A 113,791-nucleotide genomic window follows, 5' to 3' on the forward strand; every position below is an offset into this window, starting at 1 on the left:
TGGATTCCTTTTGCGCTTCGGTCATCACCATGGAGCGGCGTTCCGCGCCCATCATGATCTTGTCCTTGGCTTTTTCAAATTCCACCATGGATACGACACGCTTGCTGCCTCGGGCGGCAAACAGCGCGGCCTCGTTCACCAGGTTGGCCAAATCGGCGCCTGAGAAGCCGGGCGTGCCACGGGCAATGACCGACGGATCCATATCGGTGGACAAAGGCACCCGGCGCATATGGACTTTCAGGATCTGCTCACGGCCGCGCACATCCGGCAGGCCGACGACAACCTGGCGGTCAAAACGGCCGGGACGCAGCAAGGCCGGGTCCAGCACGTCGGGACGGTTGGTCGCGGCGATAACGATGATGCCTTCATTGCCTTCGAAGCCATCCATTTCCACCAGCATCTGGTTCAGGGTCTGTTCGCGTTCGTCATGACCGCCGCCGAGACCCGCGCCGCGCTGACGCCCCACGGCATCGATTTCATCGATAAAGATAATACAAGGCGCGGCTTTCTTTGCCTGTTCAAACATGTCGCGTACGCGTGACGCGCCGACGCCGACAAACATTTCCACGAAATCCGAACCGGAGATGGTAAAGAACGGGACTTTGGCTTCACCGGCAATGGCCTTGGCCAGCAGGGTCTTACCGGTTCCGGGCGGCCCGACCATCAGCACGCCTTTCGGGATTTTACCGCCGAGCTTCTGGAAGCGGCTCGGTTCGCGCAGGTAATCCACCAGTTCGCTGACTTCTTCTTTTGCTTCGTCGCAGCCCGCAACGTCGGCAAAAGTGGTTTTGATCTGATCTTCAGTCAGCATGCGGGCCTTGCTCTTGCCGAAGGACATCGCCCCCTTGCCGCCGCCGCCCTGCATTTGCCGCATAAAGAAGATCCAGACGCCTATCAGCAGCAGCATCGGGAACCAGGAAATAAAGATCGAGGCCAGCAGGCTTGGTTCTTCCGGCGGCTCACCGACTACTTTCACGTTCCGGGTCAGCAGGATGTCCAACAACTTGGGATCGTTGACCGGGATAAACGTGGTATAGCGGTTACTGTCTTTCTTGGTAACGTTAATTTCACGTCCGTTAATACGTGCTTCCCGAATCTGATCCTGATTCAATTCAGACATAAAGGTAGAGTAATCTACCTTACGGCTATTGGACTCGCTGGGCCCGAAGCTCTGAAATACAGACATCAACACTACTGCGATGACCAACCAGAGAATCAGGTTTTTCGCCATGTCACTCAAGGGATTAACCTCATATTACAACGGTGTTAACAATTAGCGTAGGGTACTATAATTTGCGCCCTGTCGCCACAATGTACACTTCCCGCGATCGTGCGCGTGAAGCGTCTGGCTTACGAATCTTTACCTTCGTAAATAGGGAGCGAATTTCCCGCAGGTATTCATCAAAACCTTCTCCCTGAAAGACTTTAACCAGAAAACTGCCGCCAGGTGCCAGCACATCCCGGCACATCTCCAAAGCCAATTCCACTAAATACATGGCCTTGGGAATATCAACGGCCGGCGTACCACTCATATTAGGGGCCATGTCGCTCATGACCACCTGCACTTTGCTTTCGCCTACTCTTTCAAGCAAGGCCTGTAACACCAGCGGATCGCGAAAGTCGCCCTGCAGGAAATCGACACCCACGATGGGATCCATGGGGAGAATATCACAAGCGATGATACGCCCTTTCTTACCAATTTGCGTGGCGACATACTGTGACCAACCGCCCGGCGCGGCGCCAAGATCCACCACCGCCATGTCCGGCTTGAACAGTTTGTCGCCCTGCTGTATTTCTTCAAGTTTAAACCAGGCACGGGAACGCAGTCCTTTTTTTTGTGCCTCGAGAACATATTTATCGCTAAAGTGTTCCTGTAGCCATCGACTCGAGCTGCCAGAACGCTTTTTGGTGGTCATCTTGTTTTCCAACTATCCTGAAAGGGTGCATTAGTGATGGGATGCGGGCACTCGTGCGCCAGATACAATCACGACCGATTTGGTGATAACCATGAGATGGCGGTAGAATGTACCGTTTTCAATCCCAACGTAAGCAAAAAAGACAAATGAATCTTAATAATAAGCAAAAACAGCACCTGAAAAGTCTGGCGCATCCGCTGAAACCGGTCGTCATGCTGGGCAATAACGGCCTGACCGAGGGCGTGCTGGCAGAAATCGAACAGGCTCTTGAGCATCACGAGCTTATCAAAGTGAAGATTGCCGCGGAAGAACGCGAAACTAAAACGCTGATTGCAGACGCCATCGTGCGCGAAACCGGCGCCGTCAACGTGCAGGCTATCGGCGGCGTCCTGGTTCTCTACCGCCCGGGCAAAGATCATAAAATCACTTTACCGCGCTAAAAACACCTTTTCTGCTGAAAAGGTGCCATGTTCCCTCATATAGGAAAAGGCCGCTTACGGCCTTTTTCCTTTCTTTACAAATCATCTCATCAAACATCATGAGTAAATTAAAGATATTCTATCTTTAAAATCTCATATTCCACGTCGCCGCCGGGCGTACGTATCAGGGCGATATCACCCAGTTCCTTGCCGACCAATCCACGCGCCATGGGCGAATTGATGGAAATGAGGTTTTGTTTAAAATCGGCTTCGTCGTCGCCGACGATACGATAGGTTTGCTCTTCTTCGTTATCCAGGTTCTGGATACTAACCGTGGCGCCGAAAATCACCCGACCGCCGGCCGACATCTTGGTCACGTCGATAACCTGGGCATTGGATAATTTCGCTTCGATTTCCTGGATACGGCCTTCGCAGAACCCTTGCTGGTCGCGGGCGGCATGGTATTCCGCATTTTCCTTCAAATCGCCGTGCGCGCGAGCCTCGGCAATGGCCTTGATAATTTCCGGGCGGCGGACGCTTTTCAAAAAATCGAGCTCTTCCCGCAGCTTATCGGCACCACGCAAAGTCATCGGAATTGGAGTCATGGCAATACCTCTAAATGAATACATCCTGCTAAAATAGTCGCCGTCCTGACGGAACTTAATGTTGTCACGGCATAGCTGCTTGCGCTACCACCTAAGCGAAAAGCAAAAAAAACCGCACCTGGCGCACTTGCCAAGTCAGTCTTGATTTGCATTTTGATACGTATTTTAACCCAGAGTTCCCGATGGGTCATCGTTTACTTTAACCCTGTTTGCACCGTAGTATGGCACCACGTTACTTTGCCGTTGCACAATATTATGCGTTTTGTACGAATACTCACAGGATTGACCGGCGTCATTATGCTGTCCGCACACGGCGCGCCGGTGGAAAATTATACGGAACTGTTACCCGACGGCGCTAACCTCGCGCTGATCGCGCAAAAAATCGGCGCAACCACGCCGGCCATTGATTATCACAGCCAGCAGATGGCATTGCCGGCCAGCACCCAGAAAGTGATCACCGCGCTGGCGGCATTGCTGCAGCTGGGTCCGGCCTATCGTTTCAGCACCACCCTGGAAAGCGACGGCGCGGTCGGCAACGGCGTACTGCGCGGCAACCTGATTGCCCGTTTCGGCGGCGACCCGACCCTGTCTCGCCAGCAGTTGCGCAATATGGTCGCCGAACTGCGCAAACAGGGCATTCGCCAGGTATCGGGCGACCTGGTGATCGACACCTCGGTCTTCGCCAGCCACGACAAAGCCCCGGGCTGGCCGTGGAACGATCTGACCCAATGTTTCAGCGCGCCGCCGGGCGCGGCCATCGTCGATCGCAACTGCTTTTCCGTTTCGCTCTATAGCGCGCCGAAAGCCGGCGACAATGCGTTTATCCGCGTGGCCGCGTATTATCCGGTACAGATGTTCAGCCAGGTGCGCACCTTGGCCAAAGGCTCTCCCGACGCGCAATACTGCGAACTGGACGTGGTGCCGGGCGAACTGAACCGCTTTACCCTGACCGGCTGCCTGCCACAGCGCGCCGAGCCTCTGCCGCTGGCCTTCGCTATCCAGGATGGCGCCAGCTATGCGGGCGCCATCCTGAAAAGTGAGTTGCAGCAGGCTGATATCGAGGTTGGCGGCACCGTGCTGCGCCAGACCACGCCGGGAACGCCCGGCAAGATCCTGGCGCAGGCCTTCTCCGCGCCGCTGCATGATTTATTGCGGGTGATGCTGAAAAAATCCGATAACATGATTGCCGATACGGTATTTCGCACCATCGGCCATGAACGTTTCAAGGTGCCGGGCACCTGGCGCGCCGGTTCGGACGCGGTACGGCAGATCCTGCGCCAGCAGGCCGGCATCGACCTGGGCAACACCATCATCGTGGATGGTTCAGGCTTATCGCGTCACGACCTGATTTCACCCGCCACCATGATGCAGGTGCTGCAATATATCGGTCAGCATGACCAAACGCTGGACTTCATCTCCATGCTGCCGCTGGCGGGGTACGATGGCACTTTGATGTACCGCGCCGGCCTGCATGAAGCGGGCGTGGACGGTAAGGTCTCGGCGAAAACCGGCTCGCTGCAGGGGGTCTACAATCTGGCGGGCTTTATTACCACCGTCAGCGGGCAGCGCATGGCCTTTGTGCAGTATCTGTCGGGATACGCGGTGCCGCCGCAGGATCAAAAGGCCCGCCGCATTCCGCTGGTGCGTTTCGAAAGCCGGTTATACAAAGATATTTATCAGAACAATTAACCACCAATAAAAAACGCCCCTCCGCAGGCGAGCGGCAGGGGCGTTATACGGCGCTGGACATCCCGCTGGATGTTCACACCACTAAACCCGTTTCATGGCCTTGAACGGCATGCCAGGGCATCAGCGGTGATAAATAAACTCCACGCCTTCTTCATCATCTTCGTCCCAGTCATCATCGTCCAGACCGTCCTCTTCAGCAACGACCTCGGTTTTTTCCAATTGTTCGCGATGATAATCATCCCACATGAATTCAACCTTGACCGGGGTTGCAGCCTCTTCGGCCGGCAGATCGTTGGGATGGTCGTTGATAAAGGCCATCACATCCCAGCACAGCGCTTTCACGCCTTGCTGGCTGGCGGCGGAAATCAGGTAGAACTGTTCCTGCCAGCCCAGCGCCGCGGCGATAGCCTTAGCCCGGCGATCCGCCTCTTCGGCATCCAGCAGGTCGATTTTATTGAATACCAGCCAGCGCGGCTTGGCCGCCAGTTTTTCACTGTAGCGCTCGAGTTCCTTGACGATAATCTTGGCGTTCTCGATCGGATCGGATTCATCGATAGGGGCAAGATCGATTAGATGCAGCAGCACCCGGCAGCGTTCAAGGTGTTTAAGAAAACGAATGCCCAGGCCGGCGCCTTCTGAGGCGCCCTCAATCAGGCCGGGGATATCGGCGATAACAAAGCTCTGCTCGTTATCCATACGCACCACGCCGAGACTCGGCACCAGGGTGGTGAACGGATAATCGGCCACCTTGGGTTTGGCGGCGGAAACCGCGCGGATAAAGGTCGATTTGCCGGCGTTGGGCAGGCCCAGCGTGCCAACATCGGCCAGCAGCAGCAGCTCCAGCTGTATTTCACGGTTTTCACCCTTGGTACCGTCGGTTTTCTGACGGGGGGCGCGGTTAATCGATGACTTAAAGCGCGCGTTGCCTAGGCCATGGAAGCCGCCTTTCGCCACCATCAGGCGCTGCTCATGGCGGGTCATGTCGCCCATGATCTCACCGGTGTCCTGATCGAGGATGCGGGTGCCGACCGGCACTTTGATGGTGATATCCTTGCCGCGCTTGCCGGTGCAGTCGCGGCTTTGGCCGTTCTGGCCGCGCTCGGCGCGAAAGGATTTCTCGAAACGGTAATCGATCAGGGTATTCAGGTTTCGGTCCGCCAACAGATAAACATCGCCGCCGTCACCGCCGTCGCCCCCGTCCGGGCCGCCGTTAGGAATATATTTTTCCCGCCGGAAACTGACGCAACCGTTGCCGCCGTCGCCCGCGGCCACCACGATGGCGGCCTCATCTACAAACTTCATGGGAACTCTCCGTAATTCATTTGCCGGGCGGCTTGATGGGCAACGCCGCCGGTCCTGTTTTTGCCCGCGCGGGCCACCAACGATGGCCCACCGCAGAAAACATCGCACCCGCCACCACCACAAACGCGCCCATATAACCGACGATATTCAGCGCCGGAGCGGCAAAATAATCCGGCCAGACGAGTGACAGCAAATCCGAAAAAAGTAAGGTGAACAGAGGCGTCAGCGTGATGATAGCGCTGACCTGCGCCGCCTGCCAGCGCGCCATGGCTTCCGCCAGCGCGCCATAACCGACCAATGTATTGATACCGCAAAAGGCCAGGCAGGCAACCTGCCAGCCGCTCAAGTGCATCACCGCCGCGGGCTTGGCCACGATGGATAACGCTATTGTACACAAAATATACAGCAAAAACAGAATCTGTTGCGATGCCAGTCGCCGCAGCAGGACTTTTTGCGCCACGCCGTAACAGACCCAGACCGCCGCCGCGCATACCCCCAGGATCACCCCCAGGGTGTAGTCGGTAAGACGCGTAAAGATTTCAATCAGGCTGGTGTTGAAAAACATCACCAGCCCGCTTATCAGCATCATTGCCCCGATGACCTGGGTAACCCGCATGCGCTCCTTGAGCACCAGCACGCTGGCGAACATCATGCCCACCGGCGAAAGCTGGCCGATAACCTGGGACGCGGTCGGGCTAAGGTATTGCAGCGAGGAGCTGAAAAAAATAAAGTTGCCCAGCAAACCCGCGGTGGCGATAACCAGCATTATCAACCAGCGCCAGCGAAAAAACGGTCTTAGCGAGGGTAGCTGGCGGCGCGGCGCCAGGATGAAGGCCAGGCCGATACCCGCCATGATGAACCGATACCAGACCACGGTATAGGGTTCCATGTCGGTAAGCACCTGCTTCATGGCAATGGGCAACGCCCCCCAGCACATCGCGGTGGTGAGCGCCAGCGCGATGCCCACCCCTGCTTGCTGTCCCGCCTGCTGATTTGTCATCATGAGTGTTTAACGCGAAACTTAATCGGAAAGAAAAAGTAAAAAGCCCCGCAAGAATTGCGGGGCTTGGCTCTGTTATCTGGACCGCGTTATCGGAGCTGCGCTATCGGAGCCAGCAAGAAACGCAAAACTTATTCAGCGGCAACGATGCTGACAAATTTACGGTTTTTCGGTCCTTTAACTTCGAACTGGATTTTACCAGTCGCCAAAGCGAACAGAGTGTGGTCTTTGCCGCAACCAACGTTGGTGCCGGGGTGGAACTTAGTTCCACGCTGGCGAACGATGATGCTGCCTGCTAAAACAGCTTCGCCGCCGAAACGTTTAACGCCCAGGCGTTTACTTTCTGAGTCACGACCGTTACGAGTCGAGCCGCCAGCCTTTTTGTGTGCCATGAGAGTGCTCCCCTGTTAAGCGCCGATACCGGTAATTTTCACGTCAGTAAACCACTGACGATGGCCTTGTTGCTTACGATAGTGCTTACGGCGACGAAATTTAACAATCGTCACTTTATCGCCACGACCATGGGCAACTACTTCAGCTTGAATCTTTCCGCCATTGACGAAAGGAACGCCGATCTGAATGTCATCACCGTTGGCAATCATCATCACCTGGTCAAATTCAACAGTTTCACCCGTTGCAATGTCCAGCTTTTCAAGCCGAACAGTCTGACCTTCGCTGACCCGGTGTTGTTTACCACCACTTTGGAAAACCGCGTACATAAAAAACTCCGCTTTCCGCGCACTCAACTTATATTCGTCCACAGTGCGCTATAAATATTCACAATAGGGCGCGAATTCTACGCAAAAAAGCGTCCTATGACAAGTGCAGAATACATACAGGACGCGAAAAAAGCGTAGTTTCTTCACCGGCATTTATCTCTGGCTTTTTTCAAGTACAATCAGTAACACAGTTTCTGCCATCTGGCCTCATGAGCAGCGTTACTATCTAACGGTTAAAATAAAGCCTAAAGAAAATAATGAACCTTGATCAAATCACAGTACTTACCGCGCACGATATGGCGGACGTTAACGCGATTATCCTTGAACAGCTGAACTCCGAAGTCGCGCTTATCAATCAGCTTGGTCACTACATCATCAGCGGCGGAGGCAAACGTATACGCCCGATGATTGCCGTGCTGGCGGCCAGGGCTTTGCATTACGAGGGCAATAAGCATGTTACCGTAGCGGCGCTGATTGAATTTATCCACACCGCCACCTTATTGCATGACGACGTGGTTGACGAATCCGATATGCGCCGGGGCAAGGCCACGGCCAACGCGGCGTTCGGCAACGCCGCCAGCGTCCTGGTCGGAGATTTTATCTATACCCGCGCCTTCCAGATGATGACGGGGCTGGAATCGCTGCGGGTACTGGCCCTGATGTCCGAAGCGGTTAACGTTATTGCCGAAGGCGAAGTATTGCAATTAATGAACTGCAACGATCCCGATATCAGCATCGAAAGCTATATGCGGGTGATTTACAGCAAGACGGCACGTTTGTTCGAGGCGGCGTCGCAATCCTCCGCCATCCTGGCCGGCGCCACCCCGGAGCAGGAAACCGCCCTGCGGGATTACGGTCGCTACCTGGGCACCGCGTTCCAGCTCATCGATGATTTGCTGGATTACGGCGCCGACGGCAAGACCCTGGGCAAGAACACCGGCGACGACCTGAATGAAGGTAAGCCGACCCTGCCGCTGCTGCATGCCATGCGTAACGGCAATGCGCAGCAGTCCGCGGTGATTCGCGAGGCCATTATCCAGGGCAACGGCCGCCATCTGCTGGAGTCAGTGCTGGAAACCATGCGCCAGTGCGGCTCCCTCGAGTACACCCGGCAACGCGCTGAAGCGGAAGCGGATAACGCCATCGGCTGCCTCGCCTGCCTGGAGCCGACGCCCTTTCGCCAGGCCCTGGAAAGCCTGGCGCACCTGGCGGTGCAGCGGCATTTTTAGGAAACTGGCATCACCGGTTGGTTTCTCGATCGGCGATGCCGTTTCCCATATCTTCTCATTGGCCGGGCGTTATGCCCAGGCGCGCCATAAACCCCGTAATCCCCTCGCGCAACAATAAGCTGATGACCTCGTCCCGCTCCTGCGGCTGGAATTGATGATAGATTGCCATCCACGCCCCAAGGGGATCTTTTTCCAGCTGAACGCGCGCCGGATTGACCCGGTAGTCGGCAAATGGAGTTTCCTGCATTTGACGCCTGGTGAGCTCCTGTTGGACATCCAGTGGTAAACTCTCCAGTGCAAATTCCAAGCCTTTACCCTGCACCCCTTCCATCGGACGACTGGTCCAGTTTTCACGTCGGGCGCGCGCGGTAATCCCTTGCCTCGTACCTGGAAGCTTAGCGATGCCAATGAGTTCACTGGTCTTAAACCAGGCTTTTTTCATAACTTTTGCATTCCAAAAAGGGACGTCCATAGCAAAATTTGACATTTTTGGGAAAACAGTGGAAAAGCTTTGGGAAAAAATATGCTATAAACTTTCCGGGTAATTTACGTGACATCAAGAACGGGTTACTTACATATGTTAGTTATCGCATTAATCTACCCCAAGGTACCAAGGGAATGAACTATGAACGAAAGGATAGAAGACTGGCATCCCGCCGATATCATTGCAGCGCTGCGTAAGCGCGGCACCACGCTTGCGGCCTTATCGCGAGACGCTGGATTATCTTCGTCGACCCTGGCTAACGCCATGGGTCGCCCGTGGCCGAAAGGCGAATGGCTGATAGCAGACGCCTTAGGCATCCACCCTCTGGAAATCTGGCCCAGCCGGTATATTGATCCGAAGACGAATCAAGTGGTCGACAGGAAAAGCCTGATACGCTCGCGCTAACGGGCTGAACGGACCGGTTGGCTCCTCGTTTCCGGTCTTGCACTCCTACCCCCGATCGAGTTCCGCCAGGAACTCGTCGGGATAATCCAGGCGTTTTAGCAAGTTTAAAACGCCTTCTCGCAAGATGAAGGACACCACAAAGTCGCGTTCGGCGCTGGAAAGCTGCCGATGGATTTCCAGCCAGGTTGAAGACGGCTCTTGTGCCGGCAGTTGGTACTCAGCGGCCGAGCAACGGAGCGACAGCGTTTTTCTCACCGTCTCAGGCAGGCTTTGCCAGGCGTATTCAACCGCCTTGCCGCGCGCGCCTTCACGTCGTCTTTTATGCCAGCCCTCTTCTCGTGCGCGCCGGTTCAGTCCTTGTCGCGTTTTAGGCAACCCACCGACACCGATCAGTTCATGTGTGGCTATCCATTCCTTTTTTATTGCCATCCTTTCCCTCCTTGTCTGGGAATAACTTGCGTTATCTCCAATGCGCCATGCCCATAAAACCACTCTGAATGCATGGTTTTGACGTGGCGCGGTTCCGTTATTAATTTACTATTGCAGTGTACCAATTACAGCTTGTCGTTACGTCAATTACAACACAAAAAAAGCAGTAAACGCTACAACGGATCTAAAAATGAGATCACCGTTGGTTTTTATGCCATAAACTGAAAATAAACATTATTTATCAAAATAATAATTCATTATTGCATCGATATCATTGGCTAAAAAAAGCCGTTTTTATTACAAATAATGGTTTATTACATAGACCTGTAACGGGTTTAAATTATGGCCGGACCGGCTTGGGTAAAAACACGTAACGGGAAAAGGGAACAGCGACGGGAGAAGGGAAAAACCGGGCGCGTGATACGGCAAACAAAGGTAACGCGCCTTGGCCGGCGCGGTTTCAGTCGTTACGGGGATCATCAATACCCCGATGACAGCCGGCCGTCGGTATTCAGGACGTCCGGCCGTTGCATTTATCTATTGATTGATGAATTTTTCACCGAGTTCGATATCTTTCCTCAGCACGTCCTGCATATGTTCCAATGCCTGCTGCTCGAAGGCGCTTAGGGTGCCGATGGATTGGCGCTCCTCCAGACCCTGTTTGCCCAGCAGCAACGGTTGGGCAAAGAAACGGGTATATTCGCCGTCGCCTTCCACATACGCGCACTCGACCACGCCTGCCTCGCCCTGCATGGCCCGCACCAGCGACAGGCCAAACCGGGCCGCCGCCTGTCCCATGGATAAGGTGGCCGAGCCGCCACCGGCTTTCGCTTCCACCACCTCGGTGCCGGCGTTCTGGATACGCCGGGTAAGATCGGCAATTTCCTGTTCGCTGAAGCTAACGCCTTTCACTTGCGACAGCAAAGGCAGGATAGTGACCCCTGAATGGCCGCCGACCACCCGCACTTCCACATCCTGTGGGCGCAGGCCTTTCAGTTCGGCGACAAAGGTATTGGAACGAATGATATCCAGGGTGGTAACGCCGAAGAGTTTGCGTTTGTCATAAACGCCGGCCTTCTTCAGCGCCTCGGCGGCAATAGCCACCGTGGTATTCACCGGGTTGGTGATAATGCCGATCAACGCGTCCGGACAAGCCTTGGCCACCTGGTTAATCAGGTTGCGCACAATACCGGCGTTCACATTGAACAGGTCCGCGCGATCCATGCCGGGCTTACGCGCCACGCCGGCGGAGATCAGCACGATATCCGCGCCGTGCAGGGCGGGCGTCGCATCCTCGCCGCTGAATCCCCTGATGTTGACTGCGGTGGGAATATGGCTGAGATCGACCGCCACACCGGGCGTTACGGGGGCAATGTCATAAAGAGAGAGTTCTGAACCTGAAGGAAGCTGGGTTTTGAGTAACAGGGCCAGGGCCTGTCCTATGCCACCCGCTGCACCGAGAACTGCGACTTTCATTCTAATCTCCTTATTATTATAGGAAAAATTAAATGCCGTCAAATCATCTGGTTATGATCATAGAGACATAAGCGAGTAAAAACAAATCAGCGATCGCAAATTTGAGAAATGACGCATTAACTTCCCTTTCCTATCCATCAGAGCCATCCTTATTCCCATGAAAGGCGAGTCACCGGATAATCTGCCGCTGCCGTTCAGCACCCGCGGTTATCGATCACAGTACACCGACGGGAACGGTTAAAACAACATCAAGTTCACAACATTTCCTTTACTTTTTAACTGCATTAAATATGGGACTCAGCGCATGGTTAGATTGAATAGATATTGATACGATGATTGTTTTGCCTGCCTATAATGGTCATCAAGTCGACAACGGCGCATTGTTATTGCATAAAAATTCAAATTTATGCATAATCAGCCGCACATAATCGGCAACTGGTTTGGTAAAATATGCGCAACCACTTGAAACAAGAAGAACTGGTTAAAGCTTTCAAGGCACTGCTCAAGGAAGAGAAATTCAGCTCCCAAGGAGAAATTGTTTTTGCGCTGCAAGAGCAGGGATTTGAAAATATCAATCAGTCCAAGGTATCAAGGATGCTAACTAAATTTGGCGCGGTAAGGACCCGCAACGCAAAAATGGAAATGGTGTATTGCCTGCCCGCCGAACTCGGGGTTCCCACCACCAGCAGCCCGCTGAAAAACCTGGTGCTGGATGTCGATCATAATGACGCGGTCATTGTTATCCATACCAGTCCCGGCGCTGCGCAGCTTATCGCCCGCCTGCTGGACTCGTTGGGCAAATCCGAAGGCATCCTGGGCACCATCGCCGGAGACGACACTATTTTTACCACGCCCGCCAAAGGTTTCAGCGTCAAACAGCTCTACGAGGCCATCCTTATTCTGTTCGAACAGGAACTCTAACCCGCCGGCCCGGTGCGCCATAACCAAAATACGCTATCGGCACCGGCCATCATGTCCTTTTTATTGCCTGACCACGTCGGCCCCCGCCATGGATGCTGCAGCCCTGAGGGCCATAAGCCCGTCTAATATCCGTTCCGCGCGGCTACCACGGCAGTTTAAACCAGGCTGGCCCTGCGAAACAGCACGTTTGGCCAAAACCGGCCATCTGTTTGAAATTACGATTATTTAACATAAAAAGTACATTATTTGACCAGCTTTAATAGCTTTTACTTATATTATGGCAAAACTGAAGGGTAAAGTTTCATAATAAATTATGAGCAAACTATTAATACCTGCAGTTACTAGTGTATACTTGCTTCCGTGATGCAGATCACGTTTTGCATCCTCGATTTAACACGCGCAGCCCGACATCAAGCGCTACGCGTAAAGAATCAGGTATAAAGAACAATAGAGGTAAGAACATGAAAATTAAAACCGCAGTTTCCCTGATGACCGTAATGTCGGCCCTGTCGTTTGGCGCCTTCGCCGCGGATTCCATTTCGCAGGAGCAGGCCAGCGGCCTACATGCTTTCGGCACCGTAAGCGTAAGCGGTGTCGCCGGCGCGCCTTCCGATATCCATCAGGCGCTGAACCAGGCCGCCGAAGCCAAGGGCGCAACGTCATATCACATCACTGAAGCACGTGAAAACGATACCTGGCACGCCACGGCCGAACTGTATAAGTAAGCAGGCGGGCATCGAGCCGGCCGTTGAAAAGCGGCATCCGGCTCGGGACCGGGCTGGTTTGGATAAAACCGGTTTAGCCAAAAAGAAGTAAAGAAGTCAATAAAGTACCAGAGAGTGTCACTCCAGCAGTAACACCGGTAATGCCGTCGTCGCCCTCAGTTATTCCTGTGTCGCAGCAATAGCCACGGACGCGGATTGCCGGTTCCCTCTCGTCGCCTTATCCGACGAACCTTTCCCCCGCTTGCGGGGGTTTTTTTGACCTCCGGCCGGCGTCAGGCCACCAGGCCGGCTTTGGCATTGAGCTGCGCCAGCAGTTTTTCGTGTATACCGCCGAATCCGCCGTTGCTCATCACCAGGATGTAATCGCCCGGCTGCGATGTTTTTACAATCATCTCCACCAGCGTATCGACATCGGCGCTCCAGTGGGCCGGCTGTACGCAGGCCTCGGCCACCTCGCTCACCTGCCAGGGAATATGCTGGGGCTGGAATAAAAACACCTCGTCGGCGCGGCCCAGGGAAGGCGCCAGCTCGTTTTTATTCAATCCCATCTTCATGGTATTGGAGCGCGGTTCCAGTACCGCCAGGATACGCGCGGTCCCGCCGACTTTACTGCGCAGCGCGGCAAGCGTCGCCAGGATTGCCGTGGGATGATGGGCAAAATCATCGTAAAGCTTGACGCCGTTGGCGGTGCCTTTCAGCTCAAGACGGCGGCGGGCATTGATGAACGAACCCAACGCCCGACAGGCATCGGCCGGCAGGACCCCGACGTGCCGGGCGGCGGCGATGGCCATCAATGCATTATGCATATTATGTTCGCCCACCAAATCCCAGCTCACCTCGCCCACCGGCTCGCCCTGCAAAAACACCTGGAACTGGCTGGCGTCCGCCGCGCTCTTTTTCGCGCGCCAGCTGCCTTCCTCCCCGATGTATTCCTGCTCGCTCCAGCAGCCCATCGCCATCACCGGCTTAAGATGCGGATCGTTATCGGGCAGGATAATTTTGCCTTTACCCGGCACCAGCCTGACCAAATGATGGAACTGTTTCTGGATGGCCTTCAGATCGTCGAAAATATCCGCATGATCGAACTCAAGGTTATTCAGGATCAGGGTACGCGGACAGTAATGGACAAACTTGGATCTTTTATCAAAAAACGCACAGTCGTATTCATCCGCCTCCACCACAAAAAACGCGCCCTGGCCTAAACGCGCGGAAACGGTGAAATTGCCGGGCACGCCGCCTATCACGAATCCCGGTTGGTAGCCGCACTCTTCCAGGATCCAGGTCACCATACCGGCGGTGGTGGTTTTGCCGTGGGTGCCGGCGACCGCGATTACCCAGCGTTGCTGCAGTACCCGATCGTGCAGCCACTGCGGGCCGGACATATAGCGGATCCCCCGTTCCAGCACCGCTTCGACGCAAGGATTGCCGCGGCTCATCGCATTACCGATAATGACCAGCTCCGGCTCCGGCGCCAGCTGCGCCGGATCGTACCCCTGGATCAGTACAATGCCCTGATCCTGCAGCAGCGTGCTCATCGGGGGATAGACATTATCATCGGATCCGGTCACTTCATGTCCCAAAGAACGTGCCAGCATCGCCAGCCCGCCCATAAATGTGCCGCAGATCCCGAGAATGTGTATACGCATAGTTTTTCCATTTTTTAAGCACGAACTGCGGCTCATTCTACCGCTGCGGCCGACCGATATAAACGAATTTGATGATGTACTCGCATTCGTTTAAGCTAAACTGCATTACATACGCAGCGGCAAATCGGTTAGTGTAAATCGGTCGTACTCATTGATAGTACTAATTGATTGATAGTACCGCTTTTCATCCTTAGCAACATGGTCTTCTTTGGATTCAGGGAATGTGATATGAAAACGTTAGGCGAATTTATCGTAGAGAAGCAGCACGAATTTCCACATGCCACCGGTGAGCTTACCGCGTTACTCTCCGCGATAAAATTAGGGGCTAAGATCATTCACCGCGATATCAATACCGCGGGTCTGGTGGATATCCTCGGCACCAGCGGCGTATCCAATATCCAGGGCGAAGTTCAGATGAAACTCGACCTGTTTGCCAATGAAAAATTAAAAGCGGCGCTCAAGGCGCGCGGACAGGTGGCGGGCATTGCTTCCGAGGAAGAAGACGAGATCGTGATATTTGACGGCGAACGCTCCACCAGCGGCAAATATGTCGTGCTGATGGACCCGCTGGACGGCTCGTCCAACATTGATGTCAACGTATCGGTAGGCACCATTTTTTCTATCTATCGCCGGATTACGCCGGTAGGCACGCCGGTGACGATAGAGGATTTCCTCCAGCCCGGCAGCAAACAGGTCGCGGCGGGGTATGTGGTCTACGGCTCTTCCACCATGCTGGTCTACACTACCGGCTGCGGCGTCCACGCCTTTACCTACGATCCTTCCATCGGCGTGTTTTGCCTCTCGCACGAAAGCGTACGTTTCCCAGCCACCGGAAACATGTATTCCATTAACGAAGGCAACTATATCAAGTTCCCCACCGGCGTTAAAAAATACATCAAATACTGCCAGGAAATGGACGAGGCTACCCACCGCCCCTACACCTCGCGTTATATAGGCTCGCTGGTATCGGATTTCCATCGCAACCTGCTCAAGGGCGGTATCTACCTCTATCCCAGCACCGCCACGCATCCGCAGGGTAAACTGCGCCTGCTCTATGAATGCAACCCGGTGGCTTTCCTGGCAGAACAGGCCGGCGGCAAGGCCAGCGACGGCAAAAACCGCATCCTGGATATCGTGCCGGAAAAACTGCACCAGCGCTCGCCGTTCTTTGTCGGCACCGAGTCCATGGTGAATGACGCCGAGCGCTTTATGCGCGACTTCCCCGACGAACAATAACAACGCTCCATGGCGCGCCAGACCCGTTAACACTGAATCAACGGCGTGCCGATGAGGCCGAAGCCCGGGCGCCTCATGGCACGGTAGGCCATCCGCCCACCGCCCCGGCCAGCGGGCCGGCAGATGCCCATCCTGCGCAGCAAGCCTGCGCGATCGGACCATCAGGCCGCCACCGCCACGTCGTTGTCTTCAGCCGCCGCCGGCCCCTCTTCCAGCTGGAACACCGCCATACTGTTGGTCAACTGCCGGGACTGCGCCTGCAGCGAACGCGTCGCCGCGCTTGACTGTTCCACCAGCGACGCATTCTGCTGCGCCACCGCATCCATCTGCGACACCGCCAGGCAAATCTGTTCGATACCCCGGCTCTGCTCATCGGTGGCACTGGAAATCTCACGCATCAGCCTGGTCACCCGCATCACCTCCTCGGAAATCTCGTCCATGGTCTCGCCGGCGGTATGGGCCATCTCCGACCCCTCGTTAACCCGCCCCTGCGATTCCTGGATCAGCCCTTTGATCTCCTTGGCCGCCTCGGCGCTGCGATGCGCCAGATTGCGCACTTCCCCGGCCACCACCGCGAAACCCCGGCCCTGCTCGCCGGCGCGCGCCGCTTCCACCGCCGCGTTCAGCGCCAGGATATTGGTCTGGAAGGCAATACCGTCAATCACGCCGAGGATATCGGCGATTCGCCGCGAACTCGCGGTAATCGCCTGCATCTTTTCAATGACGTAGCACACCACCTCGCTGCCCTTATCCGCGGTATCGGACACCGTCTTCGCCAGCTCATGGGCCTCACGCGCGTGCTCGGCGTTCAGTTTCACCGTCTGGGTCAACTGCTCCATACTGGCCGCCGTCTGCTCAAGCGCCGCGGCGGAGGCCTCGGTACGCTGGGAAAGATGGGTATTGCCCATCGCCAGCTCGCGGGTGCCGGCATCGATTTGATCCCCCGCCAGGCGAACCTCGCTCACGGCGCCGGCCAGGGAATCCTGCATCAGCGCCAGGGCGCGGTTCAGCCGCGCCAGCTCACCGGCCCTGCTGGTATTCACCGGATGATAAAGCGAGCCGGCGGCAATATGTTCCAGGTGGACGATAGCGCCATCCAACGGACGCAGGATATAGGCCCGCACCGCCAGCCAGGCCATTACCGACAACGCCAGGGTAAGCAAACAGGCAACGAGGGTAAGGACTAATTGAACATGGGCGGCATTGGCGGCGTCATGCTGGATCTCAAGCCCGGTCCGCAGCGCAAATTGCTGGAAAGCGTCGAGCGCCTTGTCCATCTCCAGGCTAAGCGGGGTCAGCTGGGTCTCCAGCACCTGATAATAGCCGTCCACATTAGCGTTGTTCAGGGCAACGATCATAGGCTTGAGGCCCTGCTCGTTATAGCGCTGATACACCATGTTCAGCCGTTGGGCGCCCCTGGCGCCCTCGGCGGTCACCGAACCGATGGACAGGAAGGCCGCCATATCGCGATCGGCCCGCCCTGCCAGCGCCTTGACATTGGCCGTCGACGCCTGGGCTTCGTTGATAAGGCCGGTCTCATATTGCCTTACCGCCAGCGACGCCTCGGTACGCGCCCGCAGCGAAGCGTTGTAGCTCCGGCCAAGCGCGCCCAGTTCTTCGCCCTGGATCTGGGTAATGGCTTGCAGGGAGCGCGAGCTTTGCTGGATGGTACGAATGCCGATACCACCGACAATAAACAAAATAATGGTCATCACAATCAGCCAGGTCAGTAACCCAACCTTGACACTCATGGTCTTGAACATAATACCGCCCCTGCATTTTCAGATGTTGATGAATACAAATCACCCGGCAGAGGCTGTACACTCCGCCTTGCATCGGTTATCGGTGGCAAGGGCGAATACTTTACCGATTCAGCCGATATGAATTCGTTATGTGAGTGACCTCACAAGGTTGGACCGGCTGGTAAATTCGCACAGGGTTGCGCAATCAGCGGTGAACTACCGCAAATTTTGGTTATAATAGGCGTCACGCCATTATTATTGGAAAGGTTAAGGAAACTTACATGAGCTTGAATCTGGTACCGGCAGGAAAAGATCTTCCCGAGGATATTTACGTAGTGATCGAAATCCCGGCTAATGCTTCTCCTATCAAATATGAAGTTGATAAGGAAACCGGTGCGTTGTTTGTCGATCGTTTCATGTCCACCGCGATGTTCTACCCATGCAACTATGGTTACATCAACCATACCCTTTCCTTGGATGGGGATCCGGTCGATGTGTTGGTCCCTACGCCGTATCCGCTGCAGCCCGGTTCCGTGATCCGCTGCCGTCCGGTGGGCGTGCTGAAGATGACCGACGAAGCCGGCGAAGACGCCAAGCTGGTGGCGGTGCCGCATACCAAGATGACCAAAGAATACGACCATGTTAAAGATGTGGAAGATCTTTCCCCGCTGCTGCGGGCGCAGATCACCCATTTTTTTGAGCATTACAAAGACCTGGAAGCGGGCAAGTGGGTAAAGGTCGCAGGCTGGGAAAACGCTGAAGCCGCGAAAGCGGAGATTGTCGCCTCCTTCGAACGCGCGAAAAAATAACGCGATCCGGGGCTGTTGAGGAAGATGCGCAAAGTTCAATTTGCGCATCTTCATGATGGGCGGATTAGGATTCCTCGGCGCGTTTGACCCAGTCGCCGCCCTTTAACTGCCGTAATCCCTCCACCGGCCGTTGATAGACATACATCCAGGCGCCGCCATAGGGCGTCGCGATCAATGCCCGTTTATACTCGCCACTTTTGGTGCGCAGGGCATCCAGCTCGGCCAGGGTCGAGGAATCAATGCGATAGACTTCACAATATACCGTTCCCACCCCGGGGACGACCGCCGGGTAATGGCCGAGATCGTATAATTCAAAACCGGATATCACGTGATCGCCCAACCATTGGCCGTTCGTCATCCAGTGGCTGTTGCCCTGATTGCGTCTCAGACTACCGTAGACAATTATTCGCATCGTTAAAACTCAAACTGATAGAGCAAGTCCAATGCCTGGTCGAGACCAGACACGGCTTCCAGATAAAGTCTAGGCATTAAACGGTAACGTAACGTTAGCGTTGCCAATGAATCAAAAATACCGACTCCATATTTCACTTGCAAGCCGGGTGCAACATAACCGCTGACCACTACCTGGGATTCGTCGCCGACGCCCTGCGTATCCAGGGTTAAATTGCTCACCCCGAAAGCTGAGCCGATTTTACCCACAAGTTGACCACTTTGCGCAACCCCCATGCCAATTAACATTGAAGTCATTGCGCTGCTGTCTGCGCCGGGGGTATTTAATCCCTGGCCCCGCAGCAGATAAGACAGCGCCTCCTGCTGCGATTTAACCGGCTCGGAGAAGACCTCCAGCCTCGGTTGATCCGCCATGCCGGTCACCCGTACGCCCGCAATCACGCTATCCGCGGTATTGTCCGGGTTACGGATGGCCTCGACGTTCAACAACGGCTGATCCGGCGGGCCGGCAAACATCAGCTGCCCGCGCCTGACGATCAAATCCTGCCCATAGGCCCGAAAACGACCGTATGGAATATTGATTTGGCCGTTCAGGCCCAGGCCCTGCTTATCCTGCACCATTTTCAGATCGCCCTCCAGCCTGGCTCTCAGGCCGAAGGCATCCAGGCGGACATCGCTGCCGACATGGATAATCAGGTTACTGTTGATTACGGTCGCCACTTTTGCCGGTTCCACCGGCTGCAGCCGATTGTCGAGGATCACTTCGTCGGGCGAAACGCCCACCGCGCTGGGCGGTAATTCTTTCACCACAATCCGCGCCCAGGGTATATCGACCCTGCCGTTAAGGGTAAACACCTGCGGCGCCGCCTCCAGCACGATATCGGGTGAAACATCCATGCGCACCATGGGCGGCACGGTAATCCGCACCCGGGCGCCCTGGGCGGCGATGCGGGCGCGCCAGGCGTTAATCTGGCTCCAGTCGGCATTACCACCGAGGTTGATCTGGCCATGGGTGGTTTGGATCACCCCTTGCAGCGTCGAACTGGCGCCGTTAAACGCCATCGCCAAACGGCTCTCGCCCATGACGAACGGCATCCGGTTACCGCGCATCAGTACCTTGTCCAGCGCTAATTGTCCAAACAGCTGCGGCTGGGCGACGCTGCCGCCGACGCGCAGGCTGGCGTTGAGGATGCCGGCGACGCTTTCTCCCCGTGACAGGATGGGATTCACGATCGCCAGCGACAGCCGGTTAATGCTGAGGGTGCCGGAAAGCGTGCGCCTCCCCTGGGGATCGGCCACCACCACCTGGCCGTTGAACCGTCCGTTACCGGCAATGCCCATCTGCCAGTCCAGGCGCGCGCGATCGTGGTCCAGCCCGGCATTGAGGTTTAAGGTCTCGAAGGCTACCGGCAGCGCATTGCCTTGGACATTTTGTACCACTTTTACCCCCTTGCCCGCCAGGGTAATCCTGGCCTGGGGCAAGCCGCCGCCCGGTTGCCAGCTCACATCGGCCCGGCCGGTAAATATACCGCTTAACGCGGTATCCGCCGGCAGGAAGGGCTTGAGCATCGCCAGGTCGAAGCGGTTAAGCGCCACGCCGGCCTGGCCGCTGGCGCCGGCCTCGATGGTGGTGGGCACGCAAAGCTGGGCGTTGGGGTTCTGCCAGCAATGGGGGCCGATGGCAATACGTTGCGCGCTGTGCTGGTAATCCAGCGACATGTCGCGGGTAAGCCGCCATTCGCCGACCGGGCTGCCGAAGCGCGTCTGGGCCAGGGCGCCGCGCCAGCGCTGGGTCTGCCGGTCATAGCCGCCGTTCAGCGTTAATTGCCCCGACACCGGCTCGCCTTGCACAACGAGGCGCATCTGGTGCCGGCGCTCGTCGCCGGTCGCCGCCAGGGTCAGCTGGCGCACCACCAGGCTATCCTGCCGGAGCTGGTCGAGACGTAAATCTAGATCGCCGCGCACGATATCGCTGGCGCGCAGATGACCGGTCAGGGCGATACGGCGGATGGTCAGCGACTGCCAGCGCAGCCCGGCGGCGGTGAGGTCCATGTTCACCTGCGGCGTTTCCCGGTCGCCGCGGACCGCCAGGGTGCCGCGGGCGGTGCCGGCAAGGCCCGGCAGGGTGCCGTTCAGGCTCGGCGCGTCAAGCACGGCGTCCAGCGCCAACTGCTGGTTTAAATCGCCTTTGACATCCAGACTGTTGCGTCCCAGCGCCAACCTGAGATCGGGGATATGCCACTGCCCGGCGGCGTTGCCGCTCAGGGATCCGCGGGCGGTGACCTGGTTTTGCCTGATATTGCCGTCCAGCGTCAATTCGGGAATGCGTAGTTGCCAGCTGCCGCCGTGTATGCTGCCCTGGGTGGAGATTTTTCCCGCAAGTCTGGCCGGCCAATCGGGCCATTGCTTGGCGGTGTTGATGCCGCTGAGCGTCAGTTCGCTCCTCCAGCTGACGGCGTCGCTCCAGTCAATCACCGCCGTCAGGTCGGTATTGCCCTCCAGCGCCGCCACGCGCAGGCGCGACAGGATAAACTGCGTGGGATTGCCTTTGCCTTCCAGGGAGAGATCCGCCGGCGGCAAGCCCTCGCCGCCGACGGCCCCGTGCATGGCGAGCGTATAATCGACCGCCTTGCCGTCGACCTTCAGGCCCAGGTCGCGCAAGCGATACTGCGGCGCCCCGGCGAGGGGCCATTGCATGCCGGGACTGTCGAAGGTGACCGCCAGCGGCAAGCCGTTTTCGGCCAGCCGGGCGGCGACATTCAGCTGCGCCTTGATCGGGCCGGAGAAATTGAGGACGGTATCGAGCCGCTCGCGCAAACTGCCTTTTATCGTCAGTTTAATGCGCTCGCCTTTTAGCGGATCGACGTTCAGCTGGGTATTGACGGTGAAGTCCAGCGGCCATTGGCCGCCCAGTTGCGCCTTGCCGCTGGCGTTAAGCAGGCCCTGGACCGCGTCGATGCGCAGCCTGGCGAGCGTAACGTCCCGATCGAGGGTCTGGACCTGCATCAGGAATCGCTTCACCTGGATATCGGTATCGCCGGTCAGCCTCAGGTCAGCGCCGCGCAGTTCCTGTACCTGGATATTGAGCGGCAAATGAATATCCGGCAAATCGGGCAACAGGGGTTTGGCGAACAACGCCGTTAAGGTTTCCGCCAGCGGCGGTTGCCGCCGCGCCGCCGCCTTTTCGGCCTCGGCGCGGGTGGCGGCGGCGCGTTTTTGTTCATCGGTTTGGACCACGGCGTCGATGGCCTGGTCGGTTATCACCGCCACGGTTTTTGGCAAGGCCACCAGCAGGCCGTTGATATCGGTAGGCGTAACGATAAGCGTATTGCCGCGAAAATCCATGCCGGTGCGGAATTGATCCAGGGCGACCACCGTATGGTCGATTTGCACCCGCAGGCCGTTGACGCTCAGATTACGCATGATCAGTGGATAAGGGGTGCTGATCGACGCATTGTCATCCGTCCCGGCCGGCGGCGCCGCCGGCGCGGAGGCCAGCGCGGCGGTGTCCACCGCCACGTCCACCTGGCTCAGGGCGAGATCGTTAACGCATAATTCACGCTGGCGAAAGCAGGACAGGTCCAGCGCAAGATGCAACCGACCGGCTTTTACCGTCATGCCCGGCAGTTGATAGCGTACGTCCCTGAGCGTCAAATCGCGCCAGCCGCCGTTTACGCTGGCGATTTCCAGTCCGGGCACCCAGCGCGTGGCGCCCTTCAGCAGCAAATGCAGGCCGCTGGTGGTACCGATCAGATAGGCCAGCGCACCGAGCAGCAGCACAAGAATGGTCAGGATGCCGAAGCTGATTTTCTTGGCAAGACTCATAGCTCTGTCCCTAATCCTATGTAGAACTGCAACCCATGTTCTTCCGGATCGCTCACGGGCGCGGCAACGTCCAGCTTGATCGGACCTACCGGCGATTGCCACCTGACCCCGACGCCGGCGCCGGTTTTCAGGTTGGTTTGCCGGAAATCATTCACCGCCTGGCCGGTATCGATAAAGGTGGCGCCCCACCATCTTCCGGTTACGTTGTATTGATACTCCAGCGAACCGGTGGCCAGCTTCGAGGCGCCGGTCAGCTTGCCGTCCTCGTCGCGGGGAGAAATGGCCCGGAACCGATAGCCACGGATGCTGCGATCGCCGCCGGCGAAAAAACGCAGCGACGGCGGCACCCGGTCGAAATTATTGGTTTCAATCCAGCCCAGGTTATAGCGCGCCACGAAACGGTGTTTTTCCGCCAGGGTGCGCACCCACACGTTCTGCGCCTGGATAATAAAGAAATCCACATCCGAGGCCCAGGTGGTGTCGGACACATCGATGGAATAGCGCTGGGAGTCGCCCCAGGTGGGCATCAGGCCGCCCCGCTGGCGTGTGCGGTTAATGGTAAAGCCCGGATAGAGCAGCATGGTGGTGTCGGTAACGTTGGCCTGGGTAAAGTGATCCAGGCTCCAGCGTAAATTGACCGAGCGTTGCCAGCCGCTGGATGCGTCCCAGAAGCGGGCCACGTTAAACGTGGTGGAATCGGATTTGGTATCGTTAAGGTCTTCACGCTTAAAACCGCTTTGCAGCACATAATATTGTTCCAGCGGGCTTTTTTGCAGCGGGATTTTATAGCTGAAATCCAGCGCCTGCTCGGGAGCGGACAGGCTCAGGGTGGTCTGCAGGCTATGGCCGCGGTCATTCAGCCAGGGCCGGTTCCAGGTGGTTCTCACCCGTGGCCCGACGTCCGAGGCAAACCCGACCCCGGTCTCGATGATGTTACGGCTGCGCGGCGTCACCACCGCGTCCAGCGGCAGGGTTTTATCGGTTTTCCCGGCGCTGAAATCAGGCGAAACCACCACCGAGTTAAACCAGTTGGTGGCGGCCAGCTGGCGGTTAAGCTCCGCCAGCGCGGTGGCGCTGTATTCGTCCCCTTCACGGATGTTGGGGATATTCCGTAAATAATCATCGCGGATTTGCGCGCCCTGAAATCGAATCTTGCCGAACCGGTAACGCTGGCCGCTATCAAAGATCACATCCCAGAACGCTTCATGGCGATCCGGCGACACGCCGAGCTGCCGCCTGGGGAACTCGGCGTCAAAATAGCCATTGCGCACCGCCAGTCCGGTCATGCCGTTGATAAAGCTGGTGTAATCGCCATGATTGAGCACGCTGCCGATGGCCGGCCGGCTGCGTTGCACCAGCCTCTGGTAGTCGCGGTCCGTTCTCGCGTCGCCGCGCAAACTGATATTCACCCCGGCAATTTTCACCGGCTCGCCGGGTTTGACCTTGGCCAACAGCACGGGCCGTCCGCCGTTGACCGCCGGTCGGAACTCAAAATCAATTTGCGCGGAGTAATAGCCGAGGGCGCGCAGCCCCTCGCGCACCACACCGTCGACACGCGCCTGAAAACGCGCGTCGGCGGTAACCTCATCCGCGCCGATGGTGGATAGGCGCGCCCGGACATTACGTTGCAACTCCCCCTCAAGCCCCTCCACCTGCAAGCGCACGTTGGCGGCATAGGACCAGGGGGTAGCCAGCAGAATGCAAAACAGGCATAAAAGGCGATTCTTCGGCACGCTGGCTCCTGGATTTTTTTACTTTCCTGCGAATGAATTCAGTACGCGCACAATCGTCGTCTTTTCTATTATTAGCGGACTATTAGCCAACCCTAGGGTTGTTTTTCGTGTTTTCACCCTAAAATAGAGTCGTAAGCTTACAGCTTAACGTAATATTGGTGTTTATTGTCTGTAAAGAAAGTGTGCATGACAACAGGGAATAGCCCATTATTTCGATAATCGTCTAACCAGGAGCCTATCGTGGCGCAGAATTTTGATAAAACCCAGCTTGTATCACAAAAGGACGCCCTGCCCGGCCGGCTGACGCCGATGCCGGTGGCGACCACGCATGTGGTCAACGGCCATTCCATGACCCATGTGCCCGACCCTATGGAAGTGGCGCTGTTTGCCATGGGATGCTATTGGGGCGTGGAGCGCTTGTTCTGGCAGGTGCCGGGGGTATATAGCACCGCGGCCGGATTTGCCGGCGGCTACACGCCCAACCCTACCTATCGCGAAGTCTGTACCGGCCAGACCGGGCATGCCGAAGCGGTGCGGGTGGTGTTCGACCCGGCGGTGATCGGCTATCGCGAACTGCTGCAGTATTTCTGGGAAAACCACGACCCGGCGCAGGGCATGCGCCAGGGCGGGGATATCGGTTCCCAATACCGCTCCGCGATTTTTGTGCTGACGCCGGAGCAGGAAAGCGAAGCGCTGGCCAGCAAGCAGCGTTTCCAGCAGGCAATGGCGCAGGCCGGCGATCGGCGCGCCATCACCACCGACATCGAGCCGGCCACGCCGTTCTATTATGCCGAAGACGAGCATCAGCAATACCTGGATAAAAATCCGCAGGGATACTGCAATCTCGGCGGCATCGGGGTATGCATGCCGCCGCAGGCGCAATCATGACATCCCGGTAATATCGGCTCGCCCTGCGCCACAAGCTTAATCATTAGCAGCCCCATGGGGGCTGCTGCTATACTGTGCGCACTGTCGGTCGGGCAGTTGATGCCTTAACCTATCCGCTGAAGGCCTTCATCTCCGCCGAAGGCTCCCCGTAACAGTCTGAAATATGTTATCTTTAACCAACACGTTGCCCCCAAAGGCGCGCTGGCATAACTGTCAGCCCGAAGTGGTCGAATTATGCTAAACAGTATCCTGCTTATCCTGCTATTAATCGCGGTAAGCGCTTTTTTTTCCGTCTCGGAAATCTCCCTCGCCGCCTCGCGCAAGATAAAACTCAAGCTAATGGCGGACGAAGGCAATATCAATGCCAGACGCGTGCTTAAACTTCAGGAAACGCCCGGCATCTTTTTTACCGTCATACAAATCGGCCTGAACGCGGTGGCCATCCTCGGCGGTATCGTGGGCGACGCGGCGTTCTCGCCTTCGTTCGCCTCCATTCTTATCCGTTTTATGTCGCCGGAACTGGCCGATCAAATCAGTTTCATCTGTTCTTTTACCCTGGTCACCAGCCTGTTTATCCTGTTCGCCGATTTAACCCCGAAACGCATCGGTATGATTTCACCGGAGGCTTGCGCCATCCGGATTATCAACCCGATGCGCTTCTGCCTGATGGTGTTTCGTCCCCTGGTATGGTTGTTTAACGGCCTGGCAAACGTGATTTTCCGCATGCTGAAGCTGCCGATGGTGCGCAAGGACGACATTACCTCCGATGATATTTACGCGGTGGTGGAAGCCGGCGCGCTGGCGGGCGTACTGCGCAAGCAGGAGCATGAGCTGATTGAGAACGTGTTTGAGCTGGAGTCGCGCACGGTCCCCTCTTCAATGACCTCGCGCGAAAGCATCATCTATTTCGATTTAACCGAAACCGAAGCCAGTATAAAAGAAAAAATCTCAACGCATCCTCACTCAAAGTTCCTGGTATGCGACGCCAATATCGATCATATCGTCGGTTATGTGGATTCCAAGGATTTGCTCAACCGGGTGCTGGGCAACCAGAGCCTGGCGTTGAACAGCGGCGTCCAGATCAGATCGGCGCTGATCGTGCCCGATACCCTGACCCTGTCGGAGGCGTTGGAAAGCTTTAAAACCGCCGGCGAGGACTTTGCGGTCATCCTTAACGAATATGCGCTGGTGGTGGGCATTATCACCCTGAACGACGTGATGACCACCCTGATGGGCGATCTGGTGGGCCAGGGACTGGAAGAACAGATTGTCACCCGTGACGAAAACTCCTGGCTTATCGAGGGCGGCACGCCGATCGACGATGTGATGCGGGTGCTGCATATTGATGAGTTCCCGCAGGCGGGCAATTACGAAACCATCGGCGGTTTCATGATGTTCATGCTGCGCAAGATACCCAAGCGCACGGATTTTGTGCGTTACGGCGGGTATAAATTCGAAGTGGTGGATATCGACAGCTATAAAATTGATCAGCTGCTGGTGACCCGCATTGAGGAGAAATCCACGCTGATACTGGCCAAGACGCCTGATTCGTCGCACGTGGCCTAACCGGACACGCCGCCCGATCGGTTTTTTCTGTCGCCTCGCCGCCAGGCGCGATTATCTTCCGGCAATGCCCTGGTCCGCCGCCGCCGGTAAGATAGCTGATTATCGATTCACCGGCGGTGCCGGTAGGATTTTATCGCGGGGACTCGGCGGGTCAGCCCATATCGGACTGTAGGCGCATCACCTGCCGGTTTACTTCCGACATGACATGGAAATGTTGCTTATCGCGGACCTTGGGCAACAGGATCTTGCCTTTATCGAATTCAAACGCGCCGAAGCCTTTGATATAGATACGGCCGCGGAACAGGGTCTTGACGTAGGTTGCTACCTTTATAGCGTTATAGCGATGGAAGATTCTCATTTTTTTACTTTACTCCCGTGATTAATCTCATCCCGCCGTTGCGTATTGACCATCGGCGGGGGAACCAACACTAGCACTTTATAAGAGTGATCATATGTGCGTAAGTTCACGCTATTACAGGACACTGAGCTGCTTTTACACAATTTGACAGAGCGCTATAAAAGCCCTATCTATTAGAGCAGTATTATTATGCTAAAAATGCTGTAACCCGGCCGCAGCGCGCGGCATGGCGGCAATCGTGGTTTTGCCGCCGCCGGGCGCCGGTTCGCGCCCCCATCCATCCAGAGGAGTCGCACCATGCGTTGCCCGTTAACCTTATTACTTGTGGTCCTGCTTTTGCCCTTCGGCGCGCCCGCCCATAACCTGGAAACCGGCAAACCCTTGCCCAAGGTCGCGATCGCCGAACAGGGCGAACTGCTGCTAAAGAACGAGAAGTTTAGCTATAAATTCTGGGATAGCTCGCAGCTGCCCGGAAAAATCCACCTGGTGCTGCATATCGCCGCGCAGGCCTCCGCCAGCGAGATGAACGCCGCGATGATCGAAGCGCTCAAGAAGATCAACTTACCCGCCAAATATTACCAAACGACGACAATCATCAACGAAAACGACGCGCTGTTCGGCAGCGGGCCGTCGTTTGCCCGTAACTGGGTTGAAAACCATAAAAGGATTTATCCCGGCTCCCAGTTCATCCTCGACGCCCACAGCAGCGTACTGCAGGCGTGGCATCTGCAGCCGAAAGGCTCGGCGATCATCGTGTTGGATGCCAAGGGACGGGTGCGCTACGTCAGGGAGGGCGCGCTATCGCTTGAGGAGATCCAGCAGGTATCCGATTTATTGCACCGCCTGCTGCCAGGCGGCGCGACCTGAAACCGGCTCAGAATAACGACACCCTGAAACCCGGGTTGAGAAAAGACTCCCGCGGATGGTAATCCAGGGTGCGGCCGGTCCAGTCATTGACCAACGCGCCGGCGGCGGCGGCCACCGCATGGCCGGCGGCGGTATCCCAGACATTGGTCGGCCCGAAGCGGGGATAAAGCTGCGCGCTGCCTTCCGCCACCAGGCAGAATTTCAGCGATGAGCCGATGGACACCGTTTGGTGCTCGCCAAGCTGGGACAGATAATCCTGTAATTCGCTATCGTCGCTATGCGAGCGGCTGACCACCACCAGCGGGGGCCTGGCCTCCTTGCAGTGGATCTCCAGCCGTTCGCCGTCCGGCGTTATCTTCCAGGCCTTGCCCGCGTCGGCGGCGTAGAGGATATCGGTAGCCGGGGCATAGACCACGCCCATGACCGGCTGGCCGTCCTTGATTAAGGCGATGTTCACCGTGAACTCGCCGTTGCGCCGCAAAAATTCCTTGGTGCCGTCCAGCGGATCCACCAGCCAGTAGCGGGTCCAGCCGCGCCGCTCTTCCCACGGCTGCGGAGCCTCTTCGGACAGGATGGGAATATCGGGCGATAACGCCCGCAGGCCGGCGGTAATCACCCGGTGCGCCGCCAGATCGGCGGCGGTAAGCGGCGAATCGTCGGTTTTATGGGTCAGTTCGATCGGCTGTTCGCCAGCGTAAACCTGCATAATCGCAGCTCCCGCCTCACGCGACAGCCGGCTTATCTGTTCAATCATGTCGCACCTCTGGAAGATCACATCATATTCACCAGACTAGCTTTTTTTGGCAAAATAGCCATCGGAATAATCTATCGGCGGGTGATGGGATTGGCGCGCGACCGCGGGTATTACAGGATTTCCAGCAGCTCGACCTCGAAGATCAGCGCGCTGAACGGCGGGATGGACGCGCCGGCGCCGCGCTCGCCATAGGCCAGGCCATGAGGAATATATAATTCCCATTTGGAGCCGACCGGCATCAGGGTCAAAGCTTCAATCCAGCCGGGGATAACGCCGTTCACCGGAAACTCCGCCGGCTGGCCGCGCTGCACCGAGCTGTCGAATACCGTGCCGTCGAGCAAACGGCCGGTATAATGGACGCTCACGCGATCCTGGCGGGTCGGTATCGCGCCTTCGCCCTGTTCCAATACCTTGAATTGCAAACCGGACTCCGTTTGGCGCACGCCTTCTTCCTGGGCATTGGTTTCAAGGAATTGCTGCCCCGCCACCGCCAGGTGCTGCTGACGCTCGAGACGGACCGCGTCCGCGCGCTCATGGATGATGCGCAGGGCGCGGTGAATGGCGTCAACCGGCACCGCCGGGGAATTGCCGGCCAGGGCATCGCTCAACCCAGCCAGCAATGCCTCGGGCAGCAAGCCTTCCAGGCCCGACTCCTGCAACTGCTGGCCTACTTGCAAGCCGATGCCGTAACTGGCCTGGGCTTCTACGCTGTCTAAAGATGGTGCGCTCATGTTTTTTCCTTGAATTGGTAAAAAGCGAAAGGCGCAGCATAACAGCGCAGGCGTTTGGGGTAAAATCCTCTATGATGAATATGAGTCCTGTATCGGCAGGCAGCTTCTCGGTTACCGGTCAATTAAGCTATGGAGGTTCCCTGTGCGCCGCTTTATACTCCCCCGGGTTACAGGTAAACCATTGCAAGAGAGGTTATCATGGGCAGAACGTCGCCCGGGAAAAACAAAATCCCCCGTTTTTCCCTGTTGGGTTACGGCGGATTCAAATGGAAGTGGCCTCTGCGTCCGCTGCCCGATGAGGATTCCAACGCATCAGGCCGGCCAATGCTGACCCTGCTGAGAAGAGTATGGCACTTACCCGACGGTTTCCAGTGGATGGGTCCGCTACCGCTGCTGCATCGCCGTCTGGTGCTGATTGCCGCGTTGATTATCGCGGCGGCGGTACTTTGGCCCTACTCGCCGTCGCCGGGTCCCGCGCCCACCCCTACCCGGGCAACCGCGGCCAACGGCCAGGGAACGGTTATCCAGGCGGAGCTGGTGGATAATAACCGCGCCGCCGCTGCCCCCGCCACGGCGCCCGCGGCCGGCGACGGGCAGCTGCAGCACTACCGTATCGTCGAGGGCCAAACGCTGGCGCAGTTGTTCCGTGAGCATAACCTGCCGGTGGGGGATGTGTTCGCGATGGCGCAGGCGGAAGGCGAAGATAAACCGTTGAGCAGCCTGCGGGCGGGTCAACAGGTGGAAATCCAGCAGAATGCGCAGGGGGTGGTCCAGATGCTGACGATTGAAACCGGCGCCAACAGCCGGATACGTTTTGTCAGGCAGGCCGACGGCAGTTACCTGCGTAATTAAGCGCAAGCGTTAACCCCTGCAAGGTTGTGCTAACGCAACGTCGCTCAGGAATTCACCGCCGGCAGCTTACCTACCGCCAATGCCGCGCCACCCAGGCTCCAGACAGCAAAACGCCGGCAATTCAATAAGCCGGCGTTTTATCAATCGCTTAATCTTTCGATTAGGCTTCCGCTACCACGATAACATTCAGGGTAGCGAAAACTTCGCTATGAACCTGGATGCTAACATCATGGTCGCCGATGGTGCGCAGCACACCGTTGGGCAAACGCACTTCGCTTTTGGCGACGTTAACGCCGGCGGCGGTGATGGCGTCGGCGATGTCGCGCGTACCGATAGAACCGAACAGCTTGCCTTCGTCGCCTGCTTTAGACGCGACGGTAACACTACCCAGTTCAGTGATTTTATCGGCGCGAGCTTGGGCCGCGGCCTGAACGTCAGACAGCTTAGCTTCAAGCTCAGCGCGACGTTCTTCGAAATACTCAACGTTTTTCTTGGTGGCCGGAACGGCTTTACCTTGCGGTACCAAGTAGTTACGGGCATAGCCCGCTTTAACGTTAACTTGTTCGCCTAAGCTACCCAGGTTGGCAACTTTATCAAGCAGAATAACTTGCATTACCTTATCCTCTCAAAGTCTTAGTGGACAGTGACCGATTACTGATGACGATCAGTGTACGGCAACAGAGACAGGTAGCGCGCGCGTTTGATCGCACGGGCCAACTGGCGTTGGTATTTGGCACGAGTACCGGTAATACGGCTCGGGACAATTTTACCGCTTTCGGTGATGTAGTTTTTCAGCGTAGCGATGTCTTTATAGTCAATCTCAATAACGCCTTCCGCGGTGAAACGGCAGAATTTGCGACGACGGAAATAACGTGCCATATGGCTAGTCTCCAGAATCTATCAATTCAATCTGCTCGGCATGCAGGACCATTTTATTGAGCCCATTGCGACCTTGATGGCAACAAATAAAACCCTGGATGGTGAGCTGCGTACCGACCGTTATACTGCGAGTAATCTCTTGCGATTGCTTTCCACTAACCACCACGGGCATACGGCACCATGCTTGTCGTGAAAAACCGGCTTCCTGTTGCTGCGAGCGGTGCTCAAGCACGAACTGGCAGTGAGGAATACCTGACGGGCTGACCTTTCGGATGGGTGCCTTGCATACGGTGCCGGACAGCATCAGACGGTTCGCCGTCATCATCGATTACTCTTCAGAATCCCCAGCATCATTGTCATCGTTGGCTTCGGTAGCGAAGTCTTCACGGCGATCGCGACGTTCATCTTTCGCTTTGACCATCGGGGAGGCTTCGGAAACCGGATGCTTAACGCGCATGATCATGCTGCGAATAACGGCGTCGTTGAAGCGGAAGTTTGTTTCCAGCTCGTCGATCACTTCCTGCGAGGCTTCTACGTTCAACAGAACATAGTGGGCTTTGTGCAGTTTATTGATCGGGTAAGCCAGTTGACGGCGGCCCCAGTCTTCCAGACGATGAATGATGCCCTGCGCGTTGGTGATAACACCGGTGTAGCGCTCGATCATTCCTGGAACCTGTTCGCTTTGGTCAGGATGAACCATAAAAACGATTTCGTAATGACGCATACAGAATTGCTCCTTACGGATTATTCAGCCTCCTGTCAGGGTCAACCGCGGCCCATGGAAGCAAGGAACGTGATAATTGTGCGGCTGAAAAATGACGCGCAATCTTACATTTATGCGGCGCGAAATACAAGGACTGATGAACGGGGAAAACGGCGGCGCGGGGCACTAAATATATAGAAAAGCACTAATTAACAAAAAAACTATTCAATATGCATGCTTTTTGTTCAAAAAAACTGATTTACTCAATCAATAAAGTGTTATTTCCCTACCCATCCCGCTGGCATATACTGTTTACCATAAAAAGCCGCATCCCCAACACCAGGGAATCACCAATAATAACGAAGTCATTTTACTTTAGCCCCCTAGTGGGGCTTTTTTACGCCCGTCGCCCCGCATCCGGGCGTTGATAAATAACGCCCGGCGGCTACAGATGCCGCTGGAAGAAAGCCACGCCGGCGGCCAGCGCGGCTACCGTGATTTTATGGCCGACGCCGGGCTCCGTGAGATAGGTGGCCTGATGATGCCCCTCACGCGCCTCCAGCGCCTGGTACAACCGGCTGCTCTCCGCCGCCGGTACCAGTGGGTCGGCCTCGCCGTGCCAGATTAACAGCGGCCGGTTTGACAGCTTATCCAACTGATGGAACACCTCATAGTCGGCCAGGGGGGCCATGCGCTGCTCGAATTCCTTTTGTCTGGCGCTTGAGGTCAGCGCCACCGGCGGAAACAAGGTCTTCGCCAGGCGCAGATAGTCGCCCGACCCCATAAACTCCGCCGCCACGCCCAGCCAGTCGTAACGGGCCATGGCGCCCAGCGCCGTCATGCCGCCCATGGACGCGCCGCATACGCCGATACGCCCGCCGTCGATCAGTCCCTGCCGCTGGTAATGGGTTTTCAGGGCGGGCAGTTCATCGATATTGCCGCGCAGGATGTCCCAAAAGTGCGCCAGGCGTCGCTGCTCATCGCCGTCAAAGCGCGCGCCATGCATGTCGGCGTCCGGCAGGATCGCCCGAAATCCGGCCTTCGCCAGGGCGTAGCCGAAATAACTGTAGACTTCTTTTGACGAGGTATAACCGTGATAAAAGAAAATCGTCGGTAACGGCAGCAGAAGTTTACCCGCGGGTACCGCGTGGATGACGTCAATGCCGCCGACGGACTCTTGATGCATTTCAACCATATTGCCCCCTTAGCTGTGCGATATTCTTTTATACTACCTGTATCTGTTTCCGGTGTTTTTTTATGGTTGATATCTATGAAACCACTATGCGTTATGATCATCATCCTGAGCATGATGTCGGCGGGTTGCGGCGTGCTTGAGGGCAAACCGGTCGCGCCTCCCGCGCCCACCGGCCAGGCGCAGGAAATCAGCCGCGACCAGGCCGGCACCCTGACCATGATCGGCCGGGTCTCCGCCCTGGAGCGCGGCAGTCCGATGGACGCCGAGGACTCAATACGCGCCCAGGCCAATGCCCGCCGGGCCGGCTATTACCAGATTATCATGCTGTCGGAAGATTTTAGCCCCGGAATCTGGCGCGCCGAGGCCATTTTATACCGGTGAGCAAGGGCTGGTTAAGGCGCGTCCCGTTAACGGGAACCCAAAAGCAGCGGAAATACGAGCGGCAGGCTTGCCGCCGGGTGCTGATAACAGGCGCCGGCGGCGACCCGCGCGTCAGGAAAGCTGGCGCTGGCGCACGGCTTCAAACAGGCAAACGCCCGCAGCGACGGAGACATTAAGCGACGAGACCGAACCCGCCATGGGGATGCCGATCAGTTCATTGCAGTGTTCGCGGGTCAGGCGGCGCATGCCCTCGCCCTCGGCGCCCATCACCAGCGCCAGCGGGCCGGTGAGTTTACTTTGATACAGATGATGGTCCGCTTCACCGGCGGTGCCGACAATCCAGACGTTATGTTCTTTCAACATGCGCAGGGTGCGCGCCAGGTTGGTGACGCGGATCAGCGGCACGGTTTCCGCCGCGCCGCTGGCCACCTTCTTGGCGGTGGCGTTCAGCTGCGCCGACCGATCGCGCGGGACGATGACCGCATGTACGCCGGCGGCATCGGCGCTGCGCAGGCAAGCGCCCAGGTTGTGCGGATCGGTAATGCCGTCAAGCACCAGCAGGAAAGGCGCGGGATGCTGTTCCAGCAGCCCCTCAAGGTCGTTTTCCTGCAGCTGGCGGCCTTCCTGCACCCTTGCCACTATGCCCTGGTGCACCGCGCCCTCCGCGGCCTCATCCAGCCACTGGCGGTTAGCCACCTGGATAACGATACCGTTGGCTTCCAGTTCCACCACCAGCTCATGCAGGCGGCGATCGTCGCGGCCTTTCATGATGTACACATCGAGAAAACGCTGCGGGTCGCGTTCCAGTAAGGCTTTGACGGCATGAATGCCGTAAATGATTTCGCTCATGTTTTTCTTTTTATCACTATATGGGCCGTAACGGCCCACAGGTTGTTGTCGGTTGACGATAATAGCCGGCACCGGCGCGCCAGGGATTATTCCTGGCCCGGTTTGCTTTCCGCGCTACTTCTTTTTCTGCTGCGCCGCGGTTTGCTGGCTGAAGGTTTTTTGGGCGCACTCTCCGTCGCGGCGGCGGCGGTCGAACCTGCGGCACCCGCCCTGGACGGCGCGCTTTTGGGTTTCGACCCGTTGCCGTCATTTTGGCGAAACGCGCTGTCCGGCTCAAAATTTGCCGGTTTTTTGCCGGAGCGGCGACGGCGCGGGGGCTTGCCGTCATTATCCGCGCCGGCCCCGGCGGCGGCGCCGCGCGCCGCCTGCTGCGTGCGCACACGTTCGGTTTTACCCGCGCCGCGCGGCTGGCGCTTGCTGGAGACCAGGGAGAAATCGATTTTACGCTCGTCCATATGGACCGCTTCAACCTTGATCTCAACCACGTCGCCCAGGCGATAGACCCGGCCGCTCGACTCGCCGATCAGGCGCTGGCCGATATTGTCGTAACGGTAATAATCGTTATCCAGGGTTGATACATGCACCAGGCCGTCGATAAACAGATCGTTGAGGCGCACGAAGAAACCAAAGCCGGTGACGCTGGCGATGATGCCGCTGAAGACTTCGCCGACGTGATCCTGCATAAAGTCGCATTTCAGCCAATCCGCCACGTCGCGGGTGGCTTCATCGGCCCGGCGCTCGTTCATCGAGCTTTGCTGGCCCAGTTGCAGCATTTCCGCCATCTCGGCGTGCCAGCCGCCGGTAGGGGTGGAACGGCCCTTGGCCTCGCCTTCCTGCTTCGCCAACAGGTATTTAATACTGCGATGCAAAGATAAATCCGGATAACGGCGGATTGGCGAGGTAAAGTGCGCGTAAGCCTGCAACGCCAGGCCGAAATGCCCGCGGTTTTCCGGATCGTAAATCGCCTGTTTCATCGAGCGCAGCAGCATGGTTTGCAGCATCTCATGATCCGGGCGCGCGGAAACGATGGTCATCATATCGGCGTAATCTTTCGGCTCGGGTTTTATCCCGCCGCCCAGCGTCAGGCCCAATTCGCCCAATACGGTGCGCAGTGCGGTAATATGGTCGTTGCTCGGACGGTCATGCACCCGGTACAGCGCCGGCTCATCATTTTTCTCAACGAAGCGCGCGGCGGCGATATTCGCCAGGATCATGCACTCTTCAATCAATTTGTGCGCGTCATTGCGCATCACCGGCTCGATACGATCGATACGCCGCTCGGCGTTAAAGATAAACTTGGCTTCCTCGGTTTCAAACGAGATGCCGCCGCGCTGTACCCTGGCCTGCTCAAGCGTCTGGTACATTTCATGCAGCGTCTGGATCGGCTTGACCAGCGGATGGTAATGCTCGCGCAGCTCCCGGTCGCCCTGCAGGATCTGCCATACCTTGGTGTAGGTCAGGCGCGCATGGGAATTCATCACCGCCTCATAAAATTTATATGAGGAAAGCCGTCCCTGCGAGGAGATGGTCATTTCGCAGACCATACACAGCCGGTCCACCTGCGGATTCAGGGAACACAGGCCGTTGGACAGTTTTTCCGGCAGCATCGGGATAACCTGCGACGGGAAATATACCGAAGTGCCGCGACCGCGCGCCTCGTTATCCAACGGCGTATTGGGACGGACATAATAACTGACGTCGGCTATGGCGACCCACAGGCGCCATCCGCCGCCGCGTTTCTTTTCGGCGAATACGGCATCATCGAAGTCGCGGGCGTCCTCGCCGTCGATGGTCATCAACGGCAGGCTACGCAAATCCACCCGGCCGCGTTTTGCCGCCTCGGGGACCTCTTCCTTCAGTTCCGCGACCTGGCTTTCCACTTCCGGCGGCCAGGTATAGGGGATGTCATGGGTACGCACGGCGATATCAACCGCCATGCTGGTACCCATATTGTCGCCCAGCACTTCCACCACCTTACCCACCGCCTTGGTGCGCCTGGTGGGACGCTGGGTCAGTTCCACCACCACCACGAAGCCCATGCGGGCGCCGCTGGTATCTTCCGGCGGGATCAGGATATCAAAACTCAGGCGGCTGTCGTCGGGCACCACGAAAGCGCTGCCGGCGTCGGTAAAATAGCGGCCGACAATCTGGCTGGTTTTCGGCACCAGCACGCGCACGATGCGCGCTTCGCGCCGGCCTTTGCGATCGGCGACCAGCGGTTGCGCCATTACCACGTCGCCGTGGATGGCCATTTTCATCTGTTCGGCGGACAGGTAAAAATCGTCCTTGCTGCCGTCCACCCGCAAAAAGCCGAAACCATCGCGATGACCGATCACGGTGCCGCGCAGCAAATCCAGTCTTTCCGGCAGCGCGTAGCACTGCCGGCGGGTAAAGATCAGCTGGCCGTCGCGCTCCATGGCGCGCAGCCGTCGACGCAGGCCTTCAACCTGGTCTTCTCCGGTAATCTCTAAATCCTGCGCCAACTCTTCACGACTGACGGGGGTTTCCCGTTTGGCCAGGTGAGCCAGGATAAACTCCCGGCTGGGGATGGGAAATTCGTATTTTTCTGCCTCTCGTTCGAGAAAGGGATCTTGTGACATTGCGCTACCTCCATTGTCCAAAACAGGTTGCTATGCCGATATCATTCAACAAGCAATAATGTGTAGCGCGGCGGATTTCCTGGCCCTTTATACGCGCGGACCGGGCCGCCAAATACCAGGAAAAATGTCAAAATCCCTGCTGCAACACCTGTTTTGAACAGCTGGCAGGGTGACATGATCACGCTTCGCACTACATCGGACCAATATTAATTGATCAGGGTTTACGTCCTGCTAACCGCACTTCTGCTATCCCTGACAGCGGGTATGGCGACGAGAGAACAGATAACAAGAAAACGAATGCAATAAGAGTAACCTTTAGGAACCAATCAGGCTATAAGACTTGTCATCGGCCAGGAGAGAGACAGGAACTGCAGGAAGGTTAACGTATTGATAATAATCAATAAACCGGGACTCGCCCGGTTTGTTACATTTTTCAGCTTTTATGATTTTGCCGCAATCAGGCGTCAAAAGGGTCACGTAAAATCATGGTTTCGGTGCGATCCGGTCCGGTGGAGATAATATCAACCGGTACGCCGGTAACTTCCTCGACACGGCGAATATAACGCTTGGCCGCTTCCGGCAGCTTGTCGAACTCTTTCACCCCGAAGGTGGATTCGCTCCAGCCAGGCATGCTTTCATAGACGGGAACGATGCCTTCCCAACCTTCGGCCGCCAGCGGCGTGGTCTTGAGTTCACGGCCGTCGGGCATGCGGTAGGCAATGCAGATCTTGACTTCTTTCAGGCCGTCCAGCACGTCCAGCTTGGTCATGCAGAAACCGGAAAGGGAGTTAATCAGTACCGCGCGACGTACCGCAACCGCGTCCAGCCAGCCGGTACGGCGGCGGCGGCCGGTAGTGGCGCCGAATTCGTTGCCTTTGGTGCAAAGATACTCGCCCACGTCGTCAAACAGCTCGGTGGGGAATGGGCCGGCGCCAACGCGGGTGGAATAGGCTTTAACGATGCCCAGCACGTAGTCCACATAACGCGGGCCGATACCGGAGCCGGTGGCAACGCCGCCCGCGGTGGTATTGGATGAGGTCACATAGGGATAGGTGCCGTGATCGATATCCAGCAGGGTGCCCTGGGCGCCTTCGAACATGATCAGCTCACCGTTTTTGCGCGCGGTGTCCAGCAGTTCGGACACATCCACCACCATGCCGGTGATGATATCGGCAACCGCCATTACATCGTCGAGGATTGTCTGGTAGTCAACGGCTTCGACTTTATAGTAATTAACGAGCTGGAAGTTATGATAATCAACGATTTCTTTTAACTTAACGGCGAAGGTTTCTTTATTGAACAGATCGCCGACGCGCAGTCCACGACGCGCGACCTTATCTTCATAGGCGGGGCCGATGCCGCGTCCAGTGGTGCCGATGGCCTTGTCGCCACGGGCTTTTTCACGCGCCATATCAAGGGCGACATGATAGGACAGGATCAGGGGGCATGCTTCGGAAATCAGTAGACGTTCACGTACCGGTACGCCGCGTGCTTCAAGTTCGCCCATCTCTTTCATTAGCGCTTCCGGCGATAATACGACGCCGTTGGCAATGATGCTGGTTACGTTTTTACGTAAAATACCAGAGGGAATCAAATGAAGTACGGTTTTTTCACCGTTGATAACTAAAGTATGACCGGCGTTGTGTCCGCCTTGATAGCGAACAACATATTTAGCCCGTTCAGTCAGCAGGTCTACGACCTTGCCTTTACCTTCGTCACCCCATTGGGTGCCCAGTACGACAACGTTCTTACCCATCTCTCAATTCACCAGATTGCTTAAAAAAGGATTCTAACATCTCAGTCCCAGGCTTTCAGTACTTTTTAACACCAGTGCGGACTGTTTTTAATCTGTGCGATCATCCTCCCATTCTGCTACGCAACATATAGTAGATTACACCGCCGGCGACCACTAAACCGCCGCCAAAACGACGTAATAATTTATCCGGCAGTATCGTCATGGCGCCGATCATTTTGCGCCAGGCGCCCGGAAACAGCATCGGCCCCAGGCCCTCAAGCACCAATACCAGCCCCAATGCCATCCATACGGTAGGATTCATGACAACCTCATAAAAAAGGCCCGCGTAAACGGGCCTTGATAAAACCAGGTCAACCTGCGGCTTAAGGACGGCCCGCAGGGGTCGGCGTGGTGGTGGCCGGCGATTTCATAAAGCGGAAGAAATCACTGTCGGGGCTCAGCACCATGATGTCGTTATTGCTGCTAAAGCTGTTTTCATAGGCGCGCAGGCTACGGATAAAGGCGAAGAACGCCGGATCCTGGCTGAACGCGTCGGCAAACAGCCTGGCGGTTTCCGCATCGGCTTCACCGCGGGTAATCAGCGAGGTGCGCTCCGCCTCCGCCAGCGTGCGGGTGACTTCATAGTCCGCCGCCGCCCGCAGTTTTTCCGCCTCTTCCTGGCCCTGAGAACGATGACGACGGGCTACCGCCTCACGTTCCGCGCGCATACGTTGGAATATGGCATCGGACACTTCGGCCGGCAGGCTGATCTGCTTGATGCGCACATCCACCACTTCAATACCCAGGGCCGCCATGCTGTTCGGGTTCACCGCCGGCTGCGCGCCCTTGGTTTCCCGTTCCACACGCGCCGCCGCCGATGCGATAGCGTTATCCGCCGCGGTGGTTTCCACTTCGCCATCGCCCGCGGTACCGCTGTTCAGCGCCTCGCGCACATCGGTCATCAGGCGGTTACGTGAATCAGTAACAATACCCTTGACGTCCAGGCGGCCCAGCTCCGAGCGCAACCGATCGCTGAATTTACGTTTCAGCAGCACTTCGGCCTGGGACACGTCGCCGCCGCCCGTCGCCAGGTAGTAACGGCTGAAATCACTGATGCGCCATTTGATATAGGAATCGACGATCAGGTCTTTCTTTTCCATGGTAACGAAGCGATCGGCCTGGTTTTCCATGGTCTGGATGCGGGCATCCAGCGTTTTAACCGTTTCGATAAACGGAATCTTGAAGTGCAGTCCGGGAGAGAAAATCTCCGGCTTGTTTTCACTGTCGCGCAATACTTTGCCAAAACGCAGCACGATGCCGCGCTGGCCTTCCTGCACCACGAACAGCGAGGCGTACAACACCACCAGCACCACGACAACAATAAGGATTAATGGCTTACGCATCGGTTATTCCCTCCCTACGCGAGTGGTCGTGTCACGCTGGGCGTTCGCCCTGCGCTGGTCCATGACGGAACTGGAACCGCCGCTTTCGATCTGGCCCGGCTCCGCCACGCCGCCGGCGTTGACGGACAGCGGCGGCAGGCGCATCAGGGTACTGGCGCTGGTATCCTTACGGGTGGCGTCCGCCGCCTGCGGGTTACGCAGCAGTTGATCCAACGGCAGTACCATCAGGTTGTTGCCGCCTTTGTCGTTAACCAGGATTTTACGGGTATGGCTCAATAAGCGCTCCATCGAGTCGATATAAAGACGCTCGCGGGTAATTTCCGGCGCGGCTTTATATTCAGGCAGCAGCTTGGCGAAACGCTGCACCTCGCCCTGGGCTTCCAGCACGGTGCGGGTCCGGTAGGCGCGGCCCTCCTCCAGGATGCGCTGTGCCTGGCCGTTGGCGCGCGGTTGCACCTCATTGGCGTAGGCTTCGGCTTCACGAATATACTGCTGTTCGTTTTCACGGGCGGCAATGGCATCGTCAAACGCGGCTTTGACTTCCTCAGGCGGACGCGCCGCCTGGAAGTTGACATCCAGCAGGGTAATGCCCATGTCGTAAGGACGGATGGTTTCTTCCAGCACGCGCTGCGTATCGCTTCTGACGACGGTACGGCCTTCGGTGAGGATACGATCCATGGTGTATTTGCCGATCACGCCGCGCAGCGCGCTGTCGGTCGCCTGGCGCAGGCTGTCATCGGCATTGGTGACGCTGAACAGGTAGCGTTCGGGGTCGGTGACGCGGTACTGCACGTTCATTTCAACGCGCACCACGTTTTCATCGGCGGTCAGCATCACCCCGGAGGCGGCCAGTTCCCGCACCGATTCAACGTTGACGGCAACCACCTGGTCGATAAAGGTAGGTTTCCAATTCAGGCCCGGCTGAACCAGACGGTCGAATTTACCAAAGCGTGTTACCACGCCGCGCTCCGCTTCCTTGATGGTATAAAAACCGCTGCCTGCCCAGATGATGACCACCGCCAGCGCGGCGAGTCCAGCATAACGGCCGCCGCGCGCGGGGCCACCGACGCCGCCGGCGCTATCCGGTGACTTCTTGCCGCCGCCAAACCCGCCCAGCTTCTTGCCGAGCTTCCGGAAGATATCGTCCAAATCGGGAGGTCCTTGTTCACGTCCGCCTTTATTATTATTTCCGCCAGAGTTGCCGCTGTTATTATTGCTGCTCCCCCACGGGTCGCGGTCATGTCCGTTATTACCGGGCTGATTCCACGCCATGTTTTAGCTCCATTTTACTTAATTAGTATTCTTCAGGCTTTTGTTCCCAAAGGACGGTCAGACAAGATAGTCCGCCAACTCGTTTTCCTGCTTGCAAAGACGACGCCAGTCGATGATGGGCAACCGGACTATCATTCCCACGCTGCCGTCGTCTTCGATCCATTCTTTTTCAATTGCCTGAAGCTGGTAGAACCTGCTGCGTAAACGTCCCGCCTGCGGGGGCAAGCGCAGCTCATGCTGAGCAATCTCGCCCGACAGACGCTCGGTCAGCGCCTGAAAAAGCAACGGAATTCCCTCACCGGTCTGGGAAGATAACCATACCCGCACCGGCACGTTTTCCTCATTGCGATCGATACGCGGCACAAAATCGTCCAGCATATCGATTTTATTCATCACCAATAATTCCGGTATTTCATCCGCCTCTATTTCAGCCAGCACCGCATCCACGGCGGCGATATTTTCCTGGCTGCGGACATCCGACGCATCCACGATATGCAGCAACAGCGTGGCTTCGCGCGTTTCCTGCAACGTGGCTTTGAACGCCGCCACCAAATCATGGGGCAAATGGCGGATAAAACCAACGGTGTCCGCCAGCACCGTGTCGCCGACGTCGTCGACCTCGATACGCCGTAGCGTCGGGTCCAGGGTGGCGAATAACTGATCGGCGACATACACGCCCGCCTGGGTCAGCCGGTTGAACAAGGTGGATTTGCCGGCGTTGGTATAGCCCACCAGCGATACCGTGGGCACCTCGGCGCGGTTGCGGGCGCGGCGTCCCTGCTCCCGCGATTTTTCCACGCGCTCCAGGCGCGAGAGAATCAGGGTAATGCGGTTGCGTAATAACCGGCGATCGGTTTCAAGCTGGGTTTCACCCGGCCCGCGCAAACCGATCCCGCCTTTTTGCCGCTCAAGGTGGGTCCATCCCCGCACCAGTCGCGTTGCCAGGTGGCGTAACTGCGCCAGCTCCACCTGCAGCTTACCCTCATGGGTACGCGCGCGCTGCGCGAAGATATCCAAAATCAGCCCGGTTCGATCGATAACACGGCATTGGCACAGGCTCTCAAGGTTTCGTTCCTGGGCCGGGGACAACGCATGGTCGAATAATACGACAGACGCACCACTGGTTTTAACCGCCTCGGCGATTTCTACAGCTTTTCCCTCACCGACATAATATTTGGGGTGGGGTGCCTTGCGGCTCCCGGTGATCACGTGCAACGCCTCTACCCCGGCGGAAGATACCAGCGATTCAAATTCCTGCAGATCTTCCGTGTCTTTGTCTTGTGAGAAAAAAATGTGAACCAGTATGGCCTGCTCACCGGTATCGTAACGGTCAAACAAGCGTACAACCTCTCAAACGGATAAACCGCAGTTGTAACGGAGCCTTAGCGCCAGCAACGCGCTAAAGCACCGCGATATGGTCAAGCTGGATACGCCTTATTCAGCGTCATCACTTTCCTGGGGCTGAGCAGGCGCCGCAGGATTGCTGCCATGATGATAATTACTGCTGGCACCACTGGCCGGATTGTTATTGTGATGCGACACCGCACGCGATGGTACTACTGTAGAAATGGCATGCTTATAAACCATCTGACTTACCGTGTTTTTCAACAAAATGACAAACTGGTCAAATGACTCAATCTGGCCCTGCAATTTGATACCATTCACCAAATAAATAGAAACCGGAACCCTTTCCCGACGCAATGCGTTCAAGAACGGATCTTGCAAAGATTGCCCCTTAGCCATTCTATCTTTTCCTTATGTGCTTGTTGTTTGTAACAAGAACCATGTGTGGCTCTAAAAATAAACGATGTAAAAAAAAACGCGTTCAGTACTTTTCAATTGTACACAATCACCCGACCTATGCACTAACAACCTGTAATACCGTATCTAAGGCGGAACGGGGCTTGTCGCTATCGAGCCAGTGTACTGACTGCCAACCGCGTAACCATGTCATCTGGCGCTTGGCCAACTGACGGGTTGCGCAAATCCCGCGAAACACCATTTCATCGTAATCGATCTCACCGGATAAATATGACCACATCTGGCGATAACCCACACAACGGATGGAAGGAAGATCTTTATGTAAATCCCCGCGCAGGAAAAGTGCCCTGGCTTCCTGCTCGAAACCGGCCGCCAACATCTGGTGAAAGCGTTGTTCAATACGCTGATGCAACCCTTCCCGGCTTTGCGGTGCAATCGCAAACTGATGAACCCGGTAAGGTAATGCTTCGCCAGATATTTTTGTCAGTTCCGTTAGAGTTTTACCTGAAACGAAAAAAACTTCCAGTGCTCTGGACAGTCTCTGGGGATCATTAGGATGAATACGCGTTGCCGATGCCGGATCTATCATCTGCAATCGGCGATGCATCGCCTCCCATCCTTTAAGACCCGCTTCCTGTGCGATACGTTCCCTAATTTCAGGATTTGCCGGGGGCAAGGGGGATAATCCCTCGAGCAAGGCCTTGAAATAGAGCATTGTACCGCCAACCAGTAACGGCATACGTCCGGACGCGGTGATTTCTGACATCGCCTGCAGCGCATCTCGGCTAAAATCCGCCGCCGAGTAGGCTTGCGCCGGATCGTTGATATCAATCAGCCGATGCGGCGCCTGCGCCAGTTCATCCGGTCTGGGTTTGGCGGTGCCGATATCCATGCCGCGATAGACCAGCGCCGAATCCACGCTGATTATCTCTACCGGCAGCTGCCTGCATAGCGCCATGGCCAGCGCGGTTTTACCCGAGGCGGTCGGTCCCATCAGGAACAGGGCCGTTGGCTTTCGGCCCGGCCGCTGCGCCTGGCCCATGGCATCAATCATGTTTAAGGGCCTCGACGGCGGCACCGAGATCGAGCATCACCAACAGTTCGCCGGGCGGGGTTTTTACCCATTGCGGACAAAGCCGCTCTACCTCGGCAAGCAGTTGGATTGCCTGGGAAAGGCTCCAGTCGTGCTGTTCGCTGCTTAACCGGCCGGCTATCCAGTCAGCTACGCGCTCGGTGGAGACCTCGTCCTCAGCCGAGAGATAGCCTAACAGTTCGGGAATCAAGTTTTGTAAATTTTGTTGGCGTAATGGTAAAGGTACGCCATTAAGCGTTGCCTGATGTTGATGAACCTGCAATTGGATCCCCAATTCATTCAAGATTGCCTGATGGCGATGGTAAGCGGCCACTTCTGGCTCCTGCAGCGCCATGCGCAGCGGAATCAACAGCGGCTGCGCCCGCAGCCCTTCTCCGTCCGGCGTAAGCTGCCGGTGCTTAAGGCACCGCTCCGCCACCGGCAGCGAGATAAGCGCCAGGCGCTGGCGAAATTCAACCAGGGCGTAACAAGGCGGGTAAATAGACAACACCCGGCCGAAACTTTGCGCATCGCCGGGATCGCCGGCGGCGGTGGCGGACGGCAGCGCCGTGGCCGTGCGCTCATCCCGCGCCGGCGCGCCGGGCTGGATCAGCCGACGGTATAGTTCGCCTTCTTTTTTCTGGTAACCGGGGCCCGCGGGGTAAGCCGCCGCCGGTTCACGCATCCGGCCCCGGCTGGAGCCGGCAGGGGGCGCAACGTCGTCGCCGGTTCGGGCAAGGACGCGATCGCCATCGCGGCGACCGCCGGCCACGGAGGGCCGGCCGGCAAGCTGGCCGCCATCGCGCCGGTCGCCTTCGGCAGCGGGGAACAGCGGCGCCGGCGATGGGGGGGCGGCGCCGGCGAAGGAGTTTTTACCCGACGCCGGGCGATTTTCCGGCGACCAGTGGATGGCCGGCTGCGCCTCATCGCGCAGGGGCAGCGTCGGCGCGGCGCCTTGCTGCAGCACCGAGATGATCGCCTGGTAGATAAAGTCATGCACCAGGCGCGCCTGGTGGAAACGCACTTCATGCTTGGCCGGATGGACATTAACATCCACCTGGTGCGGATCCACGTCCAGGTACAGCACAAACGCCGGCTGCTGGCCCCCGGTCAGTTGCTCCTGGTACGCTTGGCGAATGGCATGGTTAATCAGCTTATCGCGCATCATGCGTTGGTTGACGTAACAATACTGCATTTCCGGCAGTTCGCCGCCGCTGCGGGGATCGGCCACCCACCCGCGAATGGTCAGGTCGCCATGGCTCCATGACACCGCCAGCGCACGCTGCACAAAAGCCGGGCCGCATAAACTGCCCAGGCGGCGCAAATGATGGGCTTCCTGGGTAACCGCGCGATATTGCCGCACCGGCTTACCGTTATGCGAGAGGGTAAAGGTGACGTCGAACCGGGCCAGGGCGATGCGTTTTACCACCTCGTCGATATGGGCAAACTCGGTCTTCTCGGTGCGCATAAACTTACGCCGCGCCGGCGTATTGTAAAATAAATCCAGCACTTCGACCGTCGAGCCCACCGGATGCGCGGCCGGCTTAATGGTCACGGTCATATCGCGGCCTTCGGCGTAAGCCTGCCAGGCCTCGCTTTGCGCTTCGGTGCGCGAGGTCAGGGTTAAACGCGATACCGAGCTGATGCTGGCCAGCGCTTCGCCGCGAAAGCCCAGGCTGATAATGGCCTCGAGATCGTCGAGCGTGACTATCTTGCTGGTGGCGTGACGCGCCAGCGCCAGCGCCAGTTCATCCTTATCGATGCCGCAGCCGTTGTCGCGGATGCGGATAAGCCTGGCGCCGGCCTTCTCAATATCGATATCGATGCGGGTGGCCCCGGCATCAAGGCTGTTCTCCACCAGTTCCTTCACCACGGAAGCGGGACGTTCGACCACCTCCCCCGCGGCAATTTGGTTGGCTAGCTGTGGCGGCAGCACCTGGATTGGCATGGCGGCAGTACCTCTGGCATTATGCGGATGGAATAATCAGCGTCTGGCCTAACTTCACGTTATCTGACTTCAGCTTATTAACGCGTTTCAGGGTATCACTGCGCACGCCATATTTGGCGGCGATGCCGGTTAATGAGTCCCCCGCCACCACTTTATGGCGCCGCGCGCGGACCGCCTGCGTCTGCTGCGGCACGGCTCCCGCCGGGATTCTCAGCCGCTGTCCGACCCAGACCACATCCCGTTTCAGCTTGTTCAAATCGCGCAGCGCGGCCATGCTGACGCCATAATGCGACGCGATGCCGGACAGGGTCTCGCCCCGCTGGACCGTATGACGGGTCATGGAGCCCGACGGCGGCGCGCCGGCCGGAGGCTGTACCGCGCTGGCCGTGCTTTGCGACACCGCCTGTACGCCGCTGGCGCCGGCGTCCATCGCCGAGCTGACGCCCTGCGGCCGGTTTTCCAGCTTCGGACCGTTTTGCTGCGGGTGCGATGCGAAATAAGCGCGCAGGCCAAGATAGATAGCTTTGGCAATTTTATCCTGGTAATCACTGCTGCCCAGCAGCCGCTCCTCGCCGGTATTGCTGATAAAGCCGGTTTCCACCAGCAGCGAAGGAATATCCGGCGAACGCAATACCCCCAGGCTTGCATGCTCCGGACGCGCCTTATGCAGCGAACCGACGTTGCGCAATTGCCTCAGCACCCTGGTGGCAACATCGTAGCCTACCCGCTGCGAGTGGCCGAACTGTAAATCCAGCACCGCTTGGCTGAGATAAGGATCGGCGGCGCTATTGGCCAGCAGATCCCCGGCCCCGCCGAGCAGCTCCGATTGTTTCTCATGCTGTTCCAGCCAGTTACCCATTTCGCTGTTGGCGCGCCGGTTGGACAATACCCAGACCGACGCGCCGGTGGCGCTGCGGTTTGGCGCGGCGTCGGCATGAATCGACACCAGTACGCTGGCGCCCTGTTTGCGCGCCACGTCGGAACGGCCCATGACCGAAATAAAATAATCGCCGTCACGGGTCAGCGCCGGCCTGAACATCGGATCGGCATCCAGCAGCGCTTTCAGTTTGCGGGCAATGGCGATGGTGACATTCTTTTCCTTCAGGCCGTTCGGCCCGATCGCGCCGGGATCCTGCCCGCCGTGCCCCGCATCGATGGCGACCACCACCCGATCGCCCGGCGCCACCGCGCGCCGCGGTCCGCGTGAGACCGGCGCCACGGGCGTCACGCCGGCGGCCACGCCATCGAACGGATTACCCTGCGCCATGGATGACGTCCCGCTGGATGCCGCGCGGGTGATGCGCCCGCGATTGGGCGAGGGAGCCCTCTGTACGGGCCTGGCCTGGCCGATCAGGGTAAACACCAGGGTATAGCGGCCGTTCTCTTGTTTTGCGGCGGCCTGCACGCGCGATTTGCGCGTCAGTTCGAACACCAGCCGAATACTCTGCGCGTCGGGGGCCTGGCTGCTGCGGATGCGGCTGATGATATTCTGGCCGTTGAAATTCAGCGGCAACCCCTGCGCCGCGATGCTGTCCCTGATATCCACCACCACCCGATCCGGATTGTGCAGCGAAAAGAACGCGTAAACCGGCTGCGTGGCAAACCCCAGCGTGACCGTCGACTGCTCGGCGCCGTTGGAAACATTCACATCGCTTAGATTTGCCGCTAACGCCTGTCCCATCAGGCAACATAAAACAATGGCTAAAATCGTCCTGATCTTCAGCATCATGTATTGTTTTCCCGCCGTGACGCCAGTTGCGCCAGGATATGCGCGCCGCGATCGGATCGGGATTCCAGCGTCGCCCGCCGGCCCGGGTCGACATACTCAAGCGACAGGGCGATGTCGGCGTCCGGCAATACGCCCTGGCCCTGCTGGGGCCATTCCACCAGGCAGAGGGCATCCTGATCGAAATAATCCCGCACGCCCATAAATTCCAGTTCTTCGGCATCCACCAGGCGGTAGAGATCGAAATGATAGACCGTCCTGGGCGCCAGTTCATAGGGTTCGACCAGGGTGTAGGTCGGGCTTTTCACATTGCCCTCATACCCCAGGGCGCGCAAAAAACCACGGCAGAACGTCGTTTTGCCGGCGCCCAGATCGCCATAAAGGTAAATCACACATGATTGTCGGCAGGCGTCGGCCAACGCCGCACCCAATGCTATGGTTGCCGCTTCGTCCGGCAAAGGTAATACACGTTTTTCCATGTCTGATTTCTATGCGATACGTTCAGGATTAACAAATTGATATAACGCGGGCAGCAAATCCGTGGCCAGCATGCCGCGCGTTCCTTTTTCCGCCGCCAGCAGGTCGGCGGTGGCGCCGTGTATGACGCAGCCGGCGCATGCCGCGTCGTACAGCGACAGCTTTTGCGCCAGCAGCCCGCCAATAATACCGGACAGCAAATCGCCCATGCCGCCCGAGGCCATGCCGGCGTTGCCGACATCGGCGACGGCCATATGGCCCCCGGCGTCGGCTACCAGCGTGCCGGCGCCTTTCAGTACCACCACGCCGCCATAACGTTTAATGATATTTTTAGCAAAGAGTAAGCGGTCACTCTCAATATCGCCAACTTTACTGTTCAGAAGGCGGGCGGCCTCCCCTGGGTGGGGGGTAACGATACGATTGTGACGTTTCTGCGGATTGATTGCCAGCAGGTTAAGCGCATCGGCGTCCCATAACATGGGTTTAGTGCAGTTTTCCACGATGCGCAGCGCATTTTTCGCCCAGTCGCCCTGGCCGAGGCCCGGACCGATGACAATCACATCCGCCCACTCGAGCCCGTGGCGCAGGGACTCGTCGTCCAGGGGTTCCACCATAAGCTCAGGACGGGCGGTCAGCAATGCGCCGATATTCTCTTCGCGGGTCAAGACCCGCACCAAACCGGCCCCGGTGCGCAATGCCGCCTCGCCGGTCATGCGGATGGCGCCGGACAGGCCGCGATCGCCGCCGACAATCAGCAGGCGCCCGTTATCGCCTTTGTGGGCGCAGGGATCGCGCGGCGTTAACCAACGGGTCAGCTGGGCAGCGGTCAACCGTTCCATGATCGGGGTCTGCCGCGCCAGCCAGGGCGCCAGGCCCAGGTCGTCATAATGCAGCCGTCCGGTCACGCTGCGCGCTTTGCCGGTCAGCAAACCGGGCTTAAGGGCGATAAAGGTCACGGTATGCGCCGCGTTGATCACGTCGCCCGCCACCGCGCCGGTGTCGGCATTCAGACCGGAGGGAATATCCAGCGCCACCACCGGCGCGGCATGGGCATTGGCCGCCGCGATAAGCTCGTCATAGGGCGCGCGCGGGGCCGCCGCCAGGCCGGTACCCAGCAAGCCATCAACGATCACGTCGACCCGCTCCGGCCAGGCGGCGTCGGCTACCAGGATGGCGCCGCCCGCGTCCAGCCAGGCCTGGCGCGCCAGCCGCGCCTGCTCCGGCAGCGGGCTATGTCCGGCGCACTCGATAAGCATCACCTGTTTGCCCGCCGCCTGCGCCAGGCGGGCCACCACATAGGCGTCGCCGCCGTTATTGCCGTGACCGGCCAGGATCAGGTAATGGCCGGCAAAGGGATACAGCCAGCTCAGGGTACGCCACGCGGCGTCGCCGGCGCGTTCCATCAGCTCGTACAGGGAAACTCCCGCCAGGCCCGCGGCCTCGCCTTCCCAGCGCCGGAGCCACTCCGCCGTATAGACGGAATGTGGTAAACTCAGGGTGCTCGTTTTCTTTTTATGGTCCGCCATGTCATACCCTTTTGATCTTATGGAATTAGCCCGGCTCATCAAGCAATGGGGGCGGGAGCTGGGTTTTCAACAGGTCGGCATCTGCGATACCGATCTGGCCGCGCATGAACCCGCCCTGCAAACCTGGCTGGACAACCAATACCACGGCGAAATGGCCTGGATGTCCCGCCACGGCATGCTGCGCGCGCGTCCCCACGAATTACTGCCAGGGACCCTGCGGGTCATCAGCGTCAGGATGAATTACCTGCCGGCCGGGGCCGCGTTCGCCAGCACCCTGAATAATCCCCATATGGGTTATGTTAGTCGCTACGCGCTGGGACGCGACTATCACAAGGTATTGCGCCAGCGTCTCAAACAGTTGGGCAACAAAATCCAGGATTGGTGCCAGGAGGTAAACTTTCGGCCTTTTGTCGATTCGGCGCCGATCATGGAACGGCCCCTGGCCGCCAAGGCCGGCATCGGCTGGGTTGGTAAACACTCGCTAATATTAAATCGCGAGGCCGGTTCCTGGTTTTTCCTCGGCGAACTGCTGATCGATTTGCCGCTGCCGGAAGACCCGCCGCAGCAGGAGCAGTGCGGACGGTGCGTCGCCTGCATGACCACCTGCCCCACCGGCGCCATCGTCGCGCCCTATACTGTGGACGCGCGCCGGTGCATCTCTTATCTTACCATTGAACTGGACGGGGAGATCCCCGAGGCGCTGCGCCCGTTGATTGGCAACCGCATCTACGGCTGCGATGATTGCCAGCTCATCTGCCCGTGGAACCGTTTTTCTCAGTTAACCGACGAGCCGGACTTCAGCCCGCGCACGGTGCTGCATACCCCGGAATTATTGGATTTGTTTGCCTGGGACGAGGCGCGGTTCCTGCGCATTACCGAAGGATCGGCCATCCGGCGCATCGGCCATTTGCGCTGGCTGCGCAACGTAGCGGTCGCCCTGGGCAATGCCCCTTATGAAGATACCGTCGTACTTGCCCTGCGGGAACGGCTGGGTGACAACCCGATGCTGGATGTGCATATCCGCTGGGCCATCGGACAGCAACTGCAGCGACGGGACGCCCTTGCGGTCAGCGTACAGACCGCGCAGCAAAAGCGTCTGGTAAGGGCAATCGAGAAAGGATTAATTCGTGACGCGTAGGCGGCGGCAGCTGATTATAGCGTAATGATTTGAACTTTCCCGTCTGTGGATAAAAATAAAAACCCTTTGACAATCAAGCACACTAAAAAAGGCAATAGGCACCACCGACGTTTTTAAATAAAACTTTCTCGTTAAATATCAACAAAATAAATTTTGATATTGATTTGAATACTATTTAAGGAAATTTGTTGTTACGAGGAGTAGCTGTGGATAACTCTGTTTAAAACATTTTTGGCAGCGGCTCGGCGCAGAGCACAGGCCGACGGGTAATGTCCAGCGAATTTAGACATATTTTTGACTTTGGAGCGGGAAACGAGGCTCGAACTCGCGACCCCAACCTTGGCAAGGTTGTGCTCTACCACTGAGCTATTCCCGCATAAAATGTGACTGGTTACCGCTTGGCTGAAAGTGGAGCAAGCGACCGCTGGCCACAACATCAACTACCGGCAAAACACTGAGTGTAAAAAGAGATGCTGTGCATACAACCAACTGAAACTACAGTGTTTTTTCGCACATCCCCACTCAGGAATGGTCGAGATTATGGACTGATACCAAGGGAGAGTCAATAACCCGGCAGAAATTTATTCAACAACCGGCAGCCGCGGCATAACTATCGCTAATGGCCGCTATTTTCATGGCGATTTGCATTATCCATGGGTGCGATCGGCATATGGCTTACTGCTTGAAAACCTAGCTAATGCTGAAACCGCCTGGCCGACATGGTCCCAATACATGGCTCGGCGGAACACGCGCCCTATTTGCAAGCGGCTTATACAGCAGTGACCACTTTCCGCTTTTGCGCCGCCGCGCGCCGTCTTCTGAGCCGCCTGCGCGGCAGTGGACCTTACCGACTACGTTGTCGCCCGTTTAGCCAGACACGGTCACCGCGTCCAACCCCTTAAGAACCGCGCAGGCAAGTTTTCCAGCACGCCACTCAAGCCGTTACACAAGTCGTCTTGAGCAGCCGGCTACATCTCTTTAACATTGGCGAGGTGGGTCATTTTAGATTGGCGCCGACCGTTATCTAACGGCTTTTGTCGAGTGAAACTCGGCATGGGCCCGTGCGAATTGCGACGCAGATATCCGCTAAATGAACAGTTCGTGGGGGGAAGCAAGAGGATATTCAGGCATGAAAAAAGGGACCTGAGTCCCTTTTTTCAACGAGTTGCAGACGTCAACAGCTATCCGCACCTCAATATTTGGAGCGGGAAACGAGGCTCGAACTCGCGACCCCAACCTTGGCAAGGTTGTGCTCTACCACTGAGCTATTCCCGCATTTTTCACAACATGTACCCTTTGGCTTACGCATACAATTTTGTACCGGTACGGGGAGCGCATTATACGAGAAAACAGTTCGGCCGCAAGCCCCCCGAAGGTAAAAATAGCCTATTTTCGTCTGACTGCCGATAAAAACGTCAAAACGGCGGATTTTACGGCAGCGAGAGCCGCATTAGCAGCCTACAGCCGGATAAAGTGCTCGCGGTAGTACGCCAGCTCCGCCACTGATTCGCGGATATCGTCCAGGGCCTGGTGGCTGCCCTTTTTGGTCAGCCCGGCCAGGATCTCGGGTTTCCAGCGCCGGGCCAGCTCCTTGAGCGTGCTGACGTCCAGGTAACGATAGTGGAAATAGGCTTCCAGTTCCGGCATGTAGCGGAACAGGAAACGCCGGTCCTGGCCGATGCTGTTGCCGCAAATCGGCGATTTGCCGGCCGGTACCCAGTCTTGCAAAAAAGCCAGCGTCAGCGCCACCGCCCGATCCTCGTCGATACGGCTGGCGCGGACCCGTTCCACCAAACCGCTGGCGGTATGGGTACGCACGTTCCAATCATCCATGAGGCCCAGCTGTTCTTCAGACTGGTGCACGGCCAGTACCGGGCCTTCCGCCAGGATATTCAGGTTGGCATCCGTCACCAGGCTGGCAATTTCAATAATGCGGTCGCGCTCGGGATCAAGCCCGGTCATTTCCAGATCGATCCAAATCAGGTTGTTTTCATTTACCGGCATGATTTTCTCGTTGCAAAGGTTTCACGGCGTTTCTGTTAGAATACTGTGTATCATAGACGTTTTCATCGCCACGGGCGATTCATGAGCTACAAGTGAGGCACAGTGAGTAAAAATAAACTGTCCAAAGGCCAGCAACGTCGCGTACAGGCAAATCACCAGCGCCGCCTGAGAACCGACCGCGGCGTCGATTGGGATGACTCTCTTTTAGGCCAGGCCCAGGAAGGAACAGTTATCAGCCGCTTCGGCATGCACGCCGATGTGGAGGCGGCGGACGGCATCATACACCGCTGCAACCTGCGCCGCACGCTGGGCTCGGTGGTCACCGGCGATCGGGTGGTTTGGCGTCCGGGCAGCGAAGCGTCCTCGGGCATCAAGGGCATCGTCGAGGCGATCCATCCCCGCGCCTCCGTGCTGACGCGGCCGGATTTTTACGACGGCGTGAAGCCGATTGCCGCCAATATGAACCAAATCGTGATTGTTTCGGCAATCCTGCCGGAATTGTCGGTGAACATCATCGATCGTTACCTGGTCGCCTGCGAAACGGTTGAAGTGGAGCCGCTGATCGTGCTTAATAAAATCGACCTGCTGGACGCAAGGGAACGCGCCTGGGTAGATAAAACCATGGAGGTATACAGCCACATAGGCTATCGGGTGTTGATGGTGTCGAGCCAGACCCGCGAAGGGATGGAAGGGCTGGAGGACGCGTTGACCGATCGCATCAGCATTTTTGCCGGACAGTCCGGGGTGGGCAAATCCAGCCTGCTAAACGCCTTGCTCCCGCCAGAGCTGGCGCAGATCGTGGTCAATACCGTTTCCGATAATTCGGGGCTCGGCCAGCACACCACCACCGCCGCGCGTATGTACCATTTTAAACACGGCGGCCAGGTTATCGATTCCCCCGGCGTGCGGGAATTCGGCTTATGGCATCTGGAGCCGGAGCAGGTCACCCAAGGGTTTATCGAATTCAGGCCATACCTGGGTAACTGTAAATTCCGCGATTGCCGCCATGATAACGATCCGGGCTGCGCCATCCGGAGCGCGGTGGAAAACGGCGAGATTACCGCCATCCGGTTCGAGAATTATCATCAGATCCTGGACAGCATGTCGCAGGTAAAAACACGTAAATCATTTTCCGAAACGGATCACTGACATTTATCCTGTGCGTCGCTACAATTTTTTTTCCCGGTTAAATTTTCGGTTCACCCACTCATGTACGAGGTTTCTGTGCTCGATAGGATCAAAATAGCATTGCAGTATGTATTGCCCAAGCTCTGGCTGACCCAATTGGCCGGCTGGGGGGCCGAACTGCAGGCGGGCTGGCTGACGAAATTGGTCATTGACCTGTTCGTGCGGTTCTACCGGGTGGATATGCAGGAAGCGCAGCAGCCCGAGACATCTGCCTACCGGACGTTCAACGCCTTTTTTGTCCGGCCATTGCGCGATGACGCGCGCCCGATCGACAGCGATCCGGACGCGCTGGTAATGCCGGCGGACGGCATTGTCTCCCAATCGGGACCGATAGCGGGCGGGCTGGTTTTCCAGGCCAAAGGGCATCATTATAGCCTTGAAGCGCTGCTGGCCGGCGACGAGCGGCTGGTCGACGACTTTCGCGACGGCTCGTTTGTCACCACTTATCTTGCGCCCCGTGATTATCACCGGGTGCATATGCCCTGCAACGGGGTTTTACGTGAAATGATCTATGTGCCGGGCGAGCTGTTTTCGGTGAATCCGCTGACCGCGGCCAATATCCCGAATCTGTTTGCCCGCAACGAACGGGTCATCTGCGTGTTTGCCACCGATTTCGGGCCGATGGCGCAAATCCTGGTCGGCGCCACCATTGTCGGCAGTATCGAGACAACCTGGGCCGGCGTGGTCACGCCGCCGCGCGAAGGCATTATCAAGCGCTGGCGCTATCCGCGCGCGGATGAAGACGGGGCGGTGGTATTCTTGAAAGGCCAGGAAATGGGGCGGTTCAAACTCGGCTCCACGGTGGTGAACCTGTTTGCCAACGACGGCGTTTCCCTAGGCGATCATCTTCACAGCCGCGCGGCGACCCGCGTCGGCGGACGCCTGGCCACCGGCATCGCCCAAGCCGACAGCCCGCTGCCATAACCGGCCGGGAGTAACTAGAGAGAACACCTATTGCGTCTGATCATTATCATCTTGTTGGGGTGGCTGCTCGCCGCCCCGGCATTCGCCGCCGCCTTCCCCGACGAAGCCCAGGTCAAAAAAGAACTTCAGCAGGCAGAAGCAAATAAAGGCGCGGCAAATCAGGCGGAGATTGTGGCATCCCTCCAGGGCGCCCTCACGTTTATCAGCGAAGGCACGGCTTCCGCCGAGCGCGCGGCCCGATATCGCAACGCCATCGATAATTTTCCCCAACTGACGCGTGAACTGCGCGAACGGCGCGAAAACGAACCGGATAAAGCCGCCGAGGTCAGCGCTAGGCTGTCGGCAAGCGAACTGGAGCAGCGCGTGCTGCAGACCAGCAGGGAATTGCAGGAGCTGGCGCGTCAGCTGCAGCAGGAGCAGGATCAGGCCCGGGATATCAGCGACTCTCTGAGCCAGTTGCCGCAGCAGCAAACCGAGGCGCGCAGGGCCATGAGCGACAGCGAACAGCGTTTGCAATCGCAGGGCAATACCACCGTCACGCCGCTGGGACAGGCGCACCTTACCCTGCTCCAGGCGGAATCCGCCGCCCGGCGGGCGCGGGTCAACGAGCTGGAACTGGCGCAGCTGAGCGCCAATAACCGTCAGGAGTTGTCGCGCCTGCGCACGGATTTGCTGAAAAAGCGCCATGAACGGGTGGATCTGGATTTGCAGGCGCAACGCTTCCGGCTGAACAGTTTACGCCAGCAGGAGGCGGAACGGGTGCTGGAACGCACCGAACAGCTGGCGGAGCAAAGCGGCGATCTGCCCGCCGTTATCACCGATCAATTGCAGATAAACCGCGAGCTGTCGATGGCGCTTAACGAACAGGCGCAGCGTATGGACCTGATCGCCTCCCAGCAGCGCCAGGCCGCCGCGCAGACGCTCCAGGTCCGGCAAGCGCTGAGCACGCTGCGCGAGCAGGCGCAATGGCTGGGTGACTCGCCGGCGCTCGGCGAGACGCTGCGCGCCCAGGTGTCGCGCCTGCCCGATCTGCCCAAGCCGCAACAGCTGGACAGCGATATGGCGCAACTGCGCGTCAGCCGCCTGCGCTACGAAGATCTGATGAACAAGCGTCCCCAGCTTGATCAAATCAAGCAGAACAACGGTTTGCCGCTGACGCCGGAGCAGCGCCGCATCATGGAGGCGCAGCTGCGTACCCAGCGCGAACTGCTCAATTCACTGCTGTCCGGCTACGATAACCAGATACTGGAATTGACCAAGCTAAAGGTGGCCAACAGCCAGCTGGTGGACGTCATGGCGGAAATCCAGGAGGCGGCGCACCGTTATCTGTTCTGGGTAGCGGACGTCAGCCCGATCTCGCTTTCTTTCCCGCTGCACCTGGTCCAGGATCTGAAGCGTTTGGTCTCGCTTGATACCTTCACCCAGCTCGGCAGCGCCATGATTATGATGGTGACCAGCCAGGAAACGCTAATCCCGCTGTTCTGCGCCATCGCGCTGGTCGGTTTCAGCATCAGCTCGCGCCGCCATTATCATGCTTTCCTCGATCGATCGGCCAGTAAAGTCGGCAAGGTCAACCAGGACTACTTTTACCTGACGCTGCGCACCGTGTTCTGGTCGATAGTCGTCGCCCTGCCCCTGCCGGTACTGTGGGCGGCGCTGGGATATGGCCTGCAGCATGCCTGGCCCTACCCGGTGGCGGTGGCCATCGGCGACGGCGTAACCGCCACGGTGCCGATACTGTGGCTGTTTATGGTAAGCGCCCACTTTGCCCATCCGCGCGGCCTGTTTATCGTGCATCTTGGCTGGCCGGTGCGCCGGGTTGGGCGGGCGATGCGTTATTACTCCCTGTCCGTCGGCCTTATCGTACCGTTGATCATGGCCCTGATCACCTTCGATAACCTTAATGACCGCGAGTTCGCCAGTACCCTGGGCCGGTTATGCTTTGTCCTGATCTGCGCCGCCCTGAGCCTGGTCACCAGCAGTCTGAAGAGAGCCGGCATTCCGCTTTACCTGGATAAATCAGGTTCCGGGGATAACGCGGTTAACCGTACCCTGTGGAACCTGCTGCTATGCGCGCCGATCGTCGCGGCGCTGGCCGCGTGCCTGGGCCATCTCGCCACGGCGCAGGCTCTGCTGACACGGCTGGAAACCTCGGTGGCCATCTGGTTTTTCCTGCTGGTTATCTACCATATCGTCCGGCGCTGGATGTTTATCCAACGCCGGCGCATCGCCTTCGAGCGCGCCAAGCAGCGCCGGGCCGAGATGCTGGCGCAACGCGCCCGCCACGAGGAGGATTTGTCGCCGTCGCAGCTTAGCGAAGCCGCCGCCGAGGTGGACGAGCCGATTGTCGATCTGGATGTGATCAGCGCCCAGTCGCTGCGCCTGGTGCGCTCCATCCTGACCCTGATCGCCTTTGTCTCTGTTATCTGGCTGTGGTCGGAAATCCATTCGGCGTTTGCTTTCCTGGAAAATATCCAGCTGTGGGATGTCAGTTCCAGCGTCAAGGGCGAGGGCGGCATCCAGTCAATTTCGCTCGCCTCGGTACTGGTGGCGGTGATGGTATTGATTATTACCACCCAATTGGTCCGGAACCTGCCCGCCCTGCTGGAATTGGCCCTGCTGCAACACCTGGAACTGACGCCGGGCACCGGCTATGCGATTACCACCGTCACCAAATATATGCTGATGTTGATTGGCGGCTTGATTGGCTTTTCCTGGATCGGCATTGAATGGGCAAAATTGCAGTGGCTGGTGGCGGCGCTCGGCGTCGGGTTGGGCATCGGGCTGCAGGAGATCTTTGCCAATTTTATCTCCGGGCTGATTATCTTGTTTGAAAAACCCATCCGCATCGGCGATACCGTCACCATCCGCGACCTGACCGGCAATATCACCCGCATCAATACCCGGGCCACCACGATTACCGATTGGGATCGCAAAGAGATTATCGTGCCGAACAAGGCCTTTATCACCGAGCAGTTTGTTAACTGGTCCCTGTCGGATTCCGTCACGCGTATCGTACTGACCATTCCGGCGCCGCCGGACGCCGATAGCGAGGAAGTTACCCAAATCCTGACCCAAGCGGCGCAGCGCTGCCCGCTGGTGCTGGATAATCCGGCGCCGGAAGCCTACCTGGTGGATTTACAGCAGGGGATAATGCTGTTCGACCTGCGGGTACACGCGGCGGAAATGGGCCATCGCATGCCATTGCGCCACCAGCTTAACCAGCTGATTCTCGAGGGCTACCGCGAGCACGGCCTGGAGATGCCGTTCCCGCCGTTCCAGGTGCGCATGGAAACCAATAAATGCACCTCGACGTTCAAATCCGGATCCCTGTAGACCGCCGGCGCCAGGGACAGGGCTCAGGCCCGCTCGACCGGGAAGGCGATGACCTCGGCCAGGCTGTCGGCCTTGAGCGCCAGCATCACCAGCCTGTCCACCCCCAAGGCCACGCCTGAGCATTCAGGTATGCCATGCGCCAACGCCGCCAGCAGGTTTTCATCGATGGGCTGCTGCGGCAAATTCATCGCGGCGCGCTTGCGATTATCCTGGGTGAAGCGCTGGCGTTGTTCGGCGGCATCGGTCAGTTCGCGAAAACCGTTGGCCAGCTCAATGCCTTTAAAATAGGCTTCAAAACGATCGGCGACCCGGTGGTCTTCGGTGCTGATTTCAGCCAGCGCCGCCTGGGTGGCGGGGAAATGGTAAACGAACGTCGGTTTATCGCGCCCGATATGAGGTTCCACTCCCATGGCAAATAATAACTGCAGCAAGGTATCGCGATCTTCCTCGACCGTGGCAATCCCGGACAGGTCAAGTTTGGCGGCGGCTTCGCACAGCTGCGCCTTATCGGCGGACAAGGGATCGATGCCGATATGACGAATAAACACCTGCTGGTAGGAAACGGTTTCCGCGCTGTCGCAGTCGAGGATTTGCTGGAGTAAATCGTCCACCTCGTTCATCAGGCGGTACATATCGTAATGCGGACGATACCACTCCAGCATGGTGAACTCGGGGTTGTGGTGCCGACCGGACTCTTCATTACGAAAGCTGCGCCCCAGTTGGAAAATGGGCCCGCTGCCGGCGGCCAGCAGGCGTTTCATATGGTATTCCGGGCTGGTCATCAGATAAAGCGGCACGCCCTGCGCGGCGCCCGGCCCGACATACTGCGTCTGGAAAGGGACCAGGTGGATATCCGTGACGGTGGCCTGGCTCATGGCCGGCGTTTCCACTTCGAGTAATCCGCGATCGGTAAAGAATTGCCTGACCCGGCCAATCACCACCGCTCTTTTTAATAGATTAGCGATGGGGGCGCTCGGTAACCAGCTTGCCATTTCGCTCATAATTTTTTCTCCCGTTAAACAGGGGATGCAGTCTACCTTTATCCCTTCTGGCAGACAAACCTTGTTCAAGCCGATGAATCAATCAGCCGCCCGAGCATCCATTTATACCTCAACCTTACGCCGATAGCGCTACACTTGCAGTTCCCCCAGGACCGATGGAGTACTTATGTCCGTATGGAAAACCGCCGCGCTGGTCGCCTCGTCATTACTGTCGCTGTCGTGCAGCGTCAGCCCGCCTTCAGGCGTAAAGCCGGTGCAAAACTTTAACGTTAACCGCTACCTGGGTACCTGGCATGAAATAGCCCGGCTGGATCATCGTTTCGAACGCGGGCTGGACCACGTTACGGCGCACTACAGCCTGCGCGACGATGGGGGCGTTAACGTTATCAACAAAGGCTTTTCACCGGCGAAACAGCGCTGGCAGCAAAGCAACGGCAAGGCGTATTTCCTTGATTCCCCGCGGCAGGCTTCACTGAAGGTGTCATTTTTCGGCCCCTTTTATGGCGGCTATCATGTGATTGAGCTGGATGCGCAGTACGGCTACGCCCTGGTATCCGGCCCTAACCGGGATTACCTGTGGATCCTGGCGCGCGGCAAAACCCTGCCGGAGGCCACGCGCGCCCATCTGGTGGACACGGCCAGGCGCCAGGGTTTTCCCGTGGATCATCTGATCTGGGTAGATCAATCCTGACGCGGTTCCCTTGCAGCGGAACGAACGCCGCGAACGGCCGCTCACCGGCGCCCCGGTTAGTGGGTAAGTTTCAGGCCCACGATCCCCAGCACAATCATCGCCAGGCTGACGATACGCACCCACTGCACCGGCTCGCCCAGCCACATCATGCCGATGATGACCGTGCCGACCACGCCTATGCCGGTCCAGACCGCATAGGCGGTACCCACCGGCAGCTCGCGCATGGCAAAAGCCAGCAGCGTGATGCTGATCGCCATGGCGATTAACGTCACGACGCTTGGCCCCAGGCGGGTAAAACCCTCGGTATATTTCAGGCCGATGGCCCAGACGGTTTCGAGCAGGCCGGCAAAAATAAGTAATAACCATGACATGAGAGACGACCTCAAAAAAATGGGGTCGTCCCCGCAATTAGGATACCTGGCGGGACGTCCAGCCAGGTAAGGTTATGCTACCTCGCCCGACCGAGGATGACCAGCAAACTTAATTAATCAATTAATTTTTTTTAGCGAATCTTTCATTTAACGAAACGGGTAGTTAAAGAAAGGGCACGGCCATTTTGGCAAATGACCGCGCCTCAGGACATGACAACCGTCACTGTCGATCAAACGATGCAACTAAAGCTAAACAGTTGTCACCGCGGCGGGAGGCCGAGGTATCAACTCAGGCCCGGCCACGCGATATTACTGGGCGGCTCGCTGTACTGCCTGCCCGCCGGCCGAAATATCTTCACCGGCGCCGCGGGTGGTATTACAGGCGGTCAAAGAGGATAAAACCAGGACAGATAAAAGGGCAATTATACTTTTCTTCAACATAACGTTTTCCTTTTGTAGAAATCACTCTTGTCTGAATGAAAAAGTGTGCTGTGGATAAAAGCTTGCCCTTTAAGCATAGTAAAAAACCGGCAAAACATATTAATCATATGGCCGGTAACGCACATTTAGGAGTATTTACTGCTGAAAAACGGAGCAGTTACTTGCTGGCACCATGGGCAATAGCGCCGCCGAGGTGCTGGACGTCTTCGCCGAAGCCGCGTGCGGTATTACAACCGCTTAGCGTCGCCGACATTAATACCGAGATAACGATCAGTTTAACTATTTTTGCTGACATAATCGCCGTATTCCCCGCATGCCTGGAAACACCCGTCATACCCTTGATAATGTACCAAGGGTATGACGGGTTGACCGTTATTTTACACGAGACACATATTCGCCGGAGCGGGTATCCACCTTAATCACTTCGCCAATTTGGACAAACAGCGGGACTTTTACGACCGCGCCGGTGGTGAGGGTCGCGGGTTTGCCACCGGTACCGGCGGTGTCTCCCTTCAGGCCCGGGTCGGTCTCGGTAATTTCCAGCTCGACGAAGTTGGGCGGCGTGACGGCGATCGGCTGGCCGTTCCACAGCGTTAACACGCATTCAGCCTGTTCAACCAGCCATTTGGCGCTTTCGCCCACCGCTTTCTTGTCGGCGGCCAGTTGCTCAAAAGTCTCGTTATTCATAAAATGCCAAAACTCACCGTCGTTGTACAGGTAGGTCAGGTTGATATCCATGACATCGGCCGCTTCTACGGAATCGCCGGATTTAAACGTTTTTTCCAGCACCTTGCCGGAAATCAGTTTACGGATGCGCACGCGGTTAAAAGCCTGGCCTTTGCCCGGTTTTACGAATTCATTATCAATGATCGAGCACGGCTCGCCGTCCTGCATGATTTTGAGACCGGAACGGAATTCATTGGTACTATAAGACGCCATGGTGGTCCTCTTAATATAACTTGGTCATTAAGCCAAAAAAATGGCAGATATTGTAACCCGAAACACCCCAATTAGAGAAGATTGGTTGCGTCAACTTGCCGATGCCATTACCGATCCCATCGAACTTTTGCAACAATTGCAACTCAATGAGCATCCGGCCCTGCGCGATGGCGCGGCGGCGCGGCGGCTATTCCCGTTACGGGTGCCGAAGGCGTTCGTGGCGCGCATGGCGCCGGGCGACCCCGACGACCCGTTGTTACGGCAGGTTCTCACCCAAAGCGAGGAGTTCCTGCAGGTTCCCGGTTTCAGCACCGATCCGCTGGAAGAACAGCAAAACGCGGTGCCGGGCCTGCTGCATAAATACCGTAACCGCGCCTTGCTGCTGGTCAAGGGCGGCTGCGCGGTCAACTGCCGTTACTGCTTCAGGCGTCATTTCCCTTACCAGGATAACCAGGGCAACCGCGCCAACTGGTCAATCGCGCTGGAGTATATCCGGCAACATACTGAACTGAACGAAATCATTTTTTCCGGCGGCGATCCCCTGATGGCCAGGGACCATGAGCTTGATGATCTCATCGGCCAGCTGGAAGCCATTCCCCATCTGCGCACCCTGCGCATCCATACCCGTTTGCCGGTGGTTATTCCGGCGCGCATTACCCCTACGTTGTGCCAGCGCCTGGCCGGCTGTCGTCTTAACGTGGTGATGGTCACCCACATTAACCACGCCAATGAGATTGACCGACCGCTGCGTGAGAGTATGACACAACTGCGCCTGGCGCAGGTGACGCTACTGAACCAGAGCGTGCTGCTGCGGGGGGTTAACGATAATGCCGATACGCTGGCGACCCTGAGCGAAACGCTGTTCGCCGCCGGCATATTGCCTTATTACCTGCATGTTCTAGACCGGGTACAGGGCGCGGCGCACTTCATGGTGGATGACCAGGAGGCCCGGGAAATCATGCGGCAATTATTAATGAAGGTCTCGGGCTACCTGGTGCCGCGGCTGGCGCGGGAGATCGGCGGGGAAAAAAGCAAAACCCTGCTTGATTTGGCGCTACGCCAGCGCTAAGCCGCGCCCGATCGCCCCGCGCGCGGGACGATCGGGCTGTCGGTTACGGGCATTTATAGACCTGGCCCTGGATTTTACTGTCCAGCGGGGCAAAGCTGGAAAGATAGGTTTCCTTGAAACCGGCCGGGCTGGCGGCGCCATAAATCACGTTGCCGCCCATTGCCGCCGCTTTGTTGCGCAGATCGTTAGCCGCGCCGCGCATGGAACTGCCTTCGCCGCCCTGGCCTGATAACCAGTTGCTTTGCGTGCCGGTGACCGTACCCAGCATTTGACAGCTGCCGGCCGGCCGGTCCTCGGTAAATTTCACCGATTGACCCGCGGCAGACAATTCATTAGTGGTAGTGCATCCCGCTAATAACAATGTGCCTGCACAAACACAGAGTAGAAATTTGATTCGCATCGTTTTCCTCGAATATTGATATGTCCGGCAAAATTTTTGCTGTGCGCCCTATTTTCCCTTGGGCAACCTTCAGCGCATAAACCGCTGTTTACCCTGCCCATACCGCTACCTGTTTATACCTTAAAAACGGTCCGGTTGATAATTTTTTGCCAAAAAAACAAAAACCCCCGGAAACCGGGGGTTTTTTTAACGCTATCAGCGAAGCAGGGGCATTACATCATGCCGCCCATGCCGCCCATACCGCCCATGCCGCCACCGGCGCCGCCCATATCGGCTTTGTCTTCACGCGGCAGATCGGTGATCATACATTCTGTCGTGATCATCAGGCTGGCGATGGAAGCCGCATATTGCAGCGCGGAACGGGTTACCTTGGTCGGATCCAGGATGCCCATGTCGATCATGTTGCCGTATTTTTCGGTTGCCGCGTTATAGCCCATGTTACCATTGCTGGCTTTAACGTTGTTGGCAATCACGGAAGGTTCTTCACCGGCGTTTTCGACGATCTGGCGCAAAGGCGCTTCCATGGCGCGACGGGCAATCCTGATGCCGACGCTTTGGTCTTCATTATCGCCACGCAGTCCGGTGATGCTGTTGGCTACGCGAATCAGCGCCACGCCGCCACCGGCAACCACGCCTTCTTCCACGGCCGCGCGGGTCGCATGCAGGGCATCCTCCACGCGCGCTTTTTTCTCTTTCATTTCAACTTCAGTCGCGGCGCCCACTTTGATCACGGCGACACCGCCGGCCAGTTTGGCAATACGTTCCTGCAGTTTTTCACGATCGTAATCGGAAGTGGCGTCTTTGCGTTGCTGTTCGATTTGGGCAACACGGCTGTCGATGACGGCTTTCTCGCCGATACCGTCGATGATGGTGGTGGTATCTTTCGTAATAGTTACACGTTTAGCCTGGCCCATATCTTCCAGGGTGGCTTTTTCCAGCTCCAGGCCGATTTCTTCGGAAATCACGGTACCGGCGGTCAGGGTGGCGATGTCCTGCAGCATGGCTTTACGACGATCGCCGAAGCCCGGGGCTTTCACGGCGGCGACTTTAACGATGCCGCGCATGGTGTTGACCACCAGGGTCGCCAGGGCTTCGCCCTCGACGTCTTCAGCGATGATCAGCAGCGGTTTGCCTGCTTTGGCAACGGCTTCCAGTACCGGCAGCATTTCGCGGATATTGGAGATTTTTTTATCAGCCAACAGGATGAACGGGCTTTCGAGTTCGATAGTGCCGGTTTCCGGTTTGTTGATAAAATAGGGGGAGAGATAACCACGGTCGAACTGCATGCCTTCAACCACGTCCAGCTCGTCTTGCAGGCCTGAGCCTTCCTCAACGGTGATAACGCCTTCCTTGGTTACCCTTTCCATGGCTTCAGCAATAAGTTTGCCCACGGTTTCGTCGGAGTTGGCGGAGATGGTGCCCACCTGGGCGATGGCTTTGAAGTCAGAGCAAGGCACGGACAGTTTTTTCAGTTCTTCGACGGCGGCGATCACCGCTTTGTCGATACCGCGCTTCAGGTCCATCGGGTTCATGCCTGCGGCAACGGCTTTCAGGCCTTCGTTGACGATGGATTGAGCCAGAACGGTGGCGGTAGTGGTGCCGTCGCCCGCAGCGTCGTTCGCTTTGGAGGCAACTTCTTTCAACATCTGGGCGCCCATGTTTTCGAACTTGTCTTCCAGTTCGATTTCACGCGCTACCGACACGCCGTCTTTAGTGATAACGGGTGAGCCGAAGGATTTGTCCAGCACGACGTTACGGCCTTTGGGCCCCAGGGTCACCTTGACCGCGTCTGCCAGAATGTTTACGCCGCGCAGCATTTTGATGCGGGCGTCATTACCGAATTTTACGTCTTTAGCTGCCATTTGAATTTCCCTTAAATTCGTTCAGTTCAGATGATTACGCGAGGATTACGCCTCGACGATAGCCAGAATGTCGCTTTCGGACATGATCAAGACTTCTTCGTTATCGATCTTTTCTACTTTCACGCCATAACCGTCGTTGAAAATCACGATATCGCCGACTTTCACATCCAGTGCTTTGATTTCACCGTTTTCCAGGATGCGGCCATGGCCGACCGCCAGTACTTCGCCGCGGGTGGATTTACCCGCCGCGGAACCGGTCAGAACGATGCCGCCAGCCGATTTTGATTCAACTTCTTTGCGCTTGACGATAACGCGATCGTGTAATGGACGAATTTTCATTGAAAGCTCTCCTTAAGAAAGTCCGTATCTGTTTCAGGATGAATGCCGGGCATGCCTTCATGCCCTGCCTCGTGGTGATTAAGATGGGGGCGTTCAGTTACGCTTCAAGGGGGAAAAAAAGAATTTTTTTAACTGAATGGTTATTTTTTATACACTTAAAATAAAAAACGTTTAATATCATCAGTTTAAAAAGCAGTCATTTCCATGGGCATTAACATCTATTTATCATCTTCGCGCCGGTGCCCAATGCCCTCGCGGGGAATATCCTTGCGCTTGAACTCGCCTTCGAACGTGTCGCCGCCCGCATCATGGGGAGCGGATCCACCGGGGGCGCCGCGCTGGAACCTCAGGTAGGGCAACAGCTTCAGGGTCAGCGAATTCTGCACCGGCGGCAGCAGCAGCAGCAGGCCGAGGAAATCGGTAAAAAAGCCCGGCAACAGCAGCAGGAACCCCGCCAGCAGGACGGAGACGCTTTTAATCATTTCAAGCGCGGGGCTTTCGCCGTTAGCCATCTTGATCTGCATTTGCCCCAGGATTTTCAGCCCCTGGGCGCGCACCAGCGATACGCCGATAAACGAGGTCAGCACTATCAGCAGCAGGGTAAAAAGCACGCCAATCACATGGGCTACCTGAATAAAAATCGAGATTTCTATGTAGGCAACGACAAAAATCAATAGTAACGGTATCCAACGCACCGAATTCTCCTTGGTTTAACGTGCCCGGCGGCGGCTCACTTTGGTCGGTGGCGACCGCCGGGCTTGATGAAATGAGCTTTCCTGAGGGTTATGGTATCCTGAAGCGGGGATTGAGGCGCGGGTTATTTACCGCACTTTACATCACTAACGACCTGGGGAATGCCGGCATGCATGGCGATACGCATCCCTTAACCCCGATGACCCGGACGATAAAATATCGCGCGTCCCCCGATCCCCGCCTTATCGTCCCGCCGGGGCGGGGAAATCTGTTGCGTAACCGTGATCAACTTAATAGTGCCAATGCTTAATCAGCATATAATGATGAGCATAGATACGTTGTCAGTGCAACGCGCTGGAAAATAATATTTTTATACTATTATCCCGCGCCAATCGTTAAAAATATCGCTTATTAAGGAAGTATCCATGGCGAATACCATTCGTATAGAAGAAGACCTGTTGGGAACACGTGAAGTTCCTTATGAAGCTTATTATGGCGTCCACACCTTACGCGCCATCGAAAACTTCTATATCAGCAACACTAAAATCAGCGACATTCCGGAATTCGTGCGCGGCATGGTGATGGTGAAAAAAGCGGCCGCGCTGGCCAACAGGGAACTGCATACCCTGCCGCGCGCCATTGCCGATACGATTGTCGCCGCCTGTGATGAAGTGCTCGACAAAGGCAGATGCCTGGACCAGTTCCCCATCGACGTGTTCCAGGGCGGGGCCGGCACGTCGGTAAACATGAATACCAACGAAGTGCTGGCGAATATCGGCCTGGAGCTGATGGGGCACCAAAAAGGGGAATACCAGTACCTTAATCCTAACGATCATCTGAATAAATGCCAGTCAACCAACGATGTCTATCCTACCGGATTCCGCATCGCGGTGTATATTTCAATCCTGAAACTGGTCGAAGCGGTCGGGCAACTGGGCGAAGGTTTCGAGCGCAAGGCGCAGGAGTTCGCCACCATATTAAAAATGGGCCGTACCCAGCTGCAGGACGCGGTGCCCATGACCCTGGGCCAGGAATTCCATGCGTTCACCGTGCTGTTGAAAGAAGAGAATAAAAATTTATTGCGCACCGCCGAACTGCTGCTGGAAGTGAACCTGGGCGCCACCGCCATCGGCACCCGCCTCAATACCCCCGACGGCTACCAGGCGCTGGCGGTGCAGAAGCTGGCCGAGATCAGTAACCTGCCCTTGCTGCCGGCGGAAGATCTTATCGAGGCGACCTCCGACTGCGGCGCTTATGTCATGGTGCACAGCGCGTTAAAACGCCTGGCGGTAAAACTGTCCAAAATCTGTAACGACCTTAGGCTGCTGTCCTCCGGGCCGCGCACCGGCCTCAATGAGATCAACCTGCCCCAGCTGCAGGCCGGCTCGTCGATCATGCCCGCCAAGGTGAATCCGGTGGTGCCGGAAGTGGTCAACCAGGTCTGCTTCAAGGTTATCGGCAACGACACCTGCATCACCATGGCGGCCGAGGCCGGCCAGCTGCAGCTAAACGTGATGGAGCCGGTTATCGGGCAGGCGATGTTTGAATCGGTGCATATCCTGACCAACGCCTGCTTTAACCTGCTGGACAAATGCATTAACGGCATTACCGCCAATCGCGCGGTGTGCGAGGCTTATGTGTTCAACTCCATCGGCATCATCACCTATCTCAACCCGTTTATCGGTCACCATAACGGCGATATTGTCGGCAAAATCTGCGCCGAAACCGGTAAAAGCGTACGTGAAGTGGTGCTGGAACGCGGACTGCTGACCCCCGCCGAGCTGGATGATATATTCTCGCTGGAAAACCTGATGCATCCCACTTACAAAGCCGTGCGCTATACCGATAAAAACGAGTAACAGCGCATAACGTTGCCCGCAACAACGTATTTTCATTGCTGTTGCCAACGCGCCGGCCGGGTTATACTGCCGGTCGGCGCTACACCGCGAGGTTGTTATGGCAGCAAAATTCCCGGCAGGAAAACCTATACCGGCGGCAGACCCTGTCGATGAAGGTGCATCTGAATCCCGTTCCCCCGAAGACGGTTCGTTTGAAAAAAATTCCGCTGAAAACGGCACTATCATTATCCTGTGCACCGCCCCGGATAGAGCCACCGCGCAGGCGCTGGCGGGCAAACTGCTCGGCGAAAAGCTGGCCGGCTGCGTCACGCTGCTGCCGGGCGCGACCTCGCTCTATTTCTGGGAAGGGAAACTGGAACAGGAAGACGAAGTGCAGATGCTGATCAAAAGCCATGTCCGCCATCAGCATGAGCTGATTACCTGCATCAAGAAACATCATCCTTATCAAACCCCGGAGTTACTGGTATTACCCGTCCAGGGTGGCGATCCAGATTATCTATCATGGCTCAACGCGTCCTTACACTGATTCTGCTGGCGTGGCTGGGCATCGGCCTGCCGCCGGCGCCCGTTTTCGCCTCGCTGTTCGGCAACACGTCGGCCACGGCGTTCGTGCCGGTCGATCGGGCATTCAGTTTCGATTTCCTGCAGCGGGGGACAACGCTTCATCTTAGCTGGCAGATACGCCCCGGCTATTATCTTTACCGGCAGCAAATCAGGCTGGAGCCGGCCGACGCCCGGCTGGGCGCCCCGGCCATGCCCGCGGGCCAGAACCACCACGATGAATTTTTCGGCGACGTGCAGGTTTACCGGTCAAGCCTGGCGCTCAAGGTGCCGCTGCTGGAAGCGGCGCCGGGCGCAACGGTGCGGGTCACTTACCAGGGCTGCGCGGAAGCCGGCTTTTGCTACCCGCCCGAGACCCGGCTGGTGCCGCTGTCGGCGGTAAGCGCCGCTGTCGGCGGCGGCGCCTCCGACCCGGTGATGGCGGTCTCCGGCGCCGGCGGCGCCCCGGCGGTGATAACTCCCGCGAGGGCGCAGGGTACCGACACCCTGCCCTTCTCCCCGTTATGGGCGTTGCTTATCGGCATCGGCATCGCCTTTACCCCCTGCGTGCTGCCCATGTATCCGCTGATTTCCGGCATTATCCTCGGCGCCGGCGCGGCGCGCCTGAGTTCGCCGCGTGTATTTACGCTTGCCATGGTTTATGTGCAGGGCATGGCAATTACCTATACCGCGCTCGGCATGGCGGTAGCCGCCGCCGGGCTGCAATTCCAGGCCGCCTTGCAGCAACCGGCGGTGCTTATCGGCCTGTCGGCGCTGTTTGTTGCGCTGGCGCTGTCCATGTTCGGGTTGTTTACCCTGCAACTGCCGGTAGGCCTGCAAACCCGCCTGACGCTGTGGAGTAACCGGCAACGGGGCGGCGCCCTGCCCGGCGTCTTCATCATGGGCGCGTTGGCGGGGCTGTTTTGCTCGCCTTGCACCACCGCGCCGCTCGGCGCTATTTTGCTGTATATAGCGCAAAGCGGTAACCTGGCCGTTGGCGGCGTGACGCTGTATCTGTATGCCCTCGGCATGGGAATCCCGCTGATCCTGGTGACGGTGTCCGGCCATCGGCTGCTGCCGCGCGGCGGCCCCTGGATGCAGCGGGTTAAAGAAGGCATGGGTTTTGTTATCCTGGCGCTGCCGGTGTTCCTGCTCGAGCGCGTCTTTGGCGATACCTGGGGCCTGCGGCTGTGGAGCCTGCTGGCGGCGGCGTTTTCCGGCTGGGCGCTGCTGTGCAGCCGGGAAGGCCGTTTTCGCGGCATCCACGCCCTGCAAATCGTCCTGCTAATCCTGATGGCGGTGGCGGTAAGGCCGCTGCAGGACTGGGTATTCCCACCTGCCGCCGGCGTTAGCGTCGCTGTGGAGGGCAACGCGCCGGTATTCAGGCGTGTCGCCAGCAGCGCGCAGATAAACCAGGCGCTGAATGAATCGCCCGACCGGCCGGCGATGTTGGATCTGTATGCCGACTGGTGCGTCGCCTGTAAAGAATTCGAGAAATACACCTTCCCCGCCGAAGGAGTGAAACACCAGTTGGCTAATCTGACGTTATTACAGGCGGATGTGACGGCCAATTCACCGGAGCAGCAGGCCCTGCTCAAGGAGCTGCGGGTCCTGGGCCTGCCCACCATCCTGTTTTTCGACCGCCGGGGACGGGAAATTCCTGGTTCACGGATAACCGGCTTTATGGATGCCGACGATTTTCAGCGCCATTTGCAGAACATCGCCCGATAAACGACACTAGGGACTGGCAACCGCGAGCTTTTAGGAGGCATAAGTGCAACGCGAACAGGTTCTTGATTATGCGTTGAACCTTTTGGAACAAAAAGGTTTTACCCTCGTTTCACTGGAGATGCTTGCCGACGGCCTGGCGATACCCCGAACCCAGCTTGAGCAATACTGGCCGGATCGCGAGGCGCTGCTGTTTGACTGCCTGCGTTATCACGGCGAGCAGGTGGACGGCTGGCGCAGCAAGCTATTGCTGGACGATACGCTCGATCCGCAGCAAAAGCTGTTGGCGCGCTACCAGGTACTGGACGAGCAGGTGCGCCAGCAGCGCTATCCCGGCTGCCTGTTTGTCGCCGCCTGCAGCTTTTATCCGGCCACCGACCACCCGATACATCAGCTGGCCGAACGGCAAAAACAGGCGTCCTACACCTATACCCGCGCACTGCTGGACCAGTTGGAAACCGATGACCCCACCATGGTGGCGCAGCAAATGGAACTGATCCTGGAGGGTTGCCTGAGCAAGCTGCTGGTGAAGCACCAGTTACAGGATGTCGCCGTGGCCCGCCGCCTGGCGGAGGATATTTTGCGCTTATCCTTATGCCGGAAAAATGGCGCGCTGACCTGAATATTTGCGCAACTTGACCGAAAAGTCAGCGATTGAGAGGGATTACGCATAAATCCTTGATAAATCCATTGACGAACCGCGGTCAATACGGTGTAATGCGGCGCGTTGCCCGGATAGCTCAGTCGGTAGAGCAGGGGATTGAAAATCCCCGTGTCCTTGGTTCGATTCCGAGTCCGGGCACCACCATTTCTTTTTTATGCTTTCTTATGAATCCCTATATATCTTAAATTCAACAGGTTAGCGTAAAACCCTTTCCGATACGTTTTGATTTATCCCTAGGTATCCGGAAAATGTGGGGTCAAATTGCGGGTCATTCAGTTCGATGAATGGAGTGACCCTCACATGGCTCTGACTGACAGCAAAATCCGCGCTGCAAAAACCTTCGTAAAATCCTACAAACTCACCGATGCTCAGGGTCTGTATCTACTGGTATCAACCAGCGGTTCGCGCCTGTGGTATTTCCGCTACCGCTTCGGCGGCAAGGAATCACGCCTGGCTATAGGCGCCTATCCGCAGGTGACGCTGGCGGAGGCCCGTGAAAAACGCGACGCTGCCCGCAAGCTGCTGGCCTCCGGCATCTGTCCTTCCCTGCCCCGCGAATCAGAAAAAACCGCTGTAGACGAATCCCGCACCTTTAAACACATCGCAACCTCATGGCACACCAGCAGCCTCAGACTCTGGTCGGAAAGCCACGCGTATAAAGTCCTTACCTGCCTGAAACGCTATGCGTTTCCTGACATTGGCGAAATGGATATCGCGGAAGTCGAAACACGGCATCTGGCGCAGCTCATCAAAGCCATTGATGACAAGGGCGTGCATGACGTGGCCGGGAGGATGCGGCAGTATCTGACCAAAATCATGCGCCACGCCGTGCAACAGGGCCTAATCAAATACCACCCCGCGTTCGATCTGGGGGGCGTCGTGACGCCGATAGTGGCCCAACATCTTCCCGCGTTGCCGCTGAAACGTCTACCCGAATTGCTGAGGAACTTATATAACTACAAAGGCCAGACGTTGCGGTAATCCCCCGCAAAACTGGGGTTGTGGATTACCCAACCACCAGGTGAAAATTACTAGCAGGCAGTATAAAAAATTAACAAAAGCATCGTCGATATTGTGATACGACTCTCAAATCTACGTCACCCAATATCTAGCATTGTCGACTCATTTTACATGGAATTTTGTTCGGTTATAGACAGTTTATTGGCACATTCGACCATCGATATCCGTACACGCTGGAAATATCTTCTGGACTGCGCCGGAAGCGTCAAGGTTGCACCGTATTGACGCTTATTCGGCAGGGATGTTGAGGTTCCACGGCAGGAGATCTTTGATCTTATTGATGGGAAGGTCCGCGATGGTCGCCAGCACATGGCGCAGATACGCTTCATGCTCCACGCCGTTCAGTTTGCAACTGCCGATCGGCGTGTACATCAGCGCCGCCCGGTCGCCACCGCTGTCTTTGCCCATAAAGAGATGATTTTTTCGCCCAAGGCTCACCATCCGCAGCGCGTTTTCAGCGACATTGTTGTCGATCTCCGCCCAGCCATCGGTGCTGTAATAACACATGCGTATTCTGGTGAAGATGAACGGTTATTCCGGAAGAAGGTGAACGTGTTATTTCCTGTCGCGGCCGGACTTTCCTTTATTACCTGCCCTGTTCATTTTATCTCAGCAAATGTCGGGCCGTCCTGCCATCCTTTCAGAGTAGTCCTGCATCGCAGTGCGGATATGTTCGCAGAGAAGCCGCACGCGCTTCGTCTGTCGTGTCTCACTGTGGGTCAGCAGCCAGACATCGCCAATGCGCGCGACAGGTCCTCCGGGTACACGGGCAAGCACAGGATCGGCATCGCCGAGAAAACAGGGCAGAAGCGTGATCCCCATGGCCGCGCGTGCCGCCTCAAACTGAGAGCGCATTTCTGCGAAGCGGATCGGGGTGGTTGTCATCCTCATCCCCCCTTCAGGCTGCCATTCGGACGGAACGGCCTCGCCTGGTCCCAGCAGCCAGGGTACAGACCCTGAAGGGGCTGCTAAAAGAGTTAAATGGCCGTAGTATCCTGTATAAAACTCACAAAGTTTCATACCGTAAAGATTGCCTGGCGGCGTTGTATCACCGGTGGCCACGCGCAGGGCGACGTCCGCCTCCCGGTTGCCCAGATTGGCGATGGTTCCCGACCCGATAATCTCCAGCGCAATATCAGGGTAAGAATTCATAAAATCCGCAAGCGTGGGCATAAGCAGGTCGGTTGCAAGAGATATGGGGAGCGTAAACCGCAAAGGCCCGGAAACACGCTGGTCTCTGCCGAAAACTCTAGCTTCTATCTGAGATGACGCTGTAGCCATCTGCCCTGCAAGCTCGACGATGTCTGTGCCCGCGTCCGTCAGCCGGTATCCGGATGCCTGCTTTTCAAACAGCTTGGTATTCAGCTTGTTTTCCAGTCGACCAACGCCGCGAATGATGGTGGCGTGGTTAACACCCAGTGCGTCAGCGGCCGCGCGTACCGTCCCGCCTTCCGCCACGGCAAGAAACATGCGAAGTTCATCCCAGTGGTCCATTGGTGCGTTTTCTCACAAGTGTTGTGCAATTTTCACCAGTTTAATTCTGGATCAGCCTGAAGCATACTGAAAATCAGAGAGCCATGGTGTTTTTTTTCACATGGCAGACAATCAGCCTCTTAATGAAATGAACGTAAGTGAGGAAACCATGGGCAAACTGGAATCTAAAATTGTTGTGGTGACTGGCGGTTCCAGCGGGATCGGTTATGCGATCGCCAGGCGCTTCATCCAGGAAGGGGCGACGGTTTATATCGCTGGCCGCAGACTGGCTGAGCTTGAAGCGGCGGCAGCGAAGCTGGGTAAACATGCGAAAGCGATCCAGACCGACATCGCCTCCCCCGACAGTCTGGACCGGCTGTTTACCACGGTTCAGAAGCAGGAAGGCGGGCTTGACATCCTCGTTGCCAATGCCGGCGTCATTGCCTCGGCGGCAATCAGCGACGTGACGGAGCAGCATTTTGACCGGATGTTCGACATCAATGTCAGAGGAACGTTCTTTACCCTGCAGAGGGCGCTTCCGGCGATGCGCGAAGGTGGTTCGGTTATCCTTGTATCATCCTGTCTGGCGACAAAAGGACTGCCGGGCCACAGCGTCTACAATGCCACCAAGGCCGCTGTGCGCTCCTTGGTACGGACCGCGGCGGCGGAACTGAAAGCACGGAATATCCGGGTGAACACGCTGAGCCCCGGTCCTGTCGATACGCCTATTATTGACGCGCAGGTTGGTACGCCTCAGGAAGCAGAAGACTTTCGTAAACAGGCTGCAGCCCTGGTGCCTCTCGGGCGTTTAGGACAGCCGGATGAACTGGCCGCTGCCGCTCTTTTTCTCGCATCAGACGAAAGCAGTTTTTCCACCGGAACCGATCTTGTCGTCGATGGCGGCATGACACAGTTTTAAGGAGAGTTATCATGAAAAGACTTGCAGGGAAAACGGCTATCGTTACCGGTGCTTCAAAAGGGATCGGAGCAGGTATCGCCCGGGAACTGGCGCGCCAGGGGGCGCAGGTGGTGGTGAACTATGCGTCCGATCGCAGCGGAGCCGATAAGGTTGTCGCAGCCATTGAGGCAGAGGGCGGCCAGGCGATTGCCGTTCAGGCCAGCGTAGCAATCGCGGCGGATGTAAAGCGGCTGTTTACCGAAACCACGCGTGCCTACGGGAAACCTGATATTCTCGTGAACAACGCCGCAGTCTACGGCCCGACGCCGCTTGAGGCCATCACGATTGATGAGTTTCACCGGCAGTTTAACACCAACGTTCTGGGCGTCATCCAGACCATTCAGGAAGCGGCGAATCACTTCAGCGAATCCGGAGGAGCCATCGTCAATATCGGCTCCATCGACAGCTGTCGCGCCGTACCGGGAATGGCAGTCTACTCCGCAACCAAAGGCGCTCTGGATGCGCTGACCAGGGTGCTTGCAGCTGAACTTGGTTCACGAGGCATCAGAGTAAATACCCTGGCTCCCGGAGGGACCCATACCGAAGGGATTATCAGTGCCGGATTTATTGGCAGCCCGTTCGAAACTGACATGATCGAACGAACGCCGCTTGGCAGGCTGGGCCAGCCGCAGGATATTGCGAAGGTTGCGGCATTTCTGGCTTCGGACGATGCGGCCTGGATCACCGGTGATCGCCTTGTGGCCTCCGGTGGGTTCTACGGTTGAGCGCGTAATCAATAGCGATAAAAAAGGGTGGCTTTTTTCAGGCGCTTGTCCTGTAGCTATGAAGACAGCGTTAAAAAGGTAAGCGTACGCCCAGTCTTGCGGCTACCCACAATTATATCAATATAATCATTAAGATAATTAGATAACGTCGTATCCAGGGATGGGTGTTTATGGTCAATTTGGAACAGGCCTCGACTTCGCTTTCATGGCTCGATGAGGAAATTAATTCTTCTACTTTTAGCGATCGCCGTCATGCCAGCCACTTTAAATCTCTGATGCAAAAACTCCGGCAAGGGATGGGAAACAGCCTGCCCTTTGCCTGCCAGGATCGCGCAGCGACAAAAGCGGCTTACCGGTTTCTTTCCAGCACCAGAATTGATGAGCAGATGCTTCTGCAGGGGCATACCGAAGCCACCTGCCGGCGTGTGGAAGCCGCTTCGCAAGAAACCATACTCCTCCTGCAGGATACCACTACTTTTGGTTATCACCGGAACAACCCTGATGCAGTTGGCTTCGCGGGCCACTACACCACAGGGCTTGCCACAACAGGAAATGATACCGGCATCATTCACGGGATCCTGATGCATTCCAGCCTGGCCGCGACGACACAGGGACTTCCGCTGGGCCTGACGGCGGTTAGATTCTGGACCCGTAAGAAATTCAAAGGGACGAATGCCTTGAAAAGAAAAATTAATCCGACCCGAGTTCCCATTGGGGAAAAATAAAGTTATCGCTGGCTGGAGAAAATACCGAAAGCTCCGGTGGAACTGGCGTGCACAAAAGTAGAGAGAAAACTCCGGATCCTATGATGAAAGATACAGCACAAATAATGTTCTCATCACCGCTTGAGGAATATACGATAAAACTTGCGCAACTCGGTGGCATATGGGTAATAAAAACAATCACCCACCAGGAAATATCGTTATCTGGCGGGGTCTGCGACGTTTAAATGAAATACAGGCGGGATGGGAAATCGCGACGGAACGATGTGGGTAGTTGAAGACTGGGCGTACGCTTACGGGATTTCCCAGCCGTTTGAAAATGCAAAAGTCGATCCTGATGCCTGGTAAAACGAAAGATATTAGAGTGATAATGGCTGATAGAGTGGATAAGTAAAGAAAAGCAGATGGATCAGATTAAGTCCAAAATGAAAAAGTGTTGAGATCCACAAACAACCACTCCACATCCATGCCAGTCCATATATTACTCCCGATAGACCTGCGAATAGCATGAGTTGTGGGCCACCAACATAGTGCAATGCACCAAACAGAATGCTTGCTACGATGAGTGAACTATACGGGGAAAGGAAATTCCCCAGCCTTTGTTGAAAATATCCACGGAATAATGCTTCCTCGGCGAGGGAAACAAAAAATAGGTTTGCCAATACATATTGCCATAACCATTCAGGATGGTGCGTTTCGAATCTTAAACCTCCAATGTACACGGCAAAAATAAGTAATGCTGGCACAGATAAGGTTAGAACCAACCACAGCCACATTTTGGGCGGTAAGGTGGATTTAGATTTGAAAAGCGTTGATATACATGCAAGTAAGATGAAAGGTATTATTGCCTTATCAAGGTTATAGTACATCGTAAAGGTGGTGCTCAGTGGTCCAACATATGCTGCATCCAAAACCTTTAGATTGTTGAATCCTGGAATAAGATGCATGGTTAAACCAATTGCGATAATAACTAGAATTAATTCCGTTATTATGCGAAAAATTAATTTATCTCTAAATTTAAAGCGCAATAAAGTAATTGCAATTATGCTTATTATTATCAAGCTACCTATTGGCGTCAAAATATTACCTGACATTGCTGATATGAAGGTAAGAGCGAGTAAAAAAAGAGATAATGGCGTTAGAAAGAGTAAGGTAAGTAATGAACTTGCAAGTAGTAACCACATAGAGCTTCCTTGTGTGTAAAAAATAGTATCAATTTTCCCTAAAAAATGAGGTCTCCGCTACGATTTTAGTCATCATCTGGGGGCTATCCTACGGGGGGATCCCCGTAGGTTTTCAAACATGGGTACTTAGGGCTGTACCAAATATCACGGAAAGTGCCGGGGCGGTGTTTATAGCGGTTTTTCCATTCGCCGTGGCCGGTGGCGCTATGCTCGGTGGCATCATCGTAGAACGCTATAGCCTTTCGGCCAACCTGATTCTTGGAGGAATTGCGGTGCTGATAACAGCTTTTATTATATGTTATTTTAGTCGCGCATGGATCGTATCTTAAGGCTGATTATTTGACACCTTTCGATGGAAGTTTTCATTCATTCCGTGTCGGCATCATCTGTTTCTGTTGCAGGGTTGCTGGTGCGGAACTAATGGCTACAGGCTGTCCATCGCGAACAAACACAACGTTGCTCAATGGTGTCGCCATCGATGCAAAAGTGATCCACCGGAGGTGCGGACCAGCACCTGGGCTACTTAGCAGGTAGTTCATGTACCCTTACGAAGACCGCGTCCGAGCGGTAGTGAATCAGCGTCTGGCGGCGACTAATGCGCGGTGGAAATGGATAATGGAGTGCAACCGCCGATCAATAGCAGAAACGGCGATGTACCGGGTAAAACCGTTGTTCGGTGGTTCTCCGACGCTGTGTGATGATGGTCAGGTTGCTAGAGGCTATGGCCATGATCCCTGCCCTGAACACAATGACGCGGGTGTTATGCCGATAAGTGTGCGTATTGCCTGAGAGTTAACCGTGCCGCAGAGACGCTGAACCATAATCTGATTTATTCAACAAAGCCTCATTCAATCTTACTGTCGATTTATTTTAAAGCAAATCATGTTCATTTCTCACTACATAACTCCTTTATTCTTTTAATAACGGATTCAGCATTATGAGTCACATAATCCATCATGCTTAATTAAATTATATTATTTTTATAAAATCCATTATTATAAAACTGGAAACGTAATCCCGGCGCACAAACCAATAATTTAGCCTTTTGCTCCATGGATTTTTCTATATCTGCTCCAGTATTATCACTTTCGACCATCCAACCAATCCCGGCTGATCTCAACGTATTTTGCAAAACGGATATGTATTGTTTTTACTTATACAGACCGAACAGCCCCCTCCGTCACCGGAAATTGGTGAGCGGCCAATAGTCGGAGGAGGTGTGGAACAGAAACCAGCCATTTTATTGCGCCGGATTAAAACATGACCGCAATGATGCTTAGTATCACAGTTAGGTATTTGCCGTCATTTTCCCTAATGGCGGCAAATAGATAATTATAACGAGAAATTGGATCCTTTATCCTTTTACAGCGGACGCTGATGATTAAATCCCGGGCTAGGTTGCGTGCGGCGCCCTACCATACCCATTACGCCGGCCAGAACGGCTTCGACAATCAGCATAAAAAAGGTAAACCAGCTGGCTTTAGCGGTAGCGGCCGCCGCCTTTTCGCCCGCTTCACGGGCTTTTTGCTCAGCCTGTTGTTTCAACTCTTCATATTTGGCGCGGGCTTGCTGGTAACTTTTTTCTGTCTGGTCGACAATCTGGTCGGCTTCCCGATCGCTTTTACCGGTGCGCGCTTTAATGATGTTTTTCAGCGCATCCCGATCGGCGGCCTGGAAGGTGGTTTCGTTACGCTGGATCAGACCCGTAAAAAATCCGGCAATGTCGGTATCAGCGGTCTGGGGGTGATTGGCAGTATCGGATGCCTGATTTTGCGCGTTATCGACTTCTCCCGCTGCTTTATCTTGCAGATTTTCCGGCTGCAGTTCTGGTTTACCCGTCTGGCGCAATGTGGTTTCCAGTTCATTTTGCAAGCTATCGAGATTGATATTATTTTCCGCCAGTTTATCTTTTACCATTTGCGTTACCGGCGGCGCGGCGGCGGATATGCCACTGCCGAGCGTTTGTAAGCCGGTTCCCGCGATGCTCATGGCGCCGCTCACGGCGTGATTAACCACCACAAGCAGGAACCAGGCACAAATCAAGGTATTCACCCCGAACATTAACAGACCATGAAGCGCCCCTTCGCGCTGGGCCAGACGCCCGCTGGCGTATGCACCGGTTGCTATGGCGATCAGCATGCTGGCGCCGGTCCAGATAGCCGCGCCGGTCCCTAAGCCGGCAAGAGGATTATTTTCTTTCAACGGATCGATAGTGCTGGCGCCCACGGCGGTACCCAATATGGCCAACAGTAAATAGACCACCATTGAAATAATGACACCAGCGAAAACGGCACTCCACGAAATACGCTTGAGAGGGACACCGGTTACCGGCTCAACCCATGTCTCATTGTAATTTCCAGGTGCAGTCGTTGGGGTTTCGCTCATGTTGGAATCTCCATTTATCGCTAGACATTTCAAGATTTGAACGCAGTTCAGGTTGAACAGAATGCTGCGCTCTCATGCCAATGGTCACATGCCATCCTAACATCACATTAGCTTTATTAATGTTAGTCACATAACAGGAAATGCACCAACAAATCTTTACATATCGTGAGCAAGGTATGAAAATAAATAAAAAATACATATTATTCATTATCTTTTGTCAAAGGCAACTCAGCCAAAGTTCCCGCCGTGCTCTTTAAATTATGGGATTGCCCGGTTTTTACTGCGTAGCAAATGATATATATAGCTAATAATTTGGCCAAATAACGCGCGTTTTTTTGCAGGCCCCGCCAAGCATTTTGGCAGGCAAACGTGGTTGGGTCTTCAGGAGGCTGATACGCAGGATTTTGGCGATCTCAATCCAATCATTACGGTGAGCGTCAACCTAATCTAAATCAATCCTATTTTATAAATTATGTAAGCGGGGAAAATACCGCTAAAGCGCCTTGCGCAGCGTAATATTAATGCGGTGCGGGCCAACCAGCGAATGATACCCTTCCTTGACCGGCAGGATGCCGTGATAGTTCAGCCTGGACGGTCCGCCCCACACCACCACGTCGCCATGCGCCAGCGGGATGCGCCGGGCCCGATCGCTGCGCTGCAGGCCGCCGAACCGGAACACCGCCGGCAGGCCGAGCGACACGGACACGATGGGCGCGTCAAAGTCATGCTCGTCCTTGTCCTGGTGTAGGGAGAGCTTGCTGCCCGGATCGTAGCGGTTCATCAGGCAGGAATCCGGCAGGTAGTGACCGAAACCCGCCTGCATGGCGGCTTCATCAGCCAGCGCCATCAGGATCCCGGGGATGGGCGGCCAGGGCTTGCCGGTACGGGAATCCCGCTCCGAGTAGCGGTAGCCACGGCTGTCGCTGTTCCAGCCATTGCCGCACCAGCTCATCGCCACCGACATGACGTGACCGCCCGGCGTGGTCATATGGCGCCACGGCACCTGGGCCACCACGCCGTTTACCGCCGCCAGCAGCGCCGGGCCGTGGTCGCGCGCAAAACCATGCAGCACCACCGCTCCGGGGGCTATTTCTTCGCGCCACGGCGGCGGCGGCGCGTCTTCAAAAAGATCAATGGTCATCACTCAAGCCTGTATACATGAACAGTGATTATTTTAGCCCACCGCGGCCGCTTGTCCAGCGCCATCGCAGGCTGTCCCCGGCGCCCGGCGCGGGACCTGAGGATACAACGGTCGAGCCCGGTGATGGTTATTTCAATATTTCTTATAAGCTTAGCTAATTTTGTCACTTGTGAAGGCCGCCGGTATTCCATGACAATATATCAATGAGTGGACTATGTGCTGAAACCGCTGCCAGACCGGCGTTTGCCTAAGCGCCCTAACCGCTTCCGCCTTTATCATCTGAAGGTTTATCTATTTAAGGTCTGCACGCAGACCCCTTTGTCATGTTTCATCAGGAGAAAAGCCTTTAATGAAGTTATCCCATGGTTTTATATCGCTTTTCATGATGGCGGGCGTGCATAACGCCTGGGCGGCCGAGCAAAATGTTCCCACGGCCAGTTCGTTTCACGTCAAGGCCGATGAAACGCTAAAAAATAAACTGCCCGCCGACATTTTGTCCCGGGGCTATATTATTGCCGGCACCAACCCCAACACGCCGCCCACCACCTTTTTCCAGGAAGACAACCGCACGCTGGCGGGACGTGAAATCGATATCATGAACGCCGTTGCCGAACGGCTGGGCGTGACGGTGCACTGGCAGGATACCGGCGGGTTCGACAACATTATTCCCGGGCTGAAGTCGGGCCGGTATGACGTGGCGCTGTCCAATATCAACGCCACCAAGGCGCGCTTGCAGCAGATCGATTTTATCGGTTATTACAACGCTTCCCGGCTCGGGGTTATTTCCCGTAAAGACGCCAATGTCGCCCCTTTTACCTCGCTATTGGCGGTATGCGGCAAACAGGTCGGCGGCGGGGCCGGCACCACCCAGCTGACCCGTCTCGAAGCCGCCAGCAAGCAGTGCGTGGAGCAGGGCAAACCGCCGATTAACATTGCGGTGTTCCCGGACCGCCCCGCCGGGGTGCAGGCCGTGGTCAGCGGGCGCGTGCCGCTGTTTTTCGGCCCTTATGAAGGGCTCACCTGGCAGGTGAACCTGGTGAAAGCGCTGGCCATGAGCGGCGAAATCAGCGTGGACGACGCGCCGGTTTCCATTGCTTTCCCCAAACAATCGCCATTGGAAGAACCGGTGCAGGCCGCGCTCAATTCCCTGATCCAGGACGGCAGCTATCAAAAGATCCTCGATCATTGGGGAATCGGCTATGGCGCCGTGAAAGAAGCAAAACGTAACGAAGAGATATTCCAATGAGCAGTACACAGCAGGAAACCGAAGCCGACGGGCTGAGGATTGTCGGCAAACGCTATTACGGCCGCTGGGTCAGCGCGTTTTTCGTGCTGATCCTGCTGTGCGCCGCCATCCATTCGATGATGTCCAATCCCCGCTTCGAGTGGCAGACTATCGTCGGGAGCTTTACCGAGGCATCCATCCTGCGCGGCGTGCTGATGACGCTGCAGTTGACCGTCATTTCGGTTTTGTTCGGTTTTGCCTTCGGCACCGTGCTGGCGCTGATGCGCCTCTCGTCCAATCCGGTGCTGGTGGCGGTAAGCTGGGCTTATACCTGGTTCTTTCGCGGCGTGCCGATGCTGGTACAGCTGTTCCTCTGGTACAATATCGCCGCGCTCTATCCCAAGATTTCCCTGTCCCTGCCCGGCGTCGGCGCGCTGTGGAGCGCCGACGCCAACACGTTGATAAGTCCGTTCAGCGCGGCGGTGATCGCGCTGGTGATGCACCAGTCCGCCTATGCCGCGGAAATCGTGCGCGCCGGCATCCAGAGCGTCGGCCATGGCCAACTGGAAGCGGCGCGGGCGCTGGGCTATCGCCCGGCGCAGATCTTTCGCCACACCATATTGCCGCAGGCGATGCGGGCTATTTTGCCGCCGGCCGGCAACGAAATTATCGGCCAGCTGAAGACCACCGCGGTGGTCTCGGTGATCGCGCTGCAGGATGTGCTGTTCTCGGCGCAAATTATCTACCAGCGCACCTACCAGGTGATTCCGCTGTTGCTGGTAGCGACGCTGTGGTATTTGCTGATGACCTCGGTCCTGTCGGTGGGCCAGTATTACGTTGAGCGCTATTTTAGCCGCAGCGTGACCCGCCAGCCAAGCCAGGAGCGGACGAAACGCAAGCCGTTGTTTTATAGCCTGAAGACCGGGAGGGTAAACAATGGCTGAGACCATCACCCTGCGCAAGGTCACCAAACGTTTTTCCGGCAACACCATCCTCGATAATATTACGCTTGATATTCCCGCCGGCTCGGTGACGGTGATCCTCGGGCCGTCCGGCTCCGGCAAATCTACCCTGCTGCGGTGCATCAACCATCTGGAAAAGCTTGATGGCGGCACCATTCTTATCGGCGGTGAACTAGTGGGCTACCGGCAGAAAGGACAGGCGCTCCATGAATTAGGCAGCCGCGAGATTGCGCTTCAGCGCAGCCGGATAGGTATGGTGTTCCAGCAATTTAACCTCTTTTCGCACCGCACGGTGCTGCAAAACATTATTGACGCGCCCATGCTGGTGAAAAAGTTGAGCCGTCAGCAGGCCACCAGCAAGGCGCGACTGTTGCTGCGGCAGGTCGGGCTGGCCGAACGGGAAAACGACTGGCCGCAACAGCTTTCCGGCGGACAGCAGCAGCGCGTCGCCATAGCCCGTGCGCTGGCTATGGATCCGGCGGTGCTGCTGTTTGATGAACCGACCTCGGCGCTGGATCCGGAACTGGTGGGAGAAGTGCTGCAGGTGATTAAAACGCTGGCGCATTCCGGCATCACCATGGTAATTGTTACCCACGAGATTGGCTTTGCGCGTGAAGTGGCGGATAACGTCGTCTTTATGGAAGAAGGTAAAATTGTCGCCGCCGGTCCGGCACACAGCGTGCTGGACGACCCGCAAAACCACCGCGTGCGGCACTTCCTGGCAACCGTGCTGTAAACCACCGGCTTGTTATTTCACCTGGATACCCTTGATGACTTCGACCCATCGCAAAACGCACAGCTCCCATTGGGGGGCGTTCACCGCCCGCTGGCAAGACGACCGGCTGGTCATCACCCCGTTCAGCGGCGATCCCGATCCCAGCCCGCTGCTGCAGAACATGGCCAACGCCCTCGGCCATCGGGCGCGTATCGCCGGCCCGATGGTGCGACGCGGCTGGCTGGAACAGGGCCCGGGGCCCGATAACCGCCGGGGCGCGGACGAGTATGTCGCCCTGAGCTGGCCGGAGGCCTATGAGCGGGTGGCCGCCGAGTTGCAACGGGTAGCCGGAGAATCCGGGCCGGAGGCGATATTTGGCGGTTCCTACGGCTGGTCCAGCGCCGGGCGCTTTCATCATGCCCAGAGCCAGGTGCATCGCTTCCTTAATACCACGCTCGGCGGTTACGTCCGCTCGGTCAACAGCTATAGCTCCGGCGCGTCGGCGGTCCTGCTGCCGCATATCATCGGCGATATCAACGAAATCGCCCGCCGCGGCGTCAGTTGGCAGGAAATCGCGCAGCACACCGAGGTCATGATCTCCTTCGGCGGCCTGGCGTTGAAAAATTCTCAGGTGGCCAGCGGCGGGCTGAGCGAGCATACCGAGCGTGGTTTTATTGACCAGGCGGCGCGGCGTGGCGCGGCCTTTATCTCGGTCAGTCCGCTGGAAAGCGATCTGCCCGCCGAGGCCCGGGGCGAGTGGCTGCCGATACGTCCCGGCACCGACGCGGCGCTGATCCTCGCGCTGCTGCATGTGCTGGTAAGCCGACGGTGGAGTGATGAGGCGTTCCTGGCGCGCTACTGCGTCGGCTGGGAGAAGCTGGTGGCCTACCTCCGTGGCGACGCGGACGGACAGGTCCGCGATGCCGCCTGGGCGGCGCCCATCTGCGGCATCCCCGCGGCGCGTATCGAGGCGCTGGCGGCCAGGTTGCATGGGCGCAGGGTGATGGTGACGGTGGCGCACTCGCTGCAGCGGGCGGAACATGGCGAGCAGCCGGTATGGCTCGGGCTGGTGCTGGCGGCGGCGTTGGGGCAGCCGGGGCTGCCGGGAGGCGGCTACGCTTATGCGCTGGGCGCGCTGGGCCATTACGGCAAGCACCACAACCAGGTGGCGTTTCCGGCGCTGCCGCAGGGGAAAAACGGTATCGACCGGTTTATCCCGGTGGCGCGGGTGGCCGATATGCTGCTGCATCCCGGTGAGAAATTCTTTTACAACGGGCGTCATCTTACCTATCCGTCCATCCGGCTGGCCTATTGGGCGGGCGGCAATCCGTTTCATCACCATCAGGACCTGGCGCGCCTGCGCCGGGCGTTTTGCCGGCTTGATACGCTGATCGTGCATGAGACCGCCTGGACGGCAACGGCGCGCCATGCCGACATCGTACTGCCCGCCACCATGACGCTGGAACGGGAAGATATCGGCGGCGCGCCGACGGACCGGCATCTGGTTGCCATGCAGCAGGCGGCCGCGCCTTACGGCGAAGCGAAGGATGATTACGCCATCTTTACCGAACTGGCCCGGCGGCTCGGCGGGGAAGCAGCTTTCACCGAAGGACGCGGCGCCCGGGAATGGCTGGCGCATCTCTATCAGCAGATGCGTGAACGTCTGCGGGAACGTGACGTCAGCGTGCCTGATTTTGCCACCTTCTGGCAGCAGGGCATCCTGGAACTGCCGCAGGACCAGGATGGGGGCCGGCTGCTGCGGGCGTTTCGCCAGGATCCGGAGCGCAATCCGCTGCCGACGCCGAGCGGCAAACTCGAGATTTTCTCGCAGGCCATCGCCGGCTTTGGTTATGCGGACTGTCCGGGACATCCGGTGTGGCTTGAGCCGCAACAGCGGCCCGACCAACAGCATCCTTTTTATCTGATTGCCAACCAGCCCGAATCGCGCCTGCACAGCCAACTGGATTTCGGACAGTACAGCGTCAGCCGCAAACGCGGCGGGCGCGAGATATGTCGCCTGAATCCCGACGACGCGCGGCGCCTCGGCATAACCACCGGCGACGTGGTTGAACTGGTCAACGGCCGCGGCACGGTGCTGGCCAGCGCCGAGGTGAGCGCACGTATTATGCCGGGGGTGGTACAGTTGCCGACCGGCGCCTGGTACGATCCGGTGGATCCGCTGGCGGAGAAACCCGTCTGCCGCCATGGCAATCCCAATGTGCTGACGCTGGACATCGGCACCTCTTCGCTCAGCCAGGGCTGCGCCGGTCAGATTACCGTGGTGCGCGTCGGCCGCTTTGCGGGCGAGGCGCCGGAGGTCAGGGCGTTTGAGCCGCCGGTCGCGGCGTCGCGCCGGCCGGAAAACAGCGGTGGGTAAGCAACGATTGCGGCACGGATATCATTAGCGCGGGCAGGGAACGGCCGCGGCGCGCAAATTAGGGGAACGGGTGAAACGCTGAGGTCGGCGGGAAGAGCCAAGCGTAAAGCGCGTCTACCGGCGGGGCTGGTGAAGCGCCGACAGGAGTATCCCCCCCAGCCGGGACAGCGACGAGGGTGAATCCAGGCGGCTCAGGCTTTCGATGGCGTCGATCATCGCATCCGTTTCACCCGCCAGGCACCGCCGCAGCTTATGCGACAGATCCACCGGATGGGACAGGCTCTCCCGGCGCGTCACTTTACACCGCAGCGGCGCATCGTGATGGAAAAATAGCGTCACCTGATGGAAGCGGGCGGAGGGATCCAGCTCATCGGGAGGCGCCAGCGGGTCGGGACAGCGGCTGACCCGCTGCGCCAGCGCCGAAATCGCCGCATTCACCGGTCCTTCGGCAAATTCCGCCAGGGTAAGATCGTCGCGCAACAGGCCGGCGGCGATAACGTATTCCAGGCTAAAGCGCGCTTCCATACCGTTACGGGGCCGGCGCACCGAGGGTGCGAGATCGCCGCCCGGCGGAAACGCCACCTCGATATGATCCAGCCCATCCAGCAGCGCGTCGAGGGTATGGCCGCTGTCCAGCCACTGCCGGCGTAACCGGCGCGCCGCATCGGCGGCGCTGTGGGTGCCGCTGCAGGCGGCATACGGCTTGAACTCCAGCCCGGGAGCGACAATGCGCCAGGGTTCGCCCCAACGGTCGGTCAACAGGCCCGGATCCTGCTGGCCGCCACAGCTGGCCGCCAGGAAATCCTCAATAATCCCGTCAGGCTGTCCGGAAAACCCCGCTAACGCGAGCTGGCAAGCGGCCACCGCGGCCTGCGCCGCCAGTCCGGCATGCAAGGGTTTTGCCGCGGAGCCGGCCTGCGCGCGCAGCCCGCTGGCCTGGGTGGCGGCGATGCCCAGCATCACCGCCGTCGCGCCGGCGTCGGCCTTCACCAGCCGCGCCGCCCCCGCCGTTGCCGCCAGCGTGCCCAGGGTGCCGGTGCTGTGAAAGCCCAGGGCGTAATGCCGGCGTCCGGCGGCCAATCCCAGCCGCCCCGCCGCTTCCACCCCGACGGCATAGGCGTCGAGAAACCCCTCGGCGCTGACCGTCGGATGATCCGCGGCCAGGGCGAACAGCGCCGGCAGGATCACGGTGCTGGGATGGCCGCGAAAGTCGGGGTGAAAATCATCATAGTCCAGCGCATGGCCGGCATAACCCAGCAGCAGCGCACGCGTGCGCGCATCCTGGCCGTCATAGACCCGGCGCAGGCAAGCCAGGCCGCTGTCAGCCACGCGTCCGAGCAGCACCGGGAGGGTCACCGCCAGGTAGTCCAGCACTCCGGCCCGGGCTTTTTCCCGCGCCGTTTCGTCGGGCCGGGCGTCGGCGATAAGCGTCGCCAGCCGCCGGGTGGGCGTTTCGCTCATGTTACGCCAGCGACTTCAGCGCTTCGCCGGCCAGGCGCGCAAGATAACGGGCGGTGGGGAACAGCGCGCGATCGTCCACGCGAAATTTCGGGTGGTGCAGCGCATGGGGGCCGCCGGATCCAACCATCATGAAGGTGCCGGGCAGCTTCTGCTGGTAAAAGGCGAAATCCTCGCCGATCGGGCTGGCGTCGACGCGCCTTGCCTCAAAGCCGGTCTCGGTGGCCTGCTCCAGGGCAAACGCCACCCATTCCGGCGTATTCACCACCGACGGCGGCCCGGCGTGCCATAAAAACTCCAGCTGCGCCCCATAGGCCTCGGCGATGCCTTGCACCAGCTGGCGGAAGCGCTGCTCGATAAGATCGCGCACGTCCTGGCTGAAGGTCCGCACCGTGCCCTCGATATAGGCGGTATCCGGGATCACATTCCAGGTGCTGCCGCTGTGGACCTGGGTGATGGATACCACGGCATTGTTGTTGGACGGCACGTTGCGGCTGATCAGGGTTTGCGCCGCGCCAATCAGCTGGCCGAGGATAATAATGGGATCGTTGCCCTCGTGAGGCTTGGCGGCATGGGAGCCTTTGGCGGCAATCTTGATCTCGAACCTGTCCACGCCCGCGGTCAGCGCGCCGTCCTTGCCGCCTACCACGCCCACCGGCAGGGTGGGATCGTTATGGATGCCGAAAATGACCGCGGCGTCGTCCAGCGCGCCGGTGGCAATCAGGTCCGGCGCACCCAGCCCGGTTTCCTCCGCCGCCTGGAACAGCACGCGCACCCTGCCCTTTAAGCCGGCCTCCCGGCGTTTCAGCAGGATGGCGGCGCCGAGCGCGGCCGAACTATGGAAATCATGACCGCAGGCGTGCATCACGCCGGGGTTTTCGGAGGTGTACTCGACGCCGGATTCCTCGTTGATAGGCAAAGCGTCGATATCGGCGCGCACCACCACCAGCGGGCCGGGCAGCAGGCCGCCGATTTCCGCCACCAGGCCGGTTTTCAACGGCAAATCAAGAATGCGGATACCTTCCCGCTCGAGCGCGGCGCGGATTTTGGCGGTGGTTTCAAATTCCTGGTTGGACAGTTCGGGATGCCGGTGCAGGTGGTGGCGAAAGTCCTGGATCTGTTGCGCCAGGTCCTGATATTCGGGAGGGATGGTCATTAGGTTACTCCATCAGTCAAAACGCGTATTGGCCCGCAGCCTGGCGGGCGCTGGCCGGACGCGCCCTGCCGGCATACCCGCCAGGCGTATGCGGGCGCGGCGCCGGTAAATCGCCTAAATAGAAAACTCGCTGGGCGTCTCGATATTGATCAACTGCCTCAGGAAGCGTCGGGTCTGCGGATTGTCGGAAAAATTGATGATATGCTCCGCTGGCCCCTGTTCGATAATGTGTCCGTCGGCCATAAAGATCACCCGGTCGGCCACCTCTTTGGCAAACTGCATTTCATGCGTGACAATCACCATGGTGGTCTTGCGCCTGGCAAGCGTCTGGATCACCTGCAACACCTCATGCACCCGTTCCGGATCCAGCGCCGAGGTGGGTTCGTCAAACAAAATCGCTTTCGGATTGACCGCCAGCGCCCGGGCGATGCTGACCCGCTGTTGCTGGCCGCCGGACAGGGTCACCGGATACTGATGCGCCTGATCCGCCAGGCCGACCTGCTCCAGCAACGACATGCCCATTTCCACCGCCTGCCTGCGGGGCAGTTTTTTCACCACCAGCAGTCCTTCGGTGATATTTTCCAGCGCGGTTTTATTTTTAAACAGGCTGTAGTTCTGGAACACCATCGCCGTCTGGCTGCGCAGGGCGTATTCTTCCCGGGTGGTATAATGCTCGGTATCAAGGGTAACATCGTCAATCCGGATGATGCCGGATTCGGGTTTTTCCAGCAGGTTCAGGCAGCGCAGCAGCGTTGATTTGCCCGAGCCAGACGGTCCGATAATGGCCACCACTTCACCGGCGGCGATGTCGATGCTGATATTGTCCAACACCACCTGGTCACCAAAACGTTTATAGAGATTTTTGGCCGTGATCATAATGTCATCCTAGCGTTGCAGCGAGTGGCTGAGTTTTTTCTCAAGCAGGGCCTGCAGACGAGCGTAGCAGATGATTACCAGCCAGTACACCAACCCCACCACCAGGAAAGTTTCAAAATAGCGCAGTGACTCGGCCGCGATCATTTTGCCTTCCGCAAACAGTTCGGACACGCCCAGGGCAAACGCCACCGACGTTTCTTTTATCAACGAGATAAAGGTGTTGCCGGTGGCCGGCAGCGCATTGAGCATCGCCTGCGGCAGCACGATGCGGCGATAGATTTGCCCCTTGCGCATGCCGATCGACAGCCCGGCCTCGGTTTGGGTCGGATCCACCGAGGCAAGCCCCGCGCGGTAGATTTCCGCCATGTAAGCCGATGTCTTCAGGCTAAAACCGATGATGGCGGCCGCGGTGGCCGTCAGGCCGGTCAGCGAGGGGATCAGCTGCGGCAAGCCAAAGTAGATGATAAACAGCTGCACCAGCGCCGGCATGCCGCGAAACAAGGAAATATACAGTTCGACCGCTTTACTGAGCAGCCAGATTTTACTGGTGCGCAACAGCGACAGCATCAGGCCGACGACCATGGCGATGATCATGGACACCACCGCCAGAAACATCGTCATCGGCAAATAGCTGATGATGAGCGGGAAGACTTTGAGCAGATAGCTGATATCGATATTCATGCAGGAACACTCTGGTAACGCCCGCCGTTAAAAACCGCGGCGGACGTGGAAACGAGAACCGGCTTATTGCGCCGCGCCGGCTGGAGGAGCGGTGATATCCTCGCCAAAATACTTAATTGACAGCGTCTTGAGACGACCGTCCGCGCGCATGGCGTCGATTTGCCGGTCAAACGCCGCTTGGAGCGCGCGGCCGTTGTCATCCTTATGGAACGGATAACCCACCGGCTCGACCACCAGCGGCGCGCCGACCAGCTTCAGCGGCAGGCTCTTTTCCTTGATCTCCGCCAGCAGTATCGGCCGGGCATTGACATAGGCGTCGACGCGCTTGTTCATGGTGTCGGTCATCGCCCCATCGCGATTTTCATAGGTGCGGATGGTGATGGTATTGTCACCAAACGCCTTCTTCAGGTTGGCCACGTGGTTGGAGCCCAGTACCCCGGCGACGGTTTTACCCTTCAGATCGCCGAGGGTATTGATGCCGGTGTTGGTACTGCTGGTGACCAGTTGGCTGCCGTAATAACTGTAAGGACCGGAGAAATCATACTTCTCCCGGCGCGCAGGCGTAATGGCGACGGCGTTGGCCACCGTATCCAGCTTGCCGCCTTCCAGTTGTCCCATCAGGCCGCTGAAATCGGCGTTGATCCACTCGACGCGATAATGCAGGTCCTTGGCGATTTGTTCGGTTAATTCCACATCAAAGCCCACCAGCTTGCCGTCTTTTTTATAGGCGGTGGGGAAACTCAGCCCGGTGGCGCCGACGCGAATGGTTTTTGCGCCGGCAGATCCGCCGTCGCCCGGCTTGTCACAGCCGGACAGCAGGGTGGCGGCGGCCAGCAGCGCGGTTAATACCATAGAATGTGTTTTCATTGCGCCGCCTCTTGTGCCGCTGTGCGTTGCAGCCATAAAGCATGGCGTGTTTCATCGAGTATTTTTTTCATATAAATAGTGATATGACCTTTGCCTAAATCCGCTTTGTGCATCGGTAGGAAACCGCGCGCCTGATACATTTCAGCCAGCCAGGGGTGGTTTTCCGCCGTGCCCAGCGAGACCGCCGGCGCCCTGAGCTGGTCCAGCAGTATAGCCTGTTCCAGCCATTGCAGCATCTGGCTGCCCAGATGCCGGCCGCGGTAGCCGGGGTCGGCGCCGAACCAGCCGATATGCGGCAGGCCGAACGGGCCGGGCAACGGCCCCCACGGGTAGCGCAGCGTCGCCGAGGCCACCAGTTTCCCGTCGAGAAACATCCCGTAGACGCCGTGCTCGTCCAGATGCCGGCCGACCCGGGCCGGATCCGCCGTGGCGGCGTCGAAGTGGATGCCCAATTCCCGGATAGGCGCATAGGCGGCGTGCATCAGCGCCAGGAACGGCTCCGCGTCCGCCACCGTCAGCTGGCGATAGCCTGCGCTCATCGTGCCTCCGGGCCAGCGGCCGGCAGCAGGCCGGACGCATTGGCGGCCAGGATCACCTCGTCGACCTTCTCAGGCGCGCTGCCGAGATAATTGGTCGGGTCAAGCCACTGGTCCAGTTGGGTTTCCGTCACGGTGGCGCGCAGCGTCGGGTGCGCCAGCAGGACCTCTTTGAACGGGCGCTTCTGTTCATAGGCCTGCATCGAGCATTCGTACACCAGGTGATGGGCGGTTTGTTTGCCAAGCGTCTTGCCGAGTTCGAACATCACCTTTTCCGACAGCAGCAGCCCGCCCTGCAAATGCAGGTTAGCCAGCATCTGCGCTTCATTGACGGTAATGCCCCGCAGAATGCCCAGCGCGTTCTGTAGCTGGGCCGACAGGTAGATGCAGATTTCCGGCAGGGCAATCCATTCCGCGCGCCAGCTCATGGCGTCACGCTCATGTTCTACATGCATCGATTCATAGATCAGGGCGGCGCTTTTCAGCACCGGCGCCGTCAGGCTGGCGAGACCTTCCAGCGCCGCCGGGTTGCGTTTGTGCGGCATGGTGGTGGAACCGATTTTGCCGGCGGAAAACGCCTCTTCGATTTCATTGATTTCGGAACGCATCAGGTTATAGAACTCATTGCCTATCTTGCCCAGCGTCCCGCTGATCAGCACCGCCACCGAGGCAAACTCGGAAAATCGGTCGCGCGCCGCCTGCCAGCCGATATTGGGGGTGTTCAGCCCCAGCTTGTCGAGCGTGAGCCGTTCAATCGCCGGCCCCTGCGGGCCGAAAGAGGCGTAGGTGCAGATCGCGCCGCTGATATTACCGGTCAGCGCGCGCGGTTTGATTTCCTGCAGGCGCGTCAGGTGGCGGACAAACTCATCCAGCCATACCGCAACCTTAAAGCCAAACGTCGTTGGCAACGCCTGCATGCCGTGGGTACGGCCGGTCATGGGGGTGTGCTGGTATTTTTTCGCCAGGCGCCTGAGCTCCACCGCCAGCAACGTCGCGTCGCGTTCGATAATGTCGAACGCCTGGCGCAGTTGCAGCACGGTGGCGGTATCGACGATATCCTGGGTGGTGGCGCCATAATGGATATATTCGCCGGCGTCGCCGCACTGTTTTTGCAGGGCGGCGAGGGTAGGCATCAGGGAATGTTTCATCTCGGCGCCGGATTGGGCAATGTCGTCAAGATTGAGCTGGCCGGCATCGGCGCGCCGGGCAATAGCCTGCGCCGCGGCCTCGGGGATCACACCCAGCTCGCCTTCCGCCAGGGCGAGGGCTACTTCTACCTCGATTTGCCGGGCCAGGCGGCTGCTTTCCGACCACACCTCGCGCATTTCCGGGGTGCCAAAATTATTACCAATCAGGACAAAATCAATCAGATGGGACGCCATACACTTCTCGAATTAAATAATTTTTTAAGTGTGGGACTATAGCACGTAGAAATAATGGGCCTTATAACAGAAATATATATCCTAATCCCAACGGGATATAGCAAAACCGGCTGGTGAGCCGGTTGCGCGTTAACCTGGGATATAGCCCTTAAGAATGTGGTGTTATTTCACCTGGCTGAGGTCGTCGCCGAAATATTTTTCCGACAGCGCCTTCAGCCGGCCGTCCTCGCGCATTTTGTCCAGTTCCTGGTTATACAGGCCGAGCAGCCGATCGCCTTCAGGCGTTTTGGCAAACGGGAAACTGACCCCTTCGTCCGTAAGCGCCGGGCCCACCAGCTTCAGCGGCAGCTGATGCTTGTTGATTTCCGCCAGCAGCACCGGCTTGGAGTTAACATAACCCTGCACCCGGTTATTGAGCGTATCGCTCATGGCGCCGTCGCGGGTTTCATAGGTGCGTATGGTGATGCTGTTGTCCGGGAACGCCGCGCGCAGGTTGGTAATATGGTTCGACCCCAGCACTCCGGCCACCGTTCTGCCCTTCAGGTCGTCCAGCGAGTTGATGTCTTTATTTTGCGCGCTGGTGACGATCTGCGACGAGTAGGTCAGGTAGGATGTGGAAAAATTGTACTTTTCCTGGCGTTTGGCCGTCACCACGAAATTATTGGCGATACTGTCCAGTTTGCCGGCTTCCAACTGGCCCAGCAGGCCGCTGAAATCGGCGGTGGTCCAGACCACCTTGTAGCCCAGGTCGTGGGCGATGGTTTCCGCCACTTCCACATCGTAGCCCACCAGTTTATCATTTTCTTTATAGGAACTGGGGAAACTTTGTCCCGTGGCGCCGAGACGGATCACCTTATCCTGCGCCGCCGAACCCGAATTATCGCACCCGGCCAGCGTGGCGGCGACGCCCATAACCAGCGCCAGCGCGGCCCATCGCGTGTTAAAAGCCATTTTCACTTTAATTATCCTGTCTGATGAATGCCCGGGAATATATCATGCCGCGCCGGTCGCTTTTATATTCACCCGCTATAAGTTATATCTTTTAATGAGGTTACAAATGAGTGAGGAGATTTTACTATTTCCGGCTGACTTATGGTAAAGCGCTCATAAGAAATCGACGAAGGTAATACCGTGCTCGCAATCAAATCGCCTCAAACCTATTACTCCCGCCCGGGCCTGTGCGCCGACGCGGGCGGCCTTATCGCGCCCTTTGCCGATCGGATCGCCATACTCACCAGCCCGCGCGCCTGGGAGGCGGTGGCGTCGCAGGTCGCCGCCAGCCTTGAAGCCGCCGACATCGCTTATGACGTGAGTTATCTGCAAGGTGAATGCACCCGGGCCACGGTGGCCGAACATCAGGCGCGGCTGGCCCGGCAGTCTTCTGCATTTGTGCTCGGCATCGGCGGCGGACGCGTGCTGGACTGCGCTAAAGCGGTGGCGGACGGCCTGGAGGGCGGCAATGTCGCCACTATGCCCACCATCGCCGCCACCTGCGCGGCCTGGTCCCCGATCAGTATTATGTACGACGAACACGGCGGCCATGAAGGCACGTTGGCGCTTAAGCGCATGCCTGCGCTGGTGCTGGTGGACAGCGAAGTGATCGCGCGCAGCGACGTGCGGTACCTAAAAGCCGGCATCGTCGACGCGCTGGCCAAATGGTACGAATTCCAGCCCTACCTGGTAAAAAACGGCGACAGCCTGGCGCTCAGCTTTAAAATCCACGCGGCCGCCTTTGCGCGCGAGATCTTTAACGCCTGGGGCGAGCAGGCGTTGGCGGACAACGCCCGCCAACGGGTAACGCCCGCGCTGCAAAAAGTGATCGACGCCAATATCGCCGGGGCCGGCCTGGCCAACAGCATGCGCGACGACAACCCGTCGCCGGGCGTCGCCCATGCCATTCACAACCGGATGACCCATCTGCCGGAACTGCACGGCCGGCTGCACGGAGAAAAAGTCGGGTTCGGCCTGCTGGTGCAGTCCCTGCTGGCGCAGGGCAACGACCGGCCGGAGGCCGAACTGCTCGCACAGTTGCGCCGCTATGACGCGCCGCTGCATCTTTCGCCCCTGGGCGATCGACTTGCCGAGGCGGCGCGCTATATTGCCGCCAGTTTTAAGTTTCCGTCCGCCAGCGCGGCGTTGTTGCCCTTTTCGCTTGCGCCCGCGGCCATCGAACGGGCGGTGATGATCGCCGCCGACCAGACGTTCTGACGGCGATAAGGCGACTGGCGCCGGGCTCAACCTAACCACGCAGGAGTGTGCATGACATCGCATCCAACGAGTCCGCGCCAATTGCGGCTGGGACTGTTTGTCCAACCGCTGGGCCATCATGTCGGCGGCTGGCGCGCCACCGGCGACCTGGGTTCGCCCACGGATATCGCCTGGCTGACGCGCATCGCGCGCAAGGCCGAAGACGCCAAATTCGACCTGTTTTTTGTCGGTGACGCGCTGGCCACCAGCGTACATCGCCTGCCGTCCACCATGGCGCGGCTGGAGCCGCTGACGCTGCTGGCCGCCCTGGCGGTCTCCACCCGTCATATCGGCCTGGCGGCCACCGCCTCCACCACCTTCAGCGATCCCTTTACGCTGGCCCGCGCGTTTTCATCCCTGGATCATATCAGCCAGGGCCGGGTCGCCTGGAACGTGGTGACCTCCTATTCCACCGAGGTGGCGCGCAACTTCAGCCGGGAGGATATGCCCGACCACGCGGCGCGCTACGCCCGCGCGCGCGAATTCCTCGAGGTGGCGTTTAAGCTGTGGAACGGCTGGCGGGACGGGGCGGTGGTGGCCGATCGGGCCAGCGGCCGCTATTTCGACGACGACAAGATCCAGCCGATCAACCATCGTGGCGAACACTTTTCGGTGCAGGGACCGCTGAACATTTCCCGCTCGCCACAGGGGCGGCCGGTGATTATCGAAGCCGGATCCTCGGCCGACGGCCAGGCGCTGGCGGCGCAGACCGCCGAGGTGGTGTTCACCGCCTCCGCCACGCTGGAGGAAGGACAGGCGTTCTACCGCAGCCAGAAACAGGCGGTGGCCGCCGCCGGACGCGATCCGCGCGCCGTGCTGATCCTGCCGGGGGTGATGCCGATCGTCGGCCGTAGCCGCGAGGAGGCACGGGAAACCTGGCGCCAGCTAAATACGCTGGTGGATATCGATAACGGGCTTGACCAGCTGTCCGCCCGTTTTGGCATGGATCTGCGCGCCTTCCCGCTGGACGGACCGGTGCCGCCGGTGCCGGGCGGCGAGGGGAACCAGAGCCGCATCAGGCTGTTGACCGATCTGGCGGCGCGCGATGGTTTGACCCTACGCGAGCTGGCGGCGGTGGCCGCCGGCTCCCGTGGACACCGGGTGGTGGTGGGCAGCGCCGAAGATATCGCCGATGACTTCCAGCAGTGGCTTGAGGCAGGCGCGGCGGACGGCTTTAACGTGATGCCCGCGATCGTGCCGGAACAGCTGGATCTGTTTATTGAACTGGTGATCCCGGAGCTCCAGCGCCGCGGGTTGTTCCGCACCTCATATCCTTTCGCCACGCTGCGCGAGAACCTGGGGCTACCGTCGGCGACCTGAGCGTAGCCGCCCGCCCCAGGCCTCCCGCGCCTGAAAAACGTTTTTTAGAGGAACCGCAATGAGTATTCGACTTTCGCGCCGTGTCCAGCGTGTGACGCTGTCCGCCAACGCCGCCGCCAAGCAACGCACCAATGAATTAAAAAGCGCCGGGGTGGATATCCTTGACCTGACCACCGGCGAGCCGGATTTCGACACCCCCGAAGCCATCAAGCAGGCGGCCTACCGGGCCATCGCCCAGGGTGAAACCAAATACACCGCCACCCCTGGGGTGCGCGCGCTGCGGGAAGCCGTGGTGCGCAAGCTGGCGCGGGAAAACCGGCTGACCTATCCCCTGGCGGAAGTGGTCATCGCCAACGGCGCCAAGCAGATCATATTCAACGCGTTCGCCGCCACCCTGGATGATGGAGATGACGTGCTGGTGCCGACGCCGTACTGGCCTACCTTCCCCGACAGCGTGCGTTTTAACGGCGGCGAGCCGCGTTTCCTGCCCTGCCCTTTGGAACAGGGCTACAAGCTGCTGCCGGCGCAGCTGGAACAGGCCATCGGGCCGCGTACCCGCTGGCTGGTCCTCAACACCCCGGGCAATCCCAGCGGCGCGGTCTATACCCGCCAGGAGCTGGAGGAACTGGCGGCGGTGCTGCGCCGCCATCCCCAGGTACTGGTGATGCTCGATGAACTGTACGAACATATCCTGTTCGACGGCCGTCGGCATATCGGGCTGCTGAACGTAGCGCCGGATTTGCGGGATCGCGCGCTGCTGGTGGGCGGCGTGTCGAAAACCTATGCCATGACCGGCTGGCGCATCGGCTACGGCGCCGGTCCGGCCACGTTGACGCAGGCCATGGTGGTCACCCAGTCGCAGATCTCCTCGGGCGCCAGCTCGGTGAGCCAGGCGGCGGCCCTGGCGGCGTTTGAGGGCGGCCTGGATTTCCTGCCGCCGCAGGTGGCCAGCTATCAGCGGCGCCGGGATACGCTGGTGGCACATCTTAGCGCCGTGGACGGACTGGAACTGTTGCCGCCCCAAGGCAGTTTTTTTGTATTCTGCCGGTGCGCGGGGCTGTTGGGGCAACGGCGGCCGGATGGCCGCCGGCTGGAAAACGAGGCGGATGTGCTTGATTACCTGCTGGAGCGCGGCGTATCGGGCATCGGCGGCAGCGCTTATGGCTTGTCGCCCTATTTCCGCCTTTCCATCGCCACCGATGATGCCACCGTGGCCGAAGCGGGCCGGCGTATCGCCGCCGCCTGCGCCGCGTTAATAAAATAACCGCTCACCGTGCCGGCGATCCAGGATAGATCCCGCCCGGGCGGTTGCCGCCGTCGGCCCCACGGAGATACCGGGGGGCCACGGCGACGTTTAATCGACGGCATGAGTATAAATAAAGCGGATATGGCCGGCAGATATCAAATTCATTAAACTCACGCGCCGGAATCCAGTAAAAAAAGGATATATTGAATATCCTGATTTGTGACCAATCGCTAACTCTTGCATTATTCCCCACGTCCTCCAAATAAAATATTATGCAGTTAGCAGAGATATAATATTTTGTTTATCAAACTAAAAATTAACCCGCGCCAGGTTATCCGCACTTTTTATCCGCACTTCTGCCCGAAGAACTTTATGCTATTGCACAATGCCACTGCCGATACATAACTGTAGATATATTTGGTCCCTACTTTAATAAGAGAGGCCGATATGGGTACCCTTGATGAAATACCCTTAGCGCGACGTGAAGACATTATCAGCCATGCATGCGGTAAATTTTTCAAACGCATTATCCCTATGCTGGTTATTATGCTCATTGTTAACCAGATCGACCGCTCTAATATTGGTTTTATTAAAGCCGAACTGGCCGCCGATGCCGGCGTGGGCGCCGCGGCGTTCGGCCTCGGCGCCGGGCTGTTTTTTGTCGGCTACGCGCTGTTCGAGGTGCCGAGCAATATTTTTTTGGGCCGCTATGGCGCCAGGGTCTGGCTGACCCGCATCATGATCACCTGGGGCCTGGTGGTGTTCTGTACCGCCTTTATCACTTCCGCTACCCAGTTCTACGTTATGCGTTTCCTGCTCGGCGTGGCCGAAGCCGGCTTTTTCCCCGGCATCCTTTACTATTTTCGCCAATGGGTGCCCAACGCCTGGCGCGGGCGGGCGACGGCCATGATCCTGAGCGCCTCGGCGGCGGCCTTTCTGTTTTCCGGCCCGATCACCGGCGGCATCCTCGGGCTGCATGATGTCCTCGGCATTCCCGGCTGGAAATGGGTGCTGTTCCTGGAAGGCGGCATGTCCGTCGCCATCGGTTTTGTCGCCTATTTTATCCTGGTCTCGTCGCCCCGGCAGGCTAAATGGCTGACGCCGCAGGAAAGCGAGCTGCTGCTGGCGCAACTGGCGCGGGAAGACGAGGAGCGCAATAAGACCATTACGCAAACCTCCCGCTTAAAGCTGCTGTTCGACAGGCAGATGCTGTTCTATTGCACACTGTTTTTCACCATGACCATGACCGGCTATACCCTGGTGTTCTGGCTGCCGCAAATTATCCGGCGCATCCATGGTTTTAGTGATTTCGGCATCGGCCTGCTAACGGCGATCCCCTGGCTGTGCGCCATCATCGCCATCAACCTGGTGGGAAAAATCAGCGATCGATTCCGCCATATGCTGGACAAGGTGCTGGCCCTGGCGATGCTGCTGGCGGCCTTCGGCACCTTCCTGGCGACGCTCGGCAACCCCTGGTTCGGTTTTGTCGCCATGTGCATCGCCTGCGTCGGCTCGAAAACCAGCGCCACCTTCTTCTGGCCGATGCCCCAGGGCAACCTGCCGGCCAGCATCGTCGCCCCCGGCATCGCGCTGATCAACTCGGTCGGCAACCTGGGCGGCTTTTTTGCCCCCGCCGTGTTCGGCTACCTGGAACAGAAAACCGGCAGCACCACCGGTGGACTCTACGCCCTGACCTGCGTCTCGGTGGTGGCCGCGGTCTACCTGCTGTGCCGCAACCTGAACGGCATTAAGCCGCCAAACGCCATGGAGAGAAAAAATGTCTGATACACCCGTTATTACGCAAATGAGGGTTATCCCGGTGGCCGGGCATGACAGCATGTTGCTCAATATCGGCGGCGCCCATAACTGTTATTTTACCCGTGTGCTGGTGGTCCTGACCGACAGCCTTGGCCATACCGGGGTGGGTGAAAGCCCCGGCAGCACCACCGTGCTCAACTATCTGCAGGCGGCCATCCCACAGGTGGAGGGCCAGGAGCTTAAACGGCTTAATTCGCTGGTGACCGCCCTGTATACCGCTAAAACCCGTGACGCTTTTTCCGAAGTATCGGATACCATCCACGTTCCACAGGTCAATCCGGAAAAACACTATAACGCGGTGGCGGCTATCGAGGCCGCGATGCTGGATTTGCTGGGGCAATTCCTGGATCTGCCGGTGGCGGAACTGCTCGGGCCGGGTAAACAGCGCGACCAGGTACCGGTGCTGGGCTATCTGTTCTATATCGCCGATCGCACTAAAACCGATATGGATTACCTGCCCGGCAGCAGGGGCGGCCACGACTGGTATCACCTGCGCCATCAGGCGGCGATGGATATCGACTCGGTGGTGAGGCTGGCCGAAGCGGCGCAGGACCTCTATGGCTTCAAGGACTTTAAATTAAAGGGCGGCGTGCATCGCGGCGAGTACGAAATAGAGACGGTCAAGGCCCTGGCGCACCGGTTTCCCCAGGCGCGCATTACCGTCGACCCCAACGCCTGCTGGTCGCTGGAGGAGGCGATTGCCCTGGGCAACCAGATTAAGCATCTGGTGCCCTATATCGAGGATCCGTGCGGCGCGGAACACGGCTTCTCCGGCCGGGAAACCCTGGCGGAATTCCGCCGGGCGACCAATATCCCGGTGGCCACCAACATGATCGCCAATGACTGGCGCCAGCTGCGCCATGCGCTGGAGATGAACGCCATCGATATCCCGCTGGCCGACCCGCATTTCTGGACCATGAAAAACGCCGTGGCGGTGGCACAGCTGTGCGACGAATGGGGGCTGACCATGGGCTGCCATTCCAACAACCATTTTGATGTTTCGCTGGCGATGATCACCCATCTTGGCGCGGCGGCGCCGGGCGAGCGGGTTACGCCCTTCGATACCCACTGGCTGTGGCAGGACGGGCAGCGGTTGACCAGGGAGCCCTTTAAAATCGTCGATGGCAACATTAGGCTACCCGATAAACCGGGACTGGGGATTGAGCTGGACATGGAGCAGGTGGAAAAAAGTCATCAGCTGTATCAACGCATCCCCAACAAGGATCGCAACGACGCCGTCGGCATGCAGTACCTGATCAAGGACTGGCGCTTTAATGGCAAACGGCCCACCCTGCTGCGCTGAAACCGCTCGTCGGGAAGTTGCGCCCCGTGGAGCGGGGCGCGCAATATAAATTACACTTTCCCCAGGTTTTCCTGCAAATACTCAACAAAAACCGCAATCCTGCCCGGTATAAATTTGCGGTATTGATATACCGCGTAAACATCGCCATCGGGCAGGGAATAATCCTTTAGCACCTGGACCAGCTCGCCGCTGTGAATATATTTTTTAGCATCCCACCACGAACGCATAATTAAACCGTGCCCGTCCAGGGCCGCGCGCATGGCGACCTCGCCGTCATTGGTTGAAAACCGTCCCTTCACTTTTTGGTTAATGAGCTGACTCTGTTTAGTAAAACGCCATATGCCATAATCACTTTCATACTGACGTAAAATAATGCAATTATGATTGACCAGATCCTGTATATCCGACGGCGCCCTGAAATTGTCGATATAGGCCGGCGAGCAGCATATTACCCGGGGATTGGCGAGTATTTTCCGGGCGATTAAACGCGAGTCGGGCACGGCGCCCATGCGAATATCCACATCAATATTGGCATCCAGAAAGTTCGAAGACTGATTAGTCAACTGGAGAGAAATATCCAGTTCCTGATGTAACGTGGCGAAGGCTGAAACCAGGGGGGCGACATGGCGCCGCCCGAAACCGAAGGGAGCATTTACCTGCAGGCTCCCCTTTAATCTGCCGGTGTTCAGGCACACCGCGCTTTCCAGGTCGGCCAACTGGTTCAAAATGGGCCGGGCGCCCTCGAAGTAGACCCTGCCCTCCGATGTCAGCTCCAGCCGCCGGGTGGTACGGCTTATCAGCTGCACGCCCAGGCGTAATTCAAGCTGAGCGAGCCGCTTGCTCACCGCCGGCAGCGACAGCCCCAGCTCCTTGGCCGTCGCCGTCAGGCTGCCCGACGAGGCGACCCGCAGGAAAAAAAGCAGGTCTTCGGTGGTGGAGTTGAATTCTTTACTTTTTTTCAACATTGGGTTAATTGCCAGACTAATTATTTCTTACTAACGTTCTACTATAATCACACTGAATCTTCAACCCCTTCATAAAGGTGATTAGATGTCTGATTTAACACATAAAATAGCCGTCATCCCCGGAGACGGCATCGGGGTGGAGGTCATGCGGGAAGGGGTGCGGACGATCGGCGCCGCCGCCAAAAAATTTGCTATCGATATCCAATGGGATTGGTTTGATTTCGCCAGCGCGGATTACTACATTAAACACGGCAAAATGTTGCCTGATGACTGGTTCGCGATACTTAAGGATTATGACGCCATCTATTTTGGCGCGGTCGGCTGGCCCGCGATCATACCGGACCATATTTCATTATGGGGCTCCCTGCTGCAATTTCGCCGTGAGTTCGATCAATATGTCAACTTAAGGCCGGTGCGCCTGATGCCGGGCGTCAAGGCCCCGCTGGCCAACCGCCGGCCCGGCGACATTGATTTTTATATCGTGCGGGAAAATACCGAAGGGGAATACTCGAGCGTGGGTGGCACGATGTTCGCCGGCACCGAGCGCGAAATCGTTATCCAGGACACCGTGATGACCCGGACCGGCGTTGACCGCATCCTGAAGTTTGCCTTTGAACTCGCGCAAAGCCGCCCCAAGAAACATCTTACCTCCGCAACCAAATCCAACGGTATCGCCATCACCATGCCTTATTGGGACGGACGGGTGGAGGCCATGAGCCCGCATTATCCCGAGGTTAAGGTGGATAAATACCATATCGATATCCTCACGGCTAACTTTGTCCTTCATCCCGACTGGTTTGATGTCGTCGTCGCCAGCAACCTGTTCGGCGATATTCTTTCCGATCTGGGGCCCGCCTGCACGGGCACCATCGGCATAGCGCCGTCGGCGAATATCAATCCTGAACGCAATTTCCCCAGCCTGTTTGAACCGGTGCATGGCTCCGCGCCCGATATTGCCGGCAAAGGCATTGCCAATCCCATCGGCCAGATCTGGTGTGGCGCGATGATGCTGGAACACTTGGGTTACCCCGACGCGGGCGCGGCGGTTCTGAACGCCATCGAACGGGTCCTGGCCGCCGGCGTTGACCAGCAGCCGCTGACGCCTGATTTAGGCGGCCATGGCGATACGGCGAGCTTAGGTAAAGCGATAGAAAAAGCCCTAACCCTTTAACCTGCCCGGGGTGGCCTGTTATGGCGCCCCGCGTCCCTTGATGCCTTTATACGCAGTGGGATAACCTTATCACCCGTCCGCGTCATGATAATATTTTCTTATCGGTTAAATATTTTGTAATAACTCAACGACAATAATTAATATAAATAAAACAAACACGCCAGGCTAAAAACCATCATTTTTACCATCCTGAAAATAAATTTATTTATCGTTGATTATCAAACATCCGGCCCTATAACAGTTTGAAGCAATCAACACATCGCGCTACGTTAAACCATAACATTCTACTTAAGTCGCTATATTGCCCGGTTACCGTTCTTTGCACCCGTACGGGAATTCATCCGGTAATTAATGAATTCCCTTGCGCTGCCGATAAGTAAACATCGGCTTGAAATTTATTTAAGAATGAAATGAATTGATGGCTTTTCCGCAGTTTATTTTTCCCTTAAATAAGGACAAGTCACGATGAAGCGCAGTGGCATTACGCAGGTTTTTCTCTCCGCCGGCCTGCTGGCGGCCATCCCACCGGCGCTGGCGGCCGGCAACTGGACCGAGGCGCGCAATGACGCCATGGGCGGGACCGGCGTGTCGTCTTCCCATTATGGCGCGGCGGCGCTGGTCAACCCGGCGCTGCTGACGGGATTTGGCGATGAGGATGACATCAGCATCATCCTCCCCGCCGCCGGCGGGCGGGTATCCGATCCCGATAATCTGCAGGACGGGATCGATAACGTGCAATCCGCCTGGGATAACCTGGAAAACGAGGTGAACAACGGCACCGGTACGCCGGATTCGGTAAAAAAATTCAGCAATGCCCTGCGGGATATCTCCGGCGACAAAGGCAAAGCCGAAGCCGGGGTGGCCGGGGTGATTACCGTCCCCAACCACGTCCTGCCCTTCGCCCTGGTGGCCAAGGGTTGGGCCAAAGCCAGCGTCAAGGCCAAGGTGACCGACCGCGATCTGGCCTATCTGGATGCGGTGCAGGCCGGCCTGGTCCGGCCGGCCGGGGAAGACCTGGACCAGTTGACCTCGCGGGCCGAGGGATTGGCCGCGCTGGTGACTGAATACGGCGTAGCCGTGGCCCATCCGTTTAACCTGGCCGGGCGCGATATTTCGGTGGGCATCACGCCGAAGCTGCAACGCGTCGCCACCTACAATTACAATGCGATCATCAACCACTACGATAAAGCGGATTTTCGCAACGCCGAATACCGGCGCGCGGAGAACGGGGCCAATATCGATTTTGGGTTATCCGCCAATATCACACCGGACTGGATCGCGGGCCTGGCCGCGCAGAACCTGGTGGCGCGCAGCGTTGACACCAAAGAAGTCAACGGCTCGCAGGACAGCTTCAAGATCCGCCCGCAGGTAACCGCCGGCACGTCCTGGAGCAACGGTCTTGTCACCGGCGCCATCGACATCGACCTGACCCCGGCCAGCGGTTTCGCCTCGCAGGAAAAAAATCAGTACGCCGGCGTCGGCGCCGAGATCAACGCCTGGTCATGGGTACAATTGCGCGCCGGCTATCGCGCCGATATGCGCCATGGCGATAATAATGTTGTTACCGCAGGTATCGGCCTATCGCCCTTTGGTAGGGTGCACCTGGACGTGACCGGCCTGGTCGGCAACGATCGCACCTATGGCGCCATAGCACAGTTGAGTTACACCTTTTAACCGCGGTTTTTTATATACAGGACTGATGAGGGTTCTGTGTCCAGTAAGCGCAGTAGACGAAATCCGCGCGGCCGATCGCGCGATAACACCCGGTTGCTGCGCCAGCAACATCTCAGCATAACCTCCCGGCGCCTTTTCCCGTAAACGGGCTGCGCCACAATAAACGGGCGCGGCCCGCGCCATGGCCCGCGATCGGCGTCCCGTCCGCCTCGAATTTAACGAACCGGCCGGGCCAGGCATCAAACCGCCGGATTCGCTGCTGTATCGCGATCGCCGGGATTGACCGGGTCCGCCGGCGACGAAGCGCGCTGTCACGGTGCGGACACACCACGAGATGGGGAAACATCTTCATCGCGTTTATGGTGTCTATTTCAGCATGTCGGCCAGTTCTTCCGCGCCTTTATCGATGCCCACCTCGGCGGCGCTCAGCGACCCGATGCTGGCGCTGACGTTCATGGCATTCGGGTATTGCTTGGCGACATAGGCATTGAGCAGCTTATTGGTGGCGGAATCATAAATTTCAACGGCGTAATTCACGGAACCGTTCATTAAGCCTTCCTTACCCCGGATGGACTGCACTATGTTATAAGGACCCCCGCCAATATCGAATTTGGTGAAGGTACCGATAAACGGCGTGGTGGTGTCCGCGCCGGTTAACGTCAGTTTTAGCCTGAGGGTATCTGGGGCGGGAGTGGCAATCTCCCTGAAATGGGGCCTGAGGGTTTCACTAAACTTGTTTTGCATATACCTGGCCAAGGCCTGGCGGTCATCCTGTGACATATCGTCAAACTGGTTGTCGGCGCCCTGGTAGATAGCCACCGGCTCGATGATGATATTGGAATATTTTTTCCAGTCCACCGGCGCCGAATAACGATATGGAATTCGGTCCGATTGGTCATCGGTGTTGGGCCGCAGCTGTGATGAGGAATCGATCCCGGAGTATTGTACAGGCTGGTTTCCCGCACAGCCGGCTAATACAATGGCAAGCGTCAGCATTGCCGGACGATAGACCTTGGAGAATGTGTACATGTCAGAAATCCTGTAGATGAAAATGCCACCGATAATCGCTTTGAAAGCCCTGTTTGAGCGACCGTATGTTCCACATGGTGATGACGTGGTTAACAATTGTTCTTGTCTTTACATTGCCGGTTTTGAAACGTAGAGTGTAAAAATTAACCTAAACAAAACCGTACGGTTTAGTTTTGCATTAATATCATTTGTCTGTCAAGAAAATGTACAATTTGGTTTATTTATATTTCAGGAGTGACGATGAAGGTACGAACCAACGAACGCCGTGAGGCTATTGTCGAGGCCGCGGCCCTGCTTTTTCAGGAGATGGGCTATGAGCGCGCCTCGATGAATGAACTGGCGAAACGACTGGGCGGTTCTAAAGCGACGCTTTATGGTTATTTCCCCTCAAAAGAGGAACTGTTCACCGCCGTCGTTCGTGCCTATGCCACCCAGCATCTCTCCGAGGCCGCCGTCGAGTTAATGACGGAGGAACGGCCGGATGAGCCGCTTAGGGACAAGTTGACGCGGTTCGGCGAGCGGATGCTGGCCGTGTTAACCAATGACAGCAGCGCGATAGCGGTGTATCGCATGGTGATCGGCGAGGCGGGTCATTCCGATATCGGGGTGCTGTTTAATGATTCGGGACCGCGGGAAAGTATTGAAAAATTGTCGGGATTGATGGCCAGCGCCATGGATCGGGGGGAATTACGGCCGGGCGATTCTCATGTCAAGGCATTGCAATTCACCTCATTATTAACCGCCGAGATCCAGTATCGCACCTTCCAGCGTCATCTAGAGCCGGTAAGCCTTACCCGGATTCAGCAAATGGTCAATTGCGCGGTCAACCTGTTCCTGACCGGCGCCGCCCCGTTTCCACCGGCAGAAAGCAATGACTGAGCCGCAAGCCGCGCCGGCAGGATTAAAGAAACGCCGCCCGCCGGCCGGCCTGGGTAAATCGGCACAGCCGGCGCCCGCCCGCCGGTTCAAGACGCACGATGCCGGTAAGCCATGGTTCCAGAACCGCCGCCTTAGCGCCAACGATGATCCCGGCCGCCGTCGTGGTGACGGTCTACGTCGCGCTGATGAGGATAGTCGTGTCGCGGCCGGTCGTGATAACCGTGCCCGCCGATGGAAAGACAGCCGCTTAATGACGGCATGCAGGCAAGCAAACCCAGCAAAAATAGTTTTTTCATATTATCTTTCCCATGGTGCCAAAAGGAGTTGGGTGATTTGAAAAATCATTGAAATCCACCCTCCAAAACAAAACTGTACAGTTAAGTTTTGATGCATCACCGTCCGGCTGTCAAGAAAATGTATCTTTCTGTGTCATTATGAGACTTGTCTGAACGCGGCTAAGGGCAGGCGGCATTTTTTGAAAAAAAGCATTGGCTGGCGGGAGAACTGAAATTCTTCTCTCATCAAGGGTGGGCGTACAGACATTAACGGCGGGCGTAAGGAACTCTTTTTGGGGCGGGCGGGCTTCCCCCGCCCACCCCCGCTGATTAACGGTTTGCGCCGCCGCTCAGTATTTCACCATTTCAATCCAGTTGGCGCCTTTGCCGACCGGGTATTGCCCGAGGGATTTAAGCGAGCCGGTGGTTTTATCAATGCGGTAAACGCTCATCTGCGGCGAGAGCTGCCCCACCGCCAGTAAATAGTTACCCGAAGGATCGATGTTAAAACCGCGCGGCTGCTTCTCGGTGGGCCAGGTGCCTATGCGGGTGAGCTGGCCTGATTTTTTGTCCACCCTGAACGCCGCCAGGGTGCTTGAGGTACGTTCGGAGGCAAACAGGAAATGTCCGTCCGGGGTGACATGCACATCCGCGCCCCAGGGTTTATCGCCGGTAAAATCCGCCGGCAGGATCGATACCCTTTGCACCGGTTTCACGGTGTCCTTGTCCTGGTTGAAGGCTAATACATGCAGCTTGCCGTCCAGCTCGTCGATCAGGTAAACAAAACGTTTATCCGGTGAAAACACAAAATGCCGGGGACCGGATTTTTCCGGTAGCGCGTAGGCGGGCGCCTTATCCTGCGCCAGCTGACCCGTTTTTGCGTCCAGCCGCAGGCGCAGCCAGGCATCGGCGCCCAGTACCGAGGCAAAGACATAGCGGTTATCCGGCGCGCTCCTGATGGCGTGCGCCATCGGGCCGGTCTTGATAACCTGCCGCACCTCCCCCGCCAGGCCTTCCGGGTTAATGGCGTTGATCGCCAGCTGGTTGCCGCCATAGGAGGCGGAAAACAGCCAGCGGCCGGTATTATCGGTGGAAATATAGGCCATGCTTTCCGCCAGCGGCGCCGCCTGGCGTTGGGTCAGTCGGCCGTCGGCCGGGTTGATGGCTAAACTTAATACCTGATAAGGTTTGGAACGCAGCCCGGCATAGAGATGGTGCTTATCGGGAGACAATGCCAGCGGCATAACGGTACCACCCACCCCCAGCGTTTGCACCGGCGTTAGCGCGCCACTCGCCTCGTCGAGGCGGAAGACGGAGATATCGGCGCTGTCGGCGTTGGAGACATAGGCATAGGTGGCCGCCTGCGCCGCGCCGGCACAGGTGGATAACAGCAACAGGCTAAGTTGGGTACAGCGGGTCAAGGTTATTTTCATTATTATGTTAATCCGTTGATTATTTTATTTATGTAAAATAAGTATAAATAACCAACATCCCGGCGACAGCAGTCGGCCGCACAGAATTTGCCCATGGCGCGCGGGATTTTTTGGGCAGGTGAATAGCCCGATGAGAAATGAATCACAAAAAGGCGCGCCCGCCCGCGGGCATCGGCCTTACGCTAAGACCGCCGACGACGCCGGCGGCGCAGCAGATAACGTATCGTCCTCGGCAGCAGCCAAACCAGCGCCAGCAGCGCCACCAGCAAAAACAGGTATTTCAGGTGATGATCCACCGTTTGCAACCATGGCGCGATAATCCTGCCGCCCACGTAGCCGAGGCTGACAAAAATCAGCGCCCAGAGAATCGAGCCGAGGATATTCAGGGGGATGAATTTTTTCGGGTCAAGCCTGCTGGCGCCGATCATTATCGGCCCTATCAGCCGAAAGCCGTACATAAAGCGCACGCCCACCACAAACCACAGTGGGTACTTTAAAATCAGCCGATTAGCCCGCTCGATATTCGGCTGGGCCTTTTTAAACCGGCGCAATACCCGGTTGCCGAACCGGCGACCGGTAAAATACAGCGCCATATCGCCCGCGATACCGCCCAGTGCGGCCACCGCCACCACCGCCGCATAGCGCAGCAGGCCCTCATGCGCCGCCACGCCCCCCAGCAGCGTGACCGTTTCACCTTCCGCCAGGCAACCGATAAACAGTGCCCAATAACCATAATTGGCAATGAAATGCGTAATATCCATGGGCGTCAGCGTCCCTTCGGTTTAAACAGGCCAAAAGATATTGCCGCGCCAGGCGGCGACTCTTAAGCATAGACCTTATCGCCGCCTGCCATGGCATGGATCACAGGGATTGATCGGCGCGCCTTCTCCGCGCCGGCGGTTAATACATAGCCCGACGGGACGGTTTTGGTTTAAAATACACCCAACGTTCCTCATCTTCCGACCAAACGGGTTCCCTATGGCTTATATTCCAAAAAACTACGCCAGGCTTGAGACCGGCTACCGCGAAAAAGCGCTGAAGCTGTTCCCCTGGGTTTGCGGCCGTTGCTCGCGGGAGTTTGTCTACTCCAATCTGCGTGAGCTGACGGTGCATCATATCGACCACGATCACAGCAATAACCCCGAAGACGGCAGCAACTGGGAAATGCTCTGCCTGTATTGCCACGATCATGAGCACTCAAAGTACACCGAGGCGGATCAGTATGGTTCGACGGTGGTCGCCGGCGAGGATGCGCAAAAAGACGTGGGCGTGGCCACCCACAATCCTTTTGCCAACTTAAAATCGTTGATGAAGAAGTAAGCGGTTGCCCGATTATTTATCGTCGAACCAATCGCTGTTCTGCTGGGAAATAGGGGTAATGGAAAAGATCAGCTCCTGCAGATGATCGCGCATGGCCTGCTCGGCGGCATCGGCATCCCGGGCTTTGACGCCGTCGAAGATTTTATAATGCTGGCTGATCAAGCTTTGCGGCGGCGATACCTGCCCCAGGCTGAGAAAACGCACCCGATCCATGGTGGCCTTGATGGATTCAATAATATCCCAGGCCAGGGGGCAATCGGCAATCCCGGTCAGCAGCCGGTGAAAATCATCGTCCAGGCTGAAAAATTCGCGCACCTGCTGGTTCTGCGCCGCCAGTTCCTGGCGATGCAGATTATGCTCGAGCAGCATGATATGGCGCTCGGTAATATTAAGCGCCGCGCGACGCGCGATGGCGCACTCCATCGCCTGGCGAATAAAACGCGCATCCGCCACCCGTTTGGCGGAAATCCGCATCACGAAGGTGCCGCGCTGGGGCAGGATCTGCACCAGGCCCGCTTCGGCCAGTTTAATAAAGGCTTCCCTGACCGGCTGGCGCGACACGGCGAAACGGGCGGCAATATCCTTTTCCGATAACAGCTTGCCCGGCGCAATGGCGCACTCGACGATATCCTTACGCATCAGGCGGTAGATTTGTTGATTCACCGGCTCGTTGTTATTAAACGGTAACGCTGTATCCATGCGGGGAGGTTCACCCTGTTCATATTGGTTCATGGCGGATATAGTACATGTTCCGCCGCCGCAATAGCCATAGGCACCTCCCCAAGGGCCGGCGTTAACGGATGCTCATCACATCGGTGGCGCAGTGCAGATAGCTGTTCATGGCGGTTTTCCATAGTTGGTCGGTATTGGCCGGCATGGCCGCTCCCCGCCCTATGCGTGAGGGTTGCATGACATACTGTGGGAAATACACCGGCTTGCCGATGGCGTCGATCTGCCGGCACAGAGCGGCAAGCTGTTGCCTGTCGCCTAGAGCGCCGTTAGCCGACTGCCAAAACGCCTGCTGCTGGTTAGCGTTGATCATTTTTAACGCTTCGCCCAGCATGGAGGAATGGGCTTGCCTGGCGGCGTCGGTATCCAGCCGCAGCGCGTCAAAATAAGAGTAGGTTCCGGCCAGGGCAAACAGCAATACGCCGTCATTATTCCTTCCCGCTTTAATACAGCTGACCATGCCCTGGTACAACGCCGGTGGCGTCAGGGTAGGATTGATGGATGCCGCGCCCAAACAGCCGGGGCTGGCTACCTGGGACAAATAGGTACTCTGGGCCGAACGGCCCGGGACGGCGAAACGAGGGGCATTGGCGCAGCCGGTTATCAGTACCGCCAGCACCATCGTTATCATTATTTTTAGTTTCATCTTCTACCCAGGATTTGATGATAGCAAAATAGAGTAAATTGTATCCTAACGGCGCGGCGCTATTAGCGCGCCGATTACAGTTCATTAACGTTCCTTCGGCTCCGGGTGCCCCAGGGCATGCTGCTGCAAAAAGACCTCGTGTAACCGCCGCAGCCCGGATTCGGTGAGCCGGCGGCAGTTATCCGGCAAGCCGGCGAGCGTACCCAGGCGCCGAACGCCCTCGGCTAACACAGCCTCCGGGGCGAACTCGGCCACCTGGTGGCCATACTTCATCACGACTCGATTCTCCCGATGATATTCAATGCCGCCGGCACCAGGCCATGCCGCCTCGATGCGCCGTTTAAGCCGCACATGGGATTTTCGCGCCGATTCCGGCAGCAGTAATATCATCGGCTCGGCCGGGGTCGGCTCAGGCAAAGACGCCAGCCATTCGTCCACCAGCGCCAACAGGCTGTCGGGATGGTCCAGCGCCGTCGACAATAACCGGCGCGCGCGATCGTTGATTTGGCATTGTAATTCGGCCTCCAGGCGCTGCCCCTGGGACATATAATCGGCCACCGCGGCGGCGGCCGTGGCCATGCCCTCCTGGTACCCGTCCCGGAAACCCTGCTGGCGCAGCAGCTCAACCTCGGCCCGCGCCTGTTTAACCATATTGCGCGCCTGACGGCGCGCTTCGCTTATGACATCAAGCGCCTCGCGTTGTCGCGCCAACTGCCGGCGCTTGATCAATACGCCGCCTAAAATCGGCGGCATCCGGCGTAGTGGAATATCTTTCGGCATGTTGGAAAGCCAGTTTTATCAGTAGCTGGCTTGGGACAGGCTTGGGTTCGCAGCCGGTTTCCCGGTCCAGCTCGGGTGAGAATAACAGGGAAATCCGCTGGCGGATGGCCAACGGCAATGGGTCGCCGAACGCCAGCAGCTCGCGTTTTCCCCACGCAATGAGGGTGCCTGGAATCTCCACCGGCGCGTTGCCATCATCATAGGAATCGACGATCGCCAGCGCGGAGAATTGCCGCGCCCAGGGCGGCAACTGCAATAACCGTCCCTGCCGGGCAAGCGAAGCCCGATGACGCTGTACCGCTATCAGCAAAGCGACCTGCGGCAACCGGCGCCAGTGGCGGATAAAAAGATCCGCCGTGCGGCTTGCGCAGGGCGGGGGGTATTCAACCGACCAACTATGCGATCGGATAATCATCCCGTTGATAATCGAGCGCGAACTGGCGCCGCCCAGAGCCGGCGGCAGCGGCAAGCGCCGCGGATGCATCCATGACAGCGGATCGCAGAGTATGCTATCAAGCGGCGCGATCGTTTTCATGACTGGTCATCCTTTGCGCCGGCGCCGCTTTTGCCCGGCGCCGATACCAGGCCAGCCCGGCCACGGCGACAACCAGCGCCACCCCCGCGCCGGAAGCAAATTTTGTAAGATGGCCGGAGCCGTCCACCTGGATGTCCACCGGCGCATAGTGTTGCAGTGGCGCCTGTTTGGAAAGCACCACGGAAATATTGTCGTAATCGACCTGGTTGAAGCTGTTTTTCAGGAACCTCTTGATATCGTTGATCATCAGGATGGGATCAACGTCGCTTTGATAGGTGACCAGGGCTGATATATGCATCGGCGCCGGTGCCCTGCCGGTATCGCCGGAATCGATGTCATAGCTGACGTGGACCCGGTCGGACACCACGCCGTCCATGGTTTGCAGCGACTGCTCCAGGCGCTGCTCTATGGCGGAATAAAGCCGCGCCTTTTCCGCCCGCGGCGATGATACCAGCGAGTCGCTGGGGAAAAGCCGGGAAATTTCCATGCGCGGCTGCGAAGGCAGGTCATGGGCTTTCAGCAAATCCACCGCCGCGGGAATATCGGCTTTGCGCACGCTGACGCTATAGCCGGTCTTGCCTTTATCGGCCTTGCCCGCCTGGATATTATTGCGCTGCAAGGTGGCGATAACCTCATTGGCCTGCTGTTGATCCAGGCCTTTGAGCAACGGCTCGTCATTGCAGGCGGTAAGCAAGAGCGCCAGCAGGCAGGCGCTTAATATCGGCTTAAACATCATTGTCCGCTTAACAGGGTGCGAATGAAGTTGACTCCCCTCGAGGCCAGCGCGCTCGCCCAACTTGTGGCAACCCGTTCATCCGAGTTCAGCGCCATGGCGTAGACGGCCTGCAGCTGATTATCCGGCCCGTGGGTGTATATTGGATTTTCCATAAGTTTTTTCCGTTCCGCGTCGGTCACCACCGCCGAGGCGGCTAAGGATGCCAGTGGGCTGACGGAATCCTCCGCAGCATCCTGCTTTATGACATGGACTTGTTTAGGTAATTCAATCTTGGCAATTATAGTCATGTTGCTCCTTAACCAGGAAATTCGTGCCCGGAGATAAGCGTCAGGCGGCCTGGAATTCACAGATAAAGTTACGTTTGGCATACCCCACCGTCATATCATTCCCG

109 protein-coding genes, 3 tRNA genes and 3 pseudogenes (1 of these 115 cut by a window edge) are annotated in these 113,791 nt (G+C 57.5%); 42 read left to right on the forward strand and 73 right to left on the reverse strand.

What is annotated here, in order from left to right; translation table 11 throughout:
* Together ftsH and rlmE are read right to left on the reverse strand one after the other, a co-directional pair.
* Positions 1-1,231, reverse strand: the 5' portion of a protein-coding gene (gene ftsH / locus GRH90_RS01265) for an ATP-dependent zinc metalloprotease FtsH (protein ID WP_162364078.1). The gene continues 701 nt to the left of window position 1, outside the view; 1,231 of the gene's 1,932 nt are visible here — the first part of the coding sequence; it begins with the start codon at positions 1,229-1,231; the stop codon falls past the left edge of the window.
* Between the two features lie 55 nt (positions 1,232-1,286).
* Complete coding sequence (gene rlmE / locus GRH90_RS01270; protein WP_162364079.1) at positions 1,287-1,916, reverse strand: 23S rRNA (uridine(2552)-2'-O)-methyltransferase RlmE; 630 nt, start codon at positions 1,914-1,916, stop codon at positions 1,287-1,289.
* Positions 1,917-2,062: 146 nt separating this feature from the next.
* On the opposite strand from rlmE, the gene yhbY reads away from it, so the two are divergent.
* Complete coding sequence (gene yhbY, locus GRH90_RS01275) at positions 2,063-2,356, forward strand: ribosome assembly RNA-binding protein YhbY (protein WP_162364080.1); 294 nt, start codon at positions 2,063-2,065, stop codon at positions 2,354-2,356.
* A gap of 107 nt (positions 2,357-2,463) precedes the next feature.
* Here yhbY and greA read toward each other — a convergent pair whose 3' ends face one another.
* Positions 2,464-2,940 (reverse strand): transcription elongation factor GreA, encoded by a 477-nt coding sequence (greA, locus tag GRH90_RS01280; protein ID WP_162364081.1) that lies wholly within the window; start codon positions 2,938-2,940, stop codon positions 2,464-2,466.
* Positions 2,941-3,195: 255 nt separating this feature from the next.
* On the opposite strand from greA, the gene dacB reads away from it, so the two are divergent.
* The gene (gene dacB / locus GRH90_RS01285) at positions 3,196-4,629 is read left to right on the forward strand and encodes a serine-type D-Ala-D-Ala carboxypeptidase (protein WP_162364082.1); all 1,434 of its coding nucleotides are present in this window, start codon (positions 3,196-3,198) and stop codon (positions 4,627-4,629) included.
* Between the two features lie 120 nt (positions 4,630-4,749).
* Here dacB and cgtA read toward each other — a convergent pair whose 3' ends face one another.
* The 4 genes from cgtA to rplU all read right to left on the reverse strand — a co-directional run bounded on the left by cgtA (position 4,750) and on the right by rplU (position 7,650).
* Positions 4,750-5,931, reverse strand: coding sequence for an Obg family GTPase CgtA (cgtA, locus tag GRH90_RS01290; protein WP_162364083.1), 1,182 nt, complete (start codon positions 5,929-5,931; stop codon positions 4,750-4,752).
* A gap of 16 nt (positions 5,932-5,947) precedes the next feature.
* Positions 5,948-6,931 (reverse strand): DMT family transporter, encoded by a 984-nt coding sequence (locus tag GRH90_RS01295; protein ID WP_162364270.1) that lies wholly within the window; start codon positions 6,929-6,931, stop codon positions 5,948-5,950.
* A gap of 131 nt (positions 6,932-7,062) precedes the next feature.
* Positions 7,063-7,323 carry a 50S ribosomal protein L27 gene (gene rpmA, locus GRH90_RS01300; RefSeq protein WP_162364084.1) on the reverse strand — a complete coding sequence of 87 codons (261 nt, stop codon included), beginning with the start codon at positions 7,321-7,323 and terminating at the stop codon, positions 7,063-7,065.
* 15 nt (positions 7,324-7,338) lie between these two features.
* Complete coding sequence (gene rplU / locus GRH90_RS01305) at positions 7,339-7,650, reverse strand: 50S ribosomal protein L21 (RefSeq protein WP_162364085.1); 312 nt, start codon at positions 7,648-7,650, stop codon at positions 7,339-7,341.
* Positions 7,651-7,907: 257 nt separating this feature from the next.
* Between rplU and ispB the strand changes: the two genes are divergently transcribed.
* Positions 7,908-8,879 (forward strand): octaprenyl diphosphate synthase, encoded by a 972-nt coding sequence (ispB, locus tag GRH90_RS01310; RefSeq protein ID WP_162364086.1) that lies wholly within the window; start codon positions 7,908-7,910, stop codon positions 8,877-8,879.
* A gap of 55 nt (positions 8,880-8,934) precedes the next feature.
* On the opposite strand, the gene GRH90_RS01315 is transcribed toward ispB, so the two are convergent.
* Positions 8,935-9,321, reverse strand: coding sequence for a YfeC-like transcriptional regulator (locus tag GRH90_RS01315; RefSeq protein ID WP_162364087.1), 387 nt, complete (start codon positions 9,319-9,321; stop codon positions 8,935-8,937).
* Positions 9,322-9,504: 183 nt separating this feature from the next.
* Between GRH90_RS01315 and GRH90_RS01320 the strand changes: the two genes are divergently transcribed.
* On the forward strand, positions 9,505-9,768 hold the full coding sequence (locus GRH90_RS01320; RefSeq protein ID WP_162364088.1) for a helix-turn-helix domain-containing protein: 264 nt from the start codon (positions 9,505-9,507) through the stop codon (positions 9,766-9,768).
* Positions 9,769-9,813: 45 nt separating this feature from the next.
* On the opposite strand, the gene GRH90_RS01325 is transcribed toward GRH90_RS01320, so the two are convergent.
* Positions 9,814-10,191, reverse strand: coding sequence for a DNA-binding protein (locus tag GRH90_RS01325; protein ID WP_312857162.1), 378 nt, complete (start codon positions 10,189-10,191; stop codon positions 9,814-9,816).
* A 543-nt stretch (positions 10,192-10,734) separates the two neighbouring features.
* On the reverse strand, positions 10,735-11,673 hold the full coding sequence (gene mdh / locus GRH90_RS01330) for a malate dehydrogenase (protein ID WP_162364090.1): 939 nt from the start codon (positions 11,671-11,673) through the stop codon (positions 10,735-10,737).
* A 450-nt stretch (positions 11,674-12,123) separates the two neighbouring features.
* On the opposite strand from mdh, the gene argR reads away from it, so the two are divergent.
* The gene (argR, locus tag GRH90_RS01335; RefSeq protein WP_162364091.1) at positions 12,124-12,594 is read left to right on the forward strand and encodes a transcriptional regulator ArgR; all 471 of its coding nucleotides are present in this window, start codon (positions 12,124-12,126) and stop codon (positions 12,592-12,594) included.
* A gap of 461 nt (positions 12,595-13,055) precedes the next feature.
* Complete coding sequence (gene yhcN / locus GRH90_RS01340) at positions 13,056-13,319, forward strand: peroxide/acid stress response protein YhcN (protein ID WP_162364092.1); 264 nt, start codon at positions 13,056-13,058, stop codon at positions 13,317-13,319.
* A 272-nt stretch (positions 13,320-13,591) separates the two neighbouring features.
* Here yhcN and mpl read toward each other — a convergent pair whose 3' ends face one another.
* Positions 13,592-14,965, reverse strand: a complete 1,374-nt coding sequence (gene mpl / locus GRH90_RS01345; RefSeq protein ID WP_162364093.1) for a UDP-N-acetylmuramate:L-alanyl-gamma-D-glutamyl-meso-diaminopimelate ligase — start codon at positions 14,963-14,965, stop codon at positions 13,592-13,594.
* Between the two features lie 228 nt (positions 14,966-15,193).
* Between mpl and fbp the strand changes: the two genes are divergently transcribed.
* Positions 15,194-16,201: a class 1 fructose-bisphosphatase gene (gene fbp / locus GRH90_RS01350; RefSeq protein WP_162364094.1), complete on the forward strand. Its 1,008-nt coding sequence runs from the start codon at positions 15,194-15,196 to the stop codon at positions 16,199-16,201.
* A gap of 161 nt (positions 16,202-16,362) precedes the next feature.
* Here the strand turns inward: fbp and GRH90_RS01355 are convergent, their stop codons facing one another.
* Entirely contained in the window at positions 16,363-17,964 is a 1,602-nt protein-coding gene (locus tag GRH90_RS01355; RefSeq protein WP_162364095.1) for a methyl-accepting chemotaxis protein, read from the reverse strand.
* 260 nt (positions 17,965-18,224) lie between these two features.
* Between GRH90_RS01355 and ppa the strand changes: the two genes are divergently transcribed.
* On the forward strand, positions 18,225-18,752 hold the full coding sequence (gene ppa / locus GRH90_RS01360) for an inorganic diphosphatase (RefSeq protein WP_162364096.1): 528 nt from the start codon (positions 18,225-18,227) through the stop codon (positions 18,750-18,752).
* A gap of 64 nt (positions 18,753-18,816) precedes the next feature.
* On the opposite strand, the gene GRH90_RS01365 is transcribed toward ppa, so the two are convergent.
* Genes GRH90_RS01365 through tamA form a run of 3 tightly spaced genes read right to left on the reverse strand, consistent with a single transcriptional unit; the run spans position 18,817 to position 24,721 of the window.
* Positions 18,817-19,164 carry a gamma-glutamylcyclotransferase family protein gene (locus GRH90_RS01365; RefSeq protein ID WP_162364097.1) on the reverse strand — a complete coding sequence of 116 codons (348 nt, stop codon included), beginning with the start codon at positions 19,162-19,164 and terminating at the stop codon, positions 18,817-18,819.
* Between the two features lie 2 nt (positions 19,165-19,166).
* Positions 19,167-22,988, reverse strand: a complete 3,822-nt coding sequence (gene tamB, locus GRH90_RS01370; RefSeq protein WP_162364098.1) for an autotransporter assembly complex protein TamB — start codon at positions 22,986-22,988, stop codon at positions 19,167-19,169.
* Positions 22,985-24,721, reverse strand: a complete 1,737-nt coding sequence (gene tamA, locus GRH90_RS01375) for an autotransporter assembly complex protein TamA (protein ID WP_162364099.1) — start codon at positions 24,719-24,721, stop codon at positions 22,985-22,987. Before tamA ends, tamB begins: the two co-directional genes overlap by 4 nt.
* A 240-nt stretch (positions 24,722-24,961) precedes the next feature.
* Here tamA and msrA point away from each other — a divergent pair, with 240 nt between their 5' ends.
* Together msrA and paeA are read left to right on the forward strand one after the other, a co-directional pair.
* Positions 24,962-25,609 (forward strand): peptide-methionine (S)-S-oxide reductase MsrA, encoded by a 648-nt coding sequence (gene msrA / locus GRH90_RS01380; protein ID WP_162364100.1) that lies wholly within the window; start codon positions 24,962-24,964, stop codon positions 25,607-25,609.
* Positions 25,610-25,843: 234 nt separating this feature from the next.
* A complete protein-coding gene (gene paeA / locus GRH90_RS01385; protein WP_162364101.1) occupies positions 25,844-27,175 on the forward strand; it encodes a polyamine export protein PaeA in 1,332 nt (443 codons plus the stop codon).
* A 151-nt stretch (positions 27,176-27,326) separates the two neighbouring features.
* Here paeA and GRH90_RS01390 read toward each other — a convergent pair whose 3' ends face one another.
* Positions 27,327-27,533 (reverse strand): stringent response modulator YtfK, encoded by a 207-nt coding sequence (locus GRH90_RS01390; RefSeq protein ID WP_162364102.1) that lies wholly within the window; start codon positions 27,531-27,533, stop codon positions 27,327-27,329.
* A 297-nt stretch (positions 27,534-27,830) separates the two neighbouring features.
* Between GRH90_RS01390 and GRH90_RS01395 the strand changes: the two genes are divergently transcribed.
* Positions 27,831-28,400 (forward strand): YtfJ family protein, encoded by a 570-nt coding sequence (locus GRH90_RS01395; protein WP_162364103.1) that lies wholly within the window; start codon positions 27,831-27,833, stop codon positions 28,398-28,400.
* Between the two features lie 7 nt (positions 28,401-28,407).
* On the opposite strand, the gene cysQ is transcribed toward GRH90_RS01395, so the two are convergent.
* Both cysQ and bamJ read right to left on the reverse strand, forming a co-directional pair.
* Positions 28,408-29,154, reverse strand: a complete 747-nt coding sequence (cysQ, locus tag GRH90_RS01400) for a 3'(2'),5'-bisphosphate nucleotidase CysQ (protein WP_162364104.1) — start codon at positions 29,152-29,154, stop codon at positions 28,408-28,410.
* Between the two features lie 110 nt (positions 29,155-29,264).
* Entirely contained in the window at positions 29,265-29,885 is a 621-nt protein-coding gene (gene bamJ / locus GRH90_RS01405; protein WP_162364105.1) for a BamJ family beta-barrel-assembly machinery protein, read from the reverse strand.
* 198 nt (positions 29,886-30,083) lie between these two features.
* Here bamJ and GRH90_RS01410 point away from each other — a divergent pair, with 198 nt between their 5' ends.
* Positions 30,084-30,737: a LysM-like peptidoglycan-binding domain-containing protein gene (locus tag GRH90_RS01410; protein ID WP_162364106.1), complete on the forward strand. Its 654-nt coding sequence runs from the start codon at positions 30,084-30,086 to the stop codon at positions 30,735-30,737.
* A gap of 160 nt (positions 30,738-30,897) precedes the next feature.
* Here the strand turns inward: GRH90_RS01410 and rplI are convergent, their stop codons facing one another.
* From rplI to yjfP, 5 genes are all read right to left on the reverse strand, one after another.
* Complete coding sequence (gene rplI, locus GRH90_RS01415) at positions 30,898-31,350, reverse strand: 50S ribosomal protein L9 (protein ID WP_162364107.1); 453 nt, start codon at positions 31,348-31,350, stop codon at positions 30,898-30,900.
* A 38-nt stretch (positions 31,351-31,388) separates the two neighbouring features.
* Positions 31,389-31,616 (reverse strand): 30S ribosomal protein S18, encoded by a 228-nt coding sequence (rpsR, locus tag GRH90_RS01420; protein WP_048637617.1) that lies wholly within the window; start codon positions 31,614-31,616, stop codon positions 31,389-31,391.
* A 4-nt stretch (positions 31,617-31,620) separates the two neighbouring features.
* Complete coding sequence (priB, locus tag GRH90_RS01425) at positions 31,621-31,938, reverse strand: primosomal replication protein N (RefSeq protein ID WP_162364271.1); 318 nt, start codon at positions 31,936-31,938, stop codon at positions 31,621-31,623.
* A 6-nt stretch (positions 31,939-31,944) separates the two neighbouring features.
* Positions 31,945-32,340, reverse strand: coding sequence for a 30S ribosomal protein S6 (rpsF, locus tag GRH90_RS01430; protein ID WP_162364108.1), 396 nt, complete (start codon positions 32,338-32,340; stop codon positions 31,945-31,947).
* A 424-nt stretch (positions 32,341-32,764) separates the two neighbouring features.
* Positions 32,765-33,514 (reverse strand): esterase, encoded by a 750-nt coding sequence (gene yjfP / locus GRH90_RS01435; protein WP_162364109.1) that lies wholly within the window; start codon positions 33,512-33,514, stop codon positions 32,765-32,767.
* Between the two features lie 75 nt (positions 33,515-33,589).
* Between yjfP and bsmA the strand changes: the two genes are divergently transcribed.
* Entirely contained in the window at positions 33,590-33,895 is a 306-nt protein-coding gene (gene bsmA / locus GRH90_RS01440) for a biofilm peroxide resistance protein BsmA (protein ID WP_246235800.1), read from the forward strand.
* Between the two features lie 111 nt (positions 33,896-34,006).
* On the opposite strand, the gene rlmB is transcribed toward bsmA, so the two are convergent.
* The 13 genes from rlmB to nnr all read right to left on the reverse strand — a co-directional run bounded on the left by rlmB (position 34,007) and on the right by nnr (position 50,264).
* Positions 34,007-34,744 (reverse strand): 23S rRNA (guanosine(2251)-2'-O)-methyltransferase RlmB, encoded by a 738-nt coding sequence (rlmB, locus tag GRH90_RS01445; protein WP_162364110.1) that lies wholly within the window; start codon positions 34,742-34,744, stop codon positions 34,007-34,009.
* Between the two features lie 86 nt (positions 34,745-34,830).
* Positions 34,831-37,344 carry a ribonuclease R gene (gene rnr / locus GRH90_RS01450; protein ID WP_162364111.1) on the reverse strand — a complete coding sequence of 838 codons (2,514 nt, stop codon included), beginning with the start codon at positions 37,342-37,344 and terminating at the stop codon, positions 34,831-34,833.
* 457 nt (positions 37,345-37,801) lie between these two features.
* Entirely contained in the window at positions 37,802-39,100 is a 1,299-nt protein-coding gene (locus GRH90_RS01455) for an adenylosuccinate synthase (RefSeq protein WP_162364112.1), read from the reverse strand.
* Between the two features lie 100 nt (positions 39,101-39,200).
* Entirely contained in the window at positions 39,201-39,401 is a 201-nt protein-coding gene (locus tag GRH90_RS01460; protein WP_162364113.1) for a DUF2065 family protein, read from the reverse strand.
* Between the two features lie 61 nt (positions 39,402-39,462).
* On the reverse strand, positions 39,463-40,482 hold the full coding sequence (hflC, locus tag GRH90_RS01465; RefSeq protein WP_162364114.1) for a protease modulator HflC: 1,020 nt from the start codon (positions 40,480-40,482) through the stop codon (positions 39,463-39,465).
* Positions 40,483-40,485: 3 nt separating this feature from the next.
* Complete coding sequence (gene hflK / locus GRH90_RS01470; RefSeq protein WP_162364115.1) at positions 40,486-41,754, reverse strand: FtsH protease activity modulator HflK; 1,269 nt, start codon at positions 41,752-41,754, stop codon at positions 40,486-40,488.
* Positions 41,755-41,811: 57 nt separating this feature from the next.
* The gene (hflX, locus tag GRH90_RS01475) at positions 41,812-43,092 is read right to left on the reverse strand and encodes a ribosome rescue GTPase HflX (protein ID WP_162364116.1); all 1,281 of its coding nucleotides are present in this window, start codon (positions 43,090-43,092) and stop codon (positions 41,812-41,814) included.
* Positions 43,093-43,188: 96 nt separating this feature from the next.
* Positions 43,189-43,497, reverse strand: coding sequence for an RNA chaperone Hfq (gene hfq / locus GRH90_RS01480; protein WP_162364117.1), 309 nt, complete (start codon positions 43,495-43,497; stop codon positions 43,189-43,191).
* Positions 43,498-43,612: 115 nt separating this feature from the next.
* Complete coding sequence (gene miaA, locus GRH90_RS01485; protein WP_162364273.1) at positions 43,613-44,557, reverse strand: tRNA (adenosine(37)-N6)-dimethylallyltransferase MiaA; 945 nt, start codon at positions 44,555-44,557, stop codon at positions 43,613-43,615.
* Between the two features lie 4 nt (positions 44,558-44,561).
* Positions 44,562-46,535, reverse strand: coding sequence for a DNA mismatch repair endonuclease MutL (gene mutL, locus GRH90_RS01490; RefSeq protein WP_162364118.1), 1,974 nt, complete (start codon positions 46,533-46,535; stop codon positions 44,562-44,564).
* A 19-nt stretch (positions 46,536-46,554) separates the two neighbouring features.
* Positions 46,555-48,264 (reverse strand): N-acetylmuramoyl-L-alanine amidase AmiB, encoded by a 1,710-nt coding sequence (gene amiB / locus GRH90_RS01495; RefSeq protein ID WP_162364119.1) that lies wholly within the window; start codon positions 48,262-48,264, stop codon positions 46,555-46,557.
* Positions 48,261-48,740: a tRNA (adenosine(37)-N6)-threonylcarbamoyltransferase complex ATPase subunit type 1 TsaE gene (gene tsaE, locus GRH90_RS01500; protein ID WP_162364120.1), complete on the reverse strand. Its 480-nt coding sequence runs from the start codon at positions 48,738-48,740 to the stop codon at positions 48,261-48,263. The genes amiB and tsaE overlap by 4 nt, the downstream gene beginning before the upstream one ends.
* A gap of 9 nt (positions 48,741-48,749) precedes the next feature.
* A complete protein-coding gene (gene nnr / locus GRH90_RS01505) occupies positions 48,750-50,264 on the reverse strand; it encodes a bifunctional ADP-dependent NAD(P)H-hydrate dehydratase/NAD(P)H-hydrate epimerase (protein WP_162364121.1) in 1,515 nt (504 codons plus the stop codon).
* Here nnr and queG point away from each other — a divergent pair.
* Positions 50,263-51,402 (forward strand): tRNA epoxyqueuosine(34) reductase QueG, encoded by a 1,140-nt coding sequence (queG, locus tag GRH90_RS01510; RefSeq protein ID WP_162364122.1) that lies wholly within the window; start codon positions 50,263-50,265, stop codon positions 51,400-51,402. The genes nnr and queG overlap by 2 nt on opposite strands.
* Before the next feature lie 301 nt (positions 51,403-51,703).
* Here queG and GRH90_RS01515 read toward each other — a convergent pair.
* From GRH90_RS01515 to orn, 3 genes are all read right to left on the reverse strand, one after another.
* A tRNA-Gly gene (locus GRH90_RS01515) sits at positions 51,704-51,778 on the reverse strand.
* Between the two features lie 824 nt (positions 51,779-52,602).
* Positions 52,603-52,677 (reverse strand) — tRNA-Gly (locus GRH90_RS01520).
* Between the two features lie 183 nt (positions 52,678-52,860).
* Entirely contained in the window at positions 52,861-53,406 is a 546-nt protein-coding gene (orn, locus tag GRH90_RS01525; RefSeq protein ID WP_162364123.1) for an oligoribonuclease, read from the reverse strand.
* A gap of 102 nt (positions 53,407-53,508) precedes the next feature.
* On the opposite strand from orn, the gene rsgA reads away from it, so the two are divergent.
* The 3 genes from rsgA to mscM all read left to right on the forward strand — a co-directional run bounded on the left by rsgA (position 53,509) and on the right by mscM (position 58,854).
* Complete coding sequence (gene rsgA, locus GRH90_RS01530) at positions 53,509-54,555, forward strand: small ribosomal subunit biogenesis GTPase RsgA (protein WP_162364124.1); 1,047 nt, start codon at positions 53,509-53,511, stop codon at positions 54,553-54,555.
* Between the two features lie 75 nt (positions 54,556-54,630).
* The gene (asd, locus tag GRH90_RS01535; RefSeq protein WP_162364274.1) at positions 54,631-55,518 is read left to right on the forward strand and encodes an archaetidylserine decarboxylase; all 888 of its coding nucleotides are present in this window, start codon (positions 54,631-54,633) and stop codon (positions 55,516-55,518) included.
* Between the two features lie 30 nt (positions 55,519-55,548).
* Positions 55,549-58,854, forward strand: a complete 3,306-nt coding sequence (gene mscM, locus GRH90_RS01540) for a miniconductance mechanosensitive channel MscM (protein WP_162364125.1) — start codon at positions 55,549-55,551, stop codon at positions 58,852-58,854.
* A 23-nt stretch (positions 58,855-58,877) separates the two neighbouring features.
* On the opposite strand, the gene epmA is transcribed toward mscM, so the two are convergent.
* Complete coding sequence (gene epmA / locus GRH90_RS01545) at positions 58,878-59,855, reverse strand: elongation factor P--(R)-beta-lysine ligase (RefSeq protein WP_162364126.1); 978 nt, start codon at positions 59,853-59,855, stop codon at positions 58,878-58,880.
* Positions 59,856-60,021: 166 nt separating this feature from the next.
* Between epmA and blc the strand changes: the two genes are divergently transcribed.
* The gene (gene blc / locus GRH90_RS01550; protein WP_162364127.1) at positions 60,022-60,546 is read left to right on the forward strand and encodes an outer membrane lipoprotein Blc; all 525 of its coding nucleotides are present in this window, start codon (positions 60,022-60,024) and stop codon (positions 60,544-60,546) included.
* 56 nt (positions 60,547-60,602) lie between these two features.
* Here blc and sugE read toward each other — a convergent pair whose 3' ends face one another.
* The 4 genes from sugE to efp all read right to left on the reverse strand — a co-directional run bounded on the left by sugE (position 60,603) and on the right by efp (position 62,297).
* The gene (gene sugE, locus GRH90_RS01555; protein WP_162364128.1) at positions 60,603-60,917 is read right to left on the reverse strand and encodes a quaternary ammonium compound efflux SMR transporter SugE; all 315 of its coding nucleotides are present in this window, start codon (positions 60,915-60,917) and stop codon (positions 60,603-60,605) included.
* 309 nt (positions 60,918-61,226) lie between these two features.
* Positions 61,227-61,358 carry an entericidin A/B family lipoprotein gene (locus GRH90_RS01560; RefSeq protein ID WP_162364129.1) on the reverse strand — a complete coding sequence of 44 codons (132 nt, stop codon included), beginning with the start codon at positions 61,356-61,358 and terminating at the stop codon, positions 61,227-61,229.
* A gap of 157 nt (positions 61,359-61,515) precedes the next feature.
* Entirely contained in the window at positions 61,516-61,653 is a 138-nt protein-coding gene (locus tag GRH90_RS01565; RefSeq protein ID WP_162364130.1) for an entericidin A/B family lipoprotein, read from the reverse strand.
* 77 nt (positions 61,654-61,730) lie between these two features.
* Positions 61,731-62,297 carry an elongation factor P gene (gene efp, locus GRH90_RS01570; RefSeq protein WP_162364131.1) on the reverse strand — a complete coding sequence of 189 codons (567 nt, stop codon included), beginning with the start codon at positions 62,295-62,297 and terminating at the stop codon, positions 61,731-61,733.
* Between the two features lie 40 nt (positions 62,298-62,337).
* Here efp and epmB point away from each other — a divergent pair, with 40 nt between their 5' ends.
* On the forward strand, positions 62,338-63,366 hold the full coding sequence (gene epmB / locus GRH90_RS01575; RefSeq protein ID WP_162364132.1) for an EF-P beta-lysylation protein EpmB: 1,029 nt from the start codon (positions 62,338-62,340) through the stop codon (positions 63,364-63,366).
* Positions 63,367-63,409: 43 nt separating this feature from the next.
* On the opposite strand, the gene GRH90_RS01580 is transcribed toward epmB, so the two are convergent.
* The 4 genes from GRH90_RS01580 to GRH90_RS01595 all read right to left on the reverse strand — a co-directional run bounded on the left by GRH90_RS01580 (position 63,410) and on the right by GRH90_RS01595 (position 66,662).
* Entirely contained in the window at positions 63,410-63,766 is a 357-nt protein-coding gene (locus tag GRH90_RS01580) for a DUF4156 domain-containing protein (RefSeq protein ID WP_162364133.1), read from the reverse strand.
* Between the two features lie 212 nt (positions 63,767-63,978).
* Positions 63,979-65,628 (reverse strand): chaperonin GroEL, encoded by a 1,650-nt coding sequence (gene groL, locus GRH90_RS01585; protein ID WP_162364134.1) that lies wholly within the window; start codon positions 65,626-65,628, stop codon positions 63,979-63,981.
* 45 nt (positions 65,629-65,673) lie between these two features.
* Positions 65,674-65,967 carry a co-chaperone GroES gene (locus tag GRH90_RS01590; protein ID WP_162364135.1) on the reverse strand — a complete coding sequence of 98 codons (294 nt, stop codon included), beginning with the start codon at positions 65,965-65,967 and terminating at the stop codon, positions 65,674-65,676.
* Between the two features lie 218 nt (positions 65,968-66,185).
* A complete protein-coding gene (locus GRH90_RS01595) occupies positions 66,186-66,662 on the reverse strand; it encodes an FxsA family protein (RefSeq protein ID WP_162364136.1) in 477 nt (158 codons plus the stop codon).
* 423 nt (positions 66,663-67,085) lie between these two features.
* Here GRH90_RS01595 and aspA point away from each other — a divergent pair, with 423 nt between their 5' ends.
* From aspA to GRH90_RS01625, 6 genes and pseudogenes are all read left to right on the forward strand, one after another.
* Entirely contained in the window at positions 67,086-68,519 is a 1,434-nt protein-coding gene (gene aspA, locus GRH90_RS01600; RefSeq protein WP_162364137.1) for an aspartate ammonia-lyase, read from the forward strand.
* A 220-nt stretch (positions 68,520-68,739) separates the two neighbouring features.
* Positions 68,740-69,045 carry a divalent cation tolerance protein CutA gene (cutA, locus tag GRH90_RS01605; RefSeq protein WP_312857163.1) on the forward strand — a complete coding sequence of 102 codons (306 nt, stop codon included), beginning with the start codon at positions 68,740-68,742 and terminating at the stop codon, positions 69,043-69,045.
* A complete protein-coding gene (locus tag GRH90_RS01610) occupies positions 69,021-70,790 on the forward strand; it encodes a protein-disulfide reductase DsbD (protein WP_162364139.1) in 1,770 nt (589 codons plus the stop codon). Before cutA ends, GRH90_RS01610 begins: the two co-directional genes overlap by 25 nt.
* A gap of 43 nt (positions 70,791-70,833) precedes the next feature.
* A complete protein-coding gene (gene dicD / locus GRH90_RS01615) occupies positions 70,834-71,409 on the forward strand; it encodes a division control transcriptional repressor DicD (protein WP_162364140.1) in 576 nt (191 codons plus the stop codon).
* Positions 71,410-71,516: 107 nt separating this feature from the next.
* Positions 71,517-71,592, forward strand: a tRNA-Phe gene (locus GRH90_RS01620).
* A 159-nt stretch (positions 71,593-71,751) separates the two neighbouring features.
* Positions 71,752-72,426: pseudogene (locus GRH90_RS01625) on the forward strand (tyrosine-type recombinase/integrase); the annotation flags it as partial.
* Positions 72,427-72,699: 273 nt separating this feature from the next.
* Here the strand turns inward: GRH90_RS01625 and GRH90_RS01630 are convergent.
* Together GRH90_RS01630 and GRH90_RS01635 are read right to left on the reverse strand one after the other, a co-directional pair.
* Positions 72,700-72,978: pseudogene (locus tag GRH90_RS01630) on the reverse strand (transposase domain-containing protein); the annotation flags it as partial.
* 102 nt (positions 72,979-73,080) lie between these two features.
* The gene (locus tag GRH90_RS01635; RefSeq protein ID WP_162364141.1) at positions 73,081-73,965 is read right to left on the reverse strand and encodes a LysR family transcriptional regulator; all 885 of its coding nucleotides are present in this window, start codon (positions 73,963-73,965) and stop codon (positions 73,081-73,083) included.
* Between the two features lie 148 nt (positions 73,966-74,113).
* Between GRH90_RS01635 and GRH90_RS01640 the strand changes: the two genes are divergently transcribed.
* The 3 genes from GRH90_RS01640 (at position 74,114) to GRH90_RS01650 (ending at position 76,352) form a co-directional block, all read left to right on the forward strand.
* On the forward strand, positions 74,114-74,863 hold the full coding sequence (locus GRH90_RS01640) for an SDR family NAD(P)-dependent oxidoreductase (protein WP_162364275.1): 750 nt from the start codon (positions 74,114-74,116) through the stop codon (positions 74,861-74,863).
* Between the two features lie 11 nt (positions 74,864-74,874).
* Positions 74,875-75,627: an SDR family NAD(P)-dependent oxidoreductase gene (locus tag GRH90_RS01645; RefSeq protein WP_162364142.1), complete on the forward strand. Its 753-nt coding sequence runs from the start codon at positions 74,875-74,877 to the stop codon at positions 75,625-75,627.
* A gap of 170 nt (positions 75,628-75,797) precedes the next feature.
* The gene (locus GRH90_RS01650) at positions 75,798-76,352 is read left to right on the forward strand and encodes an IS4/Tn5 family transposase DNA-binding protein (protein ID WP_162364143.1); all 555 of its coding nucleotides are present in this window, start codon (positions 75,798-75,800) and stop codon (positions 76,350-76,352) included.
* A gap of 356 nt (positions 76,353-76,708) precedes the next feature.
* Here GRH90_RS01650 and GRH90_RS01655 read toward each other — a convergent pair whose 3' ends face one another.
* Complete coding sequence (locus GRH90_RS01655; protein WP_162364144.1) at positions 76,709-77,533, reverse strand: CPBP family intramembrane glutamic endopeptidase; 825 nt, start codon at positions 77,531-77,533, stop codon at positions 76,709-76,711.
* 546 nt (positions 77,534-78,079) lie between these two features.
* On the opposite strand from GRH90_RS01655, the pseudogene GRH90_RS26105 reads away from it, so the two are divergent.
* Positions 78,080-78,322 (forward strand): annotated as a pseudogene (locus GRH90_RS26105) (IS5/IS1182 family transposase); the annotation flags it as partial.
* Between the two features lie 175 nt (positions 78,323-78,497).
* Here the strand turns inward: GRH90_RS26105 and GRH90_RS26455 are convergent.
* From GRH90_RS26455 to alkB, 3 genes are all read right to left on the reverse strand, one after another.
* On the reverse strand, positions 78,498-78,629 hold the full coding sequence (locus tag GRH90_RS26455; RefSeq protein ID WP_281352675.1) for a hypothetical protein: 132 nt from the start codon (positions 78,627-78,629) through the stop codon (positions 78,498-78,500).
* A gap of 266 nt (positions 78,630-78,895) precedes the next feature.
* Positions 78,896-79,918: an MFS transporter gene (locus GRH90_RS01660; protein ID WP_162364145.1), complete on the reverse strand. Its 1,023-nt coding sequence runs from the start codon at positions 79,916-79,918 to the stop codon at positions 78,896-78,898.
* Positions 79,919-80,411: 493 nt separating this feature from the next.
* Positions 80,412-81,059, reverse strand: coding sequence for a DNA oxidative demethylase AlkB (gene alkB / locus GRH90_RS01665; protein ID WP_162364146.1), 648 nt, complete (start codon positions 81,057-81,059; stop codon positions 80,412-80,414).
* 349 nt (positions 81,060-81,408) lie between these two features.
* On the opposite strand from alkB, the gene GRH90_RS01670 reads away from it, so the two are divergent.
* From GRH90_RS01670 to GRH90_RS01685, 4 genes are read left to right on the forward strand one after another with little or no spacing between them, the layout of a single operon-like run.
* Positions 81,409-82,305 carry an ABC transporter substrate-binding protein gene (locus GRH90_RS01670; protein WP_162364147.1) on the forward strand — a complete coding sequence of 299 codons (897 nt, stop codon included), beginning with the start codon at positions 81,409-81,411 and terminating at the stop codon, positions 82,303-82,305.
* Positions 82,302-83,228 carry an amino acid ABC transporter permease gene (locus GRH90_RS01675; RefSeq protein ID WP_162364148.1) on the forward strand — a complete coding sequence of 309 codons (927 nt, stop codon included), beginning with the start codon at positions 82,302-82,304 and terminating at the stop codon, positions 83,226-83,228. The genes GRH90_RS01670 and GRH90_RS01675 overlap by 4 nt, the downstream gene beginning before the upstream one ends.
* Positions 83,221-83,982, forward strand: a complete 762-nt coding sequence (locus GRH90_RS01680; protein WP_162364149.1) for an amino acid ABC transporter ATP-binding protein — start codon at positions 83,221-83,223, stop codon at positions 83,980-83,982. The genes GRH90_RS01675 and GRH90_RS01680 overlap by 8 nt, the downstream gene beginning before the upstream one ends.
* Before the next feature lie 34 nt (positions 83,983-84,016).
* Complete coding sequence (locus tag GRH90_RS01685; RefSeq protein WP_162364150.1) at positions 84,017-86,338, forward strand: molybdopterin-dependent oxidoreductase; 2,322 nt, start codon at positions 84,017-84,019, stop codon at positions 86,336-86,338.
* A 114-nt stretch (positions 86,339-86,452) separates the two neighbouring features.
* Here GRH90_RS01685 and GRH90_RS01690 read toward each other — a convergent pair whose 3' ends face one another.
* The 8 genes from GRH90_RS01690 to GRH90_RS01725 form a co-directional block, all read right to left on the reverse strand.
* Positions 86,453-87,799: an MmgE/PrpD family protein gene (locus GRH90_RS01690; protein WP_162364151.1), complete on the reverse strand. Its 1,347-nt coding sequence runs from the start codon at positions 87,797-87,799 to the stop codon at positions 86,453-86,455.
* A gap of 1 nt (position 87,800) precedes the next feature.
* On the reverse strand, positions 87,801-88,952 hold the full coding sequence (locus GRH90_RS01695) for an amidohydrolase (protein WP_162364152.1): 1,152 nt from the start codon (positions 88,950-88,952) through the stop codon (positions 87,801-87,803).
* A gap of 114 nt (positions 88,953-89,066) precedes the next feature.
* Complete coding sequence (locus GRH90_RS01700) at positions 89,067-89,828, reverse strand: amino acid ABC transporter ATP-binding protein (protein ID WP_162364153.1); 762 nt, start codon at positions 89,826-89,828, stop codon at positions 89,067-89,069.
* A 9-nt stretch (positions 89,829-89,837) separates the two neighbouring features.
* Positions 89,838-90,509: an amino acid ABC transporter permease gene (locus tag GRH90_RS01705; protein WP_162364154.1), complete on the reverse strand. Its 672-nt coding sequence runs from the start codon at positions 90,507-90,509 to the stop codon at positions 89,838-89,840.
* 63 nt (positions 90,510-90,572) lie between these two features.
* Entirely contained in the window at positions 90,573-91,376 is an 804-nt protein-coding gene (locus tag GRH90_RS01710) for an amino acid ABC transporter substrate-binding protein (protein WP_162364155.1), read from the reverse strand.
* Positions 91,373-91,915, reverse strand: a complete 543-nt coding sequence (locus GRH90_RS01715) for a GNAT family N-acetyltransferase (RefSeq protein WP_162364156.1) — start codon at positions 91,913-91,915, stop codon at positions 91,373-91,375. The genes GRH90_RS01710 and GRH90_RS01715 overlap by 4 nt, the downstream gene beginning before the upstream one ends.
* A complete protein-coding gene (locus GRH90_RS01720; RefSeq protein ID WP_162364157.1) occupies positions 91,912-93,294 on the reverse strand; it encodes an N-acetyl-S-(2-succino)cysteine lyase in 1,383 nt (460 codons plus the stop codon). Before GRH90_RS01720 ends, GRH90_RS01715 begins: the two co-directional genes overlap by 4 nt.
* A gap of 162 nt (positions 93,295-93,456) precedes the next feature.
* Positions 93,457-94,245 carry an amino acid ABC transporter substrate-binding protein gene (locus GRH90_RS01725; RefSeq protein WP_246235824.1) on the reverse strand — a complete coding sequence of 263 codons (789 nt, stop codon included), beginning with the start codon at positions 94,243-94,245 and terminating at the stop codon, positions 93,457-93,459.
* A gap of 180 nt (positions 94,246-94,425) precedes the next feature.
* On the opposite strand from GRH90_RS01725, the gene GRH90_RS01730 reads away from it, so the two are divergent.
* The 5 genes from GRH90_RS01730 to GRH90_RS01750 all read left to right on the forward strand — a co-directional run bounded on the left by GRH90_RS01730 (position 94,426) and on the right by GRH90_RS01750 (position 101,228).
* Positions 94,426-95,502 (forward strand): iron-containing alcohol dehydrogenase family protein, encoded by a 1,077-nt coding sequence (locus GRH90_RS01730; RefSeq protein ID WP_162364158.1) that lies wholly within the window; start codon positions 94,426-94,428, stop codon positions 95,500-95,502.
* A gap of 51 nt (positions 95,503-95,553) precedes the next feature.
* Positions 95,554-96,861, forward strand: a complete 1,308-nt coding sequence (locus tag GRH90_RS01735; RefSeq protein WP_162364159.1) for an LLM class flavin-dependent oxidoreductase — start codon at positions 95,554-95,556, stop codon at positions 96,859-96,861.
* 58 nt (positions 96,862-96,919) lie between these two features.
* On the forward strand, positions 96,920-98,125 hold the full coding sequence (locus tag GRH90_RS01740) for an aminotransferase class I/II-fold pyridoxal phosphate-dependent enzyme (protein WP_162364160.1): 1,206 nt from the start codon (positions 96,920-96,922) through the stop codon (positions 98,123-98,125).
* 429 nt (positions 98,126-98,554) lie between these two features.
* Positions 98,555-99,892 carry an MFS transporter gene (locus tag GRH90_RS01745; protein ID WP_162364161.1) on the forward strand — a complete coding sequence of 446 codons (1,338 nt, stop codon included), beginning with the start codon at positions 98,555-98,557 and terminating at the stop codon, positions 99,890-99,892.
* Positions 99,885-101,228, forward strand: coding sequence for an enolase C-terminal domain-like protein (locus GRH90_RS01750; RefSeq protein ID WP_162364162.1), 1,344 nt, complete (start codon positions 99,885-99,887; stop codon positions 101,226-101,228). The genes GRH90_RS01745 and GRH90_RS01750 overlap by 8 nt, the downstream gene beginning before the upstream one ends.
* Before the next feature lie 50 nt (positions 101,229-101,278).
* On the opposite strand, the gene GRH90_RS01755 is transcribed toward GRH90_RS01750, so the two are convergent.
* Positions 101,279-102,193, reverse strand: a complete 915-nt coding sequence (locus GRH90_RS01755; RefSeq protein WP_162364163.1) for a LysR family transcriptional regulator — start codon at positions 102,191-102,193, stop codon at positions 101,279-101,281.
* 85 nt (positions 102,194-102,278) lie between these two features.
* Here GRH90_RS01755 and GRH90_RS01760 point away from each other — a divergent pair, with 85 nt between their 5' ends.
* Together GRH90_RS01760 and GRH90_RS01765 are read left to right on the forward strand one after the other, a co-directional pair.
* Positions 102,279-103,364: a tartrate dehydrogenase gene (locus GRH90_RS01760; protein WP_162364164.1), complete on the forward strand. Its 1,086-nt coding sequence runs from the start codon at positions 102,279-102,281 to the stop codon at positions 103,362-103,364.
* Between the two features lie 465 nt (positions 103,365-103,829).
* On the forward strand, positions 103,830-105,038 hold the full coding sequence (locus GRH90_RS01765) for a conjugal transfer protein TraF (RefSeq protein WP_162364165.1): 1,209 nt from the start codon (positions 103,830-103,832) through the stop codon (positions 105,036-105,038).
* 366 nt (positions 105,039-105,404) lie between these two features.
* Here GRH90_RS01765 and GRH90_RS01770 read toward each other — a convergent pair whose 3' ends face one another.
* Positions 105,405-106,067 (reverse strand): DUF3313 domain-containing protein, encoded by a 663-nt coding sequence (locus GRH90_RS01770; RefSeq protein WP_162364166.1) that lies wholly within the window; start codon positions 106,065-106,067, stop codon positions 105,405-105,407.
* A gap of 240 nt (positions 106,068-106,307) precedes the next feature.
* On the opposite strand from GRH90_RS01770, the gene GRH90_RS01775 reads away from it, so the two are divergent.
* Positions 106,308-106,946 carry a TetR/AcrR family transcriptional regulator gene (locus GRH90_RS01775; protein ID WP_162364167.1) on the forward strand — a complete coding sequence of 213 codons (639 nt, stop codon included), beginning with the start codon at positions 106,308-106,310 and terminating at the stop codon, positions 106,944-106,946.
* 131 nt (positions 106,947-107,077) lie between these two features.
* Here the strand turns inward: GRH90_RS01775 and GRH90_RS01780 are convergent, their stop codons facing one another.
* The 3 genes from GRH90_RS01780 to GRH90_RS01790 all read right to left on the reverse strand — a co-directional run bounded on the left by GRH90_RS01780 (position 107,078) and on the right by GRH90_RS01790 (position 109,415).
* Positions 107,078-107,242 (reverse strand): hypothetical protein, encoded by a 165-nt coding sequence (locus tag GRH90_RS01780; protein WP_162364168.1) that lies wholly within the window; start codon positions 107,240-107,242, stop codon positions 107,078-107,080.
* Between the two features lie 329 nt (positions 107,243-107,571).
* The gene (locus tag GRH90_RS01785) at positions 107,572-108,654 is read right to left on the reverse strand and encodes a lactonase family protein (RefSeq protein WP_162364169.1); all 1,083 of its coding nucleotides are present in this window, start codon (positions 108,652-108,654) and stop codon (positions 107,572-107,574) included.
* Between the two features lie 182 nt (positions 108,655-108,836).
* Positions 108,837-109,415 (reverse strand): DedA family protein, encoded by a 579-nt coding sequence (locus GRH90_RS01790; protein ID WP_162364170.1) that lies wholly within the window; start codon positions 109,413-109,415, stop codon positions 108,837-108,839.
* Positions 109,416-109,632: 217 nt separating this feature from the next.
* Between GRH90_RS01790 and yajD the strand changes: the two genes are divergently transcribed.
* Positions 109,633-109,974, forward strand: a complete 342-nt coding sequence (gene yajD, locus GRH90_RS01795; protein ID WP_162364171.1) for an HNH nuclease YajD — start codon at positions 109,633-109,635, stop codon at positions 109,972-109,974.
* Positions 109,975-109,986: 12 nt separating this feature from the next.
* Here the strand turns inward: yajD and GRH90_RS01800 are convergent, their stop codons facing one another.
* From GRH90_RS01800 to GRH90_RS01825, 6 genes are all read right to left on the reverse strand, one after another.
* Positions 109,987-110,673, reverse strand: coding sequence for a GntR family transcriptional regulator (locus GRH90_RS01800; protein ID WP_162364172.1), 687 nt, complete (start codon positions 110,671-110,673; stop codon positions 109,987-109,989).
* 94 nt (positions 110,674-110,767) lie between these two features.
* Positions 110,768-111,349: a hypothetical protein gene (locus GRH90_RS01805; RefSeq protein ID WP_162364173.1), complete on the reverse strand. Its 582-nt coding sequence runs from the start codon at positions 111,347-111,349 to the stop codon at positions 110,768-110,770.
* Positions 111,350-111,433: 84 nt separating this feature from the next.
* Positions 111,434-112,129 (reverse strand): HrpE/YscL family type III secretion apparatus protein, encoded by a 696-nt coding sequence (locus GRH90_RS01810; RefSeq protein WP_162364174.1) that lies wholly within the window; start codon positions 112,127-112,129, stop codon positions 111,434-111,436.
* Positions 112,035-112,664, reverse strand: coding sequence for a type III secretion apparatus protein OrgA/MxiK (locus GRH90_RS01815; protein ID WP_162364175.1), 630 nt, complete (start codon positions 112,662-112,664; stop codon positions 112,035-112,037). The genes GRH90_RS01810 and GRH90_RS01815 overlap by 95 nt, the downstream gene beginning before the upstream one ends.
* Complete coding sequence (locus tag GRH90_RS01820; RefSeq protein WP_281352679.1) at positions 112,642-113,400, reverse strand: EscJ/YscJ/HrcJ family type III secretion inner membrane ring protein; 759 nt, start codon at positions 113,398-113,400, stop codon at positions 112,642-112,644. Before GRH90_RS01820 ends, GRH90_RS01815 begins: the two co-directional genes overlap by 23 nt.
* The gene (locus GRH90_RS01825) at positions 113,397-113,687 is read right to left on the reverse strand and encodes a hypothetical protein (protein ID WP_162364177.1); all 291 of its coding nucleotides are present in this window, start codon (positions 113,685-113,687) and stop codon (positions 113,397-113,399) included. The genes GRH90_RS01820 and GRH90_RS01825 overlap by 4 nt, the downstream gene beginning before the upstream one ends.
* Positions 113,688-113,791: the final 104 nt, after the last annotated feature.

Origin of the sequence: Acerihabitans arboris (assembly GCF_010131535.1) — a bacterium.
GTDB lineage: Bacteria > Pseudomonadota > Gammaproteobacteria > Enterobacterales > Enterobacteriaceae > Acerihabitans > Acerihabitans arboris.

Bases quoted from the DNA above. Each gene is read 5' to 3' on its own strand.
- rlmE (WP_162364079.1), bottom strand. From the start codon at position 1,916: ATGACCACCAAAAAGCGTTCTGGCAGCTCGAGTCGATGGCTACAGGAA.
- yhbY (WP_162364080.1), top strand. From the start codon at position 2,063: ATGAATCTTAATAATAAGCAAAAACAGCACCTGAAAAGTCTGGCGCAT.
- greA (WP_162364081.1), bottom strand. From the start codon at position 2,940: ATGACTCCAATTCCGATGACTTTGCGTGGTGCCGATAAGCTGCGGGAA.
- dacB (WP_162364082.1), top strand. From the start codon at position 3,196: ATGCGTTTTGTACGAATACTCACAGGATTGACCGGCGTCATTATGCTG.
- cgtA (WP_162364083.1), bottom strand. From the start codon at position 5,931: ATGAAGTTTGTAGATGAGGCCGCCATCGTGGTGGCCGCGGGCGACGGC.
- GRH90_RS01295 (WP_162364270.1), bottom strand. From the start codon at position 6,931: ATGACAAATCAGCAGGCGGGACAGCAAGCAGGGGTGGGCATCGCGCTG.
- rpmA (WP_162364084.1), bottom strand. From the start codon at position 7,323: ATGGCACACAAAAAGGCTGGCGGCTCGACTCGTAACGGTCGTGACTCA.
- rplU (WP_162364085.1), bottom strand. From the start codon at position 7,650: ATGTACGCGGTTTTCCAAAGTGGTGGTAAACAACACCGGGTCAGCGAA.
- ispB (WP_162364086.1), top strand. From the start codon at position 7,908: ATGAACCTTGATCAAATCACAGTACTTACCGCGCACGATATGGCGGAC.
- GRH90_RS01315 (WP_162364087.1), bottom strand. From the start codon at position 9,321: ATGAAAAAAGCCTGGTTTAAGACCAGTGAACTCATTGGCATCGCTAAG.
- GRH90_RS01320 (WP_162364088.1), top strand. From the start codon at position 9,505: ATGAACGAAAGGATAGAAGACTGGCATCCCGCCGATATCATTGCAGCG.
- mdh (WP_162364090.1), bottom strand. From the start codon at position 11,673: ATGAAAGTCGCAGTTCTCGGTGCAGCGGGTGGCATAGGACAGGCCCTG.
- argR (WP_162364091.1), top strand. From the start codon at position 12,124: ATGCGCAACCACTTGAAACAAGAAGAACTGGTTAAAGCTTTCAAGGCA.
- yhcN (WP_162364092.1), top strand. From the start codon at position 13,056: ATGAAAATTAAAACCGCAGTTTCCCTGATGACCGTAATGTCGGCCCTG.
- mpl (WP_162364093.1), bottom strand. From the start codon at position 14,965: ATGCGTATACACATTCTCGGGATCTGCGGCACATTTATGGGCGGGCTG.
- fbp (WP_162364094.1), top strand. From the start codon at position 15,194: ATGAAAACGTTAGGCGAATTTATCGTAGAGAAGCAGCACGAATTTCCA.
- GRH90_RS01355 (WP_162364095.1), bottom strand. From the start codon at position 17,964: ATGTTCAAGACCATGAGTGTCAAGGTTGGGTTACTGACCTGGCTGATT.
- ppa (WP_162364096.1), top strand. From the start codon at position 18,225: ATGAGCTTGAATCTGGTACCGGCAGGAAAAGATCTTCCCGAGGATATT.
- GRH90_RS01365 (WP_162364097.1), bottom strand. From the start codon at position 19,164: ATGCGAATAATTGTCTACGGTAGTCTGAGACGCAATCAGGGCAACAGC.
- tamB (WP_162364098.1), bottom strand. From the start codon at position 22,988: ATGAGTCTTGCCAAGAAAATCAGCTTCGGCATCCTGACCATTCTTGTG.
- paeA (WP_162364101.1), top strand. From the start codon at position 25,844: ATGCTAAACAGTATCCTGCTTATCCTGCTATTAATCGCGGTAAGCGCT.
- GRH90_RS01390 (WP_162364102.1), bottom strand. From the start codon at position 27,533: ATGAGAATCTTCCATCGCTATAACGCTATAAAGGTAGCAACCTACGTC.
- GRH90_RS01395 (WP_162364103.1), top strand. From the start codon at position 27,831: ATGCGTTGCCCGTTAACCTTATTACTTGTGGTCCTGCTTTTGCCCTTC.
- cysQ (WP_162364104.1), bottom strand. From the start codon at position 29,154: ATGATTGAACAGATAAGCCGGCTGTCGCGTGAGGCGGGAGCTGCGATT.
- bamJ (WP_162364105.1), bottom strand. From the start codon at position 29,885: ATGAGCGCACCATCTTTAGACAGCGTAGAAGCCCAGGCCAGTTACGGC.
- GRH90_RS01410 (WP_162364106.1), top strand. From the start codon at position 30,084: ATGGGCAGAACGTCGCCCGGGAAAAACAAAATCCCCCGTTTTTCCCTG.
- rplI (WP_162364107.1), bottom strand. From the start codon at position 31,350: ATGCAAGTTATTCTGCTTGATAAAGTTGCCAACCTGGGTAGCTTAGGC.
- rpsR (WP_048637617.1), bottom strand. From the start codon at position 31,616: ATGGCACGTTATTTCCGTCGTCGCAAATTCTGCCGTTTCACCGCGGAA.
- priB (WP_162364271.1), bottom strand. From the start codon at position 31,938: ATGACGGCGAACCGTCTGATGCTGTCCGGCACCGTATGCAAGGCACCC.
- rpsF (WP_162364108.1), bottom strand. From the start codon at position 32,340: ATGCGTCATTACGAAATCGTTTTTATGGTTCATCCTGACCAAAGCGAA.
- yjfP (WP_162364109.1), bottom strand. From the start codon at position 33,514: ATGGTTGAAATGCATCAAGAGTCCGTCGGCGGCATTGACGTCATCCAC.
- bsmA (WP_246235800.1), top strand. From the start codon at position 33,590: ATGAAACCACTATGCGTTATGATCATCATCCTGAGCATGATGTCGGCG.
- rlmB (WP_162364110.1), bottom strand. From the start codon at position 34,744: ATGAGCGAAATCATTTACGGCATTCATGCCGTCAAAGCCTTACTGGAA.
- rnr (WP_162364111.1), bottom strand. From the start codon at position 37,344: ATGTCACAAGATCCCTTTCTCGAACGAGAGGCAGAAAAATACGAATTT.
- GRH90_RS01455 (WP_162364112.1), bottom strand. From the start codon at position 39,100: ATGGGTAAGAACGTTGTCGTACTGGGCACCCAATGGGGTGACGAAGGT.
- GRH90_RS01460 (WP_162364113.1), bottom strand. From the start codon at position 39,401: ATGAATCCTACCGTATGGATGGCATTGGGGCTGGTATTGGTGCTTGAG.
- hflC (WP_162364114.1), bottom strand. From the start codon at position 40,482: ATGCGTAAGCCATTAATCCTTATTGTTGTCGTGGTGCTGGTGGTGTTG.
- hflK (WP_162364115.1), bottom strand. From the start codon at position 41,754: ATGGCGTGGAATCAGCCCGGTAATAACGGACATGACCGCGACCCGTGG.
- hfq (WP_162364117.1), bottom strand. From the start codon at position 43,497: ATGGCTAAGGGGCAATCTTTGCAAGATCCGTTCTTGAACGCATTGCGT.
- miaA (WP_162364273.1), bottom strand. From the start codon at position 44,557: ATGGGCCAGGCGCAGCGGCCGGGCCGAAAGCCAACGGCCCTGTTCCTG.
- mutL (WP_162364118.1), bottom strand. From the start codon at position 46,535: ATGCCAATCCAGGTGCTGCCGCCACAGCTAGCCAACCAAATTGCCGCG.
- amiB (WP_162364119.1), bottom strand. From the start codon at position 48,264: ATGATGCTGAAGATCAGGACGATTTTAGCCATTGTTTTATGTTGCCTG.
- tsaE (WP_162364120.1), bottom strand. From the start codon at position 48,740: ATGGAAAAACGTGTATTACCTTTGCCGGACGAAGCGGCAACCATAGCA.
- queG (WP_162364122.1), top strand. From the start codon at position 50,263: ATGTCATACCCTTTTGATCTTATGGAATTAGCCCGGCTCATCAAGCAA.
- nnr (WP_162364121.1), bottom strand. From the start codon at position 50,264: ATGGCGGACCATAAAAAGAAAACGAGCACCCTGAGTTTACCACATTCC.
- orn (WP_162364123.1), bottom strand. From the start codon at position 53,406: ATGCCGGTAAATGAAAACAACCTGATTTGGATCGATCTGGAAATGACC.
- epmA (WP_162364126.1), bottom strand. From the start codon at position 59,855: ATGAGCGAAATGGCAAGCTGGTTACCGAGCGCCCCCATCGCTAATCTA.
- blc (WP_162364127.1), top strand. From the start codon at position 60,022: ATGTCCGTATGGAAAACCGCCGCGCTGGTCGCCTCGTCATTACTGTCG.
- sugE (WP_162364128.1), bottom strand. From the start codon at position 60,917: ATGTCATGGTTATTACTTATTTTTGCCGGCCTGCTCGAAACCGTCTGG.
- GRH90_RS01560 (WP_162364129.1), bottom strand. From the start codon at position 61,358: ATGTTGAAGAAAAGTATAATTGCCCTTTTATCTGTCCTGGTTTTATCC.
- GRH90_RS01565 (WP_162364130.1), bottom strand. From the start codon at position 61,653: ATGTCAGCAAAAATAGTTAAACTGATCGTTATCTCGGTATTAATGTCG.
- efp (WP_162364131.1), bottom strand. From the start codon at position 62,297: ATGGCGTCTTATAGTACCAATGAATTCCGTTCCGGTCTCAAAATCATG.
- epmB (WP_162364132.1), top strand. From the start codon at position 62,338: ATGGCAGATATTGTAACCCGAAACACCCCAATTAGAGAAGATTGGTTG.
- GRH90_RS01580 (WP_162364133.1), bottom strand. From the start codon at position 63,766: ATGCGAATCAAATTTCTACTCTGTGTTTGTGCAGGCACATTGTTATTA.
- groL (WP_162364134.1), bottom strand. From the start codon at position 65,628: ATGGCAGCTAAAGACGTAAAATTCGGTAATGACGCCCGCATCAAAATG.
- GRH90_RS01590 (WP_162364135.1), bottom strand. From the start codon at position 65,967: ATGAAAATTCGTCCATTACACGATCGCGTTATCGTCAAGCGCAAAGAA.
- aspA (WP_162364137.1), top strand. From the start codon at position 67,086: ATGGCGAATACCATTCGTATAGAAGAAGACCTGTTGGGAACACGTGAA.
- GRH90_RS01610 (WP_162364139.1), top strand. From the start codon at position 69,021: ATGGCTCAACGCGTCCTTACACTGATTCTGCTGGCGTGGCTGGGCATC.
- GRH90_RS01635 (WP_162364141.1), bottom strand. From the start codon at position 73,965: ATGGACCACTGGGATGAACTTCGCATGTTTCTTGCCGTGGCGGAAGGC.
- GRH90_RS01640 (WP_162364275.1), top strand. From the start codon at position 74,114: ATGGGCAAACTGGAATCTAAAATTGTTGTGGTGACTGGCGGTTCCAGC.
- GRH90_RS01645 (WP_162364142.1), top strand. From the start codon at position 74,875: ATGAAAAGACTTGCAGGGAAAACGGCTATCGTTACCGGTGCTTCAAAA.
- GRH90_RS01650 (WP_162364143.1), top strand. From the start codon at position 75,798: ATGGTCAATTTGGAACAGGCCTCGACTTCGCTTTCATGGCTCGATGAG.
- GRH90_RS01655 (WP_162364144.1), bottom strand. From the start codon at position 77,533: ATGTGGTTACTACTTGCAAGTTCATTACTTACCTTACTCTTTCTAACG.
- GRH90_RS26455 (WP_281352675.1), bottom strand. From the start codon at position 78,629: ATGGTCGAAAGTGATAATACTGGAGCAGATATAGAAAAATCCATGGAG.
- GRH90_RS01660 (WP_162364145.1), bottom strand. From the start codon at position 79,918: ATGAGCGAAACCCCAACGACTGCACCTGGAAATTACAATGAGACATGG.
- alkB (WP_162364146.1), bottom strand. From the start codon at position 81,059: ATGACCATTGATCTTTTTGAAGACGCGCCGCCGCCGCCGTGGCGCGAA.
- GRH90_RS01670 (WP_162364147.1), top strand. From the start codon at position 81,409: ATGAAGTTATCCCATGGTTTTATATCGCTTTTCATGATGGCGGGCGTG.
- GRH90_RS01675 (WP_162364148.1), top strand. From the start codon at position 82,302: ATGAGCAGTACACAGCAGGAAACCGAAGCCGACGGGCTGAGGATTGTC.
- GRH90_RS01680 (WP_162364149.1), top strand. From the start codon at position 83,221: ATGGCTGAGACCATCACCCTGCGCAAGGTCACCAAACGTTTTTCCGGC.
- GRH90_RS01685 (WP_162364150.1), top strand. From the start codon at position 84,017: ATGACTTCGACCCATCGCAAAACGCACAGCTCCCATTGGGGGGCGTTC.
- GRH90_RS01690 (WP_162364151.1), bottom strand. From the start codon at position 87,799: ATGAGCGAAACGCCCACCCGGCGGCTGGCGACGCTTATCGCCGACGCC.
- GRH90_RS01695 (WP_162364152.1), bottom strand. From the start codon at position 88,952: ATGACCATCCCTCCCGAATATCAGGACCTGGCGCAACAGATCCAGGAC.
- GRH90_RS01700 (WP_162364153.1), bottom strand. From the start codon at position 89,828: ATGATCACGGCCAAAAATCTCTATAAACGTTTTGGTGACCAGGTGGTG.
- GRH90_RS01705 (WP_162364154.1), bottom strand. From the start codon at position 90,509: ATGAATATCGATATCAGCTATCTGCTCAAAGTCTTCCCGCTCATCATC.
- GRH90_RS01710 (WP_162364155.1), bottom strand. From the start codon at position 91,376: ATGAAAACACATTCTATGGTATTAACCGCGCTGCTGGCCGCCGCCACC.
- GRH90_RS01715 (WP_162364156.1), bottom strand. From the start codon at position 91,915: ATGAGCGCAGGCTATCGCCAGCTGACGGTGGCGGACGCGGAGCCGTTC.
- GRH90_RS01720 (WP_162364157.1), bottom strand. From the start codon at position 93,294: ATGGCGTCCCATCTGATTGATTTTGTCCTGATTGGTAATAATTTTGGC.
- GRH90_RS01725 (WP_246235824.1), bottom strand. From the start codon at position 94,245: ATGGCTTTTAACACGCGATGGGCCGCGCTGGCGCTGGTTATGGGCGTC.
- GRH90_RS01735 (WP_162364159.1), top strand. From the start codon at position 95,554: ATGACATCGCATCCAACGAGTCCGCGCCAATTGCGGCTGGGACTGTTT.
- GRH90_RS01740 (WP_162364160.1), top strand. From the start codon at position 96,920: ATGAGTATTCGACTTTCGCGCCGTGTCCAGCGTGTGACGCTGTCCGCC.
- GRH90_RS01745 (WP_162364161.1), top strand. From the start codon at position 98,555: ATGGGTACCCTTGATGAAATACCCTTAGCGCGACGTGAAGACATTATC.
- GRH90_RS01750 (WP_162364162.1), top strand. From the start codon at position 99,885: ATGTCTGATACACCCGTTATTACGCAAATGAGGGTTATCCCGGTGGCC.
- GRH90_RS01755 (WP_162364163.1), bottom strand. From the start codon at position 102,193: ATGTTGAAAAAAAGTAAAGAATTCAACTCCACCACCGAAGACCTGCTT.
- GRH90_RS01760 (WP_162364164.1), top strand. From the start codon at position 102,279: ATGTCTGATTTAACACATAAAATAGCCGTCATCCCCGGAGACGGCATC.
- GRH90_RS01765 (WP_162364165.1), top strand. From the start codon at position 103,830: ATGAAGCGCAGTGGCATTACGCAGGTTTTTCTCTCCGCCGGCCTGCTG.
- GRH90_RS01770 (WP_162364166.1), bottom strand. From the start codon at position 106,067: ATGTACACATTCTCCAAGGTCTATCGTCCGGCAATGCTGACGCTTGCC.
- GRH90_RS01775 (WP_162364167.1), top strand. From the start codon at position 106,308: ATGAAGGTACGAACCAACGAACGCCGTGAGGCTATTGTCGAGGCCGCG.
- GRH90_RS01780 (WP_162364168.1), bottom strand. From the start codon at position 107,242: ATGAAAAAACTATTTTTGCTGGGTTTGCTTGCCTGCATGCCGTCATTA.
- GRH90_RS01785 (WP_162364169.1), bottom strand. From the start codon at position 108,654: ATGAAAATAACCTTGACCCGCTGTACCCAACTTAGCCTGTTGCTGTTA.
- GRH90_RS01790 (WP_162364170.1), bottom strand. From the start codon at position 109,415: ATGGATATTACGCATTTCATTGCCAATTATGGTTATTGGGCACTGTTT.
- yajD (WP_162364171.1), top strand. From the start codon at position 109,633: ATGGCTTATATTCCAAAAAACTACGCCAGGCTTGAGACCGGCTACCGC.
- GRH90_RS01800 (WP_162364172.1), bottom strand. From the start codon at position 110,673: ATGGATACAGCGTTACCGTTTAATAACAACGAGCCGGTGAATCAACAA.
- GRH90_RS01805 (WP_162364173.1), bottom strand. From the start codon at position 111,349: ATGAAACTAAAAATAATGATAACGATGGTGCTGGCGGTACTGATAACC.
- GRH90_RS01810 (WP_162364174.1), bottom strand. From the start codon at position 112,129: ATGCCGAAAGATATTCCACTACGCCGGATGCCGCCGATTTTAGGCGGC.
- GRH90_RS01815 (WP_162364175.1), bottom strand. From the start codon at position 112,664: ATGAAAACGATCGCGCCGCTTGATAGCATACTCTGCGATCCGCTGTCA.
- GRH90_RS01820 (WP_281352679.1), bottom strand. From the start codon at position 113,400: ATGATGTTTAAGCCGATATTAAGCGCCTGCCTGCTGGCGCTCTTGCTT.
- GRH90_RS01825 (WP_162364177.1), bottom strand. From the start codon at position 113,687: ATGACTATAATTGCCAAGATTGAATTACCTAAACAAGTCCATGTCATA.